At 72.5% G+C, this 114,330-nt stretch carries 102 protein-coding genes and 1 pseudogene (2 of these 103 running past the window's edge); 54 read left to right on the top strand and 49 right to left on the bottom strand.

The window, feature by feature from the left end; translation table 11 throughout:
• A protein-coding gene (locus KIS93_RS09270) for an ion transporter (RefSeq protein ID WP_080040645.1) crosses the window boundary here: on the bottom strand, window positions 1-584 show its 5' portion. 283 nt of this gene lie to the left of the window's left edge; 584 of the gene's 867 nt are visible here — the first part of the coding sequence; the start codon lies at window positions 582-584; its stop codon lies beyond the left edge, outside the window.
• A gap of 122 nt (window positions 585-706) precedes the next feature.
• On the opposite strand from KIS93_RS09270, the gene KIS93_RS09265 reads away from it, so the two are divergent.
• On the top strand, window positions 707-1,015 hold the full coding sequence (locus KIS93_RS09265) for a DUF4190 domain-containing protein (RefSeq protein WP_080040644.1): 309 nt from the start codon (window positions 707-709) through the stop codon (window positions 1,013-1,015).
• Window positions 1,016-1,051: 36 nt separating this feature from the next.
• Here the strand turns inward: KIS93_RS09265 and KIS93_RS09260 are convergent, their stop codons facing one another.
• Window positions 1,052-2,410 carry a S8 family peptidase gene (locus tag KIS93_RS09260; RefSeq protein WP_080040643.1) on the bottom strand — a complete coding sequence of 453 codons (1,359 nt, stop codon included), beginning with the start codon at window positions 2,408-2,410 and terminating at the stop codon, window positions 1,052-1,054.
• 187 nt (window positions 2,411-2,597) lie between these two features.
• Between KIS93_RS09260 and KIS93_RS09255 the strand changes: the two genes are divergently transcribed.
• The 3 genes from KIS93_RS09255 (at window position 2,598) to KIS93_RS09245 (ending at window position 7,559) form a co-directional block, all read left to right on the top strand.
• Entirely contained in the window at window positions 2,598-4,637 is a 2,040-nt protein-coding gene (locus KIS93_RS09255; RefSeq protein WP_080040642.1) for a spermine/spermidine synthase domain-containing protein, read from the top strand.
• A gap of 240 nt (window positions 4,638-4,877) precedes the next feature.
• Window positions 4,878-6,221, top strand: coding sequence for a lipase family protein (locus KIS93_RS09250; RefSeq protein WP_155128057.1), 1,344 nt, complete (start codon window positions 4,878-4,880; stop codon window positions 6,219-6,221).
• A 135-nt stretch (window positions 6,222-6,356) separates the two neighbouring features.
• Window positions 6,357-7,559: a cytochrome P450 family protein gene (locus KIS93_RS09245; protein WP_155128054.1), complete on the top strand. Its 1,203-nt coding sequence runs from the start codon at window positions 6,357-6,359 to the stop codon at window positions 7,557-7,559.
• 99 nt (window positions 7,560-7,658) lie between these two features.
• Here the strand turns inward: KIS93_RS09245 and KIS93_RS09240 are convergent, their stop codons facing one another.
• Together KIS93_RS09240 and KIS93_RS09235 are read right to left on the bottom strand one after the other, a co-directional pair.
• The gene (locus tag KIS93_RS09240) at window positions 7,659-9,527 is read right to left on the bottom strand and encodes an LCP family protein (protein ID WP_080040640.1); all 1,869 of its coding nucleotides are present in this window, start codon (window positions 9,525-9,527) and stop codon (window positions 7,659-7,661) included.
• Window positions 9,528-9,661: 134 nt separating this feature from the next.
• Entirely contained in the window at window positions 9,662-10,678 is a 1,017-nt protein-coding gene (locus KIS93_RS09235; protein ID WP_230466364.1) for a neutral zinc metallopeptidase, read from the bottom strand.
• A 563-nt stretch (window positions 10,679-11,241) separates the two neighbouring features.
• Between KIS93_RS09235 and KIS93_RS09230 the strand changes: the two genes are divergently transcribed.
• Window positions 11,242-12,111, top strand: a complete 870-nt coding sequence (locus KIS93_RS09230; RefSeq protein ID WP_080040638.1) for a LysR family transcriptional regulator — start codon at window positions 11,242-11,244, stop codon at window positions 12,109-12,111.
• A gap of 77 nt (window positions 12,112-12,188) precedes the next feature.
• On the opposite strand, the gene KIS93_RS09225 is transcribed toward KIS93_RS09230, so the two are convergent.
• From KIS93_RS09225 to KIS93_RS09215, 3 genes are all read right to left on the bottom strand, one after another.
• Complete coding sequence (locus KIS93_RS09225; RefSeq protein ID WP_080040637.1) at window positions 12,189-13,535, bottom strand: sensor histidine kinase; 1,347 nt, start codon at window positions 13,533-13,535, stop codon at window positions 12,189-12,191.
• Window positions 13,528-14,202, bottom strand: coding sequence for a response regulator transcription factor (locus KIS93_RS09220; RefSeq protein ID WP_080040636.1), 675 nt, complete (start codon window positions 14,200-14,202; stop codon window positions 13,528-13,530). Before KIS93_RS09220 ends, KIS93_RS09225 begins: the two co-directional genes overlap by 8 nt.
• A gap of 235 nt (window positions 14,203-14,437) precedes the next feature.
• Window positions 14,438-15,409 (bottom strand): AraC-like ligand-binding domain-containing protein, encoded by a 972-nt coding sequence (locus tag KIS93_RS09215; RefSeq protein WP_186404042.1) that lies wholly within the window; start codon window positions 15,407-15,409, stop codon window positions 14,438-14,440.
• A 112-nt stretch (window positions 15,410-15,521) separates the two neighbouring features.
• Between KIS93_RS09215 and KIS93_RS09210 the strand changes: the two genes are divergently transcribed.
• The 3 genes from KIS93_RS09210 to KIS93_RS09200 all read left to right on the top strand — a co-directional run bounded on the left by KIS93_RS09210 (window position 15,522) and on the right by KIS93_RS09200 (window position 18,651).
• Window positions 15,522-16,703, top strand: a complete 1,182-nt coding sequence (locus KIS93_RS09210) for a LolA family protein (protein ID WP_080040634.1) — start codon at window positions 15,522-15,524, stop codon at window positions 16,701-16,703.
• Between the two features lie 120 nt (window positions 16,704-16,823).
• The gene (locus tag KIS93_RS09205; protein WP_246005237.1) at window positions 16,824-17,684 is read left to right on the top strand and encodes an ABC transporter ATP-binding protein; all 861 of its coding nucleotides are present in this window, start codon (window positions 16,824-16,826) and stop codon (window positions 17,682-17,684) included.
• Window positions 17,671-18,651: an ABC transporter permease gene (locus KIS93_RS09200; RefSeq protein ID WP_080040632.1), complete on the top strand. Its 981-nt coding sequence runs from the start codon at window positions 17,671-17,673 to the stop codon at window positions 18,649-18,651. Before KIS93_RS09205 ends, KIS93_RS09200 begins: the two co-directional genes overlap by 14 nt.
• 137 nt (window positions 18,652-18,788) lie before the next feature.
• On the opposite strand, the gene KIS93_RS09195 is transcribed toward KIS93_RS09200, so the two are convergent.
• Window positions 18,789-19,517: a YcnI family copper-binding membrane protein gene (locus tag KIS93_RS09195; RefSeq protein WP_080040631.1), complete on the bottom strand. Its 729-nt coding sequence runs from the start codon at window positions 19,515-19,517 to the stop codon at window positions 18,789-18,791.
• A 266-nt stretch (window positions 19,518-19,783) separates the two neighbouring features.
• Between KIS93_RS09195 and KIS93_RS09190 the strand changes: the two genes are divergently transcribed.
• The 4 genes from KIS93_RS09190 (at window position 19,784) to KIS93_RS09175 (ending at window position 22,413) form a co-directional block, all read left to right on the top strand.
• Window positions 19,784-20,086 carry a hypothetical protein gene (locus KIS93_RS09190; protein WP_186404041.1) on the top strand — a complete coding sequence of 101 codons (303 nt, stop codon included), beginning with the start codon at window positions 19,784-19,786 and terminating at the stop codon, window positions 20,084-20,086.
• Between the two features lie 147 nt (window positions 20,087-20,233).
• The gene (locus KIS93_RS09185) at window positions 20,234-20,707 is read left to right on the top strand and encodes a hypothetical protein (protein WP_230466363.1); all 474 of its coding nucleotides are present in this window, start codon (window positions 20,234-20,236) and stop codon (window positions 20,705-20,707) included.
• Window positions 20,708-20,849: 142 nt separating this feature from the next.
• Window positions 20,850-21,440, top strand: a complete 591-nt coding sequence (locus KIS93_RS09180; RefSeq protein WP_222107361.1) for an RNA polymerase sigma factor — start codon at window positions 20,850-20,852, stop codon at window positions 21,438-21,440.
• A complete protein-coding gene (locus KIS93_RS09175) occupies window positions 21,433-22,413 on the top strand; it encodes a CU044_5270 family protein (protein WP_080040629.1) in 981 nt (326 codons plus the stop codon). Before KIS93_RS09180 ends, KIS93_RS09175 begins: the two co-directional genes overlap by 8 nt.
• Window positions 22,414-22,433: 20 nt before the next feature.
• Here the strand turns inward: KIS93_RS09175 and KIS93_RS09170 are convergent, their stop codons facing one another.
• Genes KIS93_RS09170 through KIS93_RS09160 form a run of 3 tightly spaced genes read right to left on the bottom strand, consistent with a single transcriptional unit; the run spans window position 22,434 to window position 24,867 of the window.
• Entirely contained in the window at window positions 22,434-23,180 is a 747-nt protein-coding gene (locus KIS93_RS09170; RefSeq protein WP_080040628.1) for an ABC transporter ATP-binding protein, read from the bottom strand.
• A gap of 3 nt (window positions 23,181-23,183) precedes the next feature.
• Window positions 23,184-23,972, bottom strand: coding sequence for an ABC transporter permease (locus KIS93_RS09165; RefSeq protein ID WP_080040627.1), 789 nt, complete (start codon window positions 23,970-23,972; stop codon window positions 23,184-23,186).
• Window positions 23,965-24,867 carry an ABC transporter permease gene (locus KIS93_RS09160; protein WP_230466362.1) on the bottom strand — a complete coding sequence of 301 codons (903 nt, stop codon included), beginning with the start codon at window positions 24,865-24,867 and terminating at the stop codon, window positions 23,965-23,967. Before KIS93_RS09160 ends, KIS93_RS09165 begins: the two co-directional genes overlap by 8 nt.
• Window positions 24,868-24,984: 117 nt before the next feature.
• Between KIS93_RS09160 and KIS93_RS09155 the strand changes: the two genes are divergently transcribed.
• From KIS93_RS09155 to KIS93_RS09140, 4 genes are all read left to right on the top strand, one after another.
• Window positions 24,985-25,962: an alpha/beta hydrolase gene (locus tag KIS93_RS09155; protein ID WP_186404040.1), complete on the top strand. Its 978-nt coding sequence runs from the start codon at window positions 24,985-24,987 to the stop codon at window positions 25,960-25,962.
• A gap of 89 nt (window positions 25,963-26,051) precedes the next feature.
• A complete protein-coding gene (locus KIS93_RS09150; protein WP_080040626.1) occupies window positions 26,052-26,888 on the top strand; it encodes a siderophore-interacting protein in 837 nt (278 codons plus the stop codon).
• A gap of 122 nt (window positions 26,889-27,010) precedes the next feature.
• Window positions 27,011-28,315: a serine/threonine-protein kinase gene (locus KIS93_RS09145; RefSeq protein ID WP_186404039.1), complete on the top strand. Its 1,305-nt coding sequence runs from the start codon at window positions 27,011-27,013 to the stop codon at window positions 28,313-28,315.
• Window positions 28,312-28,587, top strand: coding sequence for a hypothetical protein (locus KIS93_RS09140; protein ID WP_186404038.1), 276 nt, complete (start codon window positions 28,312-28,314; stop codon window positions 28,585-28,587). The genes KIS93_RS09145 and KIS93_RS09140 overlap by 4 nt, the downstream gene beginning before the upstream one ends.
• A 532-nt stretch (window positions 28,588-29,119) precedes the next feature.
• Here the strand turns inward: KIS93_RS09140 and aceA are convergent.
• Complete coding sequence (gene aceA, locus KIS93_RS09135; protein WP_080040624.1) at window positions 29,120-30,406, bottom strand: isocitrate lyase; 1,287 nt, start codon at window positions 30,404-30,406, stop codon at window positions 29,120-29,122.
• A 267-nt stretch (window positions 30,407-30,673) separates the two neighbouring features.
• Between aceA and KIS93_RS09130 the strand changes: the two genes are divergently transcribed.
• The gene (locus KIS93_RS09130; protein WP_080040623.1) at window positions 30,674-32,146 is read left to right on the top strand and encodes a helix-turn-helix transcriptional regulator; all 1,473 of its coding nucleotides are present in this window, start codon (window positions 30,674-30,676) and stop codon (window positions 32,144-32,146) included.
• A gap of 101 nt (window positions 32,147-32,247) precedes the next feature.
• Here the strand turns inward: KIS93_RS09130 and KIS93_RS09125 are convergent, their stop codons facing one another.
• Window positions 32,248-33,132 (bottom strand): diacylglycerol/lipid kinase family protein, encoded by an 885-nt coding sequence (locus tag KIS93_RS09125; protein ID WP_080040622.1) that lies wholly within the window; start codon window positions 33,130-33,132, stop codon window positions 32,248-32,250.
• Window positions 33,133-33,178: 46 nt separating this feature from the next.
• Window positions 33,179-33,829: a MerR family transcriptional regulator gene (locus KIS93_RS09120; RefSeq protein ID WP_186404037.1), complete on the bottom strand. Its 651-nt coding sequence runs from the start codon at window positions 33,827-33,829 to the stop codon at window positions 33,179-33,181.
• Window positions 33,830-33,943: 114 nt separating this feature from the next.
• Between KIS93_RS09120 and KIS93_RS09115 the strand changes: the two genes are divergently transcribed.
• The 4 genes from KIS93_RS09115 to KIS93_RS09100 all read left to right on the top strand — a co-directional run bounded on the left by KIS93_RS09115 (window position 33,944) and on the right by KIS93_RS09100 (window position 41,361).
• Window positions 33,944-34,975, top strand: coding sequence for an aldo/keto reductase (locus KIS93_RS09115; RefSeq protein ID WP_080040620.1), 1,032 nt, complete (start codon window positions 33,944-33,946; stop codon window positions 34,973-34,975).
• Window positions 34,976-35,372: 397 nt separating this feature from the next.
• Entirely contained in the window at window positions 35,373-37,385 is a 2,013-nt protein-coding gene (locus KIS93_RS09110; protein WP_186404036.1) for an MMPL family transporter, read from the top strand.
• A 415-nt stretch (window positions 37,386-37,800) separates the two neighbouring features.
• The gene (locus tag KIS93_RS09105) at window positions 37,801-40,125 is read left to right on the top strand and encodes a GDSL-type esterase/lipase family protein (RefSeq protein WP_186404035.1); all 2,325 of its coding nucleotides are present in this window, start codon (window positions 37,801-37,803) and stop codon (window positions 40,123-40,125) included.
• A gap of 309 nt (window positions 40,126-40,434) precedes the next feature.
• Entirely contained in the window at window positions 40,435-41,361 is a 927-nt protein-coding gene (locus tag KIS93_RS09100; RefSeq protein ID WP_080040618.1) for a glucosyl-3-phosphoglycerate synthase, read from the top strand.
• 47 nt (window positions 41,362-41,408) lie between these two features.
• Here KIS93_RS09100 and KIS93_RS09095 read toward each other — a convergent pair whose 3' ends face one another.
• The gene (locus tag KIS93_RS09095; RefSeq protein WP_080040617.1) at window positions 41,409-41,984 is read right to left on the bottom strand and encodes a TetR/AcrR family transcriptional regulator; all 576 of its coding nucleotides are present in this window, start codon (window positions 41,982-41,984) and stop codon (window positions 41,409-41,411) included.
• A gap of 85 nt (window positions 41,985-42,069) precedes the next feature.
• Between KIS93_RS09095 and KIS93_RS09090 the strand changes: the two genes are divergently transcribed.
• From KIS93_RS09090 to KIS93_RS09075, 4 genes are all read left to right on the top strand, one after another.
• Window positions 42,070-43,317 carry an MFS transporter gene (locus KIS93_RS09090; RefSeq protein WP_080040616.1) on the top strand — a complete coding sequence of 416 codons (1,248 nt, stop codon included), beginning with the start codon at window positions 42,070-42,072 and terminating at the stop codon, window positions 43,315-43,317.
• Between the two features lie 91 nt (window positions 43,318-43,408).
• Entirely contained in the window at window positions 43,409-44,617 is a 1,209-nt protein-coding gene (locus tag KIS93_RS09085) for an acyl-CoA dehydrogenase family protein (protein WP_080040615.1), read from the top strand.
• Between the two features lie 370 nt (window positions 44,618-44,987).
• Entirely contained in the window at window positions 44,988-45,767 is a 780-nt protein-coding gene (locus tag KIS93_RS09080; protein WP_186404034.1) for a neutral zinc metallopeptidase, read from the top strand.
• Between the two features lie 990 nt (window positions 45,768-46,757).
• On the top strand, window positions 46,758-46,997 hold the full coding sequence (locus tag KIS93_RS09075; protein ID WP_080040613.1) for a hypothetical protein: 240 nt from the start codon (window positions 46,758-46,760) through the stop codon (window positions 46,995-46,997).
• 321 nt (window positions 46,998-47,318) lie between these two features.
• On the opposite strand, the gene KIS93_RS09070 is transcribed toward KIS93_RS09075, so the two are convergent.
• Window positions 47,319-47,474 carry a hypothetical protein gene (locus tag KIS93_RS09070; protein WP_155128045.1) on the bottom strand — a complete coding sequence of 52 codons (156 nt, stop codon included), beginning with the start codon at window positions 47,472-47,474 and terminating at the stop codon, window positions 47,319-47,321.
• Window positions 47,475-47,661: 187 nt separating this feature from the next.
• Between KIS93_RS09070 and lysA the strand changes: the two genes are divergently transcribed.
• From lysA to KIS93_RS09050, 4 genes are all read left to right on the top strand, one after another.
• Window positions 47,662-49,266, top strand: coding sequence for a diaminopimelate decarboxylase (gene lysA / locus KIS93_RS09065; RefSeq protein WP_329607746.1), 1,605 nt, complete (start codon window positions 47,662-47,664; stop codon window positions 49,264-49,266).
• Window positions 49,256-50,710: a class I adenylate-forming enzyme family protein gene (locus tag KIS93_RS09060; RefSeq protein WP_080040611.1), complete on the top strand. Its 1,455-nt coding sequence runs from the start codon at window positions 49,256-49,258 to the stop codon at window positions 50,708-50,710. The genes lysA and KIS93_RS09060 overlap by 11 nt, the downstream gene beginning before the upstream one ends.
• A 210-nt stretch (window positions 50,711-50,920) precedes the next feature.
• On the top strand, window positions 50,921-52,069 hold the full coding sequence (locus KIS93_RS09055) for a PucR family transcriptional regulator (protein WP_186404033.1): 1,149 nt from the start codon (window positions 50,921-50,923) through the stop codon (window positions 52,067-52,069).
• Between the two features lie 109 nt (window positions 52,070-52,178).
• Window positions 52,179-53,201 carry a LacI family DNA-binding transcriptional regulator gene (locus tag KIS93_RS09050; protein ID WP_080040609.1) on the top strand — a complete coding sequence of 341 codons (1,023 nt, stop codon included), beginning with the start codon at window positions 52,179-52,181 and terminating at the stop codon, window positions 53,199-53,201.
• A gap of 151 nt (window positions 53,202-53,352) precedes the next feature.
• On the opposite strand, the gene KIS93_RS09045 is transcribed toward KIS93_RS09050, so the two are convergent.
• Entirely contained in the window at window positions 53,353-54,393 is a 1,041-nt protein-coding gene (locus KIS93_RS09045; protein ID WP_080040608.1) for a PP2C family protein-serine/threonine phosphatase, read from the bottom strand.
• 251 nt (window positions 54,394-54,644) lie between these two features.
• On the opposite strand from KIS93_RS09045, the gene KIS93_RS09040 reads away from it, so the two are divergent.
• Window positions 54,645-55,781 (top strand): hypothetical protein, encoded by a 1,137-nt coding sequence (locus tag KIS93_RS09040; RefSeq protein ID WP_222107360.1) that lies wholly within the window; start codon window positions 54,645-54,647, stop codon window positions 55,779-55,781.
• Between the two features lie 181 nt (window positions 55,782-55,962).
• On the opposite strand, the gene KIS93_RS09035 is transcribed toward KIS93_RS09040, so the two are convergent.
• A complete protein-coding gene (locus KIS93_RS09035; protein ID WP_186404032.1) occupies window positions 55,963-56,184 on the bottom strand; it encodes a hypothetical protein in 222 nt (73 codons plus the stop codon).
• 264 nt (window positions 56,185-56,448) lie between these two features.
• On the opposite strand from KIS93_RS09035, the gene KIS93_RS09030 reads away from it, so the two are divergent.
• The 6 genes from KIS93_RS09030 to KIS93_RS09005 all read left to right on the top strand — a co-directional run bounded on the left by KIS93_RS09030 (window position 56,449) and on the right by KIS93_RS09005 (window position 60,184).
• Complete coding sequence (locus KIS93_RS09030; RefSeq protein WP_186404031.1) at window positions 56,449-56,907, top strand: hypothetical protein; 459 nt, start codon at window positions 56,449-56,451, stop codon at window positions 56,905-56,907.
• A complete protein-coding gene (locus KIS93_RS09025; protein WP_186404030.1) occupies window positions 56,904-57,110 on the top strand; it encodes a carbohydrate-binding protein in 207 nt (68 codons plus the stop codon). The genes KIS93_RS09030 and KIS93_RS09025 overlap by 4 nt, the downstream gene beginning before the upstream one ends.
• A 25-nt stretch (window positions 57,111-57,135) precedes the next feature.
• Window positions 57,136-57,498 (top strand): hypothetical protein, encoded by a 363-nt coding sequence (locus KIS93_RS09020; RefSeq protein ID WP_186404029.1) that lies wholly within the window; start codon window positions 57,136-57,138, stop codon window positions 57,496-57,498.
• 708 nt (window positions 57,499-58,206) lie between these two features.
• Window positions 58,207-59,148, top strand: a complete 942-nt coding sequence (locus KIS93_RS09015) for a sulfite exporter TauE/SafE family protein (RefSeq protein ID WP_080040605.1) — start codon at window positions 58,207-58,209, stop codon at window positions 59,146-59,148.
• Window positions 59,149-59,156: 8 nt separating this feature from the next.
• The gene (locus tag KIS93_RS09010; protein WP_080040604.1) at window positions 59,157-59,609 is read left to right on the top strand and encodes an RrF2 family transcriptional regulator; all 453 of its coding nucleotides are present in this window, start codon (window positions 59,157-59,159) and stop codon (window positions 59,607-59,609) included.
• A 20-nt stretch (window positions 59,610-59,629) separates the two neighbouring features.
• Window positions 59,630-60,184, top strand: coding sequence for a hypothetical protein (locus tag KIS93_RS09005; protein ID WP_080040603.1), 555 nt, complete (start codon window positions 59,630-59,632; stop codon window positions 60,182-60,184).
• A 295-nt stretch (window positions 60,185-60,479) separates the two neighbouring features.
• On the opposite strand, the gene KIS93_RS09000 is transcribed toward KIS93_RS09005, so the two are convergent.
• Together KIS93_RS09000 and KIS93_RS08995 are read right to left on the bottom strand one after the other, a co-directional pair.
• Window positions 60,480-61,526, bottom strand: a complete 1,047-nt coding sequence (locus KIS93_RS09000) for an endo-1,4-beta-xylanase (RefSeq protein ID WP_155128040.1) — start codon at window positions 61,524-61,526, stop codon at window positions 60,480-60,482.
• 162 nt (window positions 61,527-61,688) lie between these two features.
• Window positions 61,689-62,690 (bottom strand): hypothetical protein, encoded by a 1,002-nt coding sequence (locus KIS93_RS08995; protein WP_222107359.1) that lies wholly within the window; start codon window positions 62,688-62,690, stop codon window positions 61,689-61,691.
• 159 nt (window positions 62,691-62,849) lie between these two features.
• Between KIS93_RS08995 and KIS93_RS08990 the strand changes: the two genes are divergently transcribed.
• Complete coding sequence (locus KIS93_RS08990) at window positions 62,850-63,509, top strand: hypothetical protein (protein ID WP_155128038.1); 660 nt, start codon at window positions 62,850-62,852, stop codon at window positions 63,507-63,509.
• On the opposite strand, the gene KIS93_RS08985 is transcribed toward KIS93_RS08990, so the two are convergent.
• The 3 genes from KIS93_RS08985 to KIS93_RS08975 form a co-directional block, all read right to left on the bottom strand.
• Window positions 63,460-63,954, bottom strand: a complete 495-nt coding sequence (locus KIS93_RS08985) for a DMT family transporter (protein ID WP_080040599.1) — start codon at window positions 63,952-63,954, stop codon at window positions 63,460-63,462. The genes KIS93_RS08990 and KIS93_RS08985 overlap by 50 nt on opposite strands.
• A gap of 3 nt (window positions 63,955-63,957) precedes the next feature.
• Window positions 63,958-64,425, bottom strand: a complete 468-nt coding sequence (locus tag KIS93_RS08980; protein WP_222107358.1) for a DMT family transporter — start codon at window positions 64,423-64,425, stop codon at window positions 63,958-63,960.
• Between the two features lie 102 nt (window positions 64,426-64,527).
• The gene (locus KIS93_RS08975) at window positions 64,528-65,670 is read right to left on the bottom strand and encodes a DUF418 domain-containing protein (RefSeq protein WP_230466358.1); all 1,143 of its coding nucleotides are present in this window, start codon (window positions 65,668-65,670) and stop codon (window positions 64,528-64,530) included.
• A gap of 96 nt (window positions 65,671-65,766) precedes the next feature.
• On the opposite strand from KIS93_RS08975, the gene KIS93_RS08970 reads away from it, so the two are divergent.
• Window positions 65,767-65,988, top strand: a complete 222-nt coding sequence (locus KIS93_RS08970) for a hypothetical protein (protein ID WP_186404065.1) — start codon at window positions 65,767-65,769, stop codon at window positions 65,986-65,988.
• Between the two features lie 80 nt (window positions 65,989-66,068).
• On the opposite strand, the gene KIS93_RS08965 is transcribed toward KIS93_RS08970, so the two are convergent.
• Window positions 66,069-67,085, bottom strand: a complete 1,017-nt coding sequence (locus KIS93_RS08965) for an aldo/keto reductase (protein WP_080040597.1) — start codon at window positions 67,083-67,085, stop codon at window positions 66,069-66,071.
• A 71-nt stretch (window positions 67,086-67,156) separates the two neighbouring features.
• On the opposite strand from KIS93_RS08965, the gene KIS93_RS08960 reads away from it, so the two are divergent.
• Complete coding sequence (locus KIS93_RS08960; RefSeq protein WP_080040596.1) at window positions 67,157-67,735, top strand: TetR/AcrR family transcriptional regulator; 579 nt, start codon at window positions 67,157-67,159, stop codon at window positions 67,733-67,735.
• A 58-nt stretch (window positions 67,736-67,793) separates the two neighbouring features.
• Entirely contained in the window at window positions 67,794-68,990 is a 1,197-nt protein-coding gene (locus tag KIS93_RS08955) for an MFS transporter (RefSeq protein WP_080040595.1), read from the top strand.
• A gap of 42 nt (window positions 68,991-69,032) precedes the next feature.
• Here the strand turns inward: KIS93_RS08955 and KIS93_RS08950 are convergent, their stop codons facing one another.
• Window positions 69,033-69,995 (bottom strand): hypothetical protein, encoded by a 963-nt coding sequence (locus KIS93_RS08950; protein ID WP_080040594.1) that lies wholly within the window; start codon window positions 69,993-69,995, stop codon window positions 69,033-69,035.
• 281 nt (window positions 69,996-70,276) lie between these two features.
• Here KIS93_RS08950 and KIS93_RS08945 point away from each other — a divergent pair, with 281 nt between their 5' ends.
• The 7 genes from KIS93_RS08945 (at window position 70,277) to KIS93_RS63225 (ending at window position 79,628) form a co-directional block, all read left to right on the top strand.
• Window positions 70,277-72,043, top strand: a complete 1,767-nt coding sequence (locus KIS93_RS08945; protein WP_155128035.1) for a hypothetical protein — start codon at window positions 70,277-70,279, stop codon at window positions 72,041-72,043.
• Window positions 72,044-72,124: 81 nt separating this feature from the next.
• Window positions 72,125-72,865, top strand: a complete 741-nt coding sequence (locus KIS93_RS08940; RefSeq protein WP_080040592.1) for a phytanoyl-CoA dioxygenase family protein — start codon at window positions 72,125-72,127, stop codon at window positions 72,863-72,865.
• The gene (locus KIS93_RS08935; RefSeq protein ID WP_080040591.1) at window positions 72,862-73,791 is read left to right on the top strand and encodes an alpha/beta hydrolase; all 930 of its coding nucleotides are present in this window, start codon (window positions 72,862-72,864) and stop codon (window positions 73,789-73,791) included. The genes KIS93_RS08940 and KIS93_RS08935 overlap by 4 nt, the downstream gene beginning before the upstream one ends.
• Window positions 73,792-74,014: 223 nt before the next feature.
• Window positions 74,015-75,610, top strand: a complete 1,596-nt coding sequence (locus KIS93_RS08930; protein WP_080040590.1) for a S8 family peptidase — start codon at window positions 74,015-74,017, stop codon at window positions 75,608-75,610.
• Window positions 75,610-76,275, top strand: coding sequence for an RNA polymerase sigma factor (locus KIS93_RS08925; protein WP_080040589.1), 666 nt, complete (start codon window positions 75,610-75,612; stop codon window positions 76,273-76,275). The genes KIS93_RS08930 and KIS93_RS08925 overlap by 1 nt, the downstream gene beginning before the upstream one ends.
• Window positions 76,275-76,784 carry a hypothetical protein gene (locus KIS93_RS08920; protein WP_080040588.1) on the top strand — a complete coding sequence of 170 codons (510 nt, stop codon included), beginning with the start codon at window positions 76,275-76,277 and terminating at the stop codon, window positions 76,782-76,784. Before KIS93_RS08925 ends, KIS93_RS08920 begins: the two co-directional genes overlap by 1 nt.
• A gap of 21 nt (window positions 76,785-76,805) precedes the next feature.
• Window positions 76,806-79,628 (top strand): CHAT domain-containing protein, encoded by a 2,823-nt coding sequence (locus KIS93_RS63225; RefSeq protein WP_080040587.1) that lies wholly within the window; start codon window positions 76,806-76,808, stop codon window positions 79,626-79,628.
• A gap of 36 nt (window positions 79,629-79,664) precedes the next feature.
• Here the strand turns inward: KIS93_RS63225 and KIS93_RS08905 are convergent, their stop codons facing one another.
• The 3 genes from KIS93_RS08905 to KIS93_RS08895 form a co-directional block, all read right to left on the bottom strand.
• Window positions 79,665-82,148, bottom strand: coding sequence for a SpoIIE family protein phosphatase (locus KIS93_RS08905; protein WP_230466357.1), 2,484 nt, complete (start codon window positions 82,146-82,148; stop codon window positions 79,665-79,667).
• Between the two features lie 22 nt (window positions 82,149-82,170).
• A complete protein-coding gene (locus KIS93_RS08900; protein WP_080040586.1) occupies window positions 82,171-86,124 on the bottom strand; it encodes a HAMP domain-containing protein in 3,954 nt (1,317 codons plus the stop codon).
• 155 nt (window positions 86,125-86,279) lie between these two features.
• Window positions 86,280-86,882, bottom strand: a complete 603-nt coding sequence (locus KIS93_RS08895) for a CGNR zinc finger domain-containing protein (protein WP_080040585.1) — start codon at window positions 86,880-86,882, stop codon at window positions 86,280-86,282.
• A gap of 67 nt (window positions 86,883-86,949) precedes the next feature.
• Here KIS93_RS08895 and KIS93_RS08890 point away from each other — a divergent pair, with 67 nt between their 5' ends.
• Window positions 86,950-87,339 carry a RidA family protein gene (locus KIS93_RS08890; RefSeq protein WP_080040584.1) on the top strand — a complete coding sequence of 130 codons (390 nt, stop codon included), beginning with the start codon at window positions 86,950-86,952 and terminating at the stop codon, window positions 87,337-87,339.
• Window positions 87,340-87,373: 34 nt separating this feature from the next.
• Here the strand turns inward: KIS93_RS08890 and KIS93_RS08885 are convergent, their stop codons facing one another.
• Complete coding sequence (locus tag KIS93_RS08885) at window positions 87,374-88,867, bottom strand: MDR family MFS transporter (protein ID WP_230466356.1); 1,494 nt, start codon at window positions 88,865-88,867, stop codon at window positions 87,374-87,376.
• Between the two features lie 212 nt (window positions 88,868-89,079).
• Entirely contained in the window at window positions 89,080-89,685 is a 606-nt protein-coding gene (locus KIS93_RS08880) for an acyl-CoA-like ligand-binding transcription factor (RefSeq protein WP_080046952.1), read from the bottom strand.
• 164 nt (window positions 89,686-89,849) lie between these two features.
• On the opposite strand from KIS93_RS08880, the gene KIS93_RS08875 reads away from it, so the two are divergent.
• Complete coding sequence (locus KIS93_RS08875; protein WP_222107357.1) at window positions 89,850-91,259, top strand: APC family permease; 1,410 nt, start codon at window positions 89,850-89,852, stop codon at window positions 91,257-91,259.
• Window positions 91,260-91,263: 4 nt separating this feature from the next.
• Here KIS93_RS08875 and KIS93_RS08870 read toward each other — a convergent pair whose 3' ends face one another.
• The 11 genes and pseudogenes from KIS93_RS08870 to KIS93_RS08825 form a co-directional block, all read right to left on the bottom strand.
• Entirely contained in the window at window positions 91,264-91,416 is a 153-nt protein-coding gene (locus tag KIS93_RS08870; RefSeq protein ID WP_155128030.1) for a hypothetical protein, read from the bottom strand.
• Between the two features lie 23 nt (window positions 91,417-91,439).
• Window positions 91,440-93,302 carry a penicillin acylase family protein gene (locus KIS93_RS08865; RefSeq protein ID WP_246005235.1) on the bottom strand — a complete coding sequence of 621 codons (1,863 nt, stop codon included), beginning with the start codon at window positions 93,300-93,302 and terminating at the stop codon, window positions 91,440-91,442.
• 83 nt (window positions 93,303-93,385) lie between these two features.
• Window positions 93,386-93,763, bottom strand: a pseudogene (locus KIS93_RS64850) (penicillin acylase family protein); the annotation flags it as partial.
• A gap of 22 nt (window positions 93,764-93,785) precedes the next feature.
• Window positions 93,786-96,032 carry an FtsX-like permease family protein gene (locus KIS93_RS08860; protein ID WP_080040581.1) on the bottom strand — a complete coding sequence of 749 codons (2,247 nt, stop codon included), beginning with the start codon at window positions 96,030-96,032 and terminating at the stop codon, window positions 93,786-93,788.
• On the bottom strand, window positions 96,029-96,709 hold the full coding sequence (locus KIS93_RS08855; protein ID WP_080040580.1) for an ABC transporter ATP-binding protein: 681 nt from the start codon (window positions 96,707-96,709) through the stop codon (window positions 96,029-96,031). The genes KIS93_RS08860 and KIS93_RS08855 overlap by 4 nt, the downstream gene beginning before the upstream one ends.
• The gene (locus tag KIS93_RS08850; RefSeq protein WP_080040579.1) at window positions 96,706-97,233 is read right to left on the bottom strand and encodes a PadR family transcriptional regulator; all 528 of its coding nucleotides are present in this window, start codon (window positions 97,231-97,233) and stop codon (window positions 96,706-96,708) included. The genes KIS93_RS08855 and KIS93_RS08850 overlap by 4 nt, the downstream gene beginning before the upstream one ends.
• Before the next feature lie 45 nt (window positions 97,234-97,278).
• On the bottom strand, window positions 97,279-97,713 hold the full coding sequence (locus KIS93_RS08845; protein ID WP_080040578.1) for an SRPBCC family protein: 435 nt from the start codon (window positions 97,711-97,713) through the stop codon (window positions 97,279-97,281).
• Window positions 97,714-97,814: 101 nt separating this feature from the next.
• The gene (locus KIS93_RS08840) at window positions 97,815-98,699 is read right to left on the bottom strand and encodes an AraC family transcriptional regulator (RefSeq protein ID WP_080040577.1); all 885 of its coding nucleotides are present in this window, start codon (window positions 98,697-98,699) and stop codon (window positions 97,815-97,817) included.
• Between the two features lie 119 nt (window positions 98,700-98,818).
• On the bottom strand, window positions 98,819-99,184 hold the full coding sequence (locus KIS93_RS08835; RefSeq protein WP_080040576.1) for an STAS domain-containing protein: 366 nt from the start codon (window positions 99,182-99,184) through the stop codon (window positions 98,819-98,821).
• A gap of 146 nt (window positions 99,185-99,330) precedes the next feature.
• Entirely contained in the window at window positions 99,331-100,788 is a 1,458-nt protein-coding gene (locus KIS93_RS08830) for an MFS transporter (protein WP_080040575.1), read from the bottom strand.
• A 221-nt stretch (window positions 100,789-101,009) separates the two neighbouring features.
• Window positions 101,010-101,639: a TetR/AcrR family transcriptional regulator gene (locus tag KIS93_RS08825; RefSeq protein ID WP_080040574.1), complete on the bottom strand. Its 630-nt coding sequence runs from the start codon at window positions 101,637-101,639 to the stop codon at window positions 101,010-101,012.
• A gap of 107 nt (window positions 101,640-101,746) precedes the next feature.
• On the opposite strand from KIS93_RS08825, the gene KIS93_RS08820 reads away from it, so the two are divergent.
• Entirely contained in the window at window positions 101,747-102,190 is a 444-nt protein-coding gene (locus KIS93_RS08820) for a CBS domain-containing protein (RefSeq protein WP_080040573.1), read from the top strand.
• A 109-nt stretch (window positions 102,191-102,299) separates the two neighbouring features.
• Window positions 102,300-103,433 (top strand): aminoglycoside phosphotransferase family protein, encoded by a 1,134-nt coding sequence (locus tag KIS93_RS08815; RefSeq protein ID WP_222107356.1) that lies wholly within the window; start codon window positions 102,300-102,302, stop codon window positions 103,431-103,433.
• Window positions 103,434-103,448: 15 nt separating this feature from the next.
• Here KIS93_RS08815 and KIS93_RS08810 read toward each other — a convergent pair whose 3' ends face one another.
• The 6 genes from KIS93_RS08810 to KIS93_RS08785 all read right to left on the bottom strand — a co-directional run bounded on the left by KIS93_RS08810 (window position 103,449) and on the right by KIS93_RS08785 (window position 108,614).
• Complete coding sequence (locus KIS93_RS08810; RefSeq protein WP_186404028.1) at window positions 103,449-103,682, bottom strand: hypothetical protein; 234 nt, start codon at window positions 103,680-103,682, stop codon at window positions 103,449-103,451.
• A 380-nt stretch (window positions 103,683-104,062) separates the two neighbouring features.
• Entirely contained in the window at window positions 104,063-104,803 is a 741-nt protein-coding gene (locus KIS93_RS08805; protein ID WP_080040572.1) for a MerR family transcriptional regulator, read from the bottom strand.
• Window positions 104,804-105,115: 312 nt separating this feature from the next.
• Complete coding sequence (locus KIS93_RS08800) at window positions 105,116-105,778, bottom strand: potassium channel family protein (protein ID WP_080040571.1); 663 nt, start codon at window positions 105,776-105,778, stop codon at window positions 105,116-105,118.
• Window positions 105,771-107,120, bottom strand: coding sequence for a TrkH family potassium uptake protein (locus KIS93_RS08795; RefSeq protein WP_080040570.1), 1,350 nt, complete (start codon window positions 107,118-107,120; stop codon window positions 105,771-105,773). Before KIS93_RS08795 ends, KIS93_RS08800 begins: the two co-directional genes overlap by 8 nt.
• Before the next feature lie 207 nt (window positions 107,121-107,327).
• A complete protein-coding gene (locus KIS93_RS67365; RefSeq protein ID WP_080046950.1) occupies window positions 107,328-107,456 on the bottom strand; it encodes a hypervirulence associated TUDOR domain-containing protein in 129 nt (42 codons plus the stop codon).
• 18 nt (window positions 107,457-107,474) lie between these two features.
• Window positions 107,475-108,614, bottom strand: coding sequence for an epoxide hydrolase family protein (locus tag KIS93_RS08785; RefSeq protein WP_080040569.1), 1,140 nt, complete (start codon window positions 108,612-108,614; stop codon window positions 107,475-107,477).
• A gap of 63 nt (window positions 108,615-108,677) precedes the next feature.
• On the opposite strand from KIS93_RS08785, the gene KIS93_RS08780 reads away from it, so the two are divergent.
• Entirely contained in the window at window positions 108,678-109,676 is a 999-nt protein-coding gene (locus KIS93_RS08780; protein WP_186404027.1) for a helix-turn-helix transcriptional regulator, read from the top strand.
• 35 nt (window positions 109,677-109,711) lie between these two features.
• Complete coding sequence (locus KIS93_RS08775; RefSeq protein ID WP_155128027.1) at window positions 109,712-110,284, top strand: NADAR family protein; 573 nt, start codon at window positions 109,712-109,714, stop codon at window positions 110,282-110,284.
• Window positions 110,285-110,293: 9 nt separating this feature from the next.
• Here KIS93_RS08775 and KIS93_RS08770 read toward each other — a convergent pair whose 3' ends face one another.
• Entirely contained in the window at window positions 110,294-110,836 is a 543-nt protein-coding gene (locus tag KIS93_RS08770; protein WP_080040566.1) for an RNA 2'-phosphotransferase, read from the bottom strand.
• 126 nt (window positions 110,837-110,962) lie between these two features.
• Here KIS93_RS08770 and KIS93_RS08765 point away from each other — a divergent pair, with 126 nt between their 5' ends.
• Window positions 110,963-113,896, top strand: coding sequence for an FAD-binding and (Fe-S)-binding domain-containing protein (locus KIS93_RS08765; RefSeq protein ID WP_080040565.1), 2,934 nt, complete (start codon window positions 110,963-110,965; stop codon window positions 113,894-113,896).
• A gap of 58 nt (window positions 113,897-113,954) precedes the next feature.
• On the opposite strand, the gene recD2 is transcribed toward KIS93_RS08765, so the two are convergent.
• Window positions 113,955-114,330 carry the end of an SF1B family DNA helicase RecD2 gene (gene recD2 / locus KIS93_RS08760; RefSeq protein ID WP_080040564.1) on the bottom strand. It continues 1,757 nt past the right edge of the window, so 376 of the gene's 2,133 nt are visible here — the last part of the coding sequence; its start codon lies off the right edge, out of view — the gene reads right to left on this strand; it ends in the stop codon at window positions 113,955-113,957.

The raw sequence follows: 114,330 nt of genomic DNA, 5'->3' as shown, positions 1-114,330 counted from the left end.
ATCCACGCCGTCGGGTGCCGGCTCATCACCTCCCGGGCGATGTTGCCCCAGTCGTCGCCCGTCATCGTCTGGTAGAGGGTGAACAGCGAGGTCGGCAGGCTGCCGAAGCGGTCGGGCGCGGTCTGCCCGTACAGTTTGGTGGCCATGACGGCGGCGACGTAGAGCACCAGCGACAGCAGCACCACGATCGAGCTCATGCCGGGCATGGCCCGCAGCAGCGCCGAGACCACGCGGCGCAGGCTGGGCACCACCGACAGCAGGCGCAGCACGCGCAGGATGCGCAGGGCGCGCAGCACCGACAGGCCGCCGTTGGTGGAGGCGAAGGCGATGGCGACGATGAGGGTGTCGAAGACGTTCCACGGGTCGCGGACGAAGGCGGAGCGCTCGACGTACAGCTTGGCTGCCAGCTCGGCGGTGAAGACGTAGAGCGCCACGTGGTCGATGACGGTCAGGAGCGTGCCGTACTTCTCGACGACGGCGGGGAAGGTCTCCAGGCCGAGGGTGGCCGCGTTGACCAGGATGACGCCGATGATGAACCGCTGGAAGTGGCGGTGGGCGAGCAGGGCTCGGGTGCGTTCACGCACGGGGGGCAGGCTCCTCGGAGGTGGATCAGGTCGCCTACCATGATGACGCATGATGATCAAGTGGCAGACTGTGGTATAAAAGCCGACTCGACGTCATCGAAGGTCAGGGGAATCGCGCGAGCATGTCCTATTCCGACTACGGTGCGGGCCCTTACGGGCCGCCGCCGCGCAGCCATCCCAACGGCACGGTCATCCTCGTGCTGGGCATCATCAGCCTGGTGGGCTGCCTGCTCACCGGCCCCTTCGCGTGGGCGATGGGCAACAAGGCGCTGCGCGAGATCGACGAGAGCGGCTACTACTACGAGAACCGCGGCATGGTGCAGGCCGGGCGCATCTGCGGGATCGTCGGCACCGCGCTGCTGATCGTCACGTTCTGCTTCACCGCGCTGGGCGTGACGCTGGCCATCATCGGGGCGGCGAACTCGTCCTGACGGCGGGGCCGGGCCCGGCCCCGCTCGCCGGGAGACTCAAGGGGTGTGCTTCGACCGCTTCTGCAGCGCCGCGATGATCCCGGCCGGGTCGACGGTCCCGTAGCCGTAGTCGTAGTCGAAGCCGACCTCGCTGCGGTCCTCGGCCGTCCTGCGCAGCAGGGCACGGAGCTGGGCCGGCGACAGCTCGCTCGCCGGCCAGCGGCTGCGCACCGCCGCCACCAGCCCGGCCGCGACCGGCGCGGCCGCCGAGGTGCCCGAGTCGGGCTCGCGGGCGCCGAACGCCTTGGAGCCCAGGAAGTGCGTGTACGCGCACACGTCCGGCTTGCGCGCGGTCAGCCGTCCCGGCCCCTGCGAGGAGTAGCCCACCCGCTCGCCGTTGACGTCGACGCCGCCCACCGACAGGGCCCGCGGATGCGAGTTGGCGCCCACGATCGGCCGCCCCTGGTAGGCGCAGCGCCCGTCGGGGCAGTCGCGCCCGCAGTTGCCGGCCGCGAACAGCACGTCCGCGCCCGCCTTGTCGAGCGCGGCCACCATGAGGTTGAACGGGTGCGCGGCGTTGTCGGAGTAGTTGCCCGGATGCCCGACGGGAAAGTCCCATTCGGGGGAGAACGACCCCCACGAGTTGGTCACCACCAGGGCCCGCGACGCGGCCGGCTGGGCGTCGAGCACGGTGCGCAGGTGCGCGAAGGCCGCCACGGCGTCCGACAGCAGCCCGTCCATGGCCGAGCCGCCGGGCCGGGTGGACAGCAGCAGGGGGATGTCGATCAGCGTGGCCTGGGGCGCGGCGATGAGCGCGTCGAAGGCGCACATCGTGCCGTGGTCGACCTCGAACTCGCCCGGCCTGCCGGTCACGCCGGACGGGCTCCAGCAGCGCTGGGCGTCCACCGTGACGCCCCTGCCGAGCTGCCTGGCGGCGTGCGCGGCGTTGATCCCGGTGTCGAGGACGGCCAGCGTCACGCCGTCGCCGTCGAGCCCCTCCGCCTGCATACCGGGGACGTTCAGCAGCCGCTCGACGTCGTGCCAGTCGCCGGCCGGCGGGTCGCCGCCGCACACGGGGGCGGACTCGATGACGGGGTCGGCGAAGACGCCCACCACGTCGGGCCGCAGCGCGGGCAGCAGCGCCACCCTGGCGGTCAGCTCGTCGTCCGAGATCGTGCCCCTGACCAGCACCGAGGCGTCCTCGGCGGCGAGGGAGAAGTCGAGCGGCTGGTTGAGCGAGAGCGGGTCGCCGCCCGCGGCGGGGATCGGCCGCGGCACCGCCACGGGCACGAACGCGGGATCGAGCTCGACGCCCGGCAGCCCGTCGGCGACGTCGGCCGTGGTGGCGGTCCGGCCGGGGTCGGCGACGGCCGCGACGAGATCGGGGGAGGGGCGGAGCTGGATCAGGATCCGCATGTGTCACCACCGAGACGTTTGTGGAGGGAAACGAACCTCCCAACATTCCTTCATCCGCCCCCGGCGCGTCCAGTGGATCTGAGGGGTTTTGACCTGCGGAAACTCCCTATTCGGGGCGAAGCGGACGACATTTGTTCTGGGACGTCAGACTTCCTTGTTTTCGGTCTGTTCACTACGGTGAGGCGTTATGACGCTCCAGGCGCAAAAGCCGGTCGACGACGGAGAAAAAGCCCACTGGTTGGCGGTACGCCCGAGGCTCGTCCTCGCCAGCGCCTTCATGCTCTTCCTGGAGCTGGCGCTGATCCGATGGACCGGGTCGAACATCGTCCATCTCAGCTATTTCACCAATTTCGTGCTGCTCGGCTCCTTCCTGGGGATCGGGCTGGGCTTCCTGCGCGTGGGGCGTTCGCGCCGGCAGCCGTACTACTCGCCGATCGTGCTGGCCGTGCTGACCATCGTCGTGCTGACCTTCCCGGTCACCGTCGACCGCAACACCGAGGGCGTCCTGTACTGGACCAGCCTGTCCACCACCGGGCCGCCCGCCTGGGCGATCCTGCCGGTGATCTTCTGCGCCGCCGCGGTCGTGCTCATGGGGCCCGCCGAGCTGGTCGGGAGGTGCTTCCCCGAGCTGCCGCGCCTGGAGGCCTACCGCTACGACCTGATCGGCAGCCTCACCGGCATCGCCGCGTTCACCGCGCTGTCGTTCCTCAGCGCGCCGCCGGTGTTCTGGGGCCTCATCGCCGCCATCTGCTACGGCCTGCTGCTCGTGCCCAGGCCGCGCGGGCTCTACGTGGGGCTCGTGACCGTGCCCTCCCTCGTCGTGGTCGGGCTGCTGCTGGCCGAGACGCTCACCGCCGGGGCCATCTGGTCGCCGTACTACAAGGTCACCACCAAGCAGCTCGTGCAGCTCGGCGTGCCCGTCACCGACATCGCCGTCAACGGCATCCCGCACCAGCAGGCCGTGCCCGCCTACGCCCGCCTGCAGTGGGAGGCCCAGTACGGCCTGCCGTACGAGCGGGCGAGCAAGCCGCCCAAGGACGTGCTCATCGTCGGCGCGGGCAGCGGCACCGACGTGGCGATCGCCCTGTCCAAGGGCGCCGCGCGCGTGGACGCCGTCGAGATCGACCCCAAGCTGCGCGAGCTGGGCGGCTCGGTGCACCCCGACAAGCCCTACGACGACCCGCGCGTCACCACCCACGTCACCGACGGCCGCGCCTTCCTGGAGCGCAGCGGCGACAAGTACGACCTCATCCTGTTCGCCCTGCCCGACTCGCTCACGCTCGTCTCCGGCGCCAGCTCGCTTCGCCTGGAGAGCTACCTGTTCACCGAGGAGGCCATGCGGGCGGCCCGTGCCCACCTCAAGCCGGGCGGCACGTTCTCGATGTACAACTACTACCGCGAGAGCTGGCTGGTGGACCGCCTGGCCACCACCATGCAGCGCGCCTTCGGCCACAAGCCGTGCGTGGACGTCGTCAGCACCGCCGGGCAGCAGGCCGTCATCACCGCCGGCGTGACCGCGGCCGACCAGCGCTGCGCCGCCGAGTGGCCGGGCGCCGCCCCCGGCACGCCCGAGCCCGCCGGCGACGACCGGCCCTTCCTCTACCTGAAGGAGGGCACGATCCCGCCGATCTACGTCATCACGCTCGGCCTGATCCTGATCGTCAGCCTGCTGGCCGTGCGCGTCGTGGCCGGCCCCTACCGGCGGATGCGCCCGTACGCGGACCTGTTCCTGCTGGGCGTGGCCTTCATGCTGCTGGAGACGAAGAGCGTGACCGGGTTCGCGCTGCTGTTCGGCACCACGTGGGTGGTCAACGCGATCGTCTTCGCCGGCGTGCTCGTCGCGGTGCTCGCCGCCGTCGAGGTGACCCGCCGCTTCCGCGTCCCGCCGCTGCCGGTCATGTACGGCGTGCTGCTCGCCGGCCTTCTGCTGGCCTGGCTCGTGCCGAACGAATGGCTGCTGTCGCTCCCGGTACCGTTGCGCGCCGTGGCCGCCGTGACGGTGGCATTCCTGCCGATCTTCGCCGCGAACGTGGTCTTCGCCAAACGTTTCGCCGACACCGCCGACGCCACCACCTCTTTCGGTGCGAATCTGCTGGGCGCGATGGTCGGCGGCTGCCTCGAGTACGTCGCCCTGGTGATCGGTTACAAGGGCCTGCTCATCGTGGCGGCCCTGCTGTACCTCGGCGCCCTGGCCCTGCTGCCCAGGAAGAACTCCGCGCTGGTGTGACCGCTGTCGGAAAATACCGCCGGGCATTTCCCGAATGGTCTTCGTAATTCCTTGACCGCCGGTCAGATGAACGGTTTCCGGCACGGGTTGCTTTGTCGGGGAACGCGAGGTGAGGTAGAGATACCAGCCATGCCTTGATCGCGATGATCGTTTGTCTGTTAAAAAAGAAACTCGTCTTTTCGAAAGGGAGGTACGAGATCGGGGGTGACGTCCGGTAAACCCACGAGCAAAGGTGTAATCATGGCGACACAAGGGGCAGCAAGGATAGATGTCGAGCTCGCCCTGCGGCAGGAGACCGACCCGGTGCCCGCCGGGCGTGCCGAGCAGATCGCCGCGGTGCTCCCGAAGGGGGTGCTGTTCGCGACCACGGCGCCGCCGCCACCCGCAGCCGAGACGCGGGTGCCGCAGACGGAGTGGACCCTCACCTCCGCCTGGCCCTACCAGGGGCGCACCGCCACCGGCAGCGCGGCCGTGCACTACGCGGCCGGCCACGACCGGCTCGTCCGGCCGATGATCCTCGCCGACGGCTTCGGCTACGGAGCCAGCGACGTACGTGCCCTCTGGCACCACCTCAACACGCCCTACCCGCCCCACCAGCAACGCCTGCTCGACCAGCTCCTCGCCCAGGGCATCGACGTCGTGCTGCTCGGCTTCGGCGCCCGCCACACCCACATCCAGGCCAACGCCGGCGTGGCCGCCACCTGCATCCGCCGCGCCATCAGCGAGCGCTCCGGCAACGCGCCACTGATCGTCGGCGGCATCGGCATGGGCGGCCTCGTCACCCGCTACGCCCTCGCCGAGATGGAGAACCGCCGCGAGGACCACCAGACCGCGACCTACCTGTCCTACGACGCGCCCCACAACGGCGCCTGGATCCCGCTGATACTCCAGCAGCTCGCCTACTTCGCCCAGACCCTCGCCCCCACCGAGCCCGGCCAGGCCGCCCTGATCGGCAGCCCCGCCGCGCAGCAGCTCCTGTGGGCGTGGGTCGAGAGCGGCCACTACTCGGGGCCCGTCGCCACCTCCAGCCCGCTGCGCACCGAGTTCCTGGAGGACCTGCGCCGCGTCGGCTGGTTCCCGGTCCGGCCGCGCAAGCTCGGCGTCTCCAACGGGGCCGCCGACGGCACCGGCAGGAACGTGCCACCCGACCACCTCGTGTTCGAGTGGAGCGAGCTCGGCGGCCTCGTCGGCGCCACCGTGCGTACCCAGCCGGAGCGCGGCGTCAACCGGCTCGTCGGCGGCATGCGCGCGGTGCCGATGTGGGCCAGCAAGAGCTACACCAGCGACGTCGCCTCCTTCGACGGCGTGCCGGGCGGCACGCTGCCCCTGTACGGCATGCTCGCCGACCGGCTGGGCGTGCCCATCGAGGGCCGGTACCGATCGGCCTGCTTCGTGCCCTCGGTCAGCGCCGTCGCCCTCCAGTACGACCCGCTGGAGTGGCCGATCGACCTCTACACCGACATCACGTCCCTGTCGCCCGAGCACAGCCAGCTCGACGACTACCAGTGCGACGCGCACAACTCCGAGCACGGGCAGGTGACCGGCGTGCTCGCCGACTGGATCCTGGGGCAGCTCGGCAAGTAGCGTCGGCCCGGTGGGCGCGCGGAGCGGGCACGACCGGCCCTCTCGGCGCGCCCGCCCGGCTGCCCGCGCGCCCGCCTGCCCGCCCTCACCTGCCCGCGCCCGCCCGTCCGTCCGCCCTCACCGGAGTCCTCACGCATGCTGAACGAGATGCTGCCCGGTTACCCCGGGCTGGTGGCCGACCCGTACCCGGCCTACGCCGACCTGCGGGCGGCCGGCGCCCCCCACCTGGTCACCATGCGCAGCGGCCTGTACGGCTGGCTCGTCACCCGCTACGACGACGCCCGCGCCGCGCTCGCCGACCCCCGGCTGAGCAAGGACCCGCGCCACGCCCCGGCCGACTGGCAGGAGGCGGGGCGCGGGCGGCCATTGGAGGACCGGGCGGGGCTGGGCACGCACCTGCTCACCACCGACCCGCCCGAGCACACCCGGCTGCGCCGCGTCGTGTCGGGCTACTTCACGCCGCGCCGGCTCGCGCGGCTGCGGCCGGGCATCGAGTCCGCCGCCCGCGCGCTCGCCGCCGGGCTGTCCCCCGGGGACGACCTGGTGGGCGGCTTCGCCTCCCCGCTCCAGTCGGGGGTGATCGGCGACGTGCTCGGGGTGCCGGCGGACGATCGTACGGACTTCCGGCGCTGGACGGCGGCCGTGGTGTCGTCGCAGCCGGGAGAGGCGGACGCCAGACCGGCGGCGCTGCGGGCGCTCGGCACGTACGTGAGCGGGCTGGTCGAGGCCAAGCGGCGGGCACCGGGGGACGACGTGATCAGCGCGATGATCACCGCCGCCGAGGAGGGTGACCGGCTGAGCGGGGACGAGCTGCTGTCGATGATCTTCCTGCTGCTCGTGGCCGGGTACGAGACCACGGCCGGTCTGGTGGCGCTGGGGACGTACACGCTGCTGCGCCACCCCGAAGCGCTGGAGCTGCTGCGCGAGCGGCCCGAGCTGATCGAGCCGGCCGTGGAGGAGTTGCTGCGCCACGACAGCCCGGTCGAGCTGGCCACGTGGCGCTTCGCCCTGGAGCCGGTCGAGATCGGCGGGGTCGTTCTGCCGGCCGGGCAGCCGATCCTGGTGGCGCCGGCCGCGGCCAACCGCGACCCGCGCCGCTTCGCCGAGCCCGACCGGCTCGACCTCACCCGTAGCGACAACGCCCACCTGAGCTTCGGGCACGGGCCGCACTACTGCCTGGGCGCCCTCCTGGCCCGCCTCGTGGGGCGGGCGGCGCTGGCGGAGGTCGTCCGGCTGCCCGGCCTCGCGCTCGCCGTGCCGGCCGAACGGCTGCGCTGGCGCGCCAGCCTCACGGTGAGAGGGCCGGTCGCGCTGCCCGTGACGTTCGGACCCGCCTGATCACCGGCCCCACGGCTTCCGGCCACGGGCCGCATGGCCGTCGGAGGCTTCCGGCCATGGACCGCACGGTCCTCGGCGGCTACCGGCTACGGCTCCCCGTTACAGGCCGCACAGCTCGTCCAGGGACTGCGCCCCCGCCTTCTGGGTGTTGCGGGTGGGCGTCTGCGTGGGCGTGGCCGTGCGGGTCCTGGCGGGCGTGGCGCCGGTGACGCTCGGGGAGGCGCTGACGTTGGCCGTCTGGGCCCGGCGCGCGGGCCGCAGGGAGTCGTTGAGCGCCTTCTTCGTCGCCGTACGGATCTTCGCCCAGTCGGGGCGGCCCGAGTAGAACTCCGGCGGCACGAACTGCAGGCTCGTGATCCTGGCGTCCTTGACCTTGACGGCCAGCTCCACCAGCGGCTGCACCAGGGACCGCGGGATGTTGGTCTGGGCCAGGCGCTTGGCCGCGCCCGCGATCTTCTCGAACCGGGCGAGGATCACGGCGGGCGTGGCTTGCTGGGCGAAGGCGCCGATGACGCAGCGCTGGCGGGACATGCGGGAGAAGTCGTCGCTGCCGACGCGGGAGCGGCCGTACCACAGGGCCTCCTCGCCGGAGAGCTTGCGGTAGCCGGCCTTGATCGTGCCGGCGGTGCCGTAGAGGCCGCCCCACTTGACGTCCTGCTCGACCCGGATCTTGAGGCCGCCGATGGCGTCCACGAGGTCGGCGAAGCCGTACATGTTCATCAGCATGTAGTAGTCGATCTTCAGGCCGAGCGTGTAGCCGATGGCGTCCATGAGGGCGCGGGGGCCCCGGTTCTTGCCGCCCATGAGCTGCGGGTTGTCGTTGGCGTACTGCCAGACCTCGTTGAGCAGGCCGCCGTTGGGCAATTCGGCCATGAACCCGTTCGGGAACTGCTTGTGCAGCGGCGAGGAGGCGGGGAAGCGCACGTGCTGCAGGTTGCGCGGCAGGCTGAACAGCACGGTGGCGCCGGTCTTGAGGTCGACGCTGGCCACGTTCATGCTGTCGGTGCGCACGCCGGTCCTGTTGCCGGCCGCGTCGCCGCCGATCAGCAGGAAGTTGACGCGGTCCCGGTCGCCCCACGGGTTCTCGGGGTTGTGGGTGACCTGCGGCTCGCCGGGCTCCGGCGTGTCCTTGAAGATCGAGCCGACGGCGTCGCGGGCGGCGAGGACGTAGTTGGCGGTCAGCGCGAACGGCGACATGACCGCCACGCACAGCACGCCCACGACGATGCCGGTCAGCACCTGGCCCTGCTGGTGCAGCCGGTTCGGGCGCAGCGCCACGTACGAGGTGACCACCACCGCGAACCAGGCCAGCGCGAGCACCGAGGCGATGACGACCACGACGACCATGCTCGTGTCGTTGGCGAGGAAGGAGGCGTTGGTCAGGTCGCCGGCCACGGTCAGGCCGAAGGCGATGGCGCCGAGCAGCAGCACCGCGTACAGGCTGAGCAGCACCAGCCCGGTACGGCGGCGCCCGGCCCGCAGGTGCGCGGCGCCGGGCGCGACGGCGGACAGCGCGGTCCAGCCGAGCATGGAGGCGGGGGTCAGCGGCCTGGCGAAGCGCGGCGCGCCCGAGCCGGAGCGCGCCTTGGCGGGGCGGGAGGCGGGCTTGCCAGGCTTGCCAGGCTTACCGGGTTTGCCGGGTTTGGCCGTCCGGCCGGAGGGGGTTCCGGCGACGAGCTTGCCCGGAGCGGCGGACGCGTCCGAAGCCGGAGCGCCGACCGGCTCGGGACCCGGCCTGCCCGGCCTGCCCGCCTTGCCCGGCTTGCCGGCGGCGGGGCCGCTGGGCTTCCCGCCGGCGGGCGTGCCTGGGCCGGTGGCCGTGCCTGAGCCGGCGGGCGTGCCTGGGCCGGCGGGCGCGCCGGCGTCGGCGGAGGGGGTGGCGTTCGGGTCGGAATCCGGGCGCGGTCGTCGCGTGGGGCGCCGTTTCCTGCCTTCCGGCGCGGTGTCTACCCCATCGCGATTAGTCACACCTGGCTCCTTACACGCCTACCAGGCAAAACCCTCGTTTTGCCCCCCGATCGGCACAAGATTGCCAGGATTCTAGTCCCCATACCTGGACAACAGAGACATGTGCCCAACCTGAGATGAACGCCACGGGTCCCTCAGGAGACCGTCGAGGACGGCGCCATCCACGTGTTGCACTGGTACGCCTTGTTCCGCTCCCACCCCTGCCGGAACCACCGCCCGCTGTTCACCGGCTTGCCGTGGTCGCGAGGATAGCCCGGATGGTCGCCCACGTTGCTGAAGAACCAGAACAGCCGGCTGCGGTTGGCCGTGCTGACGGGATATGTCGACGCGACAGAGCGCATCCACATGGCGCCGAAGCAGTTGGCCTGCAGCTCCAGCCGCCGGCTGAGCGCCAGCTTGCCGCTCTGGCTGCCGGAGTCGAGCGTCGCCGACCACCAGGAGTTCATCAGGCCCGTGAGGTTCTGGACGTGGTGGCCGTACTCGTGGGCCATCATGCCGATGATGCCGCCGTGCCAGGTGATCATCTGGCCGTAGCCGACGGCGTTCCCGCGGCCCCTGGCCATGGCCGAGGTGGAGGCGTAGATGGTGTTGTTCTGCGGGCAGTAGTACGGCACCGTGCTGCCCGGCGACGGGTAGTCGCCGCAGGCGCCCCGCCCGCCCTGCGCGGCGATGGCGTACCTGGGCGGGCTGAACCGGAAGCCCTGCTTCTCCAGCACCGGCTTCCAGGCCCGGTCCATGCACCGGCCGGTCTTGATGATCAGCGCCTTGAGCTGGCTGTGGCTGAAGATGCTGGCGTTGCCGGCCGGGCAGCTCAGCCGGGGCAGGACACCCGCCCGGTAGACGCTGTTGTTCTTCAGGCTCGTGTTGACCGTGACCTGGGCGGGCGGCGTGACCGTGGTGTCCGGCTCGTCGTCCTGGGTCGGGGTCGGCTGCTGGGTGGGCTCCTCGCTGCGCGTCGGGGTCGGCGACGGCTCGTCGTCCTCGGTGAACCGGGTGGAGGGCTCGTCCGACGGCTCGTACGTCGGGATCGCCACCGGCGTGGAGGTGTCCGAGCCGGAGGAGCTCGACAGCATCACCGCGCCGATGACGATCAGCACGAACAGCGCCGCCAGCGAGCCGAACACGGCGCCGAGCACGCCGAGGACCCCCATCCCCGACTTCCTCGGCTGCGGCGGCCGGTGCCACTGCTGCGGCGGCATGGGCGGTGGTGGCGGCGGCGGGGGAGGAGGAGGCGGCGTCTGCCGGTACGGCTGCTGCCCGTACGGAGGCTGTCCGTAGGGCGGCTGCCCGTGCTGAGGCTGTCCGTACGGGGGCTGCCCATACTGAGGTGGCCCGTACGGTTGCCCCTGAGGGGGCGGCGGTGGCGGGGAGGCGGCGGCTGGGGCGGGCGCGGGTAGGCCCCGCCCTGAGGTTGCGGCTGCCGGTATCCGGGCGGCGGCCAGGGCAAGGAGGGGGCCGCTGGGGCTGTCCTGGCCCCTGTGGCGGGGGTGGATATTGCCCGTTCCCTGTCACCGTGTCTCCCCGATTGCCCCGTCGTCCGGAATGCAGGCTTTTGCCGTGCGACTTGTCGGACCCTTGCCAAATTTGGGGCAAAAGCATACTGATTTATCACCCGTCACGGATGTAGCGGTGCTCGGTTACAGTCCGAAATCATTCGAGGTGATCTCCGCTATCTCCCGGTCCGGGCGGCGGGCGTTGTCCTAGCTTCTTTTGCATGAATCTCCAGCAGCTCCGCTATGTGGTCGCGACTGCGGAGCACCGCACCATGACCGACGCGGCCAGGTCGCTCTATATCGCGCAGCCTGCGCTGTCCCGCGCGATCCGCGATCTCGAGCGCGAGCTCGGCATGACGTTGTTCGCCCGTTCCGGGCGCGGGGTGGTCGTCACCGCGCAAGGACGCCGGGTGGTCAAGCTGGCGAGGGAGGCACTCGACGCGGTTCACGAGATCGAGGGCCTGGCCAACCAGACCGTACCCACCGACGCGGAGCTCCGTATCGCGTCCACCCCCAGCCTCGAGCCCGGTCTCGCGGGGCGGCTGCTGCCCGCCTACGCGGCCGAGCATCCAGGTGTGCGCGTGCACATCGTGCGCTGCGACGGCCGCGACGGCGTCGTCAGCGCCATCAGGGACCAGCGGGCCGACCTCGGCCTCACGGACCTGCCCGTGCCCACCGACCTCATCACCCACCCCCTCGAACGCCAGGAGATCGTCCTGATCTCCCCGCCCGGCCTCGAGCTGCCCAACCCCGTACCGATGGGCAGGCTGCACGGCATGCGCCTGGCACTCCCCGCCCGCGGCAGCATGCGGCGCAGGGAGCTCGACGCGATGTTCGGCAAGTACGCCGTCACCCCGGTGGTCGTGCTCGAGACCGACGAACGCAACGGCTGGCTCAACGCGGTCCGCGCCGGGCAGGCGTCGCTGCTGTGGTACCGCGGCATGGCCGAGCAGGCCGGGCGCGCGGGCCTGGTGGTGCGCTCGCTCGACCCCGCCGTGCGGCGCGTCATCGCCGTCGTGCACGCCCGCCGCCGCCTGCCGCTCATCGCCCAGGACTTCCTGGCCACCGCGGAGAAGGGAACCGCCGCCTGACCTTTTGGGAACGATCCATTTCCTGTCTCATGCCGGACGATCCGTTCCTCTCGCACGCATGATCCGGGGTAAGGGGGTCAGCCGGCCGCCGGAAGGCGGACGACGGCCCGCAGCCCCGGCTCCGCGTCCTCCAGCACCACCGTGCCCCCGTGGGCCCGCACGGTCTCGCGGACGATGGCCAGCCCCAGCCCCGCCCCGCCCTCGTCGCGGCTGCGCCCGGAGTCGAGCCGGGTGAAGCGGTTGAAGACCCGCTCGCGATCCTGCTCGGGAATGCCGGGGCCGTCGTCGGTGACGGTCAGCACGCCGTCGGCGGTCAGCGTCACCTCCACCTTCGAGGAGGTGTGGCGGACCGCGTTGTCCATGAGGTTCGTCAGCACCCGGCTCAGGTCGAGCGCGTCGCCGCGGACCACCACCGGGTCGCAGACGGTGAGCCGGGCCTCGGCGTAACGGTCCACCGTCTGGCGCACCACCTCGTCGAGGTCGACGGGCTCGCGCCGGGCGGGCACGCCGCCGCGCTCGTCCAGCCTGGCCAGCGCGAGCAGGTCCTCGGCCAGCCGGGACAGCCGCATGGTGTCCTCCAGGACGCCCTCGGCCGTCTCCTGCCAGTCCTGCCCGTCGGGATGGCCCAGCGCCACTTCGAGCTGCAGCCTGATGCTGGCCAGCGGGCTGCGCAGCTCGTGCGCGGCGTCGGAGACCAGCGCGCGCTGGCGCTGCTCGGCCTCCTCCAGGCGGGCCAGCATGTCGTTGAGCGTGAGGGCCAGCGCGTGTACCTCGTCGCGCGACTGCGGCACCGGCAGCCGCCGCGACCTGGCGGTGTGCGTGATCTCGGCCGCGCCCCTGCGCAGCGCCGCGATCGGGTGCAGGGTACGGCCGATCATCAGCCAGCTCGCCACCGCCAGCAGCACGACCAGCGCGGGCGTGCCCACCAGCAGCACCCGCCCGGCCGTGGCGAGGCTGGTCTGGATCTCGCTGATGGGCCGCGCCGCCACCACCGTCTGCCCGTGGTCCGCGCTGAGCACGACGACGCGCAGGAACCCCGGGACCGCGTACGGCCGGCCGTCCATCAGCGTCGCCTGCCCGCTCTTCAGCACGCGGGCCCTGGCCCCGGCGTCCAGCAGCGGCACGAGCCGGTCGGCGCCGTACGTGACGTGCGTGATGCGCCCCCGCTCGTCGATGACCTGCACGATCGTGCCGTCGTGCGTGGTGATCGGGCTGGTCAGCGTGCCCGCGTCGGCCGCGACCCGGACCGTCTGGGCCTGCGCCCTGGTGGACTCGTCCACGGTGTCCATCAGGGCCCGCTCCAGCACCGTCACCAGCACCGCCGCCGACAGGGCCAGCGCCAGGGCCAGCACCGCGGCGGCCGCCGCCGTGAGCCGGAAACGCAGTCCCTGCCGCCGCCACCAGACCAGCGGCGACTCAGCCACCGTCGCCCGCCAGCCGGTAGCCGGCGCCGCGCACGGTCTGCAACGCGTTCCTGCCGAACGGGGCGTCGATCTTGCGCCGCAGGTAGCCGACGTACACCTCGACCACGTTCGGATCGGTGTCGAAGGTGTCCCACACGTGCTCCAGGATCTCCGACTTCGACACCACCTCGTCCCGCCGCCGCATCAGGTACTCCAGCAGCGCGAACTCCCGCGGCGTCAGCTCGATCGCGCTCTGCCCGCGCTCCACCCGGCGTCTGGCCGGGTCCAGCGACAGGTCCCCCGCCACGAGCACCGACGGCCGCCGGCCCGCGTCGCGCCGCATCAGCGCCCGCAGCCGGGCCACCAGCACCACGTACGAGAACGGTTTGGTCAGGTAGTCGTCGGCGCCCAGGTCGAGCCCGTCGGCCATGTCGTACTCGCCGTCCTTGGCCGAGAGCATCAGGATCGGCACCCAGTTCTCCTCGGCCCGCAACTGCTTGCACACGTTGTAGCCGGACAGCCTGGGCAGCATGATGTCCAGCACCACCACGTCGTAGTCGCCCTGCCGGGCGGCGTGCAGCCCCTCCTCGCCGTCGTGCGCGAGATCCACGGCGAACCCCTCCGCCTGCAGCCCCCGCTGCAACGCGGCCGCCATCCGCCGCTCGTCCTCGACGACAAGTACTCTCATGCGGCAATTCTCCCGTCCTCGCGCTGAGACAACGCTGAGAGAGCTGAGAGTCATCTCAGTGAGCCGCGTCCATCACCCCCCGAGGCAGCCCCATCATGCCTCGGGGGGTGATGCGCACCCCATGAGCCCCTGCCCGCACGCCGGTGCTCGCCCCGGCCCGGGCCGCCGCGCGCGGAAGACTCTAACGACGCCGCGCGGGGCGGTCATTGACGCTCGGCGCGCACCCGGTTGACCCTCAGCGCACCCGGTGTGCGGCGTCGCGCCGGTACTCGCCGGGCGGCATCCCGTACGCCGACCTGAACACCCGGCTGAAGGTGGCCGGGTCCTCGAACCCCCAGCGCGCGCCCAGCTCCGCGACGGGTGTGCCGGCCAGCAGGGGGTCCTCCAGGTCGGCGCGGCACCGCTCCAGCCGCTCGTGCCGGACGTACTCGCCGATCGTGCGGCCCTCGGCCTCGAAGATCCGGTGCAGGTAGCGCACCGAGATGTTGCAGGCCGCCGCGATCGAGGACGGCGTGAGCCCCGGCCGGCCGAGGTGCCGCCGCACGTGCTCCTTGACCTCACGGACCAGCGCCTGCCGGCGCGTCTCCGCCGGCACCGCGCCGCCCGCCCCGGCCGCGCCGGCCAGCCAGATCGTGGCCAGCTCCACCGCCACCGCGCCCAGCGAGCCGCTCTCCTCCGGCCCCAGGGCCGGACCCTCCCGGACGAGGCCGCGCATGAACCCGGCGAGCAGCGCCGCCGAGCCCCGGTCGGCGGGCAGCGGCCGGACCACGTGATCGCGCAACCGCTGCTCGGGCAGGGGCAGCGCGCCCCGCGGGAACTGCAGCATGATCATGTGGGTGAGGCCGCGCCCGCTGCGGGAGCCGACGTCGAACGGCCGCGACGTGTCCGTCAGCACCAGGTCGCCCGGCGAGACGTGCGCGTACGAGCGCCCCTGCTCGACCTGCAACGAGCCCGAGCACACCAGCGTCACCCACCACTGCTCCGGGTCGGAGCGGCGGATCAGCGGCGCGGTGCGCACCGAGCGCTGCTCGGCGTAGCTCGGCGCGGCGAGCGTGACCTCGCCCAGCGGCGCGATCGTGATGGCCGCGCGGAAGTCGGCGGCCTGCTCGCTGCTGAGCTCGGTGGGAACGAGCTGCCGCGCCGTCAGGTCGCACCACCACTGGAAACGCTCGGCGGCCGGGACGTCGGTGCTGCGTAACTCGATCACTTTCGCCACCAGGGGAAACGAGGCCGGGCTGAGAGCTGTCTCAGATTGTCTCAGGGTTGCCACAGGAACGATGACGCAGGCTCTGAGCATCGACATACCGTTAAGGAGTGAAATGCGCAGAGGCACGTTCGTGAGGTGGGGAGTCCCGATCGCGGCAGCCGCCGTGATCGGAGCCGCGATCGGCGCCGGCCCCGTCATCGCCGCGGTCAGCGGCGACCCCGTGCTGCCGGAGCGTTCGGCCGAGCAGTTGCTCGCCGACGCCGTGGCGGCCACCAGCAAGCAGGCCGGCCCGCCGCCGATGTCCGGCACGGTGCAGCAGACGGCCTCGCTCGGCCTGCCGGCGCTGCCGCAGCTGGGCGGCGGCACCACGCCGCTGAGCCTGCTGTCCGGCTCGCACGAGGTGAAGGTCTGGTACGGCGCGAGCGACAAGCTCCGCGTGGCCATGCCGACCCAGCTGAACGAGACCAACCTGATCGTGAACGGCGGCCAGGCCTGGTACTGGGACAGCGCCACCAACACCGCCACCAAGCTGACCATCAAGGAAGGCGCCCGCGGCCCGGCGCACGCCACGCCGCTGCCGCAAGAGACCGAGCTGACGCCGCAGCAGCTCGCCCAGCGGCTGCTGGCCAGCGCCGACGAGCACACCGCCGTCCGCGTGATCAACACGGCGGAGGTGGCGGGCCGCCCGGTCTACCAGCTCGTGCTGGCCCCCAAGGAGGAGAGCTCCCTGGTGCAGGAGATCCGGATCGCCCTCGACGGCGAGACGTACGTCCCGCTCCAGGTCCAGGTGTACGCCAAGGGCTCGGCCGAGCCGGCGTACCAGGTCGGGTTCACGCAGGTGACGTTCACGCCGCCGGCGGCCGAGAACTTCACCTTTACCCCGCCCGCGGGCGCCAAGGTGGAGGAGCGCACGATCGGGCTGAACGACGACGACGCCAAGGCGGAGCAGCGCGCCGAGCACGCCCGGCAGGTCGCGGGCGACGTGAAGGTGGTCGGCGAGGGCTGGTCGGCGGTCGCGGTCGTGCCGTTCTCCCCTGCGGACCTGGCCAAGGCCCAGCAGCCCGGCGCGTCCGAGGGTGAAGGCGACCGGGCCGGCGACCGGGGCGGTCAGGGCGGCGACCCGGCCGCCCTGATCGACAGCGTGCTCAAGTCCGCCACCCCCGTCAGCGGCACGTGGGGCTCCGGCAAGCTGATCAGGACCAAGCTCGTCACGGCCCTGCTCACCGACGACGGCCGGCTCCTGGTCGGCGCCGTCACCCCGGAGGAGATCACCAAGGCGGCGGGCGTCAAGTGACCACCGTCACGCAGGAAGCGGGGCGCCCTTCGGGGCGGCCCGCCCTCCGGGGACCAGGCGGCGGACGCGGCGATCCGCACCCGGGGGCTGACCAAGCGTTTCAAGGGCGGCCAGGTCGCCGTGGACAAGCTGGACCTGACCGTGCCGCGCGGCTCGGTGTTCGGCTTCCTCGGGCCCAACGGCTCGGGCAAGACGACCACGATCCGCATGCTGCTCGGCCTGGTGGCGCCCACCGAAGGCGAGTACTCCGTGCTCGGGCTGCCGCTGGCCCAGGCCCTGCCGAAGGTGGGGGCGGTGGTCGAGGGGCCGGCCTTCTACCCGTACCTGTCGGGCGCGGCCAACCTGATGCGCTTCGACGCCGCCGACCCGGCCGCGCACGGCGCCACCGCCAGGCGGCGCGTCGCCGACGCGCTGGAGCGGGTCGGCCTGTCGGCCGCCGCCGGCAAGCGGTACCGCAACTACTCGCTCGGCATGCGCCAGCGCCTGGCCATCGCGGCCGCGCTGCTGGGGCCGCGCGAGCTGCTCGTCCTGGACGAGCCGACCAACGGGCTCGACCCGCAGGGCACCCGCGAGGTGCGCACGCTGGTCAAGGAGATCGCGGCCGAGGGCACCACCGTGTTCGTCTCCTCGCACCTGCTGGCCGAGGTCGAGCAGATGTGCACGCACGCCGCGATCATGCGGACCGGCAAGCTGGTCGCGCAGGGCACGATCGCCTCGCTCAGCGGCGGCCTGGTCACCCGCATCAAGGTGGAGACGCCCGACCCCGACGACGCCGCCCGCGTGCTGACCTCGCTCGGCCTGGCCGACGTGCGCGCCGACGGCCGCGAGGTCACGGCGGAGCTGGGCGGGCACGCGCCCGAGCGGATCAACGCCGCGCTCGTGGGGGAGGGCGTGTCCGTACGGGGGCTGGCCGTGGTGCGGCCGAGCCTGGAGGACGTGTTCGTGGGACTGACAGGGGAGGGCTTCGATGTCGACGCCTGAAGACACGGCCGCGGGGGCGGGGACGCTGACGGACACGACCGGGCCGCGCCGCACGCCGGGGCTGGTGCCGGTGACGGAGACCCTGCGCACGGTCGAACGCCACGAGCCCGCACCCGAGCCCCCGGCGACGGCGGGGCCGGGCACGCGGCCGGTGCGCGCGTTCTGGCGGCTGCTCGGCTCCGAGCTGGGCCTGACCTTCCGCCGCCCGCGCAACCTCGTCATGCTGGCCGTACTGGGCGTCGTGCCGGTGATCGTGGGCGTCGCGCTGCGCACGTTCGGCGGCGCCGACGACGACATGACCGGCCTCGTCCAGGACGTGGCGGGCAACAGCCTCATGCTGACGTTCGTCTCGTTCTCGTTCCTGGTGCTGCTGCTGATGCCGGTGGCCGTGAGCGTCGTGGCGGGCGACTCGGTCGCGGGGGAGGCCGGCGGCGGCACGCTGCGCTACCTGCTGGCCGCGCCGGCCGGCCGCACCCGGCTGCTGGCGGTCAAGTACCTCAACGCCGTCGTCTACGCCTACGCGGTGACGGCCGTGGTCGCGCTGTCGGCGCTGGTGACGGGCCTGGTGCTGTTCCCGGCGGGGGACGTGACGCTGCTGTCCGGCACCACGGCCACGCTGGCCGACGGGCTGGTCCGGATCGCGATCTCCGTCGGGTACGTCGGCGCGGGCATGGCGGCGCTGGCCGCGGTCGCGCTGGCGCTGTCGGTGTTCACCGAGGTGTCCATCGGGGCCATCGCGGGGACCGTGGTGCTGGTCATCGTCTGCCAGGTGCTGCGGGCCATCCCCGAGCTGGGCTCGATCGCGCCGTACCTGCTGCCGACCAGGTTCACCAACTTCGACGCGGTGCTGCGCAGCCCGATCGACGTGGCCGCGCTGCGCGACGGGCTGCTGACGTTCGGGGCGTACATCGTGCTGTTCGGCTCGATCGCGTGGGCGCGCTTCTCCGGCAAGGACATCACGTCCTGACGCGGCCGGAAGCACGGGCCCGCGCCTCCTGGGAGGCGGCGGGCCCGCGCGCGGTGCTCGGGAGGTCAGGCGGCGGGCCCGCGGGCTCGTGGCTTCGGAGGTCAGGCGGCGGGCCCGCGGGCTTGCGGCTTCCGAGGTCAGGCGGACGGGCGGCGGCGCAGGCCGAGGACGCCGATCACGACGCCGATGACGCCGACCACCAGCCCGGCCCCGCCGAGCAGGCGGGCGGTGCCGTCGGACGACGAGGCGGCGGCCACCGGCGTCACCGACGGCGTGGCGGGCCCCGTGGGCGAGCCGGTGGGCGACGCGCTCGTGTGCGCCGTGCTGCCCTCAGCGGCGGCGGGCACCAGCTTGAGCAGCGGCGCCGGGTGCTCGGCCTCCGTGCCGTCGGACTTGGGGGCCTCCGACCAGTCGACGACCTCGCCGCCGGAGTAGGTCTGCTTGGTCGGGAACATCAGCGAGTCGACGTCCTTGGGCAGCTGCCCCATGGACACCTCGAACTCCTGGAACTCCCCGGGATTGATCTTTCCGCCCTCCCAGACGACCTTGGTGACGGCCTCGTCGAGGTCGCCGTACTCGGTCTTGACCGGCGCGGGCAGCTTGCTCTCGGTGACCTTGACCTGCCACCCGGGCACGGGCTTGACGGAGACGAAGGCCAGCGGGTGGTCGGTGGGGAAGGACACCTCGATCTTGGTGGTCGAGGCGTTGTCGCGCTCGTTCGGCACGCGGAAGGCGACCTTGGTGAACCCGCCCTGCTCGGCGGTGCCCGGCTGGATGGTGACGTGGGCCAGCGCGGGCAGGGCCAGGCCGGCGGTGAGCGCGGCGGTGGCGGCGAGCACGGTCGCCGCACGGCGGACGAAGGACATGTCGAAGCTCCACTTGGGTGATGGGGATGAAAAAGGGGTGTCAGAAGGTCAGGCGGGAAGTGGAGGACCACGCCTGGCCAGGCTGTGCCGGAACCCCGGTTGCGGCGGCACCACCCTGGTGCGGACGACGGGCGCGCCGGGCCGCGACACGGGCACGGCGGCGGGCAGAGCAGGACGACGAGCCGGCGGCCGACGCGGCGCAGCAGCGACCACAGGGCGGCCTCGCCGCGTGACAGCCACAGGCCGGTGACGACCGTGGCGGTGAGGTGCGTGAGCAGCATGCCGGCGTTGACGGCCAGGCCGCCCTGGGCGTGCCCGTGCACCGAGACGTAGGAGGCGCCCTCGCCGGCGAACAGCTCGTGCAGCCCGAGCTGCGCCCCGACCAGCACGAGGTTGATCGTGCCCGCCGAGCGCTCCCTGCCGCACAAGGCCAGCCCGAGCGCGGACACGCCCGCGAGCCCGAGCGCGGCGGTCTGCGGCGCGGGCGCGGCACCGCCGCCGAGCACGTGGGCGAGCGCGGCCAGGGTCACGCAGACGGCGGCGAAGGCGGCCGTCCGCGCGAGCCGTAGGGGAAGTCGCGCACGCATGGGTGTGCCCCATGCTCTCACGGGGCAAGGGGAGATGAGACCTCGAGTCCCAAGCTGCTCAATGCCTGGTCCGAAAATGGCATTTGTCGCTAGGGTCGTGCCGATCGCGCTGACATAGAGGTGAGAACGTTGCGGCACTTAGGTGGTTTGCTGATCGGCCTGGTGGTGACGGCGGCCGTGCTCGGAGGCGGCGGATGGGCGGTGCAGCAGGCCGCCGCGAACGCCGCGGCGAACCCACCCGACAGCCAGCGGATGTGGATCGCCCTCGGCGCGATGGCCGCCGTCGGGCTCGTCGTGGGGCTCGTCATGGCCGGCCGGATCTCCCCGCTGGCGACTTTCGTGCCGTCCCTGGTGCTGCTGGCCTGGACGGTCGTGTACGCGCTCGACACGAACCGGGCGCTCTCCCTGATCCCGGCGGAGCCCTCGATCAACCGGATCCTGCTCGAAGCCGGCACCGGCGCCAAGACCCTCCTCACGACCGGCGTGTACGCCCTGCTCGGCGTGGCCCTGTTCATCCCCGTACTGATGCCCTCGCGGTGGTCGCGCCGCGACGACGAGCTCGACGAGGACTACGAGAACAGCCCTGAGGGCAGCTACTACTGACCCTCGCGAAGACCTCGGCACGGCCGTCTCCCTTCCGGGAGGCGGCCGTACGCATGTGACGCAGGTCACACTCGAAAGCGCGAACTCCTGCCGGTCCTGCGGGCGAAAGCCAGCGAACACACCGTACGGACGGGAGCGACATGTGACCGACGAAGTGCCAGGCGGACCCGCCGACTCCGAGCTCATCCGGCGGTCCGAGCAGGTCCCTGAGCTCTTCGCGGAGCTCTTCGACCGACACGCGGCCGCCCTGCGGCGCTACGTCGCGAGGAGGCTCGGGGACTCGCTGGCCGACGACGTCGTCTCCGACGCGTTCCTGACCGCGTTCCGGCGCCGCCGCCACTACGACACGGGCCATCCCGACGCCCGCCCCTGGTTGTACGGCATCGCCGCCAAGCTCATCCAGCGCCACCGCCGCGTCGAGGTCCGGCTCTACCGGGCCCTGGCCCGCACCGGCGTGGACGAGCTGACCGAGCCGTACGCCGACCGGATCGACGACCGCGTGGCGGCGGAGCAGGCGGGCCTGGCCGCCGCGCTGGCGGACCTGCCCGCCGCCGACCGCGAGGTGCTGTTACTCGTGGCCTGGGCCGACATGACGTACGAGGACGTGGCCCGCGCGCTGAGCATCCCCGTCGGAACGGTCCGCTCCCGCCTGCACCGGGCCAGGGCCAGGACCCGCCGCGCGCTCGGCGGCAGCGACCCCACCACGGCACGAGAGGAGTCCTTGGATGGATGACCTGCGTTCCCTTCGCGAGCTGCGTGCCGTGGTGCCGGAGCCCGACGAGGTCTGGCTGGCCCAGGGCCGGCGCCGGCTGCTGCGCCGGATGCGCGGGCACGGGCGCGGGCGCCGGTTCGGCCGCGCGCTCCTGCTGGCCGGCGCGCTGGGCACGGCCGCGGCGGTCGCGCTGGTGGCGGTCAGGCCGCAGGAGCCCGTGCCGCCTGTCGCGCCGAGCCAGTCGCCGATCGTCCAGCTCGACGCGGACGCGGTGCTGGCCCGCGCCGCCGACACGGTGGGCCGGCGCAAGGCGGCCGGGGTGCCGCGGCCGACGCAGTGGCAGTACACCAAGAGCCTGGACAAGCAGCCCAACGGCGACACGGTCGAGACCAGGGAGCAGTGGATGCGCTACGACGGCAAGCAGACCGCCGCCTTCGGCGAGGACGGCCGCCTGGCGGTCAGGGACGTCCCGCCCGACCCGGGCGACGACGACCTGTCGCCGCAGCAGTACGACCAGAAGCTGCGCGAGCTGCCCACCGACCCGAAGAAGCTGCTGGCCAAGGTGACCAAGGACCGGCACTGGATCGACTACCCGAGGGAGGAGGGCGTCCCGCACGTCGTCGCCCCCGACGCGGACCGCGCCTACGGCGTGATCATGCTCTACCTCAGCCGGTACGGCGTCATGCCGCCCGAGCTGGAGTCGGCGCTGTTCCAGGCGCTGGCGCTGATCCCCGGCGTCCGGATCGAGCAGGGCGTCACCGACGCGGCCGGCCGCAGCGGGCTGGGCGTCTGGCGCGACACCGGCAGGGACGACCCCTCCCGCCGCTACCGGATCCTTGACCCGCGGACCTACCGGTACCTGGGTGAGCGGACGGTCTGGCTGCGTGACGAGCACCTCGGCGGCGACCCCGAGCCCGCCTTCAGGAAGGGCTCGGTGTGGCTCACCGCCCTGGTGACGTCGACGATCGTGGACCGGCCCGGCGAGCGCGGCTGACGCGCCCGCCGGCGGGGCCGTTACGAGGCGCTGCCCGTGTAGAGGCGGGTGACGACCTCCTCGATCGACGACTGCTCAGGCGCCGTGGCCATCAGGTCGTCGAGGGTGCCGTCGAAGGCCAGCCGCCCGTGGTCGATCAGCATCACCCGGCGGCACAGGCGCTCGATGTCGCCGAGGTCGTGCGTGGTCAGCAGCACGGTGGTGCCCCGCTCGGCGTTCACCCGCAGCAGGAAGTCGCGGATGCTGGCCTTGCTGACCACGTCGAGCCCGATCGTCGGCTCGTCGAGCACCAGCACGTCGGGCGCGTGCAGCAGCGCCGCCGCCAGGTCGCCGCGCATGCGCTGGCCGAGGCTGAGCTGCCGCACCGGCGTGCGCAGGAACGCGCCCAGGTCGAGCGTGCCGGTCAGCTCGTCGAGCCGGGCGGCGAAGGCGGCGCGGTCGATCCGGTAGAGGTGCCGGATCAGCTCGAAGCTGTCGCGCAGCGGCAGGTCCCACCACAGCGTCGTCCGCTGCCCGAACACGACCCCGATGCGCCGCGCCAGCGTCGTGCGGCGGCGCGAGGGGTCGAGGCCCGCCACCCTGACGGTGCCCGAGGTGGGGGTCAGGATGCCGCACAACATCTTGATCGTGGTGGACTTGCCCGCGCCGTTGGGGCCGAGGTAGCCGACGAACTCGCCCGCCGACACGGTGAACGACAGGTTCTGGACGGCGTGGACGACGCTCCGCTTCACCTTGAACGAGCGGCCCGCCCGGTCAAGCTCGATCATTGCTCAACTCCCCGTGGATCGGTAGTGCCGGAGGCCCTGCCGCCAGACGAGCGCGGCCGACAGGGCGAGGACCAGCGCGGCGGCCGGTCCGAGGAAGCGCATGAACCCGGGCGTGCCGAACGGGTCGGCCCGGTCCAGCACGTACAGGCCGGGCTGCCAGTTGACGAACGCCAGCGGCAGCACGTACGTCACGCCCTTGACCAGGTCGCGGGTGTAGACGCTGAACGGGTACTGGGTGAGCTGGCTGCCGCCGTACGTCAGGGTGTTGACCACCTCCGGCGCGTCGGTCAGCAGGAACTGCAGCGCCCCGGCGATCGTCCACAGCGAGGCGAAGATGACGATGCCGGTCAGCACCATGACCGGGATCATCCACGCGCGCTCCCAGCCGATGCCGAGCGCGGAGACGGCGTAGCCGAGCACGAGCCCGGCCTGGAGGATGCGCCCGATCCGGGTGGCCATGAAGCGGTCGGCGGCGAGCTGGATCCACGCGCCGACCGGCCGGATCAGGAACGTGTCGAGGGTGCCGGCCTTGATGTGCGTGCTGACCCGGTCGAGGTTGCTGACGAAGGTGTCGCAGATGGTGAAGGCCAGGTTGGCGGCCCCGTACAGGAACAGCACCTCCTCGCGGGAGAAGCCGGCCAGGGTGGTGGTGTTGGCGAAGATGATCAGGATGACGGCGACGTCGATCGCGGCGATGGCGAAGCCGAGCACGGTCATCATCGCGAACGACACCGGGTACGCCGCAGCGGCCCTGGTCCAGGTCCACAGCAGCAGGAAGTACGTCCTAGCCACCCTGGATCACCACCTTGTGGCGGATCGCCCTGGTGCCGAGCGCGCCGAGGCCGAGCAGGACCGCGGCCCAGAGCGCCTGGACGGCGAGCGTGTCGGCCACGGCGGCGGTGCCGAGGTAGAGGTCGGTGGGCAGCTGCACCATCGCGGCCCACGGCAGCACCATGACCAGGTCGCCGAACCAGCCGGGGAACAGGTGCAGCGGCACCATCATGCCGCTGAAGAACGTGCTCAGGACCATCGACAGGACGGTGACGCCCCGGTCGTCGAGCAGCCAGCAGACCGACAGCGCGACCAGGTAGCGCCAGCCGAAGCTGACGATCACGGCGAGCGCGAAGCCGGTGAGGAACGCCGCCCACTGGCCGGGGCGGGTGGGGACGCTGATGCCGAAGAGCAGGGCGCCGAGCAGCATGGGCGGGATGCCGCGCACCAGGAACAGGTAGGCGGCCCTGCCGACGTCCTCGGCGAGCGTCCACAGCTGCAGCGAGGCGGGGCGGACCAGGTCGAGCGCGATGTCGCCGCTGCGGATGCGCTCGGGGATGGTCAGGCCGCCGCCGAAGAGCTGCATCGGCCCGATGAAGGCCTGGGTGACGAAGCAGAAGGTGATGGCGTCGGTGATGTCGTAGCCGGCCAGGCCCGGGCGGGCCTGCCAGACCGCGATGAGCGTGTACGCGCGCAGGATGCCGAAGACGCTGTTGGTGAACGCTCCGGCGAGCGCGCCACGGACGTAGGTGGCGTGCTTGCGGAAACCGTACCGGACGAGCCGGGCATAGAGCGGAAAGGTTTTGCACCTCCAGGGTGTGAGGGCACGGTCACGGACCGTGCCCGGACCCGCGCACGGGTCTGCCGACGGGAAAGACGCGATTATCCGGCGCGGGCCCGGCGCTCCGCAACGCAATAAACGCCCGCCGCCACCCTCCCGTCACCGTGCCGAAATATCCCCGCAAGGGATGAGTTACTTACTGGCCGGTAGGGACCGGGCGTGGCGGGAAGAAATCACCTGAAAGGGGGCGGTATGCGAGTCGACCAGGACGTGACACCCGAGTATCCCCTGAGCTGGCAGGCCAGGGCGCTGACCGGCCTCCTGCGCGGCACCGTGAAACCGGCCTCCAGCCTGCTGCTGCGCCATCCGCTGGCCCTGGCCGGGGCCGCCCGCCTGGGAGACCTCGCCCGGCTGGTCAACGTCCCGCATCCCGCGCACGTCGCGGTGGTGCCCGCGACCTTCTCCGCGTGCGGCGGCGAGTGGGTGCGCGGCGGGCAGGGGCTCGACGAGCGCAAGGTCGTGCTGTACTTCCACGGCGGCGGCTACTTCTCGTGCTCGCCGCGCACCCACCGGCCGATCACGTGGCGGCTGTCGGTGGCGGCCGGGCGGCCGGTCCTCGCGCTCGACTACCGGCAGGGGCCGGTGCACCGGCTGGCCGACTCGCTCGCCGACGCGCTGGACGCCTACGACTGCCTGCTGCGGCGCGGGCACGAGCCCCAGGACGTGATCCTCGCGGGCGACTCCGCGGGCGGCCACCTCACGCTGGCGACCCTGCTGGCGCTGCGCGACCGCGGCCTGCCGCTGCCGGCGGCGGCCATCTGCCTGTCGCCATGGGCCGACCTCACCGACGTGCCGCGCCGGGCCAACCGCTGGCAGGACCCCATGCTGCCGGCCGGCCGGGTGCGCTGGCTGGCCCGCCGGTGGACCTCCGGCCTCGACCCGTGGGACCCGCTCGTCTCGCCCGTGCACGGCGACTTCACCGGCCTGCCGCCGCTGATGATCGTGACCGGCTCGACGGAGGTGCTGCGCGACGAGGCGTGGCGGGTGGCGCAGCGGGCGCGGCTGGCGGGGGTGCCGGTCCGCTACGAGGAGTGGCCCCGCATGCCGCACGTCTTCCCGATCCTGGCCGACGTGGTGCCCGAGGCGCGGCTGGCGTTCCGGCACATCCGGCAGTTCCTCGGTGCGGTGGCGGCGATGCCGGAGTCGATGGGGGACTCGGCCGCCGCGTGAATTTACCTGCCCCGTTTAGGGGCATGGGTTTACGGTAGAAGGAACGGGAGGTGTAAGGTTAGGTATACCTAACTCAGGGGGACTGTTCCATGGCTGACAAGCATGCGGATCACCACCGGGGTGTCGTCCAGCGGACCGAGCGCATCTCCCGCCACATGGTCCGGGTGGTCATGGGCGGTGACGGGCTGGCGGACTTCGCCACCAGAGGGCTCACCGATCATTACGTGAAGCTGGTTTTTCCGTGCGAGGGGGTCGAGTACCCGCAGCCGTTCAGCGTGAAAGCCTGCCGTGAGACGCTGCCGCGCGAGGTCTGGCCCAAGCTGCGCACCTATACCGTACGAGCTTGGGACCCCTACAGTCACGAGCTCACCCTCGACTTCGTCGTGCACGGCGACGAGGGCTTGGCCGGCCCGTGGGCCGCGCACGCCCGGCCCGGCGACGAGCTGCTGATCCTCGGCCCCGGCGGCGGCTACGCGCCCGACCCTGACGCGGACTGGCACCTGCTCGTCGGCGACGAGAGCGCGCTGCCCGCCATCGCGGCCTCCCTGGAGGCGCTGCCCGACGGCGTGCCCGCCCGCGTCCTCATCGAGGTCGACGGGCCGCAGGACGAGCTGAAGCTCGAAACGGCCGCCGACGCCCACATCAGGTGGGTCTACCGGGGCGGCAGCCCCGTCGGCGAGCGGCTCGTGGCCGCCGTCCGCGAGCTCGACTTCCCCGACGGCGACGTGCACGCCTTCGTGCACGGCGAGGCCGGCTTCGTCAAGGAGCTGCGCCACCACCTGCGCCTGGAGCGGGGCATCCCCCTCGACCGGCTGTCCATCTCCGGCTACTGGCGGCTCGGCGCCGACGACGAGACGTGGCGCCAGGTCAAGGGCGAGTGGAACCGCCAGGTCGAGGCCGAGGAAGCCGCCGCGATCGCGTCCTGACTTACCTCGCAGGCACGACCCCCTTTCCTTCCATACCCCTTTCGTTAGACATGCGGAAAGCCCGCCCTGGATGCCCTCACAGTGTTGCCTTGCCATGACACTGTCAGGAGGGGCGGGACCGGATGGCGCGTGGTGCGAGCGAGCTGCCGCCCGGCGTGCGGCCGCTCACGGTGGGGGACCCGGCCGTCATCGGCCGCTACCCGCTCCTCGGCCGCCTCGGAACGGGCGGGATGGGCGTGGTGTATTTGGCCGAGCACCCTCAGGGTGGCCTGGTCGCGCTCAAGACGCCGCAGGCGGTGCATCTCCACGATGCCACGCTGCGGGCGCGCTTCGCAGAGGAAGTCGCTTTCTCGCGAAGAATACTCCCGTTCTGTACGGCGGCGGTCGTCGAGGACGGCACCGACGGGGACCGGCCCTACCTCGTCACCGAGTACCTTCCCGGGCCGTCGCTCTCCCAGGTCGTCGCGGCCACCGGCCCGCTCCCGCCGCGCCTCGCCCAGGGCGTCGCGCTCGGGGTCGCGGCGGCGCTGGTGGCCGTGCACGAGGCCGGGCTCGTGCACCGCGACCTCAAACCGGGCAACGTGCTGCTGTCCCCTCATGGGCCGCGCGTCATCGACTTCGGCATCGCCCGCGACGTCGACACCCTCGCCGCCCACACCCAGGCCGGGCAGGTCATGGGCAGCCCCGGGTGGGTGGCGCCCGAACGGCTGACCGGCGCGGCCGCGCTGCCCGCCTCCGACGTCTTCGCCTGGGGATGCCTCGTGGCCTTCGCCGCCGCGGGGCGGCATCCGTTCGGGGACGGGGAGCCGGACGTGCTGACGCGGCGGATCCTGTTCGACCCGCCTCGCGTCGAGGGTGTGCCCGCTCAGCTCCGGGCCGCCGTCTCGGCCGCCCTCGCCAAGAACCCGGCCGACCGGCCCCGGGCCGCCGACCTGCTGCGGGCGCTGCTGGCGGCGGCCGGCGCCGGGTCTCCTCGGGAGTTGCGGCCGGCGGTGGAGGAGGTGCTGGGGGAGATCTGGACGCCCGTCCCTCACCCGGCCGGGGGCGGGCTGGCCCGTCTCGTACGTACGGAGGAGGCCGCCGGGCGGCGCCGGGGGAAGGGCAGGAGGAGGCGGGCGGAGGGCCGGGGGATGGTGCGGCGGGGGCGCGGGCGAAAGACAGGGCCGGGTCGCGGGCGAGGTCGCGGGCGCAGCTTTCGCAGGCCAGTTTCGCGGCCCTGGCCACGGTCTCCATCGCGGCCATCACGGTCGTCGCCGCCTCGGGCGGGGACGGGCCGGGCGGCGGCTCGCTGCTGCCGGGGGACCCGTCCGTCACGCGGTCCTCGTCCAGTGCCGCTGTGCCCACCGTGCGGCCCTCGGCCGTCACCAGCGGGAACGCGCCTCCCGTGCGGCTGGCCACGAGGACGGCGCGGCCCACGGTGTTCGTGACGCGGACGCGGACGAAGGGGCCCGTCGTCGTCCTGACGCCCTCGGGGGAGCGGCGCGGCACGTTCCGCGTCACGGAGAGCAGCGGCCCCGGCGGCGGGGAGGGGTGCGTGACTCCGGCGGGGCGCAGGCGGGGGAACGTTGTGGCCGGGCTCGACTGCCCGCGGCCGACGGGCACGGTCAGCCCGATCCCGCAGGACGGGCCGGGGGAGTCGCCGATCCCGTCCGCCACGCCCTCGGACACCCCGCCGACGACCGGCACCGCCACTCCCTGACGCGCTCCTGGAAGTGGCGGGGCCGCCGTCAGCCGGGACCTAAGGAGCCGCCGGCGCACGCGGACGGTCTTCCGGCGGCCCGCACGCGGACGGCCGCCGGCGGGCTGGTCGTCGCACAGACGGCCGCCGGCCTCGCAGGCAGCCGGGTGGCGGCGGTCGGGACGGCCGCCGGCCGGAGGGCCGTCGGCGGGGCGGCGGGGCGGGCACGGCAACGTGGAGCGAGGTGTCGCAAGGCGCCTCCTGACACGAGCGATGGTGCTGCTGCCAGTGTGACCCGGCGGCATCGCCGCAGGCTGTGCCCTCGGTGACAGGCACTTCCGCCGAAAACGGACGGGTGGGAGGAGCGGTGGCGGGGGTGCGTGGCGTCGGCGTGCGTGGATTGGGCGTGCGTGGGTTGGGCGTGCGTGGGTTGGGCGTGCGTGGGTTGGGCGGGCCGCGCCGGTGCTGGGTTACCGGCGCGGCCCGCTTTCGCCGGGGGAACCTTCCCATGCCCTGGAGGTGGCCGGCGAGTTCGAACGAACCTCAGCGGTTCTCAGTGGTGGAACTGCTCTTCCTCGGTCGAGCCCTTGAGCGCGGTCGTCGAGGAGTCGGGCGCGACGGCGGTGGAGACGAGGTCGAAGTAGCCGGTGCCGACCTCGCGCTGGTGCCGGGTGGCGGTGTAGCCGCGCGACTCGGCGGCGAACTCGCGCTCCTGGAGGTCCACGTACGCGGTCATCCCGTCGCTGGCGTACCCCTGGGCGAGGTCGAACATCGAGTAGTTGAGCGAGTGGAACCCGGCGAGCGTGATGAACTGGAACTTGTACCCCATGTGCCCCAGCTCGCGCTGGAACTTGGCGATGGTGGAGTCGTCGAGGTGCTTCTTCCAGTTGAACGACGGCGAGCAGTTGTAGGCGAGCATCTGGTCGGGGTACTCGGCCTTGATCGCCTCGGCGAACGCGCGGGCCACGTCGAGGTCGGGCGTGCCGGTCTCCATCCAGAGCAGGTCGGAGTACGGCGCGTAGGCCAGGCCGCGCGCGACGCACGCCTCCAGCCCGTTCCTGACCCGGTAGAAGCCTTCGGCGGTGCGGTCGCCGGTGACGAACGCCTGGTCGCGCGGGTCCACGTCGCTGGTCAGGAGCGTCGCGGCCTGGGCGTCGGTCCGCGCGATGATCAGTGAGGGGACTCCGGCGACGTCCGCGGCGAGGCGGGCGGCGTTCAGGGTCTTGACGTGCTGGCCGGTCGGGATGAGCACCTTGCCGCCGAGGTGGCCGCACTTCTTCTCGGAGGCGAGCTGGTCCTCCCAGTGCACGCCCGCGGCGCCGGCCGCGATCATGCCCTTCATCAGCTCGAACGCGTTGAGCACGCCGCCGAAGCCGGCCTCCGCGTCGGCCACGATGGGCGCCAGCCAGTGGGGGGCGTCACTGTCACCCTCGGACCAGGTGATCTGGTCGGCGCGCAGCAGCGCGTTGTTGATGCGGCGCACAACGGCGGGCACGGAGTTGGCCGGGTAAAGGCTCTGGTCGGGGTAGGTGTGGCCGCCCAGGTTCGCATCCGCGGCCACCTGCCAGCCGGACAGGTAGATGGCCTTCAGCCCGGCCTTCACCTGCTGCACCGCCTGGTTGCCGGTCAGCGCGCCGAGGGCGTTGACGTAATCCTCGGTGTGCAGGAGCTGCCACAGCCGCTCGGCGCCCAGCCGGGCCAGCGTGTGCTCCTCCTGGACGCTGCCGCGCAACCGGATCACGTCCTCGGCGCTGTAGGTGCGCTCGATGCCCTCCCAGCGAGGGTCGTTGTCCCATTCGTCCTGCAGCTGCTCGGCAGCTCCCTTGAGGCGATCGTTCATTGTTCACTCCCTTGTCGTCCCCTGGGCTCACGCCGAGTCTCTGCCCTGGCCGCCCCCACCAAACAGCCCGAAGTGGCCAGAAGAATCGCGAATCTTCCGCTCGCGTACATTACTGATGGGTATTCATCAGTGAAGAAATCGCAACTTTTACCGTTGGCCTAGACCAATCCCGCGCGCGGAACGCCCCTCGCGGCGGCTCGCCCGGGACACGGACCCGTGGCGCCGGAAGGCTAGAAAATGGGCCGAATTTCTGTCTAAGATCCTGACATGGCCTCCTTGCTAGGCGAAGAACCGCTGTCTTTGACGCAGGAGCTTGATCTGATCGCGTTTGGCCAGCGCCTGCGCCACCTGCGCAAACAACGCGGCCTGACGCTGTCGGACCTCGGCTCGCGCGTCGGCAGGGCGCCCAGCCAGCTCTCCCTGCTCGAGAACGGCAAGCGCGAGCCCAAGCTCTCCCTCCTCAAGTCGCTGGCGACCGCTCTCGGCGTCCCCGTCGAGGAACTGCTGCGCCGCCAGCCGCCCAACCGCCGCGCCCAGCTGGAGATCGCGCTGGAAGAGGCCCAGCGCGACCCCGTCTACGCCGGGCTCGGCCTGCCCCGGCTGAAGGTCTCCGCCCGCGTGCCGAACGACGTCCTGGAGCACCTGCTCGGCCTGTACGGCGAGCTGCGCGCCCGCCAGGCCCGCGGCACCGCCACCCCCGAGGAGGCCCGGGTCGCCAACGCCGAGCTGCGGCGCAGGCAGCGGGAGGTGGGCAACTACTTCCCCGACATCGAGAAGGCCGCCGCCCAGGCGCTGGAGGCGGTCGGCTACCGCACCGGGGCCCTCTCGCAGAGCACGATCCAGAGCCTGGTCACCCACTTCGGCTACACCGTGCACACGGCACAAGACCTGCCGCGCTCCGTCCGTTCCATCACCGACCTGCGCCACCGCCGCATCTACGTCAAGCACGAGCAGCTCGGCATGCACACGCCGCGCACGATCCTGCTCCAGACGCTCGGGCACCTCGCGCTCGGCCACGACAAGCCCCGCGACTTCGCCGACTTCCTGCGCCAGCGCACCGAGGCCAACTACTTCGCCGCCGCCGTCCTCGTCCCCGAGAAGGCCGCCGCGCTCTACCTCCAGGAGGCCAAGTCCGACCGGGCGCTGTCGGTGGAGGACCTGCGCGACGTGTTCGCCGTGTCGTACGAGATGGCCGCGCACCGCTTCACGAACCTCGCCACCCACCACCTGGGCCTGGTCTGCCACTTCGTGCGCAACGACGCCGGCGGCACCATCTACAAGGCGTACGAGAACGACGGCATCGTCTTCCCCGCCGACGAGCAGGGCGCCATCGAGGGGCAGCGGATGTGCCTGCAGTGGTCGGGGCGGCAGGTGTTCGCCTCACCCGACCGGTTCTCCGTCTACTACCAGTACTCCGACTCGCCCACCGGCACGTACTTCTGCGTGGCGCACGTCGATCCCTCCCGCGAGCGGGACTTCGCGATCACGCTGGGGGTGCCGTACAAGGAATCGCGCTGGTTCAGGGGGCGGGAGACCACCCACCGCACCAAGTCCGGCTGCCCGAACGGCGACTGCTGCCGCCGGCCGCCCGCCGAGCTGGCCGAGCGCTGGGAGGGGTACGCCTGGCCGTCGGCCCGCGCCAACTCGCACGTGCTGGCCGCGCTGCCGCCCGGCTCGTTCCCCGGCGTGGACGAGGCCGACGTGTACACGTTCCTGGAACGACACGCCACCGCGACCTGAGCCCGGCACGTCCTTCTCGGCTCAGCGCTGGGCTGCTCGGTTCAGCGCTGGGCTTCTCGGTTCAGCGCTGGGCTTCTCGGTTCAGCGCTGGGCTTCTCGGTTCAGCGGTCGGGTGGGAGGCAGAGGGTCAGCGCGCCCGCGGCGATCTCGGCCTTGAACCGGTCGGTGAGCCCGCGCTCGCCGCCGTCGAGCTCGTACCGTAACGGGCGTCCGAAGCGGGCCGACACCTTCCTGGCGCGCGAGACCCGCACGAGCGGCGAGCCGTCGGAGCGGCCCGCGGCCATCCTGGCGAGCACCCGCGCCCACTGCACCGGCCCCTTCGCGGTGGTGATGCCCACTTCGAGCCAGCCGTCGTCCGGCCGGGCGTCGTCGAACGCCTCCACGCCGGCCGCGATCGTGCTCACGTTGCCCAGCAGCAGGCAGCTCGCCCGGCCCTCGAACCAGGTCGCCCCGTCCAGCTTGATCTTCATCGGCACCCGCGGCCCGCTCACGTGCCGCACCGCCGCCCTGAAGTAGCTGAGCTTGCCGAGCCGCCGCTTGGCCCGGCCGTCGACGTCGGCGATCATCTCGGCCTCGAACCCGGCGCCGGCCATCACCGCGAAGTGCTCGCCGTTCACGATGCCCAGGTCCAGCTTCTCCTGCCGCCCGTGGAAGCCGATGCGCACGGCCTCGTCCAGGTCGGCGGGGATGCCGAGGTTGGTGGCGAACAGGTTCGCGGTGCCGGCGGGCAGGATGGCCATCGGCACGCCCGAGCCGGCCATGGCGTCGGCGCAGCGCTGCACCATCCCGTCGCCGCCCCAGACGAACACCAGCTCGGCGCCCTCGTCGAGCGCCTTGCGCACCTTCTTGCCGGCCTTCTTGCTCTTGGACACCTCATACCAGAGCAGCTCGCCGACGTCCTGCTCGCTGATGAGCACGCGGAGCGCGTCCAGGCCCGCGCCTAACGTCTTCTTGCGATGTGCCACGACGGCCACGGTGGGGGGCATGCGAACCTGGCTACCCACGGCGCGCCCGGATACGCCTGGACCGGGATCATCCTGGGGCGTCGCGCGGATCAGTCGAGGGGGCGTCGCTGTAGGCGACGTCCTCGTGGGCGAACCTGCGCAGCGCGCTGAAGACGACGTCGCCGAGCGCCGTCCACACCACGGCGGTCTCGAGGATCGCCTCGGGCTCGGCGCCCCGGGTGAGCCGGCCCAGCTCCGCCTCGGCGACCTCGCGGGCCGCCTTCGCGTAGACCTCCAGCAGCTCGATCTGGTCGGTCTTGCCGAGCCGGTGCAGGGTGGCCAGCGCGGAGGCCAGCGTCAGCCTGGCCGGGTTGGACGGGCGCACCTTCCAGCCGAGCCGCTCGATCAGCGCCTCGGTCTCCTCCTCGGCGGCCCGCCAGGCGTCGTCCTTGACCACCTTGGGGGTGACGGACATGGCGAACTGCGCCTTGCCGGCCTGGTCGATGACGCTCATGCCGGGCGTGTCCATCTTCTCCAGGACGTCGCGGGTCGCCGCCACGCTCAGCCCGCCGACCTCCAGCAGCGCCCGCACCAGCCGTAGCCTGCGGACGTGCTCCTCGGTGTACTGGGCCTGGTTGTAGCTGGTGCGCTCGCCGGGGGACAGGAGACCTTCGCGCAGGTAGTACTTGATCGTCGGGACGGGCACGTCGGCCCTGCGGCTCAGCTCCGCGATGCGCATGGTCTCCCCTTCCGCCCAACTCGTACCCACGAGCCGGCCCTTGCCAACCCGCCGAAAAGGATAGTAGACAGTTCTCGTATCCATTTTTCGACCCAGTCTCGGGAGTTGATCGTAATGGACCACCGACCGCTCGGCCGGACCGGCGTCAAGGTCAGCCCGCTCTGCCTCGGCGGGATGATGTTCGGCCGGTGGGGCGACAACGGCCCCGACGAGACGGCGAAGCTGATCACGCGGGCCCTCGACGCCGGCGTCAACGTCATCGACACCGCCGACGTCTACTCCGCAGGTGAGTCGGAGGAGCTGATCGGGCGCTTCCTGGCCGAGAACGGCCTGCGCGACGAGGTCGTGCTGGCCACGAAGGTGCACGGCAAGATGGGCGAGGGCCCCAACCGCGGCGGCAACAGCCGCGCCTGGATCATGCGGGCCGTCGACGACAGCCTGCGGCGGCTCCGTACCGACCACATCGACCTCTACCAGATCCACCGGCCCGACCCCTCGGTCGACATCGACGAGACGCTGGGCGCCCTGACCGACCTCGTACGCGCCGGCAAGGTGCGTTACATCGGCTGCTCCACCTTCCCCGCCCACCAGGTCGTCGAGGCCCACTGGGCGGCCGAGCGGCGGCAGCGGGAACGCTTCGCCACCGAGCAGCCTCCCTACTCGATCCTGGCCCGCGCGGTCGAGGCCGACCTCCTGCCGGTGTGTCAGCGGTACGGCATGGGCGTGCTGGCGTGGAGCCCGCTGGCGGGCGGCTGGCTGTCGGGCCGCTACCGCGAGGGCGCCGAGCTGCCCCGCAGCAGGCGCGCCGCCCTCCTGCCCGCCCGCTACGACATGGAGCTGGAGGCCAACCGGCGCAAGCTCGCCGCCGCCGAGCGGCTGGCCGTGCTGGCCGAGCAGGCGGGGATGTCGCTGGTGCAGCTCGCGCTGCAGTTCGTCATGCGGCACCCGGCCGTCACGTCGGCCATCATCGGGCCGCGCACGATCGAGCACCTCGACAGCCACCTGCGGGCCCTCGACGTCCGGCTGACACCCGACGTGCTCGACGCGATCGACGAGATCGTGCCGCCCGGCCTGACGATCAACCCGGCCGACACCGGTTGGCGCCCGCCCGAGCTGCTCGACCCCGCCCTGCGCAGCCGCCCGTAGCCCTTGCGCGCCCCGGGGAGCGAGTATGGCAATCCTGGATAGTGGAAAGTGCTACTCTCGATCCGAGCCTCGTCATCGAAGGAGAGATGATGTTCGCCACCATCGGCCGCTTCGCCGTCAGGCGACGAACGTGGGTGTTCGTGGCCGTGATCCTGTTCGTCGTCCTGGGCGGCTTCTGGGGCTCCGGGGCCGGCGGCGTCCTCGGCGGCGGGGCCGGCCTCGACCACCCGCACGGCGAGTCCGCCCAGGCCAACCGGCTGCTCGCGGGCACTCTGGGCAGGCACGTCGCCGACGTCGTGGTCATGTACGAGAGCGACACCATGTCCGTCGACGACCCGCGCTTCCGGCAGCAGGTCGAGCAGGCCGTCGCCAGGCTGCCCGAGACTCCTACGAATGGGTGGAGAGCCACTACTCCACCGGCTCGGCCGACTTCGTCTCGCGCGACCGGCACAAGACCTACGTCGCCCTGCAACTCCCCGGCGCCGTCGAGGAGGAGCAGGGCGCCGTCTACGACCGCATCCTCCCCCTGCTTGACGCCCCCGGCCTCACCGAACGTTTCGGCGGGCTGACCGCCGTGGGCCGCCAGTTCAACTCGATCAGCAACCGCGACCTGGCCACGGCGGAGCTGCTGTCGTTCCCGCTGCTGATCATCCTGCTGCTCGTCGTCTTCCGCAGCCTCGTCGCGGCCGCACTGCCCCTGGCCATCGCCGTCCTGGTGGCGGTGGGGTCGCTCGTGGTGCTGCGCGTCGTCGGCGGCCTGGTCGACCTGTCCACCGCCGCGATCAACGTGGTGGTGATCCTCGGCCTGGGGCTCGCCACCGACTACGCACTCCTCATCGTCAACCGCTTCCGGGAAGAGCTCGCGGCCGGGCGTGTGGACGAGGACGGCGGCGTACGTCCGACCACGGCCGGGGACGCCGCCGCACGCGCGCCCGCGATCGACAACGCCGCCGCACGCGCAACCTCGGCCGAGGGCGGTGCCGCACGCGCAACCTCGGCCGCGGTCGAGAATGCCGTCGTGCGTGCGATCGCCACGGCGGGCCGCACGGTCGCGGTCTCCGGGATCACGGTCGCGGTCACGCTCGGCGGCCTGCTCGTCTTCCCGTCCCGGTTCCTGACCTCGCTCGCCTACGCCGGGGTGAGCGTGGTGCTGTTCGCCGTGATCAGCGCGCTCACGGTGCTGCCCGCGCTGCTGCGGGTGGCCGGCCACCGCATCGACGCGCTACGGGTCCCGCTCGTCGGGCGGCGCCGTACCAAGCCGGAAGGTGCACGGTGGTACCGCACCGCGCACGCCGTCATGCGGCGCCCGGTCACCGTCGTGCTCGGCATCACCCTCGCCCTGGGCGCGCTCGGGACGCCGCTGCTGGGGGCGGTCTGGTCCCGCCCGGCCGAGTGGGCGCTGCCCGCCGGCACCGACAGCGTCATCGTGACCAGGCAGCTCGCCGAGGAGTTCCCGTACGACCCGACCAAGGTGATCAGCACGGTCGTCCGCATGCCCGGCCCGGCCGGCACGCCGGAGGCCAGGGCCCAGCTCGACGCGTTCGCCCAGCGGCTCGGCCGGATCGACGGCGTCGAGCGCGCGGCGGTGACCGGCACCGAGGGCGACCTCGCCCGCATCACCCTGGGCTACTCGCTGTCCCCCTACGGCCAGGAGATCAGGGACGTGGTGGCGAAGCTGCGCGCCGAGCCGCCACCGCCGGGCGCCACCGCCCTGTTCGCCAACCGGCCGGCGGCCATCGCCGACATGCTGGCCATGATCGGCGACGGGCTGCCGTGGATGCTGCTCATCACCTCGCTGGTCACGTTCGTGGTGCTGTTCCTGGCGTTCGGCTCGGTCACGCTGCCCCTCAAGACCGTGCTGACGAACCTGCTGTCGTTATCGGCGGCGTTCGGCGCGATGGTGCTGATCTTCCAGGACGGCTTCCTGTCGGGGCTCCTCGGCTTCACCGCGCCCGGCTTCATCGACGCCAACATGCCCGTCATGATCGCGGCGATCGCGTTCGGCCTGGCCATGGACTACGAGGTCTTCATGCTGGCCCGGATCCGCGAGCACTACCTGGTCTCCCGCGACCCGGTGGAGTCCGTGGCGGTCGGCGTCCAGCACACGGCCCGCATCGTGACGGCCGCCGCGCTGCTGCTGGGCGTAGTGGTGGGCGCGTTCGTCGTCACGAACGTCACCGTCCTGAAGATGATCGGCGTCGGCCTGGTGGTGGCGCTCGTCGTCGACGCGACCATCGTCCGCGGCCTCCTCGTCCCGGCCTCCATGCGACTGCTCGGCCCCTGGGCCTGGTGGTCCCCACGCCCACTGGCCCGCTGGTGGGACCGGCACGGCATGCCCGAACCCGAGCAACCCGCCGTGCCGGTCGCCACGCCGCTCCCTGTTTCCGAGGCAGGGCGCCGGTCGCGCTGACCGCCAGGGAGACTGCCGTGCCGGTTGCCGTTCCCGAGGCGGGGCGCCCATGTCGCGCTGATCACCAGGAGGGCACCGGCCACGGTGGCGGTCCGGTCACGGCCGGAGGCGCCCCTCCCAAGTGGTGGAGGTGATGGGGCGGCCTTCGGAACATGTGATCGCACCGCCAGCGAGTGGCCACCTGTCGCTTCCGTTCTGATCAATGGAGGTGGGACGTGTCATGCGGCGTTCACCCTCACGCCATCCGCCTCTTGATCATCATCATTCCGCCGTCGGTACGTTCGGGCAGCGGCCCCTCGTTCCTGGAGAAGTCGCAAGGCCCTTTCCGCGCACCCCCACAAACAGGTGGAAGATGTTACAAGCGCACGGTAAATCGGCATTCATCCGTCGTCTCCTGATCCCCCTGCTGTCCCTCATGATGGTGGTGTGCCTCGCCCCCGCCCTGCCGGCGAGCGCGGCCGACCAGGACGTCACCATCACCCTCAACGCCTCCGACCTCGGCCTGAGCACCGCTGTCCTGCGGGACATCGTCCCCGAGATGCAGGCGGAGATCAGGGAGCACGGCGGGCTCGGCGGCGCGCTCAAGCAGGCCGTCGCGGACGGCTCGGCCCCGATGCACGAGCGGGTCGACCCCTCCGTGTGGCCCAACTTCACCGGCACGGTGAACCTGACGAGCAACGGCGGCGGGCTGGTGCTCACCATCCCGGCCGGGGAGATCACCAGCTCTTCGTTCTGGCAGGACATCGCCGCCACGGTCATCGGCTGGATCGTCGGCTACGGGCTCAGGATGTTGTGCATCGGCTTCCTGACGTCCAGCGGTGTGGGCGCGGCGATCATCCCGCTGGTGTGCACGCCGCTCCAGACCACCGTCACCGCCATGATGGCGGCGATCATGTCGCACACGTTCGCGGGGACGCTGGGCACCATCCAAGCGACCAGGGACATCATCATCGCCGGCATCCTCGGGCTCGCGGGCGGCTACCTGTGGGAGAGGTATCTCGCGCCGTGGGCGAAGGCGCAGCTCGCCTCGTCCATCAAGAAGGCGGGCGGCTGGATCAGGAACCAGGTGCCGTGGCTCAACCGGTGGTTCGGCGGCGTGACCGCCGAGCGGGTGGAGAATCTCGGTTGGCGCTTCGAGGAGCTGGAGGAGCTCATCGCCGAGGAGACGGCGGCCTGGGCCGGCGTCGAGTCGAACCTGCAGCGCGACCTGCGGATCCTGCCGCTGGGCGACTCGATCACCTACGGCGCGGGCAGCTCGGACGGCGGCGGCTACCGGCCGACGCTCAACAACCTGCTCAGGCAGGACGGGGCCAACGTCACGTTCGTCGGCTCGCAACACTCGGGCCCGGCGCCCGACGCCCACGAGGGGCGTTCCGGGTGGACGATCTCCCAGGTCGCCGGCATCACGGACGCGGCGCTGACCACGTACCGGCCGAATGTGGTGCTGCTGCACATCGGCACCAACGACCTGAACAACAACGACGACCCGGGCGGCGCGCCGGCCCGGCTCGGCGCGCTCATCGACCAGATCTTCCGCACCGCCCCCGACGTGACGCTGCTGGTCTCGACGATCGTCCCGTCGAACTGGGGGCCGACCCAGGAGCGGATCCTGCGGTTCAACGAGGCGGTCCGGTGGGAGGTCGGGGTGCGGTGGGGCTCCGGCAAGCACGTCTACATGGTCAACATGACCACGGTGACGCTCACCGACCTGGCCGACCTCCTGCATCCGAACGACTCCGGCTACCTGAAGATGGCCGGCGCGTTCTACCAAGGGCTGGTGCAGGTGGGACGGGCCGGCTGGATCGGCGCACCCGGCGGCGGGAGCCCGGCTCCCGCCCCGATCAAGGGCTGGTTCCCGCAGGGCACGATCGCGTCCGGCACCTACGGCGGGGACACCAGCAGAGCCGTCTACGCCGACGTCAACGGCGACCGCAAAGCCGACTACCTCCAGATCAACGCCAACAGCTCGGTGCAGGCGTGGCTGAACGGCGGCCCGAACCCGAAGGAGTCGACGGGGGGTGGTGACTGGTTGTGGTACCCGCAGGGCACGATCGCGAGCGGTGTCGGCGCGCCCGGGGCCAACATCCGCTTCACCGACCTGAACGGTGACGGCCGGGCCGACTACGTGAAGCTCAATGACGACAGCTCGGTGCAGGCGTGGCTGAACGGCGGCCCCAACCCGAAGGAGCCGACGGGGGGTGGTGACTGGTTGTGGTACCCGCAGGGCACGATCGCGAGCGGCGTCGGCGCGCCGGGCAGCCACATCCGTTTCGCGGACCTGAACGGTGACGGCCGGGCCGACTATGCGAAGGTCAATGACGACAGCTCGGTGCAGGCGTGGCTGAACGGCGGCCCGAACCCGAAGGAGCCGACGGGGGGTGGTGACTGGTTGTGGTTCCCGCAGGGCACGATCGCGAGCGGCGTCGGCCAGCCCGGCCACCGCGTCCGGTTCGCCCCGCTCTACGGGAGCCGGTCCGCCGACTACATCCTCATGGGCCGCTCCGACGACAACCACACCGGCACCCAGCCCTACGACAGCTCCGTGCAGGTCTGGCAGAACGGCGGCCCCAAGCCCGAAGGCGGCGACTGGTACTGGTGGCCGGGCGGTGAGGTCGCGAGCGGCGTCCTCGTCGACGGCGCCCGCATCCAGTTCGCCGACCTGAACGCCGACGGCCGGGCCGACTACCTCGACGTCGCCCCGGGCACGGGCGCCACCCGGGCCTGGATCAACTTCGGCTGACCCTCCGCATCCGGGAAGGTCACCGGCCGCGGGCGGTCTTGAGATGGGCGGCGGCCTGCTCCAGGTGGGTAGCGGGCCGCCGCCACCGCGCGTCCTCGGCCGGTGACGCCCGCGTCGAGCGCGAGACCCGTCGGGGCCTGACGGGGGTTCCTCTCACGGATACGGCGAGCCGGGTGGTGAGCTGCTCCGATCGGTGGGCAGGACTGGGCGTTGGACGCGTTCGCGCAGGTGAGCGGGGCGCCAGGGTAGAAGGAGGGGGAGCGACACCGTACGAAGGCCGAAATATGGGGAATCGGGGGGAGGTGTCGCATGCTCCCAGAAGTGCATGGATGGTTGCGGCGCCGTACGTCGTCCGCCGGGGACTGGCCGCTGCGGGACCTGCTGGCGGCCAAGGGGGAGACCACGGTCAGCGTGGTGCTCCCGGCGCGCGACGAGCGGGAGACCGTCGGGGAGATCGTGGGGGTGATCCGGCGGGAGCTGGGCGGGCTCGTGGACGAGCTCGTCGTCATCGACTCCCGCTCCACCGACGACACCGCGCTGGTCGCGGCGCGGGCGGGGGCCAGGGTGCACGCTCAGGACGAGATCCTGCCGCAGCTCAAGCCGCTCGACGGCAAGGGTGAGGCGCTGTGGAAGTCGCTGGCGGTCACGTCGGGGGACGTGCTGGTGTTCGTCGACGCCGATATCCGGAAATTTCGCTCTTCCTTGGTACTTGGGGTGCTTGGGCCGCTGCTGGGCGACCCGACCGTGGCGTACGCCAAGGGCTGCTATGACCGCGCGATCGACGCGGCCGGCAACGGCGGCGGGCGCGTCACGGAGCTCGTCGCCCGCCCACTGATCAACCTGCACTGGCCCGAACTGGCCGGTTTCGTGCAACCGCTGGCCGGGGAGTACGCCGGGCGCCGCTCCGCCCTGGAACGGGTGCCGTTCGTGACCGGCTACGGGGTCGAGCTGGGGCTCCTGATCGACCTGCTGGAGCTGGCGGGGCTGGACGCGTTCGCCCAGGTGGACCTGGGGGCGCGCGAGCACGCGCCGCAGTCCACGGAGGCGCTCGGCGGGATGGCGGGGCAGATCATGCTCGCCGCCTGGTCGCGGCTGGAACGCCAGGGGAAGATCCGGGCGTTCCACGAGCCGTCGGTGCGGCTGGCCCAGTTCCGGCGGGGACAGGAGGGGCACGACGTGCTGGTCAGGGACGTCGGGATCGGCGAACGCCCGCCGATGCTCACCATCGACGCCTGAGCCGGCCTTCGGTCTGCCTCGCCACCTGGAGTGGCGAGGCAAGGAGGTCACTTGAGCGCGGTGGCGACGAAGGCGGCGATCTGGTCGCGCATGCCCTCGTGATCCTCTGCCGCGTCGCCCAGGATGATCCGCGCGAGCTGCGGCATCATGGAAGGCAGCAACGCCAGCCCCGTCAGCATGAACAACGTCCGGGCCGTGGCCACCGAAGGCTCCTGCTCGCCGCGCGCCGCCGCCAGTGACGCCGTCTTGCGCCCGCAGCGCTGCACCCGCGCCTCCTGCCCCTCCAGCAGCTCCTGCCCCCGGTAGTTGAGCGCCTCCCACATCAGCAGGCGTACCAGGTCGGGGTGCCGGTGGTAGTAGTCGGTGAGCTTGGCCACGTAGTCGGCGGGGTCGGCGCCGGGCAGGGCGATCTGGGCGGTCAGGTCGTCGAGCGCCTCCGTGATGACCGCGTCGAACAGCTTCTCCTTGCTGCCGAAGTGCCCGTAGATGCGTTCCTTGTTGACGCCGGCCCGCTCGGCGATGCGATCGACGCGCGCGCCCGCCACGCCGTACGCGGCGAACTCCTCCCGCGCGGCCTCCAGCAGGGCGGCGCGGGTGGCGGCGGTCGAGACCTTGGGTGTCATGGCGACATCTTAGCCACCAACCAGTTGGTTGCAAACCAACCATCCAGTTGACATCCAACCAGTTGGTTGGCTAGCGTCCGACGCCATGACACTCACTGTTTCCCCGACCCCCCGGCTCCGGCCGCCGACCCCCGCCACGGCCCCCTTCGCCAGCACGCTGACGGCGTTCACGCTCACCGCGATCCTGGTCAGCGGCCAGCTGTACGTCGTGATCCCCCTCCTGCACGACATGGCCACCGGCTGGGGCGCCTCGCCCGGCGGCCTGACGTGGCTGGTGACCGCGTTCGGCATCGGCTACGGCATCGGATTCCTGGTGTTCGGCCCGCTTTCCGACCGGTACGGCCGCCGCCGGCTGCTGATGATCGGACTGCCGCTGGCCGCGTTGACGACGGCGCTGGTCGCGTTGAGCCCGTCCCCTGAGGTGGCGATGGGGTTGCGGGCGGTGCAGGGCGTGGCGGTGGCGATGTTCCCGCCCGCCGGGATGGCGTACCTGGGGGAGCGGCTGGAGCCGCGCCGCCGCGTGGTCGCCATCGCGGCGGTGACCGGCGCGTTCCTCACCTCCGCCGTGCTGCTGCAGGTCGCAGCCCAGCTCCTGGTGGACGTGATCGGCTGGCGCGGGCTGTTCGTGCTCTCGGCGGCCGGGTTCGTGCTCGCCGCGCTGGGCCTGCGCGCGGTCATGCTGCCCGACCTGCCCCGGGAAACCGCCGGCCCCGCCCGAGCGGGCGGCCCCGCGCAGGCGGGCGGCGCCTCGCACCGCGGCGGAGGATCCCTGCTGTCGGCCTACCGCCCGCTGCCGGGCCTGCTGTTCCACCGGGTGCTGAGCCTGCGTTACCTGGCCACGGTCATGCTGATGGTGAGCTTCGTGGCCGTCTACACCGGCCTGCAGATCTACGGCGGCACCTCGCCCGCCGAGCTGCTCGCGCTGCGCGCGGCGGGGCTGCCGTCGATCGTGCTGATGCCGCTCCTCATGCCCTGGCTGGCCAGGGTCCGCATGACGACCAGGGCGGTCGCGTTCCTGGCGGTCGCCGCGCTCACGCTCGCCGCCGTCGGCCTCACCGGCACCGCCGTGCTGGTGCTCCTGCTCGCCCTGTACGTCGCCGCCATCACCGGCGGCCTGCCCAGCATGAACGAGTCGATCTCCGCCGAGGCCGGCGGCGCCAGGGGCACGGCGCTGGCCCTGTTCTCGGCGGCGCTCGCGGTGGGCGGCAGCGTCGGCCCGCAGGTGGCCGCCGCGTTCGGCGGTTTCACCCCGCTGATGTACGGCCTCGCGACCGGCATGGCCCTGGCTGCCCTGCTCGTCCTGGTCTCCACCTGGACGGGCGGAAAGCGATAGCCCCCGCCCAAGGTTTGCCCGCGAATGGGCATTCCGGTGGCGGGCTACCGCCCGGTAAGGTGTTACCGCCGGTAACTTTGAGGGGGAACGCATGGCGGGGTTCTGTCCGGAGCCGAGCGACGACGTCGTCCAGGTACGCGACTGGGTGCACACGTTCGCCCGCGACGTGATCCGCCCCGCGGGCGCCGAATGGGACGAACGCGAGCAGACCCCCTGGCCCGTCATCCAGGAAGCGGCCAAGATCGGGCTGTACTCGCTCGACTTCTTCGCCACCCAGTGGTTCGAGGAGAGCGGGCTGGCGCTGCCGGTGGCGTTCGAGGAGATCTTCTGGGGCGACGCCGGCATCGGCCTGTCGATCACCGGCACCGGCCTGGCCGCCGCCGCCCTGGCCGCCAACGGCACCCCCGAGCAGATGGGAGAGTGGCTGCCGCAGATGTTCGGCACGGAGAACGACGTCAAGCTCGGCGCGTTCTGCGCCTCCGAGCCCGACGCCGGCTCCGACGTCGGCGCCATCCGCACCCGAGCCGTCCCCGACGGCGACGACTGGGTGCTCAACGGCGTCAAGACCTGGGCCACGAACGGCGGCATCGCCAACGTCCACGTCGTCGTCGCCTCCGTCGACCCGTCGCTCGGCACCAGGGGCCAGGCGTCGTTCGTCATCCCGCCGGGCACCCCCGGCCTGTCGATGGGGCAGAAGTTCCGCAAGCACGGCATCCGCGCCTCCCACACGGCCGAGGTGGTCCTGGAGGACGTCCGGGTGCCCGGCTCGTGCCTGCTCGGCGGCAAGGAGAAGCTGGAGGCCCGGCTGGCCCGCGTACGAAAGGGCGAGCGCGCGGGGGAGCAGGCGGCGCTGCGCACCTTCGAGACCACCCGCCCGTCCGTGGCCGCCATGGCGGTGGGCATCGCCCGCGCCGCCTTCGAGTACGCCCGGGACTACGCCCGCGAACGCGAGCAGTTCGGCCGCAGGATCGGCGAGAACCAGGCCGTCGCCTTCCTGCTCGCCGACATGGCCACCCGCGTGGACGTCGCCCGCCTGCTCACCTGGCGGGCCGCGTGGATGGCCCGCACCGGCCGGCAGTTCGAGCAGGCGGAGGGCTCGATGTCGAAGCTGGTGGCGGGGGAGACGGCGGTGTGGGTGACGGAGCAGGCGATCCAGATCCTGGGCGGCGCCGGCTACACCAGGGAGCACCCGGTGGAGCGCTTCCACCGCGACGCCAAGATCTACACGATCTTCGAGGGGACGAGCGAGATCCAGCGGCTGATCATCGGCCGCGCGGTGACCGGCCTGCCCGTCCGCTGAAACTCCCGCACGTCAGAGGGACGGCGGCCTCCCGCTCGCCTGCGCCCGTGACGCGGCCTGACCGCTAATTGCGGTACCGCTCCCGGCCGGTCCAGGAGGCGGGGTCCTTCTTTTCAGCGAAAAGATCGTCATGGTCGCCCGCCACGTCGTGCAGATGAGGGCGGCACTAAGTCGTTCTGGACCGCCCAACGCGTCGCTCACCAGCACGGCACCGACAACCTCGTGTTGCTGTTCACCGGCGCCACTTGGATGACCGCGCATTGCGACCCAGGCAACACCATCGCGATGGCGGGGTCGACCACGTCGAGAACTCGACGCCTGTCATGCATCGGTGGCCGGCTGGTCGCCACCCAACTCTAGGATGCCGATCATGCGTCTCTTCGCCCTATGTGCCGCTGTCATCATCGCTCTGCTTCCAGTGCGCGCCACCGCTCACGGCATGACGTACCCCATTCGTGACCCCGTTCTGACGGCGAACAAGCTCTACAGCAGTGGCATTTTCCACACCAGCCGATGCCCTGAGCGTAAGATCACCCGGAACAGCATCACCTTGGCCAAACGCTATATGTCCTCCGTGCTGGACTGCCTCAACGCATCCTGGGGCGCCCACTTCAAGCGCGCCGGCCTGCCGTTCAGCGTGGCGACGATCGGATTCACTACCACCAGGCCACGCAAGTTCTGCGGACTGCCCTGGGGCCACATCGCGGCCAGGTACTGTGCTGACGAGCAACGCATGCTCGTGCGGCTGAACGATTCTCTTCTTGCTGACCCCTCAGACTTGTTCCTGTTCCAATTGGTCGCGCACGAGTATGGCCACCACGTCCAGAACATCACTGGCATACGGGACGCCTACGATCGCCACCCGTATCGAAACGAGAGCGAACTGCAAGAGCAGAGCCGCCGCAAAGAGTTGCAAGCCGAGTGCCTGAGCGGGCTGTTCGTCGGCAGCGTATGGGCTTCCCTGGACAAACGAGGCGAAGAAGACTGGAAGAAACTACTGAAGGTCACACGAGACACCGGAGATGAAGGGTACAAGATCCGTTCCCACGGCAAGGGCCGCAACCTCGCCGCCTGGCTTGACAAGGGCTTTCGCGCCTCCTCTCCGGCAGCGTGCAATACGTGGACCGCACCCTCCTCCAAGGTGTCCTGAAGGATCTCCGTAGCGGGGGCCAATGCCCGGCCGATTCGGGCTAGGACGCCGCCCGCGCGGTCAACGAGCTGGGGGACCTCAGAGTCGCCCAGAACCGCTGAGCACGTGCGCGCCGGGGACCACGTTCAGCTCAGGTGCGCACACGGTCTGGTCGGTCACGTGGTGCAGGTGGTCCGCCGGAGCAGGCCCACGTCCTTCGGATACCTCGTCCGGATGCTGAGCGGTGAGCTGGCCCGCACCCGTGTGGGCGAAGCTGCCGCGGCTCTTGCTGGAGGAGCGCCCAACTCGCTCGGTTCCGTATCGAGTAGACCGACACGTCCAAGACCCCATCATGGCGGCTGAGCGCCGCGCCGACCATCCGACCGTGTGAGCATCACCGAGGCCGCTGCAGCGTCACGCTCCTGGCCATACACCCAGCCCGACCTGACCGAGGCGATCGGTCAGCTTCAGCAGCGCACCCCTGAGGACCTCAACGGCGCCTGCCCAGCGCGCCAACAAAACCTCACTCCAACGCACGCTGGATCACAACAAGCAACTCCGCGACCAAGTCTCCGATCTGACGGCTCGGCTCGAAGCTGCCCACGGCGAACTGCGGCGGCTCCGCCTCTTGCCGTACCACGCCGTGACACCGTGATCCAGATCGTCCATGCTGGGGTTCTCAGCCGTCTTTGGGAGCGCGGCCGTGACGAATCTCCTGAGCAACGGGATCACTGCATTAGTCACAATGTCGGCCGTACTGCTTGGCGGATGGCTGACAATCAAGAATCAAGATCGGCTTTGGCGGCGAGATCACGCGCGGCAGTGGCGGGATATACGACTGACTGCGTACCACGAGTTCTTGGCGGCCTATCGCGACTACGTTGCTTTCGCTCTTGAGCCAACAGCCAAGATCGCCGCAAAGCCTCACCCCCGAAACCCGATGATGCTGATGCCGTTCTTCGATGACTCGGGGAGACCCTAAAGGAGAGGCTGGAGGCTGCAGCTGCGTCGGTGAAGCTCGTCGTGGAACTGCCTGCGACCATGGATGCCCACTACACAGTGGTGAGACGTGCTCGTGCCGTCGCTGCTGCCCGTGCTGAATATGAGGCGAAAGACATCCCCACAGAGAACTTTGAGCGCCTCTGGGCTGCTGAATGGGCGTTCCTCACATCTGCGCGCCTCGAATTGGGGCTTCCCGTGATCGCGAGGGACGAGATGACCTCGCTGGAGAGAACTTCGCCGGAACTGTGATCGTCTCGAATTCACCGGTCCGGCCAACACGCCTAGCCGGACATGGTGCCGTTGCTGGGACAGGTCCAGCAGGTCACGCTGCCTATTCGCGTTCAAAGTCGACATAACACGCGTCAGCTCCGGTTTTCCGCGTCCATGATGCCGGCGACGAGCGACGCCGCCCATTGCTGCCGGACGGTCAGCATCCGTATCCGCACCTGCACCCCCGTGGCCTGCTGGTCGAGTACATCCCGAACATGAGGCCGCACCGCCTGATCCGGGGTACGGCGATCGGCCGCGCGGTGACGGGCCTGTCCGTCCGCTGAGAGCCGCGCTGCCTGCTTACTCCTTGTCCTCCAGGATCCGGTTGAGCTTCTCCGTCAAGGGTGTGGAGAGCTGCTCCTGGACTCCGGGGAGGATGGGGAGGTCGTCCTGCATCACCGTCTCCGCGATGGCTTGGTGTACTTCGTCACGGGTGAGTCGGGGGGAGTTGGGCATTTCGATCTCCTTGGTTCGCTTCCTATGCGTTCTGTACCCGAATCCTCACTGACTGTAACCGCTTGCCGTTCCGCTGAGAACTGGCCTTACGCGATCTCACAACAAGCGCCCCCCAACCATCACCCCGGTTTATCGCACGCTCACGATGACCCCGTCCCCCCGCCGGAAGGACACTGGATCCACGTGAATGTCGTGCCCCGCGCCAGGCTGTCCGCCGGCGGGAAGAAGACGGGGCCGAATTCGCGGCGTTCCCCATGAAATGGAGCAATGCGCGATGCAGGAAATCCAAGGTTTGTCCTTCACCGATATCGCCGAGCGGTTCGGCACCCCGGCCTACGTCTATGACGCCGATGAGATCACGGCGACGTACCGGCGGTTGCGGGGTGCGTTCGACGAGCGGATCCAGCTGTTCTATTCGCTCAAGCCCAATCCCAACATCAGCGTCGTCGGCCTGCTGGGCAGTCTCGGCGCGGGGGCGGAGGTGTGCTCGCTGGGCGAGCTGCGCTCGGCGCTCGCGGCGGGCGTGCCGGCCGACCGGATCCTGATGACGGGGCCGGGCAAGAGCGTCGAGGAGCTCACGGAGCTGGTGGCGCGGGACGTGCGGGCGGTCATCTGCGAGTCGTTCGCCGAGCTGCGGACCATCGACGAGATCGCGGAGCGGCTCGGCAAGCGGCCCAAGGTGATGCTGCGCGTCAACCCGGCGCACGGTGTGGAGGGCGGCAGGCTGACGATGGCCGGACGGCCCCGGCAGTTCGGGATCGACGAGGATCTCGTGCTGGAGGCCACCACGACCGTGGCGGATCATCCGCACCTCGACATCATCGGCGTGCAGATCTACACCGGCACCAGGATCCTCGACGCCGAGGTGATCGTGGGCAACACGGAGCGGGCGCTCGACCTGGCCGCGAAGGTCGCCACGAAGCTGGGCATCCACGTCCGGATGGTGGATCTGGGCGGCGGGATCGGGCTGGCGTACTTCGAGGGCGAGAGCGACCCGGACGAGGAGGTGTTCGTGTCCGGCATCAACCGGGCGGCCAGGCGGTTCCTGGAGGACCACCCGGACGCGATCATCGCGATGGAGCCCGGCCGCTACCTGGTCGGCACGGCCGGCGTGTGCGTGCTGCGCGTACGGTACGTCAAGGAGTCGCGCGGCCAGCGTTACGCCGTCACCGACGGCGGCTCGAACATGAACATGTCGGCCATCGGCCTGGGCACCTACGTCAAGCGGAACTTCCCGACGGTGCTGCTGTCGGACGAGCGCCCGCTGGACGGCAAGTGGTCGGTGACCGGGCCGCTGCTGACCCCCACCGACGTGCTGACCAAGCAGGCCGAGCTGCCGGAGCTGCGCCCCGGCGACCTGGTGGGCATCCTGCGGATGGGCGCGTACGGGCCGACCGCGTCCATCGCGTACATGAACGGGCAGGGCTACCCGGCGGAGATCCTGGTCGTGGACGGCGTCGCCCACCTCGTACGCGAGCGCGACACCCCCGACGACCTGCTGCGCAAGCAGCGGCTGGTGGACTTCACCGAAGGCGGAGGCGAAGACGCGGACGGGCGGGTGGACATCCGGCCGGCGATCGCCGACGTGCTGGGCCGCGAGGTGAGCGAGCTCGGCACCGACAGCCGGCTGCACGACGACCTGCACCTCGACTCGCTGTCGATGGTCGAGCTGGTGGCCAGGCTGGAGGACGAGTTCAAGATCGTGGTGGATCCGGAGGCGCTGACGCTCGCCCACTTCGCCACGGTCGACTCGCTCACCGCGTACGTCAGGAGCCGCCTGGATGAGCAGTGAGCTGCTGCACGATCTGCTGGACGCCGCGCCCGCGGGCGCCGTCGCGATCGCCGAGCGCGGGCGCCCGGTGCGGTACCGGGACGTCACGGAGGCCGGCACGCGCATCGCCGCCTGGCTGGGCGAGCAGGGCGTCGGCCCGGGCGACCGGGTGCTCCTGTCGCTGAGCAGGGCGCGGGCGCTGGACACGCCGGCGTGGGTGTACGCCTGCTCGGTGGCGGGCGCGGTGTTCTGCGTGCTGCACGAGCAGGTGGCCGGGCCGGCGCTGGACTACGTGCTCGACGACGCCGCGCCGGCGCTGCTGGTTTCCGACAGCCGCAAGGTGCTCGGGCAGGCGGTCGCGCACGGGGTGCCGGCCGCCGGGCCCGACGCCGGGCCGGCCGGGGTCGCGCCGCACCGGTACGCCAGGGTCGGCGCGGACGCCCCCGCCTGCATGATCTACACCTCGGGCAGCACCTCCCGGCCCAAGGCGATCGTCTCCACGCACGCGCAGATGACGTTCGTGGCGCGGGCCATCCAGTCGCGGCTGCGGTACCGGCCGGGCGACGTCGTCTACACCACGCAGCCGTTCTCGTTCGACGTCGGCCTCTACCAGATCTTCCTCGCGGCGCTGGCCGGCGCGCAGGTGTGGCTGCCGGGGCAGCTCGGCGCGAGCCTGCGCATCGTCCCCGAGCTGCGGGAGTCGGGGGCGACCGTGCTGCCGACGGTGCCGACCGTCGCGCAGGCGCTGGCCGCCGGCCTGGCCAAGAGCGCGGACCCGGTGCCGGTGCCGCGCCTGCGGCTGCTCACCAACACCGGCGCGGCCATGCCCGCGGGGGTGCTCGCCGCGCTGCGGGCGCGGCTGCCGGGCCTGCGCGTCCAGCTGATGTACGGGCTGACGGAGTGCAAGCGGGTCTCCATCATGCCGGTGGACGGCGACCTCGAACGGCCGGGATCGTCCGGACTGCCGCTGCCGGGCACGCGGGTCACGATCGTCGACCCGGCGGGCCGGCCACTGCCGCCGGGGGAGGTCGGCGAGATCGTGGTCAACGGCCCGCACGTGATGAACGGCTACTGGAACCAGGAGGAGCTGACCGCCGACCGGTTCCGGCCGTCCGGCCTGCGGACGGGGGACTTCGGCCACCTCGACCGCGACGGCTACCTGTACGTCGAGGGCCGCCGCGACGACGTCTACAAGCAGAGCGGCTTCCGCGTCAGCGCGACCGAGGTGGAGGCCGCCGCCCTGGAGCTGCCCGGCGTGCGCATGGCCGTCGTGCTGCCGCCGGGGGACGGCGACGAGGGCGCCGTGCTCGTCGTGGTCGGCGACACCGGGCCCGCACGCTTGCGCGCGGGGCTCGCGCACCGGCTCGAACCGTTCAAGGTGCCCAAACGGTGCGTGGTCGTGGACGAACTGCCGCTCAACCAGAACGGGAAGGTCGACAAGAAAGCGCTTGCCGTCATCACCTGACCATTTCCGGTCGGTCATGTTCTCCTTATTGCCGCAGGCTCCGAATTCGGAGTCTGCGGCTTTTTACATGGTGCGCGCATCCGGCCGGGCGGCGTCGTGCGTATAGGGTCTGGGGGTCGCGGAATCGCGCATGCCGTACCGGGGGAAGTGCACATGGGAAGCCTTTTTTCGCTTTGGCACCAGAAGGCGGAAAGCAACGCGCGCAGAGCGGTGGACACGTACGCCGCGCGCATACCCGAATATGCCAGGATCGCCGACGACCGGGGAATCCGGTCCGAGCTGCTCGACTTCATGATTTTCCTGCGGCGGCGGGTCGCCGAGCTGTCGGCGCAGGATGATCCGTTCACCTCCGACGATCTCGGCGTCATGGCCGAGATGGGCCGACTGCGCGGCGCGGGCGGCCTCACGCTGCCCGCCCACCGCCACGCCCTGACGCTGCACACGTCGCTGACGCTGCGGGAGATCTCCGAGCTGAGCGGGCCGCACGACCTGGAGGAGATCAGGCGGCTGATCGGCTGGGTCACGACGCGCGGGGAGGCCGGCCAGCAGGTCTACACGCAGGCGTTCATGGACGCCCGCGACGCCGTCCTGCCGGTCGGGCTGCGCCTGGGGCAGCTCGCCGAGGCGCTGCTCGGCAACGATCCCGCCGCCGCCGACCACGCCGCCGGCCTGCGGCTGCCGCTGCACGACGGCTACCTGGTCACCGTCGTCAGGATCGGCGACCGTCAGCCCGTGCTCCCGGACGAGGCGCAGGCCGAGATCGTGCGCGAGCTGCTGACGGCCGGGCAGGTGCCGATGCGCTTCACCGGGCCGGGCGAGTTCGTGGCGCTCATCCCGCAGCCGGACGTGAACGGGGCCGGCGTCGGGGCCAAGGCGCGGGCCCGGGCCGTGGCGCTGACCAGGCGGCTGGGCGAGCTGACCGGGCTCCAATGCGCGGCGGGGGTGGCGGCCGGGCGGCGGGGGCGGCTGGCCGAGGCGTTCGACCAGGCGCGGCAGATCAGCCGGGTGGCGCCCGTCCGCGCCGTCACGGACGGCGCGGTCACCGACGCCGTCCACCAGCTCGCCGACGTGTTCGTCGAGTTCGGGGTCGCGGGCACGCCGCCGATCGACGAGTGGCTGAGCACGATCGCCGAGCGGCTCGCGAACGGGCCCGACCTGGTCGTCACGCTGGACGCGTACTACCGCAACGACCTGCACCGGGTCCGGACCGCCGCCGCCCTGCACATCCATCCACGCACGCTCGACTACCGGCTCCAGCGGGCGCGGCGGGCGACCGGCCTCGACCCGTCGTCGGTGCGGGGGATCAGGGTGCTGAGCGCGGTCGTGACCCGGGCGCTGTCGGGGGTGTGGCTCGACTGATCGGGGAAAGGCGGGAAAACGGTTGCCGGGCCCGCTCGCGCCGCCCTGCCGCTGGAGTCGCCGGAGGTAGAGTGACCGAGGGTAAGGTGGCCGGAAATCAGGGGAATGCATGCGGAAGCTGGCGCGTCACGCCACGATCACCGACGTCGCCGCGCTGGCCGGGGTGTCGGTGGGCACGGCCTCCAAGGCGCTCAACGGGCGCGGCTCCCTGCGCGAGGAGACCCGCACCCGCGTCAAGGAGGCCGCCAGGCAGCTCGGCTTCGAGGTCAACGCGGGGGCGCGCAGCCTGCACTCCGGCCGCACCTACACCGTGGGCATGATCACCACCGACACCATCGGCCGGTTCAGCATCCCCGTCCTCATGGGCGCCGAGGACGCGCTCGGCGCCGGCCAGATGTCGGTGTTCCTGTGCGACGGGCGCGACGACCCCATCAGGGAGCGGTACCACGTCAAGACGCTGCTCAGCCGGCGTGTCGACGGCATCATCGTCACCGGCCGGCGCACCGAGGCGCGCGCGCCCATCGCCCCCGCGCTGCCCGTGCCCGTCGTCTACGCCTTCATCAGCTCGACCGACCCCGACGACTGCTCCGTCGTACCGGACGAGGAGGGCGGGGCGCGCAAGGCGGTGGAGCACCTGCTGGCCATCGGCCGCACCCGCGTCGCGCACGTGACCGGGCCGGAGCACCACCACTCCGCCCGCGTCCGCGCGGCCGCCACCGTCGCCCGGCTCGCCGAAGCGGGGCTCTCCCTGGCCGGGCCGCCGCTGTTCGGGGCGTGGAGCGAGGCGTGGGGGCGGCAGGCCGTCGGCATGCTGCTGGCCGGCGGCACCACGTTCGACGCCGTCTTCTGCGGCAGCGACCAGATCGCGCGCGGCGTCGCCGACGCGCTGCGCGCCGTGGGGCGGCGCGTGCCCGAGGAGGTGGCGCTGGTCGGCTACGACAACTGGGACGTGATGGCGCAGGCCAGCCAGCCGCCACTGACCAGCGTGGACATGAACCTGGAAGGGCTCGGCAGGACGGCCGCCGAGATGCTGCTCGCCGCCATCAACGGCACCCCGTCGCCCGGCCGGCACGCCCGGCCCTGCCACCTGGTGGTCAGGGAGTCGACGACGGTCCCGCTGCTGCCGGCATGACGCGCCCGGCGCGTTTTTACGCGGACGGGCGGTGCGGCAGGAGCGGTCCGCCCGTGCACGCTCATTCGGACGGGCGGTGCAGCGGGAGCGGTCCGCCCGTGCACGCTCATTCGGACGGGCGGTGCAGCGGGAGCGGTCCGCCCGTGCACGCTCATTCGGACGGGCGGTGCAGCAGGAGCATCGCCGCGTCGTCCAGGAGCGGGCCGCCGGTGTGCTGCACCAGATCCGCCCGCAACGCGTCCAGCCCGGCCTGCGGGTCGTCGCGGCGCAGCAGCCAGGCCCGCGCCTCCAGCGGGTAGAACTCCCCGCGCCCGTTGCGCGCCTCGATCACCCCGTCGGTGAAGAACAGGATGCGGTCGCCGCTCCCGAACGGCACCCGGTGCGTCTTGACCGCCGCCGACTCCAGCGCCCCCAGCCCCAGCGGCAGGCCAGGGTCGGGCGGCTCGGCGGTGCTCAGCGTGCCGTCGGCCCGGATGAGCAGGGGCGCCGGGTGCCCGAAGTTCACCAGCGTCATCTCGGTCTCGTGGATCTCGGCGACGATCGCGGTCACGAACTGCTCCCCGCCCAGATGCCGGGCCAGGCTCGCCTCCAGCCGCTCGCCGATGTCGGCCGGATCGGCCTCGTCGTAGGCCGCCTCCCTGAACGCCCCCAGCACCCACGCCGCCGTCTCGACCGCCGCCAGGCCCTTGCCCTGCACGTCCCCGATCAGCAGCCGCACCCCGTGCGGGGTCGTGACGATCTCGTACAGGTCGCCGCCGATCTGCGCCTCCGCCGCCGCCGAGGTGTAGGACAGTGCCACCTGAAGGTCACCCGCCCGCCGGGGCACCGGGCGCAGCAGGACGCGCTGCGCCGCCTCCGCGACCTGGCGGACGCTGGCCAGCTCGCGCTCCCGCCGCAGGCGCAGACGGCTGGCCAGCATGCTCGCCGCCGTCACGCCCACGATGCTGACGACCGTCAGGTTGTTCTCGAACGTGAACAGCAGGTCGTTGTAGACGGCCATCAGCACGCACAACGCCAGCCCCACCGCCCCCACCGCCGCCGTGCGGCGCACGCCGCCCGACACCGACGCGAAGGCCGGGCCGAGGGTGAGGAGCGGCAGGAAGACGAGGTTCTCGCCGGCCAGCAGGTCTGTCAGGACGACACCCAGCATGACGACGAAGGGCAGCCAACGCAGGATTCGCAGCGACCTCATCCGACCCCCGAGTGAACGTCTTCCGACGTACCAGCATCGCGCAGGAAACCCATCGTTCTCAACCCGTGAGCCCGGGACATCCGGTATGCGCGATTACCGGAAATCTCCCCCAGGGTATATGGCGGATTATGCCGGGCAATCGGCGGAAACGTGTTCGCGCCGGTACGCACGGTGAAAGTAACGAGTTGTTTATCGGCGCCTTCTCTAAGCTCAGGATGGATAGATTCGAGGTGACGGAAAGGAGTCCGCAGGTGGCATTGGCCGACGCCGGCATCCGGCGATTACTGGTGGATTCGGGAGAGCCCAGGAGCTGGGTGTCCCCCAGGACCGACCTGGTGACGGCGCTGCTCGGAGTGTGGTTCGGGGTCGGGCTGATGATCGACGCCTGGGCGCACACCAATCTGGCGGAGCTGGAGACGTTCTTCACCCCGTGGCACGCGGTGTTCTACTCCGGGTTCGCCGTGGTCTCCGGCTGGATCCTGTGGCAGGTGTGGCGGAACGTACGCGCCGGAAGGCAAGGGCTGGCGGCGGTGCCGACGGGATATCTCGCCGGGCTGGTGGCGGTGCCGGCATTCGCCGCGTTCGGGTTCGCCGACATGATGTGGCACACCATTCTGGGCATCGAGACGAGCCTCGACATTCTTTTCAGCCCCTCGCATCTGGGGCTCGTCGTGACGATGCTCCTCATCATCACCACGCCGCTGCGCTCGGCGTGGAACGCCCCCGACGTCGGCACCCGGCCGACACTCGGGCGCCTGCTGCCCGCCCTCATCGGGCTCGCTTTCGCCACCACGCTCGTGTCGCTCTTCCTGTCGTACGGCGACGCCATGCAGTACCGCGCCGCCCGCATCGTCGAGGCGTTCTCCTCCGTGGAGGACCCCGGCGCCGACCGGCTCGCGCTCGCCATGGTCATCACCAACGTCGTCCTGCTCAGCCCCGTGCTGCTGCTGGTGCGCCGCTGGGCGCTGCCGTTCGGGTCGGTGACCGTCATGTACACGATCGCCGTGCTCATGCCGGGCGCGCAGACGGAGTTCCAGAACGTGTCCGTGCTGCTGTCGTTCGTGGCCGCCGGGCTCGCCGGTGACCTGCTGATCCTGTGGCTGCGGCCGTCCGGGCAGCGGCGGGGCGCCTACTGGGCCTTCGCCGGGCTGTCGGCGTTCGCCACGTGGACGCTGTACATCGTGATCGCGTCGATCGCGGGAGGCGGGCTGCCCGCCGTGCCCGAGCTGTGGACGGGGGCGCCGATCATCGCCGGGCTCATCGGGCTCGCGCTCGGCGCGCTGTTCCTGCCCAATGCGGTCGCCGCCCCTGGTCCGTCCGGCGAGGCGTCCGTGGTGGCTGGCGAAGAGAAGGTCGCGCCCGGCGTGGGCGACGCCGAGCGCGCATGATCGTACGAGCCCTGTGCCTCGCCGCCGTCCTCGTGCTGGCGCTGGCCGGCCCCGCCGGGGCGCACAACGTCACGGCGGGGGCGGACCTGCGGATCGCGCAGACGATCGGCGGGGCCGAGGTCACGGTGGTGGTCAAGGGAACGACCCGGGTGCCGGGGCCGCTGCGGATCGGCGTCATCGCCTACCAGCCGGTCTCGGGCATGCCCGTCGCCCTGGAGGTCCGTTCCGTCGAGGACGGCCGCACCGTGACGGGCACCGCCCAGGCGGCGGCCGACCCGGCGTACACCCAGCTCCAGGTGGAACGGACCGGGCCGCACGAGCTGAAACTCAGCGCCGGAGGCGAGAGCGCCGTGATCCCGTTCCGCGTGCTCGTCGAGCGCGGCGGGACGGGCGACTTCCTCATCTACGGCGGCCTGTTCGTGGCCGCGCTCTTACTGGTCGGCGGCCTGCTCACCGGCGCCACCGCCCGGCCCGGCAGGGCGATGGCGCTGGCCGCAGGGGCCGCGGCCGGGGTGACCGTCGCTGCCATGGTCGTCGTGTTCGAGCCGCAACTGCCCCCGCCCGCGCCCGACGGCGCCGCCCCCACCATCGCCCCCACCATCGCCCCACCGCCGCCCCCATTGCCGGGGCCCTCGCGGCGGGCGGGCGGCCGTACGCGCAGGCCCGGGTGGAGACCGTGCCCGCGCGGCCGGAAGCGGGCGCGGACTTCACGCTGCGCCTCGACCTCATCGACGGCTCCACCGGACGGCCCGTCGACGACCTCACCGTGCACCACGAAGCGCTCGCCCACGTGGTCGTCACCAGCGCGGACGGCCGCTACTTCCGGCACGTCCACCCCCTGCGCACCGCGCCCGGCCGCCTGGAGGTCCGCCTGCGCGCCGACCGCCCGGGCCGCTACCTGGCCCATACCGAGCTGGAACGGGAGGACTCGGGCGGCCAGCTCCTCACGACCGGCTTCGAGGTCGGGGGAGAGGCCCCGGCCGTCGCGAAGACCGGCACGGGCGATCCGGCTGGGGTGGCGGGCGGGGCGGGGTGCCGCGCCTGCAGCCCGGCGTGCCCGTCGCGGGCCGGCCCGCCACGATCGAGCTGGATACCCCCGCCGGGGTACGGCCGTGGCTCGGCATGACCGGGCACCTGCTCGTACGCAACCAGGACGGCGACTTCCTCGGCCACGTGCACGAGATGGGCACTCCCGGCGCCCGGCTGCGCTTCACCTTCAGCTTCCCCACGCCCGGCCGCTACCTCGCCTGGATCCAGTACGCCACCGCCGACCGCATCGTGACCACCCCCTTCACCGTGGACGTGACGGCATCGGAGGCCAGGCGATGAGAATGAAAGCGGTCCTGGCGGCCGGGTGCTCGTGGTGGCCGGGGCGGTGGTGTTCGTGATCGGCAGGAGCGCCTCGGCCGACCCCATCAACGTCACCACCACCGGCACCCGCTACGCCGCCACCGTCCTGATCGAGGACCCGCACCCGGGGCGGGTCGCCGTGCAGGTCGAGGTGGGCAAGGGCGATGCCGACAGCGTCGCCCTGTCCGCGGTGATGGCCGACATGGGGCACTCCACTCCCGAGGTCACGGCCACGGAGCGGCAGCCCGGCCGCTTCGTGGCCGAGGGCGAGCTGTTCTCGATGAGCGGCGTCTGGGAGCTGTCGATCCGCCTCGACGGGCCGGCGGGCGAGGAACAACTCGCCGTCAAGGCGCTGATAACGGACTAGCGCCGGCCCGTTGGCGCGGCCGTGCGGCGGCCTCGCGCCTTGCGGCGTCAGGCCGCGCACCACTCCGCATGCCGCGTCACGGGTGCGCACAGGCGCATGGAGCCGAGCCTCATGTGCGCGCCGCTGCGGGCAGCGTGCCGCACCCAACCAGCAGGCTGCCCGCATCGCCGCATCGCCGCATCGCCGCATCGGCCGCGTCAGCGCGCCGGTCGCGTTGGCCGTGGCGGTGCGTCAGGCGGCGTCGATGTGCCGTGCCGCAGCAGCGCCGCAACGCGAGCGATGGTGTGTCGGCGCGTGCACGGCGGCGCAACCCCGTGGCGCGCTGTGACGATGCCAGCGCCGCGACGGCCAGGCGCGCGCCGCGCGGTCTTGCCCGCGGTGTGCCGTGCCGGCCGCGCCGTGCCGCGTCACCCGCGCCGGCTGTGCCGTGCCACACCGTGCCGCAGCGTGCCTCGCGCCGGCTGTGCCGTGCCGCAGCGTGCCGCAGCGTGCCTCGTGCCGGCTGTGCCGTGCCGCAGCGTGCCGCGTCGGTGTGCTCCCATGGGGGCCGCCGTGCCGGCTGCGCCGACGTGCCCGGCGCACCGTCCCCGCCGCACCGGTGGGGGTGGTCGTCACCGTTCCGTGTCCTGGGTGAGGGTTGACAGCGCACAGGCCGCGGTTGATGATTATTCCTACTTGAATAGTAGGAATGATAGGGAAGGGGAGATCGTGCGAGCTCTCATCCTGCTCGGGCTGGTCGGTCTCGCAGCCCAGCTGGTGGACGGCAGCCTCGGCATGGCCTATGGCGTCACGTCGACCACGCTGCTGCTGGCCATCGGCACCAACGCGGCGGCTGCGTCCGCCACCGTCCATCTCGCCGAGATCGGCACCACGCTCGCCTCGGGCATCTCCCACTGGCGTTTCGGGAACGTCGACTGGAAGGTCGTCGCGAAGATCGGCCTGCCGGGCGCGGTCGGCGCGTTCGCGGGGGCGACGTTCCTGTCGAGCCTGTCCACCGAGGTCGCCGCCCCGGTCATGTCGCTCATCCTGCTCGCCCTCGGCGTCTACATCCTGATCCGCTTCACCGCGTTCGGCCTGCCGCGCGGGAACCTGGGCAAGCCGCTGCGCCGGCGGTTCCTGGCGCCGCTGGGGCTGCTGGCCGGGTTCGTGGACGCCACCGGCGGTGGCGGCTGGGGCCCGGTGGGCACGCCCGCCATCCTGGCCAGCGGCCGGCTGGCCCCGCGCAAGGTGATCGGCTCGATCGACGCCAGCGAGTTCCTCGTCGCCATCGCCGCCAGCGTCGGCTTCTTCGTCGGCATCGGCTCCGAGAACATCAACTTCGCCTGGGTCGCCGTCCTGCTGCTCGGCGGTGTGATCGCCGCCCCGATCGCCGCCTGGCTCGTCCGGCACATCCCGCCGCGCATCCTCGGCTCGGCCGTCGGCGGCGTGATCGTCCTGACGAACGTGCGCACGCTGCTGCGCAGCGACTGGATCGACGCCTCCGGCGGGGTCCAGACGGTGGCGTACATCGTCATCGCCGTCATCTGGGCCGCCGCGATCGCCTACTCGGTGCGCGAGTACCGCCGCGACAAGGCCAACGAGTCGGTCGAGGCGGTGGAGAGCGAGCTGAGCCGGCGTACGCCGACGGAGGAGGAGACGGCCTCCGCCTGAGCCGGCCCATGAGAATCTCCGCCCGTACGCAATACGCCCTGGGCGCTATGCTCGCCCTGGCCGTCGCCGACAGCCCGGTGCACGCTGAGAAGATCGCCGTCACGCAGGACATCCCCCGTCGCTTCTGCGACAACATCCTGCTCCAGCTGCGCCGGGCCGGCCTCATCCGCAGTCAGCGCGGCCCCGACGGCGGGTACTGGCTGGCCCGGCCGCCCGGGGAGATCGCGCTCGCCGACGTCATCCGCGTCACGGAAGGGGCCGAGCAGGCCCTGCGCCCGTTCTCCCCGGCCGCCGCCCCGCTCGCCGAGATCTGGGACCGGCTGCGCAGCCAGGAGGACGCGCTGCTCAGCGAGATCACCCTGGCGGACGTCATCGCCTCCCGAGACCGCCACCAGGACCGCGACCGCTCCTCCGGGAATGGGCAGGACGTCCCGAGTGATGCCGGCCGCGGAATGTCGTAGGCGGGTGGCAAGCTGGGGCGGTGGCTTTCGGGGTACGCGAGTTCGAGCTGGCGCTGATGCGCCGCATGCGCGACGTCAACGCGCAGAAGGTGGAGGAGGCGCTCGGCCGCGCCGGCGCCTCGCGTGCCGAGCTGCGCGAGGCCCACGCCCACTGGACGCGGCTGTCGCACGCCCCGAGGGCGCCCAAGGGGGCCGCCGCGCTGCGGATGGCGCTTGGGCCGCCGCCGTTCCGAGGGCTCAGGCCCGCCGGAAGCCTCACCTGTGACGTCCTGCGCTGGCCGCTGCCGTCCTGGCCGGGCCTGGAGTACGAGGCGCTGGTCGGCCCCGGCGGCGAGCTGTGGAACCAGTGGTTCGTCCGGCCCTCCGGCCCCGTCACGCTGGGCTTCGCCGGCCTGGTGCCCTGGGCCTGCGTGGTGGCCGACGTCGCGGCGAGCTTTCCCGGCGCCGTGCAGATCGACGGGCCCGCGCCGCACCACTGGACGATCGACTTCCCCCACGGCGGGCGCACGCATCGCGCCCGTTTCGTGTACGGCCTCTTCCAGCGCCTCGACCGGGCGCCGTCCGGGCCTGACTGAGCAGCGACCGGGCGCCGTCCGGCCTGACTGAGCAGCGGCCGGGTGCCGTCCGGCCTGACTGAGCAGCGGCCGGGTGCCGTCCGGGCCTGACTGAGCAGCGGACGATGGGCCCAGGTCCTCACGCGGGTGTGTGGATCGTGAGGACCTGGGCGGCGGCCGGGCGCCGTCGGCGGAAGGCGCCCGGCCTTTCGGGAACGCCGCGTCAGCCTGCCTTCCCGAGCATCAACGCCGCGTCAGCCTGCCTTCCCGAGCATCAACGCCGCGCCAGCCTGCTTTCCCCAGCTTGAAGGCCGGGTCATCGGGGGCGCTTGACCGTCAGCAGCGCCTGGTAGGCGGGCTTGGGCGCCAGGTTCTCGTCGAGCAGGCACGCCGCGCCCTCCCCCTCGAACCAGCCGGGCACCCACGAGTGCCGGTCGGTGAAGCCCCAGACGGTCATCTCGCGGCACGCCTTGACGCTGAGGCAGTCGGTCAGGGCCCGGCTGTAGTACGTGGCCTGGGTGGCCAGCTTCTCCGGCGTCACCGGCAGCACCATCCGCACGTCCAGCTCGGTGATCGCGACCTCCAGGCCGAGGTCGGCGAAGCGGCGCATGACGTTCGCCCAGTCGGCCGGGTAGTCGTACTGGATGCCGAGGTGGCCCTGGAAGCCGATGCCGTGGATGGGCACGCCCTGCGCCTGGAGGTCCTTGACGATCGACAGCGTGGTCTCGATCTTGGGGGCGTTCCATTCGAGGTTGTAGTCGTTGATGAAGAGCTTGGCGTGCGGGTCGGCGCGGTGCGCCCAGCGGAAGGCGTCGGCGATGTAGCCGGGGCCGAGGTGCTTGAGCCAGATGCTCTGGCGCATCGTGCCGTCTTCCTCCACGACCTCGTTGACCACGTCCCAGGCCCGGATCTTGCCCTTGTAGCGGCGCACCTCGGTGGTGATGTGGTCGCGCAGGATGGCGCGCAGCTCGGTGGCGTCGATGGAGCCGTCCTCGACCCCTGTGGTGAGCCAGGCGGGGAGCTGGTTGTGCCAGACGAGGGTGTGGCCGCGGACCTGCTGGTGGTTGCGGCGCGCGCTCTCGACGAGGGCGTCGGCGTCGTCCCAGGTGTACACGCCGCGCTGCGGCTCCACCGACTCCCACTTCATCGCGTTCTCGGCGGTGACCTGGTTGAACTCGCGGTTGAGCACCTTGCGGTAGTCGGCCTCGTCGCGCAGCACGGCGACGTCCACCGCGGAGCCGATGTTGATGCCGTTCTGCTGGGCGAGCTGGCGCAGGTCGCGCGGCGGGCGCGGGTGGGCGGAAGCGGCGGCGGGGAGCGGGGCGGCGAGGACGAGTGCGAGGGCGATGATCAATGGCTTCACCGAATGACCTCCGGCGCGGTGGGGGTGGCTGGGGGGCGACGACACGGACTCCGAAAGTTTCGGAATTGTGTCGATAGTTTCACCGATTGCCGGAACCGTAAGCGTTCGCGGACGCCACGTCAACACCTGCCGCCCCGCGTCAAAGACGTGAGGGCCCCTCGCTCAGGCCGCGTGGGCGCGCAGGCCCGCCTTCCGCCACACCTTGAACAGGCGCCTGGCCGAGCCGCCCACCGGGCCGACCGCCTCGTACAGGACCTTGCGCGAGACCGGCCGGGCCGTCCCAATGGCGGTGACCGCGTCGTCCGCCGAGGTGATCGTGCTGGAGCAGACGCTCAGCAGGTAGTCCGGGATCCGCAGGGCCGGGTCCGTGCAGCCCACCAGCGGCACGCCGACGGCGGCGACGACGGGGAACACCGTCCCGGGGATGCCGATCGCGACCTCGGCGCGGGCCGACGCCTGGACCGAGGGGACGGTGCTGATCTCGTACCGCTCCCAGAGTGAGCGGTCCTCGCGCGGGTGCAGGCCCACCAGGATGTGCCTGCCCGCCGCCGCGAGCCGCTCGGCCGCGGCGAGCAGCAGCTCGGTGCCCGGCGCCGAGCCGCCGCTCTCGCTCGACCTGGTGACGCTGGTCAGCACCAGGACGGTGCCCGCCTCGGGCGCGTGCCGGGGCAGGTCGTCGGTCTGCGGCGTGCCCACCACCTCGATGGGACGCCGGGTGCCGAGGTAGTCGTCGAACACCGCGGCCTCCGCCGGCGACGACGCCGTGACGGCCCGCAGCCGCCCCCTGAACTCCTTGGCCCTCGGCGCCTCCACCGGCAGCTGGTACGCCAGCGAGCTGGCCACCAGCGGCACCCGGCGCAGCCGCGCCGCACAGTCGGCCGGCCAGTCGCCCGCGCCGGTCACCACGAGCAGGTCGGCCTCGCTCACCTCGCCGGGCAGCACGACCGGCACCGGGTCGCCGGGCTTGATCCCCGAGCGGTCGGGCACGAGCTGCGCCAGGTCCCATCCCAGCCGGCGCGCCTCGGGCAGCAACGGGGCCGCGTGGTAGGTGCCCCACGGCTCGTTCGTGGCGATCAGGACGCGCGGCGCGGGCCTGGTCATGGCCCGGGCGGAGGTACCGCCCAGCACGGCGAGGCCGGCTCCCGCGAGGGCGCCGGTGAGCAAGGAACGTCGGGAAACGGCATTAAAAGTCATGAAATGGCAATTTATGGGGTGGTTTGGGCGGGATTGTGAACGTGGATGGTCCGCCAGGCGAACGAGGAAGCCGGGACGGGACTGAACGGATCACCACCCGCCGTACGTGATGAGGGCATGGTGTCACGCATGCTCGCCCTCCTCGCCCTCGCCGCCGCGCTCCTCGTCGGGCTGCCCACAGCCGCCCACGCCTGCAGCTGCGCGGACCTGACGCCCGCGCTCGCCGTGCGGGAGGCGGACGCCGTCTTCACCGGCACCGTGACGAACGTACGCGAGGAGGACAGGCCGGGGCGGCCCCGCGTCTACACGTTCCAGGCCGACCAGGTCTACAAGGGGACGCCGGCCGCCAGGATCACGCTCACGAGCAACGCCGACAGCGCCTCCTGCGGGTACCCGTTCCAGCGGGGCGGGCGTTACCTCGTGTTCGCGGCCGTCAGCTCCACCGGGCCCGCCGTCGAAGGGGTCGAGCTGTCGTCCGGCATGTGCTCGGGGAACGTGCCGGTCGACCGGGGGACAGGGCCGCTGCGGCCCGGCGACGAGCGCAAGGCCGGGCACGAGAGCCTGGCCGGGCCCGTGGACGCCGAGTTCGTCCAGGCGCTCGGCACGCCTCAGCCGCCGGCGGCGGCCGCGGAGACCGGCACCGTTGAGGGGCCGCTGCGGGCGGACGGCGACGCGGGCGCTGGTGACGTCTGGGGGTGGGTCGCCGGAGGGGCGGGCGTCGTGCTCCTGGTGGGCGCGCTCACCGCTGCGGCGCTGCGCCGCCGGGGCTCTGCGGCGGGTCGTCGCTGAGCCGGCCCTCGGCCTCCCCGCGCCGGCGGCGGGCCTTCAGGAGCGGCAGGCCGAGCCCCAGCAGGACGAGCGCCACCCCGGCGAGCCGGACGAGCGAGGGCAGCCTCCCCTGCTGGACGCAGTCGATCACCACGGCCGACAGCACCTGCCCGCTGATCACCAGCACGGACGCGCTCATCGCGCCCAGCCTCGGGAACACGTGACTGTTCACGGCCACGAACAACGCCCCGAACACCCCGCCCGCGTACGCCGCCACCGGCACGTCCGTGAGGTCCGGCCACGTACGCAGGACGAGCAGCACCGCGCTCAGGAAGACGAAACCCACCACGTGGTTCCACACCGAGGCCCTGAACGCGCCCGCCCGGGTGCTGAGCTGGCCGTTGATGGTGCGGCTGGCGCCGATGAGCACGCCGTTGAGCAGCGCCAGCACGATGAAGAAGAGCACGGGTCACGCTCCGCCGAGCACGATGAGCACGCTGCCCGCGAGCACGCACCCGGCGACCGCCAGGTCCATGGCCGTGACGCGGCGCCTGGGGGTGTGCAGCAGGCCCAGCCGGTCGGCGGCGGTGCCGAACACCACCTGGCCGGTGAGCATCAGCGCGATGGTCCCGGCCAGGGCCAGCTCGCTGTTGACGGCCACGGCCGACAGGACGACGACGAGCGCGCCGGGGATGCCGCCCAGGTAGTACCAGCGCGGCGTCCTGTTCGGGCTGTCGGTCCCTGTCTGCGGCGGCGGTCTGCGCCGGCCGAGCGCCAGCACGAGGAGCAGCGCGACCACGGCGCCGATGGCGTGCGCGGCCCAGGAGGCGTACAGCGCGTCGGTGTGGCGGGCGAGCACGGCGTTGGTCTGGGTCATCAGCGTGAGCAGCACGCCGCCCGCGATCGCCAGCAGCCAGTCGAGCGCGCGGCCGGTCACCGCGCGCGCTCCTGCGCGGCGGCCCCGCCGTCCGGTCCGGTCCCATCGAGTTCCATGTCGGTGCATTGAAACACGTTCGCGTGACCGCCGCGGACCCGGGGCCTACCTTCGGGCGGGGGCTCGGGTTCTGAACGGCGCCTGGTACGCCCACTGCCAGGCGAGTTCGAGCGGCCCGCGCTCGAACCGGCGCAGCCACAGCGACGCCAGCACCATGAACAGCAGGCAGATCCCGCCCCAGGCCACCGGCACCCACCAGGGCCGCAGCCCGTCGAGCCGGCCGGCCAGCCCGAGGCCCCAGCCGTAGCAGAGCACGCTCGCGGCGACGTTCTGGAACACGTAGCAGGACAGCGCCGTGCGCCCGACGGCGGTGAGCCCCCGCCGCAGCACGCCGGGCTCGCCCCGCAGGCCGAGCACGATCGAGGTGATCAGCGCCAGCAGGCCCAGCGCGACCAGCGGCGCCACGAGATAGCGGTCCACCATGAACCAGGCGGGGCCGGCGAAGGACGTGATCAGGTTCAGCGGCACGCCGGCGCCGAGCCCGGCGGCCATCAGCCGGCCGCGCAGCCGCGCGCCCCGCTCCTCGAAGAGCCCGGCCCGCATCAGGCGGGCGCCGAGCAGGAACAGCACGATGCCCAGCGGCACGATGAAGACCAGCTCCGCGCGGAACAGCACCAGGTTGTCCAGCCGGAGCCGCACCTGGTCCGGCCAGCCGCCGGGGTACGCGACCGCCGCCGTCCCGCCGCCCGGCGACCCCGTTCCGCCGCCCGGCGACGCCGTCAGCAGGGCCAGGGTGAGCAGGCCCACCATGGCCACGTGCAGGGTGCCCGCCGCGACCATCCAGGTCGTCACGGCGCGCCGGCTGCGGCCGATCAGGTATGCGACGATCATCGAGGTGAGCGCGTACCCCATCAGCACGTCGAACTCGAAGATCAGGACGAAGTGCACCGCACCCTCCGCCAGCAGCAGCGCCGCCCGCCACAGGTAGCGGCCCGGCCACCGCACGCCCTTGCGCGCCGCGCTGCGGTACTGCAGCTCCAGCCCCACCCCGAACAGCAGCGTGAGCAGGCCGAGGAACTTGCCGTTCGACAGGAACCGCAGGAACGTCTCCACCACCCCCGGCTCCCCGCCGAAGCTCAGGATGCCGAGCGGGCCGGCCGGGTCGGTGAAGATCCAGATGTTCGTGCCGAGCGTGCCGAGGATGGCCACGCCGCGCAGCACGTCGAGGGCGTCGATGCGTCTGTCCACGCTTCCCACTGTGCTGGCGCGCGGCCCGGCATTGATCGTCCAGGAGAGCGAGATCGGCCGTACATCGATGGATGTACGCAGGCGCGAAGGGCCGGTGTGAAGACGTACTACGAAGCGCCCGACCCCTACGAGCCCGCGCCCGGCGACCCGCCCGCCGTGTTCCTGGCCGGCGGGATCACGGGGGTGGCCGACTGGCAGCGGGCGGCAGCACGCAGCCGATCGCGCTGCTGGAGCCGGGGGCGGCGCTGGACAACCCGGCGCGGGGGATCGTGGCGGGGGCGGACCCGGGGGTATCCGCGGGTGGCGGACGTGCACTGACAGACGCGCCTGGCCCGGCCGGGCGAGGTCGTACGCGCCACCCTCCCCGACCCCCTGGCCGCCGCCCGCCCCCGAGGGCGTCACGCCTGGACGCCGGCCTCCTTGGCGGCGCGGTCGATGGCGGCCAGCTCGTCGTCGGTGAAGTCGAGCCGGTCCACGGCCGCCACGTTCGCCTCCAGCTGCTCGGGGCTGGAGGCGCCCACGAGCACGGAGGTGATGCGCGGGTCGCGCAGCGCCCACGCGAGCGCGAGCTGCGCCACGGTCTGTCCGCGCGAGCTCGCCAGCTCCGACAGCGCCCGGACGAACGCCAGCACTTCGGGCGTCACCCGGTCAGGCGTCAGGAACCGGCCTTCGGCCGCCCTCGAGTCGGCCGGGATGCCGTTCAGGTACCGGTCGGTGAGCAGGCCCTGGGCGAGCGGCGAGTACACCACGCACCCGATGCCCTCCTCCTCCAGCACGCCCAGCAGCGCGTCCTCGATCTGCCGGTTCAGCATCGAGTACGGGGGCTGGTGCACCAGCAGCGGGGTGCCGAGCGAGCGCAGCAGGCGGGCGGCCTGGGCGGTGCGTTCGGGGGAGAAGTTGGAGACGCCGACGTAGAGGGCGCGGCCGGTGCGGACCATGTGGTCCAGCGTGGCGACCTGCTCCTCCAGCGGTGTCTCCTCGCCGTCGCGGTGCAGGTAGAAGATGTCGACGTAGTCGAGGCCGAGCCGGGCCAGCGAGCGGTCGAGGGTGGCCAGCAGGTGCTTGCGGGAGCCGCCGTAGCCGTACGGGCCGTCCCACATGGGGTTGTAGCCCTTGGTGGTGACCACGACCTCGTCGCGCAGCGACTTGGGGAACAGGCGGCCGAAGGCCGACTCGGCGGCGCCGACGGGCGGGCCGTAGCGGTCGGCGATGTCGAAGTGGGTGATGCCGAGGTCGAAGGCCTTGTGCAGGATCGCGCGCTGGCTCTCGAGTGGCTTGCCCTCGCCGAAGTTGTGCCACAGGCCGAGCGACACGGCGGGGAGGAGGAGTCCGCTGCGGCCGCACCTTCTGTACGGCTGGCGTTCGTAGTCCAAGGAAGACCTTCCGCAAAGATCGCGATGAAACGTTTTTACCATCCTTAGTCAATCATCTTCTCCCCCTCTCGTTCTTTACTGAGCTGTACAGAATGGGTTAGCCTCCTTGTTCCATGGGAAGGCCACGCGAGTTCAGGGACGAGGCCGCCGTCGAGGCGGCCATGCAGGTGTTCTGGGAGAAGGGCTACGAAGCGGCCACCACCCAGGACCTGTGCGAGCGCACCGGCCTCGGCCGCGGCAGCCTCTACAACGCCTTCGGCAGCAAGCACGCCCTGTACGAGCAGGCGCTGCGCCACTACGCCGCCACCAAGGCCGAGGCGCAGCTGCGCATGCTGGACGAGCCGGGCCCCGTCAAGGACCGCCTGCGCGACCTCATGCTGGGCGTCATCGACGCCGACATGGCCGACCCGGGCCGCCGCGGCTGCCTGGCGCTGAACGCCGCCGGCGAGGCCAGCGGGCGCACCGGCGCCGTCGCCGGCCTGGTGCGGCGGCAGTTCGACGACCTGGAGCAGGCCATCCACCGGCTGGTGCTGGTGGGCCAGGCGTCGGGCGAGCTGTCGTCCGAACGGCCGGCGCTCCAGGTGGCCCGGGCATTCCAGAGCGCCTATTACGGGCTGCGCGTGCTCGCCAAGGTCACCGACGACCGCGCCACGCTCCTCGACGTCGTCGAGGGGGCCATCGCGGCCCTGTAGGCATGCCCCCAGCGAGTGGAACGTTTCGCCGCCCTATTTATGTACCCACCTGTAAAGAATGGAATCGATCGTGACCTCGGTCTCCAAGGCCACCGTGCCGTCCTTGATGCTGTGCGTCTTCGGCATCACGACCGGCGAGTTCGTCATCGCCGGCATCCTCCCCGATGTCGCCCGCGACCTGGCCGTCTCCATCCCCGCCGCCGGCCTGCTCGTCACCGCGTACGCCATCGGCATGATCGTCGGCGGCCCCGTGCTGACCGCGCTGACCGCCCGCTACCCGCGCAAACCCCTCATCATGACCCTGCTCGCCATCACAATCGCGGGCAACCTCGCCTCCGCGCTCGCCCCCGCCTACCCCGTGCTCTTCGCGGCCCGCGTCGTCACCGCCCTGGTCACCTCCACGTTCTTCGCCAACGCCATCGTCATCGCCGTCTCCACCGCCGCCCCGGGCAGGCAGGCGTCCACGGTCTCCAAGCTCGTCTTCGGCATGAACCTGGCCATGATCCTCGGCGCCCCGATCGGCACCTTCCTCGGCTCCGGGTACGGCTGGCGGGCCCCGTTCCTCGCCATTGCCGCCTGCTGCGCGGTCGGCCTCCTGCTCGTGACCCGGCTCGTGCCGGACGTCCGCGACGCCACCCCCGCCACCTCCGCCGTCGCCGAGCTGCGCGTCTTCCGCCGCGGCGACGTGCTGCTCGCGATCGCGGTGACCGCCGTCGCGAACGCCGGGCTGCTCATGGTGTTCACCTTCTTCGCCTCCCTCGTCACCGAGATCAGCGGGTTCGCCGCCGGCGCGGTCGCCGTGCTGCTCCTCGTGTACGGCGTCGGCGCGGCGGCCGGCAACGTCGCCGGTGGCCGCCTCTCGGACCGGGCCCCGATGGCCGCCCAGCTCGGCCTGCTGGCGGCGCTCGCGGCGGCACTGGTCGCCATGTGGGCGCTCAGCGGCAACATGGCGGCCACCGCCGTCATGGTGTTCGTGGTCGGCGCGCTCGGCTTCTCGGTGATCCCCGGCATGCAGGCGCGCGTCCTCGCCACGGCGGCCGGGGCGCCCACCCTGGCCATGGCCGTGAACGCCTCCGCCTACCAGCTCGCCGCCGCCTTCGCCGCCTGGCTGGGCGGGCGGGTCATCGACGGCGGCCTCGGGCTGCGCGCCCTCTACCTGGTGGGGGCGGTGGTCACGGTGGCGGGCATCGGCGTGAGCGCGTACGCCTGGCTCCGCGACCGCTCCCGCACCCCGGAGCCGGCCACCCAGCCCTGACCCGGCCCAGCTTGAGTTCGGCCGCCTTCCGCACCCCCAGCTCTAGCGCTTGCCCACCGGCCAGTCGAGCGCCGGCCGGTCGGGCTTGCCCGAGGTGCGCAGCTCGGGCATCCTGCCCGGCAGGTGGTAGCGCACCCGCCAGGCGTAGAAGCCGGCGTCCGCGCGCGGCCGGCCGTCCCTGCCGGGCGCGGGCGTCTCCGCGATCTCGGAGAAGGCGGGCAGCAGCGTCCTCGGATCGAGGTGGTACTCGGCGTGGTAGCCGGTGCCCATCGAGCCGACGTAGCTGTACGGGTGCGTCTGCGGGTCCAGCTTCGTCTCCTTGAACGACCACATGAGCAACTGCCCGCCGTAGTAGAGCCCGTCGGCCCGCCGCACCGGCGTGAAGTCCACCGTCAGCCGCAGGTACTGCTTGCCGCCCACCTCGGCCAGCTTCAGCTCGCCCGGGTTGACCAGCCCCTTGTAGTCGGTCCGCAGCGCCCGCACCCACACGTCGGCCTGCTCCGCCGTCAGGCCGCCAGTCGACAGGTTGTCGGTGATGTAGCGGTACGCCCTCTTCGGCGCGCACATCGTCTCGGCCTGGGTGCCCGCGCTCCACTTCTTCAGGTAGTAGCTGTAGAGGAACGACCGGCCGTCGTCGCAGAACGACACGGGCGCGTCCGCCTCGCCCGCCCCCCAGGCGAGCTGCCACTCCTTCGTCCGGTAGTCGTACCCGCTCTCCCACACGAAGTCGGGCCGGTTCCTGTCGAAGTCCGCCCTCTTCGTGTACGACGCCTGCGTGATGTGCATGACGGGCTGCGTGACCGTCGCCTTCCAGCTCGCGTAGAACAACGCGGTGCGATCGACGCGCGCCACGTCCTGCTCCGTCAGCCTGCCCTTCCGCAGCACCTCCAGGCTGGACGCGTCCATCTCGCCCGCGTCCGAGCCCGCGTCGCCGCCGCCGGCGAGCTGCCGCCACGCCAGCAGCCCGGCGCCGCCGAGCACGAGCACCACGGCGAACGAGATCACGGCCGCGAGCAGCGCCTTCCCGCCGCTCTTCCTGGGCGGCGGCGGAGGCGGAGGGGGAGGCGGGGGCCAAGGGCCGTGCTGGTGGTTCGGTGGTCCTCCCGGCCACTGCGTCATCCGGCCCTCCCGTCACGTCCGCGGCCCTGACAAGGCGGCCACGCTAGCAACACCCCCGCTCGCTTCGAAAATGCTTCAAATGTCGCGTTACAAGAGGGATCCAAGTGACGTACAAGACCGGCTGAGGATCATGGGGCCCGCACAAGCAGAGAAAGGGACCCCAGGACATGAGAAGGACAGCGTTGCTGCTGGGCGCCGCACTGCTCAGCGGTCTGCTGGCCGCCCCGGCACCCGCGCTCGCCGCGGCGCCGGCCGCCGTGAAGGTGGCCCAGGTCAAGGCGAGCCCCGCCCGGCAGTCCGGCGCCTGCCCCGCCACCGTCGGCTTCTCGGCCGTGGTGACGGCCAAGGGCGCGGGCGCCGTACGGTACCGCTGGGTGCGCGGCGACGGCAGCAGGAGCGCCGTCAGGAGCCTGCGCGTGAGCGGCCCGCGCAAGGTGGTCGTGCGGGACCGCCAGACGTTCGACCGCAGCACCTCCGGCTGGCAGGCGGTCGAGATCCTGGGCAGGAAGGGCCTGTCGGCCAAGGCGAGGTTCAGCGTCGCCTGCCCGGGGCCGGTCGTCGTCCGGGACGACCACCACCCCCTTCCCGCCCGGCCGGGCAAGCCGCTGACCGCCGCCGCGTCCGTGACGGCCGACCCGCCCTCGTACGAGGGGGCGTGCCCCACGACCGTGCGGTTCACCGGCACGATCCAGGTGTCGCGCACCCCGGCCGACGTCCGCTACCAGTGGGTCGACAGTGCCACGGGCGAGGGGCCGGTGCAGGTGCTCTCCTTCGCCGCGAACGGGCCGCGCAGCCGGCAGGTCGTGCTGCCGATGGGGGTGGGCAGCTCCGGGAGCGGGTGGAAGGCGATCCGGCTGATCACGCCGGGGCAGCACTCCACGCGGGCCGCCTACGAGGTGACCTGCACGTCCACGCCTCCGACGTCACCCCCGCCCACCAGCCCGCCGCCGACGAGCCCGCCCCCGACGACTCCGCCGGCGCAGAAGCCGCAGCCGAGCATCGCCGCGCTCACCCCCGGCGACTACGCGGGCGAATGCCTCGAACCGGTCGCCTACCAGGCCACCGGCCGCATCGCGCTCCCGGCCGGCCCGGCGGCGAAGGTCACGTACTGGTGGATCCTGGACGGGAGCAAGTGGCAGCAGCAGGTGCTGGACTTCGCCGCCTCCGACCGGCCGCGCACCCAGGACGTCACCGCGTCCTGGAGCCTGGACCGCACCGGGGCCGGGCGGCACACGCTCGGCCTGATGACCGAGGGCGGCCCGGCGGAGCCGGTGACGCGCGCGTTCGGCTTCACCTGCACCGACCAGCCCGGCGACGCGAAGCTGACCTTCCGCTACCTGCTCACGCCGGTCTTCCACGGCGTGTGCGACGGCTCGTACGGGCTGCGCGCCGACGGCCTGGTGATGACCGACCGCGAGGCCGAGGTCAAGTACCGCCTCGTCGTCGACGGCAAGCCCGGCCCGATCAGGAGCGAGGTGCTCAGGCCCGGCATCAAGAGCAAGATCGGCGACTTCTGGTACGGCTCGGCCCGCAGCAGCGGCACCGGCGTCGTCCGCCTGGAGGTGCTCAACCACAACCGGCCGTTCATGCAGGAGCCCTACACCTGGGAGTGCAGGGACAAGGACCCGGCGCCGGGCACCGTGAAGATCGTCGAGCTGCGGCCGGACGCCTACTACGGCGACTGCGTGGACGCCCCCTACGTGACCGCGCACGGCACGTTCACCGCCGCCCCCGGCACCGAGATCACCTACCGGTGGGTCGCCGACGGCAACCCCACCGCGTCCTACACGCACAAGGTGGGGGAGAGCGGCATCCTGGAGGTGCAGGCGGCCTACTGGGACCGTCCCGAGCGCAAGGACGGCACCGTCGTCCTGGAGGTGCTCAACCATGACAAGCCGTCCATGCGGGCGGTGTATCCGGTGACCTGCCGGTAGCGCACCGGGGGAAGAACGGCTCTTCCCCCGGCCGCTTCCCGGGCACACAGTGGGAAGGACCGCGCGGCGCCGGGAGTGTGCATGGCCGATTCTTCGCTGACCCGCTTCTACCGGGAGCACGGTTATGTGCTGGTCAAAGGGCTGATCGGCAAGGAGGAGGCACGGGCGTACCGGGAGGAGTGCCACGCGGTGCTGTCCCGGTTACGCCCGTACGACCCCACCTGGGGCAGCGCGAGGCGGCTGGCCGGGTTCGCCACCGAGCTGCGCCACTGCCACGACGTGCAGTTCCACTCGGCCGCGTTCGGCCGGCTCATGCTCGACCCGCGCTTCACCGGCGTCGCGGCGGCCCTGATCGGGTCGGAGAACGTCCAGCTCCACCACACCAAGATCTTCGTCAAGCCGGCGGAGAAGGGCTCGCCGTTCCCCATGCACCAGGACGCCGCGCACTTCCCGCACACCCGCCACACGGTCGGCGCGGCCATCTTCCACTTCGACGACGCGCCCGAGGAGAAGGGCTGCGTGCGGGTCGTGCCGGGCAGCCACCGGCACGGGCCGCTGCCGCACGTCGAGGAGGGCGGCTGGCACCTGCCGCCGGAGCGGTGGCCGCTGGAGGAGGCGGTGCCGGTCGAGGCGGAGGCGGGTGACGTGCTCTTCCTGAGCTACCTGACCGTGCACGGGTCCGGGGTCAACCGCTCGGACGAGGCCCGTACGACGCTGCTCATCCAGTTCCGCGACCCCGCGGACCGGCCCGCCGACGACGTCCACCACTCGCGGGGGCAGGGCATGATGCTGCGCGGCTTCGACCCCCTGACCGGACCATGAGGGCCCGCGCCGGGCTCGTCGCCACGGTGCTGGCGGCGCTGGCGCTCGGTTGCGCGCCCGCGCCGACGCTGCCCGAGACCCACGTGGACGGCGTGCGGATCGTCGAGCGGAAGCCGGTGGGCGCGCGCGGCCAGGCGCTCAGCGTCCACTCCCGAGCGCTCGGCCGCCGGACCCCGGTACGCGTGCTGCTCCCGCCCGGCTGGACCCGCGGCTCCGGGCCCTGGCCGGTGCTCTACCTGCTGCACGGCTGCTGCGGCGCCGGGCATCTCGGCTGGATCGACGAGGGCGGCGCCGAGCGGCTCACCGACCGGCTGCCCGCCGTCGTCGTGGTGCCGGAGGGCGGCCGGGTCGGGTTCTACTCCGACTGGGTACGCGGCCCGAAGTGGGAGACCTTCCACATCGAGGAGCTGATCCCGCTGATCGAGGCCGAGTTCGGGGCCGGGCCCGACCGGGCGATCGCGGGGCTGTCGATGGGCGGGCTGGGCGCCATGGTGTACGCCGCCCGCCACCCCGGCCTGTTCCGCGCCGCCGCGTCGTTCTCCGGCGTCCTCGACACCACCGGCGACCGCTCGGGCGTGCGGCGGCTGGTCGGCGAGAACGGCGAGGACCCCGACGCGCTCTGGGGCGCGCCGGACGGCCCCGAGTGGGACGCGCACAACCCCGCCCGCCTCGCCGCGCGGCTGGGCGGGATGCCGCTCTACGTGTCCTGCGGCGACGGGCGGCCGGGGCCGCTGGACCCGCCGGGCGCGACCGGCGACTACGAGGGCGCGCTGCTGCGCCAGGCGAAGGTCTTCGCCGGGCGGGCCCGGGCGGCGGGTGCCGAGGTCACCACCGACTTCTACGGCGCGGGCACGCACACCTGGCCCTACTGGGAGCGGGCGCTGGAACGGGCCCTGCCGATGTTACGCGCGGCGATAAGGGCCTGATCACGCCCAGCCTGCGTCGATCGCAGCCCCACGTCTCGCCGAACATGCGCAGGTCCGCGATGCCCGCCTTCAGCCCAGCGCCGGCGGGCTTTGCAAAGAGTTTGCGGAAAATGCCTGCAAGGATGCAGGATGGCGCGGATCGTGACCGTTCCGTTATCTTTCGGGCGTATCGGCGCCCCTGATCCGCTCTCGTAGGCCACAGAGGGATGAACGGAGGCGGCGAATGACCATCGACTACATCCGCGAAGCTCCCCGGCACGGCGAGACCGAGAGATTCGGGCCGTCGTGGCAGGGCCTCACCCTTCCCCGGGAGCTCCTCGACCGGCACGGCGCCAAGATCCTCGACCCGTGGGCGGTCGGCCTCGACGACGGCGAGGCGAGGCCCGACTCCACGGTCTACCGCGCGGACGTGCTCCTCGTACCCGGCCACCTGCTCGTCGACCGCAGCGCCACGGAATGGATCGACGCGGCGCTCGGCGAGGTCGGGCTCAGGCTCTCGCAGGAGAGCATCGAGCGGGCCCACCGCAGGGACTACGGCGGCGAGACCGTCTGGATGCCCGCCGTCCTGACCGTCGCAGAAGGCGGGCGCGACGTCAAAGCGGACGCCTGGCCCGCCCTGCGCGCCGTCCGCCGGGCCCTGCGCGCGGCGCCCGCCACCCTCGCCGGACGGGACGACCTGGCCAAGATCTCCCTGGACCACCTGTTCGTCGGCTCCGCCACCAGCGGGATCGGCTCGCTCGACCTCGGCGGCGAGCCCGCCACCAGCGGCCACGCCGTCACCGAGGAGCCCGGCGGCGGCCACCGCCCCGGCTACGGCCGCACCCCCGTCACCGTCGTCGCCGGGCCGCCGCGCCGCCGCACCCTCCAGGAGCTCGGCGGGCCCCGCGTCACCGTGGCCATCCTCGACACCGGCGTGACCGCCCACCCCTGGTTCAAGCCCGTCACCGACCCCGACGCGTTCCTCACCGTCGACCCGGCCGGGCAGCAACTCATCGAGGACACCCACCCCGCCTACCAGGGCCGCGACATCGCCAAGCTCGTCGGGTACGAGGACCTCGGCCACCTGCCCAACCCCCTCATCGGCACGCTCAACTCCCACACCGGCCACGGCCTCATGCTGGCCGGGCTCATCGCGCAGATCGCCCCCGACGCCCGCGTCCTGTCGTACAAGGTCATGCACAGCGACGGCGTCGTCCCCGGCGAGGCCCTGCACGCCGCGCTCGACCGCCTCGTCGCGCTGCTCGACGCCGGGCAGGCCGTGGACGTGTTGTGCTGCTCCTTCGGCGGCTTCGCCGAGACCGGCGACGCGGCCATGCAGGCCCTGTTCGACAAGGTCAACCAACTGCGGGCGCGCGGCGTCATCGTCGTCAACGCCGCCGGCAACTACGCCACCACCCGGCCGTTCTACCTCGCCGCCCTCTCCGAGACCCCCGTGCAGGGGCCGCCGCTCGCCCCCATGCTCGGCGTCGCCGCCAAGAACCCCGACGGCACCATCGCCATCTTCAGCAACGAGCACCCCGCCGTACGGTGGCGGGCCCCCGGCGCCATGGTCGTCAGCACCTTCCCGCCCCAGTTCCGCGGCGCCCAGAACGCCACGCTCACCACCGGCGAGCGCGCCTCCCTCGACTGCGACGCCATGGGCACGCACTGCGCGTGGAGCGGCACATCGTTCGCGGCGCCGATCGTGGCCGGCGCCGTCGCCGCCGAGCTGACCAAGACCGTGCAGCAGGTGGGGGTCGATCGCGTCGCCCGGGCCAAGGCCGTCGTCGACACGATGATGAACGACAAGGTCGCGCGCCCGGAAGTCGTACCGATCTGATGACCGGCGACCCTGCCCTCGATCCGGCCCTCGGCCCGGCCCGCGACGCCGGGCTCGACCCCGCAGCGGATCCCGCGCCGCGGCGGGCGCCCACCCCGCGCGCCCAGCGCCGCGACCGGCTCGCGGCCCTGCTCGTCGAGGCCCGTCAAGGCGACCGCGACGCGCTCGACGCCATCGTCGCCGAGCTCACCCCCGTCCTCTGGCACACCGCCAGGAACCAGGGCCTGAGCCGGCAGGCCGCCGAGGACGTCATCCAGACCACGTGGCTCACCCTGCTGCGCCACCTGCACGCCATCTCCGTGCCCGGCGCGCTCATCGAATGGCTCGTCACCACCGCCCGCCGCGAGGCGTGGCGGGTCAGCCGCGCCTCCCGCAAGGACGACCTGCCCGGCGACGACACGTTCGACGACCTGCCCGACCCCGTGCTCACCCCCGACGAGCTGCTCGTGGACGACGAGCGGCGGCGCGCGCTCTGGCACGCGGTCGAGAGCCTGCCCAAGAGGTGCGCCGAGCTGCTGCGGATCATCGCCTTCGTGCCCCGCCCCCACTACGACGCGGTGGCCGCCGCCCTGAACATGCCGCTGGGCAGCATCGGGCCCACGCGCGGCCGGTGCTTCGCGAAACTGCGCCTCCTGCTCGCGAAGGACCCGGATTGGAGCTCCTGATGAACACGGCCCAAGGGGATTTCCCCTCCTTCAGCCCCGAGGACCAGCACCTCGCCGACGAGATCGCGAACGTCTACCGCGTCGTCGATCCCGTGCCCGCCACGCTCGTCGCCCGCCTGCAGTTCGCCCTCGCCCTCGAGTCGCCCGACTTCGGGGCGCCCGAGTTCGAGGTGCTGCGCCCGCAGGAGGAGGACGTGCTGCCCGCCGGCGTGCGCGGCGGCGAGGACAGCCGGACGATCACGTTCGACAGCGAGATCCTCACCATCATGATCAGCGTCAGCGCGCGCGACGAGCACGCCGTCCGCGTCGACGGCTGGCTCGCCCCGCCCGGCGACCACCTCGTCGAGCTGCGCTGCGGTGCCGGCGCCCACGTCGTGCGGGCCGACGACCAAGGACGGTTCGTGCTCGACGTGGTGCCGCGCGGGCTGTCGCAGCTCGTCGTCCGGCAAGGGGTTGATGATCCGGCGCAGGCGGCGATACTGGCGGTGACGCCCTCACTCATCCTCTGAAACCCCCGACTGCGAGGCCGGATGCGCGACCACGGGCGTGCGGCCACGCTCCGCGAGCAGGCGGAGCGCCTGCACAGGCTCAGCGTCGAGGCGACCGACAACGGCCGCCCGGCCCTTGCCGCCCGCCGGCTCCGCCAGGCCCTCACCCTGCTCGGCCGGAACACCCCCGAGAACGACGGGCCTGAGAACGACGGGCCCGCGGCCGGCGTCCCGCCGGGTGAGACCGTGGCGGGCAGCGGCGCCCCCAGCGCTCATGACGGCCTGGTCGCGCGGCTGCTGACCAGCCTCGCGCACGCCGAGGCCGAGCAGGGCCGCACCGAGCTCGGCATGGCCCTGCTCGACCAGGCCCAGCGCCGCGCCACCCCCGCCGAGCTGGCCATCGTGCACGCCCAGCGCGGCCTGATGCACCTGCGCATGGGCTCCAGCACCGAGGCGCTGCGCGAGCTGGACCTCGCCGCCCCCATGCTGCAGGACGGCGACCCCGTCGAGCTGGCCAGAGTGCTGCTCAACCGCTCCGTCATCCACATCGCGACCGGCCACGTCCGCCAGGCCAGGGACGACGCCCGCAGGAGCGCCCAGATCGCGCAGGCGCAGCACCACCCCGTCATCGCCGCCAAGGCCCTGCACAACGACGGCTACTGCGACCTGCTGCTCGGCGACGTGCCGGCCGCGCTCACCGTGTTCGCCCAGGTGGAGCGGCTCTACCAGGACGACAACCCCGGCTTCCTGCCCGTGCTCGCCCTCGACCGGGCCCGCGCGCTGCTCACCGTCGGCCTCACCGACGAGGCCGGCCACACCCTCGACCGCGCCATCGACGGCTTCCGCCGGCAGCGCCTGATGCAGGACTACGCGGAGGCCGAGCTGGCCAGGGCCCAATGCGCGCTGGACGCCGGCCGGCACAACGAGGCCCGCGCCTGGGCCCGGCGCGCCGAGACCCACTTCCGCCGCCGGGGCAGCGCGGCCTGGGCGCGGCGGGCCGAGCTCATGCGGCTGCGCGCCGACCTGGCCCGCGGCGCCGCCCCACGGGCGGTGGCCAGGCGCGCGTGGGAGCTGGCGGGCCGCTTCACCGGGCTCGGCATGCCCGCCGACGCCGAGATGGCCCGCCTGGTCTCGGTACGCGCCCTCCTCGCCGCCGGCCACCTGACCGCCGCCACCGTCACCGCCACCGCCCCCTGCCCACCCCCGCCCCCTGCGGACGCGCCCCCGCCCCCTGCGGGCGTCGCACCGGCCATGACACGGCAGGACGTGCCGCCGCCGACCGGGGCGCCGGGCGCTGCGGAGGCGCCCGCCGCCGGACGGGCGTCGTCCGGTGAGACGCCGGTGGGCGGTGAGGTGCCCGTGGGCGCTGAGGTGCCGGGCGGCGGTGAGAGGCGGGTCCGTGGGCGGGGGAGGGGGGAGCCGCTTGACGTGCGGTTGATGCGGCACCTGGCCGAGGCCGAGCTGGCCGGGGCGCAGGGGCGGCGGGGGCAGGCGTTGCGGAAGGTGCGGGACGGGCTGGCGCTCATCGACTCCCACCGCGGCAGGCTGGGCAGCCTCGACCTGCTGACCGGCGTCGCCGCCCTCGGCGCCGACCTGGCGGCGCACGGGTTGCGGGCGGCGCTGGCGGGCGGGTCGCCGCGGCAGGTGTTCGTCTGGTCGGAGCGGTGCCGGGCGCAGGCGTTCAGGTTCCGGCCGACGCGGGCGCCCGAGGACGAGCGGACCGCCGAGGCGCTGGCCGAGCTGCGCCAGCTCGCCCAGCAGATGCACGCCGACGAGGCCGCCGGGCACCGCCGCCCCGCGTTGCGCAGGCGCTGCCTGGAGCTGGAGCAGGTGGTCAGGGAGCGCGGCTGGCAGCTGCCCGGCGTCGGCGAGCGGCTGGCCCAGGCGCCGGTCGCGGCGGTGCGGGAGGCGCTGGCGGAGGACGGCCTCGCCCTGGTCAGCCTGCTCAACGTGGGCGGCGGGCTGCTCGCCGTCGTGCTGGTGAACGGCGGCTGCCACCTGCACCGGCTGAGCGCGTACGAGCCGGTGGCGGAGGCGGCGCGGCGGCTGGCGGGTGACCTGAACGCGCAGGCGGGACGCAACCTGCGGCCCGCGATGAAGGCGGTCATCGAGGCGTCGGTGCGACGGCAGCTCGGCGTGATCGCCGGCGCGCTGGAGGCGCCGCTGCGGCAGGCGTTGTCCGGCGCGCGGGGGATCGTGCTGGTCCCGACCATGGGCCTGTCGGCCGTTCCGTGGGGCCTGCTGCCGCAGGTGCGCGGCCGGCCGCTGTCGGTGGCGCCGTCCGCGCTGGTGTGGCTGGCGGCCAGGCGCGCCGCGGAGCCGTTCGTACGGGACGGCAGCTCCTCCGTGCTGGTCGCGGGGCCGGACCTGGAGCACGCCGAGCGGGAGATCGAGCGGCTGGGCGCCGTGCACCCGAAGGCGCGCCGGCTCACGGGCGGCCTGGCCACCGTGTCGGCCACCCTGTCGGCGCTCGACGGCGCGTCGTTCGCGCACTTCGCCGCCCACGGCCACCACGAGCGCGAGAACGTGCTCTTCTCCCGCCTGGTCCTGGCCGACGGCCCCCTCATGGCCCACGACCTGCAACGCCTGGACCGGACGCCGGGCCACGTCGTGCTGTCGGCGTGCGACGTGGGGCAGGCGGTGGTCAGGGCGGGCGACGAGCTGCTGGGCTTCACCGCGGCCCTGCTGCATCTGGGCACGTCCACGGTCATCTCCAGCCTCACGCGGGTGCCGGACGCGGTGGCCGAGCGGGTCATGACGGCCTACCACCGCGGGGTGTCCGTCGGCGCGTCCCCGGCCGACGCGCTCGCCGCGGCCGCCGAGGGGGAGCCCGCGTGCACGTTCGTCTGCTTCGGCGCAGGCTGAGAGCGCCGGTGTCCCGGAGCCCGGAAGCGCGACGCCTCAGCTCAGGCGCACGCCGATGAGGCAGGTGTCGTCGTCGGTGTCGGAGTTGCAGTGGGTGAGCAGGTCGTCGAGGCGGTGGTCGAGCGTGGTGGCGGCCCGTCGGGCGATGGCGAGGAGCTGGTCCTGGGCGTGGCGCATGTTGTGGTCGCGCCGCTCGATGAGGCCGTCGGTGTACATGAGCAGCGTGTCCCCGGCCCGCAGCTGGAGCTGCCCCTCCTCGTAGCGGGCGTCGGTGAACGCGCCCAGCAGCGGCCCCTTCACCATCGGCAGCTCCGAGCCGTTCCCGTCGCGCAGCAGGATCGGCGGCAGGTGGCCGGCCCGCGCCCAGCGCAGGACGCGCGTCGGCGGGTCGTACAGGGCGCACACGGCGGTCGCGGTCATGCGGTCGGCGAGGTGGTGGGCGACCTGGTTCAGCCAGTCCATGATCTGCGCGGGGCCGGCGCCGGTCGTGGCCAGGCCGCGCAGCGCGTTGCGCAGGACCACCATGCCGGTGGCCGCCTGCACGCCGTGCCCAGCCACGTCGCCCACCGACAGCAGCACCCGCTGGGACGGCAGCGCCACCGCGTCGTACCAGTCGCCGCCGACCAGGTCCTCCTTCTGCGCCGGGCGGTAGCGGACGGCGATGTGCAGGCCCAAGGAGTCCATCGTGGCGTGCGAGGGCGGCATGATCGCCTGCTGGAGCTGCAGCGCCAGGCGGTTGCTCGCGGCCGAGCGCTCCTCGGTGTCGGCGAGCTGGTCGCGGGTGACCGCCAGCGCCACCTCCGTCCAGTGCTGGGAGGAGATGTCCTGGTACGCCCCGCGCACCGCCATGAGCCGCCCCTCCGGCCCGAACACCGGCTCGGCCACCACCCGCATGTGCCGGGTGATCCCGTCGGGGCGCACCAGCCGGAACGCCACGGCCGCGAACCGGCGGTGGTGCAGCACCGTGCGCAGGAAGCGGCCGATGGCGATCTCGTCGTCGGGGTGGGCGTGGTCGCGCAGCCGCTCCAGCGGGATCGGCTGGTCGCCGGGCTTCATCCCGTACAGGGAGTAGAGCTGGGCGTTCCAGGTGATCTGGCCGGTGACCGCGCTTTCCTCGAAGCCGCCGATGCGGCCCAGTCGCTGGGCGTGCTCCAGCAGGCCGGCCAGGCGGGCGTCCTCGTCGTGGTCGCGCCACACCATCAGGACGCTGTCGCCGTGCCGGGTGAGGCTGACGTCCGCCACGCCCGTCGTGCTCAGGCCGAGCGCCATCCGTTCGGCACGGAACGGCTCCCCCGTGGCGTGCACGTGCAGCAGCCGCCCGAACAGGCCGCCCGCCGCCCGCGGGTACGCCTCCAGCAGCAGCCCGCCCGGCACCAGCGGGTACGCCTCCAGCAGCAGCCCGTCCCCGCCGGCGAGGCGGTCGTTGACGTGCCGGATGCGGAAGTCGGCCGGCTCGCCCCGCGAGTCCAGGTGCGCCCGCAGCACCAGCGCCGGGTCGGGCAGCGCGTCGGCCAGGTCCACCACCTCCGACAGCGCGCCGGTGGGCGGCGCCAGCGGCACGAACGGCGCGTCCAGCGTGTGCGCGCACAGCTCCGCCATGGCCTCGATCTGCCGTTCGAGCCGGGGCGGGTGCGGGGGCAGGGCGTGCGGCCAGCAGATCTCCAGCACGCCGAGGATCCGGCCGCCCATCGTCATCGGCACCGTCACCCGGCCGCCGCCCGCGACCAGGCGGCCGATGGTGGGCAGGCCCGCGTCGGCGTGCCAGATGATGCGCCGCTCCGCCAGCGCCCGGCCGGCCGGGGTGAGCACGCCGGGCGGCACGTGCCGCCACCGCCTGGCCTCCTCCGGGCCGAAACCGGCGTAACCGGCCAGGGTGAGCGCGGCGCCCGGCTCGGCCGCCCACACCGCCACCGCCGTGGCGCCCAGCGGGGCCAGCGCGTGCTCCAGCAGCGCCATGGCCACCACCTGCGTGTCGCGGGCCCCGAGTGCGGCGCTCTCGGCGGCGCGCAGGCGTACCGACACCTCCGGGTCGGACTCGGCCGCCGCGCCGATGCGGTCGCCGGCGACCTCGTTGACGATGTCGGCGGCCAGCTCCAGGCGGGACACGCCGGCCTTGGCGGCGAGCGTGGCGAGCTGCTCGGCGGCCTGCGCGGGGGCGCAGTGCAGGCGCTCGACCAGCACGCCCTTGGCCAGCTCGATCAGGGCGCGGTCGTCGGCGGCGCGCCGCACCCGCTCGATCTCGCGCCGCAGCCGCTCGACGGTCGCGGCCAGCCTCGCGATCTCCCCCTCCCCGTCGCCCGCCCCCTCGCCGCCTTGGGACTCGCCCCCGCCCTCATACGATTCGCCCTCATGCGATTTGCCCGCACCGCCCTGCGGCTCGGGCGCACCGTCCTGCGGCTCGGGCGCGGCGTCCGGCCAGGCGGGCGGGTCCGGCAGGTCGGTGATGTCGGCCGCGCTCAGGGGGGCCGAAGGGACGGGGGGAGGAGGCGCCTGGTCGTCGTGGCTGGAAGGGAAGTGCACGTCGCCGCTCCTCGGAAGGTCGTCAGGACGGGTCCATCCAGTGCTGGATGCGTTCGATGAGATGGTCGGCGTCCACCGGCTTGGTCACGTAGTCGCTGGCCCCCGCCGCCAGGCTCTTCTCCTGGTCGCCCGGCATCGCCTTGGCGGTGACCGCGATGATCGGCAGGTCGGCGTACTGGGGCATGGCCCTGATCGTCTCCGTGGCCGTGTAGCCGTCCATCTCGGGCATCATCACGTCCATCAGGATCAGGTCGGTCTCCTCGTGGGCGGTCAGCGTGTCGATGCCCTTGCGGCCGTTCTCGGCGTGCAGCACGTTGATGCCGTGGATCTCCAGCATGCTCGTCAGCGCGTACAGGTTGCGGGCGTCGTCGTCCACGACCAGGACGGTGCGCCCGGCGAGCGTGTTGTCGATCTCGCGGGCCGCCGCCGCGTTCACGGTGCCGGTCCTCACCAGGGGCAGCACGTCGCCCGGCTGGTCGGCGGTCAGGTGCAGCGCGATGCGCTCGCGCAGCTCGTCGAGGCTGGACAGCAGCTCCAGCGGCTGGTGTGCCAGGCTCACCTCCTGCTGGGAGTGCGAGCGCCAGCTGTTGTACGCGAGCACCGGCACCCCGTGCAGGCGCGGCTCGCGGTCCATGATGTCCAGCAGGTGGTAGGCGGACAGGTCGGGCAGGCTGAGGTCGAGCACGATGCAGTGGCACGGCTCGCCGGTGAGCATGACGGCCGCCTCCTCGGCGCCGGCCGCCGTGACGACCTCCATCGTCCCGTCCTGGTCGCGGGCGCCGGCCAGGTCGCCGACGACGCTCTCGGAGACCAGCGACAGCAGCCCGTGGGGCCGCTCCTCGATGACGAGCAGCCGCCGCGCCGACACCGGCGCCCGCTCCGCCGGCTGCGCGGGCTCCCCGCCCTCCGCCGGCACGACCTCGAACCCGGGCCGCGCCACCGGCAGGAACAGCGTGAACACGCTGCCCTGCCCCGGCGTGCTCTGCACGGTGATGGCGCCGCCCAGCAGGTAGGCGATCTCGCGGCAGATGGACAGGCCGAGCCCGGTGCCGCCGTACTTGCGGCTGGTGGTGCCGTCGGCCTGCTGGAACGCTCCGAAGATCACTTCGAGCTGCTGCTCGGGGATGCCGACGCCGGTGTCGACGACGCGCAGCGCGATGGCGGGGCCGTTCGGGCGCACGGAGACGGGCAGCTCGGACGGCGAGGCCGGCTCGATGCGCAGCTCCACGCTGCCGGTCTCGGTGAACTTGACCGCGTTCGAGAGCAGGTTGCGCAGCACCTGGCGCAGCCGCGAGTCGTCGGTGAGCAGCTCGGCGGGCACGCCCGGCGCGGTGGTGACGCGGAAGGCGAGCCCCTTCTGCCCGGTCATCGGGCGGAAGGTGGCCTCGACGTAGTCGAGCAGCTTGCGCAGCTGCACCCATTCAGGGTTGATGTCCATCTTGCCGGCCTCGACCTTCGACAGGTCGAGGATGTCGTTGATGAGCTGCAGCAGGTCGGAGCCGGCCGAGTGGATGATCCCGGCGTACTCGACCTGCTTGGGCGTCAGGTTGCGGGTGTGGTTCTGGGCGAGGAGCTGGGCCAGGATGAGCAGCGAGTTGAGCGGCGTGCGCAGCTCGTGGCTCATGTTGGCGAGGAACTCGCTCTTGTAGGTGGAGGCCAGCGAGAGCTGGTGCGCGCGCGCCTCCAGCTCCTGGCGGGCCTGCTCGATCTCCAGGTTCTTGGTCTCGATGTCCTGGTTCTGGCGGGCCAGCAGCGTCGCCTTCTCCTCCAGCTCCGCGTTGGAGCGTTGCAGCTCCTCCTGCTGCTGCTGCAGCTCCTCCGAGCGGGCCTGCAGCTCCACGGCCAGCCGCTGCGACTCCTTCAGCAGCTCGTCGGTACGCGCGTTGGCCACGATCGTGTTCAGGTTGACCCCGATCGTCTCCATGAGCTGGTCGAGGAAGGCGCGGTGCACCGGTGTGAACGGCTGCACCGAGGCCAGCTCGATCACGCCCAGCACCTGCTCCTCGACGACGATGGGCAGCACGATCACGGACGTGGGGTCGGTCCTGCCGAGCCCGGAGGAGATCGTGATGTAGCCGGCCGGCAGGTCGGTCATCGCGATGGTCCTGCGGCTGCGCGCCGCCTGCCCCACCAGGGCCTCGCCGATCCTGAACCGGGTGGGCCGCTCCGGGTCGGCGGGGTAGCCGTAGGCGCTGATGAGCTTCAGCTCGCTCTCCTCGGCCAGGAAGAACGCGCCGTACTGGGCCGAGACCAGCGGCGCCAGCTCGTTCATGACCAGCTCGGCCACGGTGGCGAGGTCGCGGTGCCCCTGCATGAGGCCCGACATGCGGGCCAGGTTCGACTTCAGCCAGTCCTGCTGCTCGTTGGCGTTGGTCGTCTCGCGCAGCGACTTGACCATCGAGTTGATGTTGTCCTTCAGGTCGGCCAGCTCGCCCTCGGCGTCCACGGTGATCGACCTGGTCAGGTCGCCGGAGGTGACCGCGCTGGTCACCTCGGCGATCGCCCGGACCTGGCGGGTGAGGTTGCCGGCCAGCTCGTTGACGTTCTCCGTCAGCCGCTTCCACGTGCCCGACACGCCCTCGACCTCGGCCTGGCCGCCGAGCCTGCCCTCGCTGCCGACCTCCCGGGCCACCCTGGTCACCTCGGCGGCGAAGGAGGAGAGCTGGTCCACCATCGTGTTGATCGTGGTCTTCAGCTCCAGGATCTCGCCCCGGGCGTCCACGTCGATCTTGCGGGTCAGGTCGCCGCGCGCCACGGCCGTGGTGACCTGGGCGATGCTGCGGACCTGGTTGGTCAGGTTGTCGGCCATGGAGTTGACGTTGTCGGTGAGGTTCTTCCAGGTTCCGGCCACGTTCGGGACGCGGGCCTGCCCGCCGAGCTGGCCCTCCGTGCCGACCTCGCGGGCCACGCGCGTGACCTCGTCGGCGAACGCGCTGAGCGTGTCGACCATCGTGTTGATCGTCTGCGCCAGCGCCGCGACCTCGCCCTTGGCCTCGACCGTGATCTTCTGTGACAGGTCGCCGCGCGCGACGGCGGTGGCCACCTGGGCGATGCTGCGGACCTGGTTGGTCAGGTTGGAGGCCATGACGTTGACGTTCTCCGTCAGGTCCTTCCAGGTGCCGGAGACGCCCCTGACCGTCGCCTGACCGCCCAGATTGCCCTCGGTGCCGACCTCGCCGGCGACCCTCGTCACCTCGTCGGCGAAGGAGGAGAGCTGGTCCACCATCGTGTTCAGGGTGTTCTTCAGCTCCAGGATCTCGCCGCGGGCCGAGACCGTGATGCGCTGCGACAGGTCGCCCCTCGCCACGGCGGTGGCGACCTGGGAGATGTTGCGGACCTGGTCGGTGAGGTTGCCGGCCATGAAGTTCACCGAGTCGGTCAGCGCCCGCCAGGTGCCGGCCACGCCCTTGACGTCGGCCTGGCCGCCGAGCCGGCCGTCGGTGCCGACCTCGCGGGCCACCCTGGTGACCTCGGCGGCGAAGGAGGAGAGCTGGTCCACCATCGTGTTGACGGTGTTCTTCAGCTCAAGGATCTCGCCGCGCGCGTGCACGGTGATCTTCTGCGACAGGTCGCCGCGCGCCACGGCCGTGGTGACCTGGGCGATGCTGCGTACCTGGTCGGTGAGGTTGCCCGCCATCGCGTTGACGGACTCGGTGAGGTCCTTCCAGGTGCCGGAGACGCCGGGCACCTCGGCCTGGCCGCCCAGCCGCCCCTCGGTGCCGACCTCGCGGGCCACCCGCGTCACCTCGGAGGTGAACAGGGACAGCTGGTCCACCATGCCGTTGAAGACGGAGGCGATCTCGCCGAGCAGCCCGTCGGCGTCGTCGGGGAGCCTGGTGCGGAAGTCGCCGTCCCTGACGGCGGTCAGCCCCGCCAGCAGCCGGCGCAGCTCCGGCTCCTCACCCGCGTCTCCCGGGCCTCGGGCGCGCTTTCCACGCGCGGACGAATGGGACGTGCCGACGGTGGAGTCGCCCATGACCGGTCCTCCGTAGTCGCCCGGGCTTCCTCAGGTAGCGGAGACATTAGCCGGAACTGTCCGCGGTGCGCGCTAACCCCAGGTTGTCATCTATCTATCACAGGACGTATATGTGAGGTGAGCGAATCCGGCACGGGCCCGGCCACCGCCGCCCGTCACTGGTCCGTGGTTCGCCGGGCGCGCAGGGCGCGGAGCTTGTGGCGGTTGCCGCAACGTTCCATGGAGCACCAGCGGCGGGCGCCGGGGCGGGAGGTGTCGACGAACACCAGCGGGCAGTCGTCGCTCGCGCACTCGCGGATGCGCCCGGCGAACGGCCCGGACAGCAGCTCGATCATCTCCCTGGCCATGGTGGACAGCGCCTGCGCGGCTCGTACGGGCGGCTGCCACGCGATGCTGGTGCCGTCGGCGCCGAGCCCGGGGACGAGCGGCGCCTCGGCGGCGGCCCGGTTGATCGCCGCGATCGCGGCGGCCGGGACGGGGCGATCGGCCGCCCGGGCGTGCGCGGCCACCCAGATCGCCTGCCGCAGCGCCTTGGCCGCGGCCAGCTCATCCTCGGTCACGGGCGCCGTCACGACGGCGGCCGGCGGCGGCTGGGCCAGCCACGCGGCGAGGTCGGCGGGCTCGTGCAGGGTCTCGAACACCGCGTAGGGGCCCTCGCCGCCGGTGTGCGCGAAGTCCAGGCACAGGGCGCCGGCGTCGAACCAGAAAGAGCCGCCCTTGGGGTCGTGCAGGAGCCGCCCGGTTGTCCTCGCTCGCATGAAACCAGTATAACTGGTGTCGCAGCGAAACCGCTTTTACCGGTTTCACCAACCGAGGAGACAGCACATGCCCGTACGGCACATCAACCCCGAGGGGCTTCACCGCAGCCCGGCCTTCAGCCAGGCCGTCGTGGTCGAGCAGCCCGCGAAGACCATCTACATCGGCGGGCAGAACGGCGTCGGCCCCGACGGCAAGGTCGTCGCCCCCACCGTCGGGGAGCAGGCCAGGCAGGTGTTCCGCAACCTCGCGACCATCCTGGAGAGCGAGGGGGCGAGCCTGGCCGACATCGTGCACTGGCGCATCGCCGTCGTGGACGGCCACACCTTCGACGAAGGCGTGGCCGCCTTCCAGGAGGTGTGGAACCGGGCCGACCCGCCGCCCGCCATCACGGTGCACGTCGTGGCCGGCCTCAATCCCGGATGCCTCGTCGAGGTCGACGCCGTCGCCGTCGTGTGACGGCCCGGTGTGTGACGGGTGTGTGACGGCGCGGTCAGTGACCGGAGGAGGAGGCGGCGGCGCGCTCGCGGGCCAGCCGCTCCTCGCCCGACAGCGTGGCCAGCGGCTTCTCCTTGATGAACAGCACCGCCACCAGGGCCAGCACGGTGAGCGGCACGCCGATGAGGAACAGCTCCGCCGTGGCGGTCGCGTACACGTCCTGGATGATGCGGACGACGGGAGCGGGCAGCTTCGAGATGTCGGGCACGGCGTGCGTGTCGGCGCCGGAGCCGCCGGCGCCGGCCATCGGGCCGAGCTTCTCCGTCAGGAGCGTCGTGACCCGGTTGGCCAGCACCGCGCCGAGGGCGCTGACGCCGATCGTGCCGCCCATGCTGCGGAAGAACGTCAGCACGGAGGTGGTGGAGCCCAGGTCCTGGGCGGGCACGTCGTTCTGGGCGGCGAGCACCAGGTTCTGCATGAGCATGCCCACGCCGATGCCGAGCACCGCCATGTAGACGCCGAGCAGCACGGTGCCGGTCCCGCCGTCGATGGTGGCGAGCAGGCCCATGCCGCCGAGCATGACGACGCCGCCGGCCACCAGGAAGCCCTTCCAGCGGCCCGTCTTGGTGATGAGCTGGCCGGCCACGGTCGAGGAGACCAGCAGGCCGAACACCATCGGCAGGCTCATCAGGCCGGCCACGGTCGGCGACTTGCCGAGCGCCACCTGGAAGTACTGCGACAGGAAGACGGTGCCGCCGAACATGGCCACACCGACCAGCGCGCTGGCGATCGTGGCGAGGGCGACGGTGCGGTTCCTGAAGATGCCGAGGGGGATGATCGGCTCGGCGGCCCGCGACTCGACCCAGACGGCCAGCGCGAGGATGATCAGGCCGCCGCCGACGAGGCCGGCCGTCCACCAGGAGCCCCACGCGAACTGGTTGCCCGCCAGCGACGACCAGATCAGCAGCGTGGAGACGCCCACCGTGATCAGCAGGGCGCCCAGGTAGTCGACCTTGACCTCCTTGCGCACCACCGGCAGGTCGAGGGTGCGCTGCAGCAGGACGATGGCCACGATCGTGAACGGCACGCCGAGCAGGAAGCACCAGCGCCAGCCGAGCCAGGAGGTGTCGACGAGCACGCCGCCGATGAGCGGCCCGGCCACGGTGCCGATGCCGAACACGGCGCCGAAGATGCCGGAGTAGCGGCCCAGCTCGCGCGGCGGGATCATGGCCGCCATCACGACCATCGACAGCGCGGTCATGCCGCCCGCGCCGACGCCCTGGACGGCGCGGCTGACGATGAGGATCTCCACGTTCGGCGTCAGGCCCGCGATCAGCGAGCCGGCCACGAACAGCCCCAGAGAGAGCTGGATCAGCAGCTTCTTGCTGTAGAGGTCGGCCATCTTGCCCCAGAGCGGCACGGTGGCCGTCATGGCCAGCAGCTCCGTGGTGACGATCCAGGTGTAGACGGTCTGCGTGCCGTGCAGGTCGGTGATGATGCGGGGCAGGGCGTTGGCCACGACGGTCGAGGCCAGGATGGACACGAACATGCCCACCATCAGCCCTGACAGTGCCTGAAGGACTTTTCTTCTGGACGTGGGCGCAGCGGCCGCGGGCTCGGGCTGCGCGCTGGTGGCTGTCATCTTTCCTCGATCTCTCGGGCAGGAGGGGTCCCCGCGGCGCGGGGCTCCTGCGAACACCGGCAGGACGGAGACGTGCACGCCCTGCGGAAGGGTCAGAAGGGAGTGGGTGACCGGGCCGGTCAGGGGTTGGGCAGGCCGGCGGCGAGCTGGCCGAACGCCTCGTCCACCAGGCCCGGCAGTGACGGGCGCCCGCCGGCGGCGCTCCAGCGCAGCATCGCCACCCGGAAGGCCGCCATGGCGGCCGCGGTGGCCAGCTCGGGATAGCCGCTCGTGCCCGGCTCGACGCCGGCGCGGCGGGCGACGGCGGCCGTCACGGCCCGCTCGGTCTCGCTGCCGCTGGCGACGAGCCGGGGGAGCAGTGACGGGTTCTGCTCGAACACCTTCAGCCGGAGCAGCCAGCGCTCGCGCTGCTCCTGCACGTGCTCGGCCTCGGCGCGGGCCATCAGGCGCAGCGCCTCCAGGACGGGCACCCGCGCGGGGACGGCGTCCAGCCGTGCGCACAGCTCGGCCGCGGACGCCTGGTGCGAGCCGATGAGCGCGTCCTCCTTGGACGGGAAGTAGTTGAAGAACGTCCGGGAGGAGACGTCCACCGCCTCCGCGATGTCCTCCACCGTGACCGCCGCGAGGCCGCGCTCGGCGACCAGGGTCAGGGCAGCGTGCTCCAGCGCCGCGCGGGTCTCGAGCTTCTTGCGATCCCTGCGGCCGAGCTCCTCTGCACTGTCCACGATGGTCACAATGCTGAGGTTAGAGGAAAAATTTCAGGGTCTGCAATGTTTCAGGATCTGAAGTGCCCTATGTCACAGGAGGGGAGCCGCTTCCGGCGGCTTTCCAGTGGCTTTTCCGGCCCGCGCGTGCATAATCCGGCCGCAGGAGGGACAGGAACGAGCACATGGACGCCCCCTCCGAGATCAATCCCGCCGGCCCGGCCCAGGCGCACGACGGCGGGCATCCCAGCCTCAAGCGGGTGATGGGCCCCGGCCTGCTGCTGTTCTTCATCATCGGCGACATCCTCGGCACCGGCATCTACGCCCTGACGGGCCAGGTCGCCGGCGAGGTCGGGGGAGCGGCCTGGCTGCCGTTCGCCATCGCCTTCGTGGTCGCCGCGATCACCGCCTGCTCCTACCTGGAGTTGGTCACGAAGTACCCGCAGGCGGCGGGCGCCGCGCTCTACGTGCATAAGGCGTTCCGCCTGCACATCGTCACCTTCCTCGTGTGCTTCACCGTGATGTGCTCCGGCATCACCTCCGCCTCGGCGGCCTCGCGCGCCTTCGCCGCGAACCTCGCCGCCGGCTTCGGCCTCGACGTCGGCAACGGCGTCATCCTGGCCATCGCCCTGGGCTTCATGCTGCTGGTCCTGGCCGTGAACCTGCGCGGCGTCGGCGAGAGCGTCAAGATCAACGTCGTGCTGACCGCGATCGAGCTGTCCGGCCTGCTGCTCGTCATCCTGCTCAGCCTGTGGTTCATCGCCGGCGGCAACGCCGACTTCTCCCGCGTCGTCGCCTTCGAGACCGCGGCCGACAAGAGCGTGTTCCTGGCCGTGAGCACCGCGACGTCGCTGGCCTTCTTCGCCATGGTGGGGTTCGAGGACTCCGTGAACATGGCCGAGGAGACCAAGGACCCCTCGCGGATCTTCCCCCGCATCATGCTCACCGGGCTTGGCGTCACCGGGCTGATCTACGTCCTGGTGTCCATCTGCGCCGTCGCCGTGGTGCCCGTCGGCCGGCTCGCCGAGAGCGAGACGCCGCTGGCCACCGTGGTGCAGACGGCCACCCCCGGCTTCCCGATCGCCGACCTGCTGCCGTTCATCTCGATGTTCGCCGTCGCGAACTCCGCGCTGATCAACATGCTGATGGCCAGCCGGCTGCTGTACGGGATGAGCAAGCAGGGGGTGCTGCCCGGCTTCCTGTCGAAGGTGCACCCCACGCGGCGCACGCCGGAGGCGTCGATCATGTTCACCACGGTCATCGCCCTGGGGCTGATCACCTTCGTCTCGCTCGACCCCGAGAGCCCGGTCGTGGCGCTGCTGGGCGGCACCACCTCGCTGCTCCTGCTCGCCGTCTTCGCCGCCGTCAACCTGTCCGTCCTCGTCCTGCGCCGGGACCGCGCCGACTTCAAGCACTTCAGCGCGGGCCGCGTCCTGCCCGTGCTCGGCACCATCACGTGCCTCTACCTCGTGCTGCCCTGGTCGTCGGGGCGCCCGGCCGGCCAGTACGAGATCGCGGGCGTGCTCCTGGCGATCGGGCTGGTCCTGTGGGCGCTCACCTGGTTCGCCCACCACCGCCGCCAGGCGGACCGCTGACGGCTCACCTGACGGTCGCGTCCACCAGGAGGAACGACAGCACGCCGGTCGCCAGCAGGGCCGCGTACAACGCGATCACGCCGACGACCACGAGCACGCGCCGCCACGCGCCGCGCCCGCGAGGGGGCGGCGCGTCGCGCTCCGCCCCCTCTGACATGCTCAAACGCTAACAGTCCCGGCTCAGCCACGCACGGTGGTGACGCGCAGGCGCGGGTCCGCCCTGATCTCCGCCTCCGTGAACCGCTCCGTCACCCACTGCCCGCGCGAGAACAGCGCCGTCTGGTCGGCGTGGTGCGGCGAGGACGCGTTCGCGGACAGGGAGTAGGTCAGGATCGTGCGGGTGCGCGGGCCGGACGGGGTGAGCTCCACGGCCATCATGAAGCTGGAGCCGGTGTCCACGTCCGGGTAACGCCCGTCCGCGCCGAGCCGGCCGCGCGACCGGATCCGGTCGAAACAGCCCTCCGCCTCGGTGCAGCCGGGGATCGCCACCGACGCGTACCGCTGGGCCTGGCCTGGGGTGAGGGTCAGCGGGATGCCGTCCGACACGAACCGCTGCACGACGTCCGCCAGCGAGCGCAGCACGTACGGGTCGTCGCGCTTGAGCCCGCGCGGCGTGGTCAGCGGGTGCTCCGGGTCGAACGGCACCTTCCACCACTGCTGGAAGGGCTCGCCCGGCTTGTGGGGGCGCTCCAGGCCGGTGTAGAACTCGCGCCACAGGATCGCCCCCGCACCGTCCAGCGTGGCCCGCCCGTCCCAGGCCGCCAGCGTCCGGCACGCCTGCCGCAGGTCCACCCGCCGCCCGTCGGACGCGGTCGCCGACGGGTGGGCGCGGCAGATCGCCGCCACGTCCGCGCGCATCATCTCGAACGTGAGGTTCCGCTTGCCCTGCGCGGTGGCCTGCAACGTCTCCAGCGTGAAGCCCGGCGCGCCGAGCCCGTCCGCGCCGGACAGCCGGCGGGCGATCATGTCCAGGCTGACGCGGGGACGCGGCTCCACGTCCGTCCTGCTCGGGCCCCACACCTTGGCGTACGAGGTGAGCGGCGCCGCCGGGTTCGTCATCCAGGGGCTGTTGTTGGAGTTGGCCACGTAGTCCGCCCGCGTCAGCCTCGGCTGGGCGGCCGGCCCGAAGATGCCCGGCACGACGGCGTCGCGGTCCCTGCCCCACAGGCAGGCGGAGGTGGAGCCGTCCAGCACGTACGCCTCCAGCGACGGATCAGGCGACGGCACCGTGCAGCGCTCCGCCTGGGCGTCGGTGACGTGCGGGACGGCCGAGGCGTCGGCGAACGTCGCGCTCCCGCTCACGTCGGTGGCCAGCGTGTAGACGAACGCCATGCCCTGGTGGGCGTCCTGGGCGGCACGCAGCCCGGCCACGTCGCGGGCCTTGCCCATGGCCAGCCACTCGTCGGCCGAGCGCAGGTTCGCGGCGTTGACGTCGGCCAGCGCGTACGCGTACCCGTCGCCGCGGCCCGCGGCCAGGACGGGGCCGTAGCGGGAGGTGTAGAGGGTGCGGCGCGCCACGGTGCCGTCCTGGAGCGGCACCTCGACCACCTGGCGGCCGATCGGCTCGGCCCGGCCGTCCACCAGGTAGGCGCCGTCGCCGGCGAGCTTCAGCCGGTAGAGGGTGTAGCGCTGGGCGTGGGAGACGGTGTGGGTCCAGGCGACGCGCGCGTTGTGGCCGATCTGGACGACCGGGGTGCCGTACAGGCTGCCGCCGGAGACGTCGAGCACGCCGGGGATGGTGAGTTGCACCTGGTAGAAGCGGCGGATCCCGGTCCAGGGGAAGTGCGGGTCGGCCAGGAGCATGCCGTGGCCGCTCCGCGTCGCCCGGCGGCCCAGCGCCCAGCCGTTGCTGCCCGGCGGCGCGGGCGCCGCGGCTTCCTCCGGCTTTCCGGCCTTTTCCGGGCCCCGGTCTTTTCCGGCGCCCCGGTCTTCTCCGGCTCCTCGCCGCCGGCTATCGCCTCCTTGAGCGGGGAACTGCCCGCCATGCGGTTGAGGTCGAGGAGGTTGGCCCAGATGTCGTCGGCGGTGATCGGGCCGACCCACGACTTGCCCCGGCAGGCCGGGTCGGGCAGGTTCGCCACGCCCGTCTCCTCCAGGTAGCGGTTGTAGCCGGCCACGTAACCGGCCACCAGCTCGCGCAGCTCGGCGCTCGGGCCCAGCGGGGGCGGCTGGGCCAGCACGCGCCGGATCACGCCGGAGGCGGCGACGCCGCGGTAGTAGACGTCGCTGGTGAGGTTGTCGACCGGGCGGACGGCGTCGTCCGACTGCTCCTTCGGCCCGAAGGTGCGCGAGCGCTCACCGCGTAACGTGATCACCCAGGAGGCCAGGACGCACAGGTTGTCCTGGGCGAAGGCGTAGCCGTAGCCGAACCCGAGGCCGCCGTGGTCCTTGGCGGTCACGTGCGGGATGCCGTACTCGGTGCGGCGGATCTCGGCGGTGTAACGGGCGGCGGCGGTCGGGGCGTTCACCAGGGACGTCGCCGCCAGCGACAGCGCCGTCACCATGGACAGCAGTTTCATGGGGCTCCTACTCGAAACGCGCGTTGTCCGGCGCGGTCAGATGCCGCAGCAGCGGCACGGCCATGAGGATCACCAGCAGGGACGCGGCCAGCCCGCCCCCGACGGTCGCGAAGTAGACCGGCCCGGGCACGGCCATGGAGGCGCCCTTCATCGCGAGCCGGTCGACGAACGGCCCCGCCACCCCGAACCCGGCGCAAGCGGCGACGGCGGCGGCCAGGACGAGCGGGAGCGCCGACTCCAGCAGCACCACCGCGGCCAGCGTGCGGGCCGGCGTGCCCGCCAGCCGCAGCAGGGTGAACGGCTGCCGGCGCTCCATCAGCCCGCCGCCGACCGCCACCACGAGGCTGCACCCGCCGGCGAGCAGGGTCAGCGCGACCATGGCCAGCGCGATGTTCTCGGCCTGCGTGAACACCGTCGCCCTGGCCTGGGCGACCTCGGCGAACGTCATGGGCGGGCCCGCGCCGTACCGTGCGAGCAGCGTGCGCAGCTCCTCCAGCGTGCCCGGGTCGTCCATGCTGACCAGGACGGCCGCCAGGCCGAGGCCGTCGGTGGAGACGGCCCGGCTCGCCGGCCCGGCGACGGGGAGCAGCCGGTCGATGGACAGCGGGTTGTCGGCCTCGACGACCCGCTCGAAGTAGCCGGTCACCGCCTGCGCGCCGGCCGGGCAGCGGCCGAGCGCCGGGTAGCGGGCCAGGCCCGCGCAGTCGGCGGCGGTGGCGGGCGGCGGCGGCCCGCCACCGGGCACGGGCCCGGCCCGGCCGGTGTCCGGCAGGGCGTAGATCGGCAGCACGCCGACACCGGGCCGGGCGCGCAGCTGGGCGAGCAGTTCGGCGCCGGCCTGCGGCGCCAGCCCGGTCGCGCCCGGGTAGGGGGCGAGCGGGACGCGCAGCACCCCCGAGAGCGTGCCGCCGGCCACCGCCTGCTGCCCGGAGATCACGGCCGGGACGATCCCGGCGATCGCCGTGCCCATGAACACCGCCAGCACGAGCCCGCTCACCGAGCGGAAGGCCGTCGCGGGGTCGGCGGCCAGCCGCTGCGCGGCCAGCAGGGTCGCCGCGCCCCTGGTCACGCGGGCGGCGAGCCGGGCGGCCAGCATCGTCAGCCACGGGCCCGCCAGGACCAGCCCGGCCATGACGAGCGCCAGCGCCGCCGCGGCGAGCAGCGGGTCCGGCTCGCGCGTGCCTCCCTGGAAGACCGGCCCGGCGAACAGCGCCAGCCCGGCCAGCAGCGGGATCGCCCGCCAGGCCCGCGGCCGGCGCGGGACGGCGGCCTTCCTGGCGGCGCCGAGCGGCGAGATCCGGACGCGGCGCAGCGACCAGAGCGCCGTGCAGCCCGCCAGGACGGGGACGCCGGCCAGCACGGCCGCGTACTGCCAGGGGGCCGGGGCGACCAGGTCGGGGAAGAAGCGGGAACCGGTGACGCGGATCAGGGCCACGGCCGGGCGTACGAGCTGGAACAGCGCGATACCGAGCAGCGCGCCCAGCAGCGCGCCGAGCGCGGCCTCGACGGCGGCCAGCACGTTCACCTGGCGTGCGGTCGCGCCGGCCAGCCGGAACGCGGCGAAGCGCGCCTCGCGGCGGGCGGCGGCCAGCCGGGTGGCCGCGTTCACCAGCACGAGCAGCGGGACGAACAGGCCGATCGCGGCCACGGCGAAGCCGACGCGGTAGAGGTCGCTGTCGTCGTTGCGCAGCGCCGCGAAGGGCGCGGTCTCCACCGCCTCCTTCGAGTCCACCTGCCGCGCCCCTGGCATGGCGGCGACCTCCTGCGGGGTCCGCCCCACCACGACGACCAGGTCGTCCGGCCCGAACAGCGCGGCCCGGCCGATCGTTCCCGCGCGGGTGCCGGGGAAGCGGTCGGCCAGCCGCTCGCGCGGCACCGTGGCGAGCAGCGTGCCCAGCGCGGGGGAGACGGCGAACTGCCCGGGGCCCGGCATGTGGGCCAGCCCGGGGATCGCCGGGGCCTGACCGCCGAGCGCGGCGGCGTCCAGCCGCTTGATCGTCCGGCCGGCGTAATAGTCCTCACGGTAGCTCCACAACGCGCCGGTGGCGGTGGCGTCGAGGGCCCAGCCGCTCGGCGCGGCGCCCGTGGTGCACTCCCAGCAGGGCCGGCCGGTGGTCGTCTGGAAGGCGTTGAACAGGGACAACGTGGTCAGCAGCACCATGACGCCGGCCGCCACCCCGGCCACGATCAGCGCCAGCCTGGCCGCCGCCTCCCCGCCGCCGCGCAGCGACAGCCGCAGCCCCAGGCCGATCATCGGGCGACCTGCCCGGCGAACGGGTCGGTGACGCGGCCGTCGCGGACGATGACCTCCCGGTCGGCGTACGCGGCCACCCGGGCGTCGTGCGTCACCACGATCACCGTCGTGCCCTCCTCGCGGGCCAGCCCGACCAGCAGCTCCATGACGTGCTCGCCGGTGAGCGAGTCGAGCGCGCCGGTCGGCTCGTCGGCGAACAGCACCCGCGGCCCGGTCACCAGCGCCCGGGCGATCGCCACCCGCTGCGCCTGCCCGCCCGAGAGCTCGCCGGTGCGCCGGCCGCCCAGCTCCGCCAGGCCCAGCCGCTCCAGCCACTCGCCCGCCCGCCGGTAGGCGTCCCTGCGCCGGGTGCGGCCCAGCAGCATCGGCAGGGCCACGTTGTCGGCCACGGTCAGCTCCGGCACGAGCTGCCCGAACTGGAAGACGAACCCGAAGGAGGTGCGCCGCAGCTCCGTGCGCCTGGCGTCGCTCATCGTGTCGAGCCGCCGGCCGCGGAACCACACCTCGCCGCTGTCGGGCGTGAAGATCCCGGCCAGGCAGTGCAGCAGCGTCGACTTGCCCGAGCCGCTGGGCCCCATCACGGCCAGGATCTCCCCTGCGCGCACCGCCAGGTTCGCCTCGCGCAGCGCGGGGGTGTTGCCGTAGGAGCGGCTGAGCTCGCGCGCTTCGATGATCATGAGTTGCGCACCATGGCCGCCAGCGCGCCCAGCCGCGCCTGCGTCACGTCGATCCAGCGCAGATCCGCCTCAAGGTGGAACATGCCGTGGTCGGCGAGCAGCGCGTCGGTCAGCGAGCCGTTCTGCTTGATCTGGGTGAACTCCCGCATGCGCCGCAGGTGCGTGGCCCGCTGCAGGTCGAGGTAGCCTGCCGCGTCGCGGCCCAGCATCAGCGCCAGCACGACCTTCGTGAACAGCACCGTCTGCAGGTACGGCTCCGCCGCCACCGGCTCGGCCAGCCACGCCTCCACCTCCCGCGTGCCGAGCGGGGTGATGGCGTAACGCTTGCGGTCGGGCCCGTCGCCGGGCTCGCTCTGCCCGGCCGTCACCTTGCCGTCCCTGGCCAGGCGGCCGAGTGTGGAGTAGACCTGGCCGAACGGGAGCGGCTTGCCGCGGCCGAAGAAGGTGTCGTAGTCGCGCTTCAGGTCGTAACCGTGGCTCGGCTCCCGCTCCAGCAGGCCGAGCAGCGCAAGGGGGACGCTCATGCCCGGCGACTATACACCAGAGGTATATACGCGGTGTATAAGCGTTCAGTCCTTGCCCGCGTACGCCGCCAGGCCGTCCGCCATCCGCTGCATGAACCGGGTCAGGTACCACTGCCAGAAACGGCCCGTGAACCGCGGCTTCGCCTCGAAGACACCCCTCCAGGCGATCTCCGTGCCGCCGCCCGGCGCCGGCGTCAGCTCCACCGTCCCCCGGTAGGAGCGGAACGGGCCGCCCAGGTTGTCGTAGACGAACCGGCGGTCGGCGACCAGCTCGACGATGCGCTCCCGCGAGACGTTGCGCCCGGTGCGGAAGATCCGGGTGTCGCCGGCCCGCTGCCGGTCGCGCGGGTCGGCGCCGCCCTCGATCGCGGCCGCGTCGATCGGCGACCAGGAGGGCCAGGTGGCGGCGCGGGTGAGCGCCTCGAAGACCGCCGCGGGGTCCGCGGAGGAACGTGAGGTCACGGTGTAGGTGTAAGGCACCGTCCGAAACTAGGCGGCGCCGCACGCCCGGAGAATGCGGGAGATTGCGGCACCATCGACCGGGCGTTGCGGGTGGCCGGCCCGGCTCAGGACGACCTGGCCTACGACCGTGCCTTGCGGTAGGCCGACGGGCGGACGCCGACGTGGCTCAGGAACGCCGCCGACAGCGCGCCCGGGCTGCCGAAGCCGCACCGCTCGGCGATCTGCGCGACGGTGAGCGTGGTGCCCGACAGCAGCGAGCGCGCGTGCTCGATCCGCAGCCGCGTCAGATACCGGAACGGCGTCTCGCCGGTGTCCTCGCGGAAGACGCGGACGAAGTGGTAGACGCTGAGGTGCGCCTGTGCGGCCAGGTCGGCGAGCGTCAGCGGCTCCGCCAGCCGCTCCCGCATCACGGCGACGGCCCGGCGGACCGCCGCGCGCCCGCCGCCCGGCATACTGTCGTCGCGGCCCCGCGACAGCAGGTGCGTGGTGAGGAACGCGGCGGCGGACTCCGCGTACAGCTCGCCGGCCTGACCGGCGGCGGGCAGCGACCGCACGACCTGCTCCACCACCGGGTCGCCCGCCCCCAGCGCGGCCGACAGCGCCTCGAAGTCCGGCTCCGGCCCGCCCAGCTCGGCCGCCGTCCGGTCGACGGTGGCGCGCGGGATGTGCACCTGCACGGTGCTGAGCGGCGCGGACGCCCGATAGCTGCGGACCGTCGAGCGGCCCGGGACCATCAGCTCCATGCGGCCGGGAATGTAGCGGCGCCGCGCCGGCCGGCCGCCCGCGTGCGTCCGCATGATCGCGTCACCGCCCGTGCAGAGCACCAGGTGCAGGTCCGACGTGCCCGGCAGCGGCAGCTCCTCCGCCTCGGGGGCATGCGTGAAGGACTGCACCAGCAGCGACCGCCAGCCCGCGTCGTGCCAGCTGCAGAAGGTGTGCCGGACGTAGCCGCCGGTGTCGGTCTCCGCGTACGGTGCCAGGTCGAAATCGCGCGTCTCGAACACCGTCCCAGCCTAGGCCGGATGCCCTCGACGCCCCTGCCCTGATCGCTGCCGAGTGCCGGCCCGCCCGCTCCTCGGACGTGGTGAGCGGCAGGCCGCGCTCGGAGCGGCCGCCGCGTCGCTCAACTGGAGCGTTCCGACGAGTCGAGCGCGGCGGCGATCGCGTCCTCGACCCGCTCGTGCACCGGCAGATGCGCCACCACGCCCGTGATCTCGAACAACCGCGCCGGCAACGGCTGCACCCCCGCCAGATGCACCACCCCGCCCGCCTTGAGGCAGTCGGTGGCGCACTTCAGCAGGACGTGCAGGCCCGAGCTGTCCATGAACGGCACCCCGGACAGGTCGAACACCAGCCGTTCGGCGGGGGCGGCCCTGGCCTCCTTGAGGTAGGCCTCGAGGTCGGCCCGGTTGGTGGCGTCCATCTCGCCGGTCACGGCGACCACGGTGACCCCGGACAGGTGCTGGTGCGCCAGCGTCAATGACGGCATCTGCGGAGTCACCGCTTTCGCCGGCGGAACTTGACCATCAATGAAGGATAATCCGCTGCGGTCGTTGGCGATATCCCGGTTTTTCCTGGTGCGATGGCAAGATCTGGCGCTTGGCGGGCGGGAGCGGTGTTCTGGCGTCCGTCCTGCTAGCCGTGGCCGTGGCCGTGACCATGGCCGACGAACGCCGCCGCGGGCTTTCCTCCGGGCACCAGCCCGAGCGCCACGACCCCGGCCACCCCCGCCGCCACGGCGCACCACACGAACCCGGCCGCGAACCCGCCGGCCCCGGCCCCCGGCACGAGGCTCGCGGCGGCCACCGTGGACACGACGGCCACCCCGATCGAGCCGCCGAGCTCGTGGAAGGTGTTGATGACGCCGGAGGCGACGCCGTTCTCGCCGGGCGGGATGTTCGCCATGGTCGTGGTGGTCGCCGTCACGAACGCCGGCCCGATGCCCAGCGAGGCCAGCACGAACCCGGGCAGCAACGTCGTGTAGACGCTCGTCTCCGGAGAGCTGCGGGCCATCAGCGCCGCCCCCGCCGCCGTCACCACGAACGCCGCCACCGCCACCGGCCGGCCACCCACCCGGCCGATGAGATGGCCGCCGACCTGGGCCCCGACCGTGATCGCGACGGCCGCCGGCAGGAAGATCAACCCGGTCTCCAGGGCGCTGAACCCGAGCACGTGCTGCAGGTAGAGGGTGCTGAGGAAGAACAACCCCAGCATCAGCCCGGTGGCCACCAGCATCACGAACGTGCCCGAGATCACCGGCCGCCGCGCGAGGGTCGAGGCGCGCATGAGCGGCGACCGTACGGACCGCTCGACGAGCACGAACGCGACGTACAGGAGCACCGCTCCGGCCAGCGGCAGCACCGTGCCTGCCGCCGCCCATCCGGCGTCGCCCGCCGTGACCAGCCCGTAGATCAGCAGCGCCGTCGCCAGCGTGACGATCAGCGCGCCGGGCACGTCCACCGGCTGTCGCCGCCCGCCCGCGCCCGCCCCCGCCGCTCCTGCCTTCGGCTCTCCAGCCGGGACGACGGCGGGCACGGCGGCCAGCACCATAAGCCCGATCGGCACGTTGACGAAGAACACCCACGCCCACCCGGGCCCGGCGGTCAGCAGCCCGCCGACGAGCACGCCCAGCGCCGCCCCCGTCCCGCCGATCGCGGCCCACACGCCGAGCGCGCGTGCCCGCCGCTCGCCGTGGAAGGTGCCGGTGATCACGGCCAGCGCGGCGGGCGAGAGCAGCGCCGCCCCGACCCCTTGGAACGCCCGCCCGGCGACGAGCGCCGCCCCGCTCCCGGCCAGCCCGCACACCAGCGACGCCGCCGTGAACAGCCCCAGCCCGGCCAGCAGCGTCCGGCGCGCGCCGAACGCGTCCGCGAGCCGCCCGCCGAGCACCATGAGCCCGCCGAAGCAGAGCGTGTACGTGGTGACCACCCAGGTCAGCGACTCCCGGTCGAGCCCCAGGTCGGCGCCTATGGTCGGCAGTGCGACCTGCACCACCGTGATGTCGACGATCAGCATGAACTGCGCCAGGCACAACAGCACCAGCACGGCCCAGCCACCACCGCCATGCGCCGCCGTGTCGTCATGATGAGCCATCCGCCACTCCTTAACTCGAACACTGATGTTCAAGTTAGCATGCCGGAACGGTACCCCGGTACCGTTTTGTTGGGAGATGTGAGTCCCGTCGGATGGCATGCTGAACTAGCGGCATCGCGCGTTCCACACGCGCCCGAACCAGCGAAGCCGCACGCTGAGACAGCGGCTCGCGGGCGGACGACCGGCCTCGCCTGCCCTTGGACGACCGGCCTTGCCCGCCCTTACTCGCCCTTCGCGGGCCCCCTGGCCGGCCGGGCGGCAGGCGGAAGCAGCAGCGACAACATCGTCTTGATCAGCACGTCCGCCACCTCCTCAGGGGCGAGCCGGCCCGCCTCCCGCTCCTGCGCGGCACTGTGAATGATCGAGAAGAACGCCGTCACCAGCCACGGCAACGGCAGGTCGTCGCGGAAGTCACCGTCCCGCTGCCCGCGCGCGATGAGCCGCTCGACCCGCCGCAGCGGCGCCTCGTGGTGCTCCCTGATGCGCTCGGTGGCCAGCACCCGATCGGCCGCGAGGAACAACCGCCGGTGCCGGTCGAGGATCTCCCACGCCGAGCGCAGCAGCCCGGCCATCGCCTCGGGCGCCGGCGCCGTGTCGATCGACTCGTCCTCCAGCACGCCGTCCGCGATGCTCACCGCGTGATCGAGCACCGCGTCCACCAGCGCCTCACGCGACGGGAAATGCCCGTACAGCGTGACCCGCCCCACCCCGGCCGCCTTGGCGATGTCGGCCACGCTGGCGGTGGGGTCCGCGCTGAGCAGCCGCGTCCCGGCCTCGAGGATCGCGGCGATGTTACGCTCGGCGTCCGCGCGACGGGCGGGTACGGGCTGTCGTGCCGCGGCCTTGACCATGACACCACCCTACGACGCCGCCCCCGCCCCTCCGGACAAGGGCACGGCCATCCGGGACGCCCGCGCCGCGCACCCCCGGCGGCTACGCTGGAGACCGGAGGCGATCGATGCGCGCACGCGATCTGGCCGTCGACTTCCCGACGGTCACCCTGGACACCCCGGCGCTGGAAGCGGCCCGGCTGCTGGCCGACCGCGACCTGCCCGGGCTCATCCTGGTCGACGAGAGCGGGCGGCCGCTCAGCATCCTGCCCGGCACGCAGGTGCTGCGGCTCGCGGTCCCGGCGTACTGCCAGGACGACCCCGCGCTCGCGCGGGTGGTGGACGAGGCGCACGCGGACCGGTTCCTGCACCGGCTCGGCGGCAAGAGCGTGCGGGAATGCCTGCCGGAGCAGCCGCGCGAGCTGCCCGTGACCGACTCCAAGGCGACGGTGCTGGAGCTCGCGGCGCTGATGGCCCGCACGCGCAGCCCGCTCGTGGCGGTGGTGGACGACGAGCGGCTGGTCGGCGCTGTCACGTTGCAGTCGCTGCTCGACCACGCCCTCCAGCTCTGAGCACGCCCACGTGGAGGATTCTGAGTACGCCCACGTGGAGGATTCTGCGCGCGCCCGCGTGGAGGGCTCTGAGTGCCGCGCGCGGGTGCAGGGTTCTGAGCACGCCCGCGTGGAGCACGAGACCGTCCGGACGGTCGGCTTCGGCGCGTCGGCCATCGCGATCGAGCCGCTGACGCACATGGAGGAGGAGACCGTCCGGGTGCTCGGCGCCCCGGCCACCGCCATCGAACCGCTGACGCACAACGCGATGAACGGCGTGACCGCGGGCATCTGGCGGGTCCGCGCCGGCCGTCGTTCAGCCATCGTCAAGGTGCTGACCAGGCGGAAGGAGGCCGGCGCGGGCTGGGAGAGCGCCACCGACCCCCGGCACTGGAACTACTGGCGGCGCGAGGCCGACGTCTACTCCACCGGCCTGCCCGCCCTGTGGTCAGGCGCGGGCGTGCGCGCGCCGCACCTGCTGCGGCTCGTCGAACGCGACGACGGCGACCTGGCCCTCTGGCTCGAGGACGTCACCGGCACCCCCGCCACCACCTGGCCGATCGCCCGCCACGGCCTGCTCGGCCACCAGCTCGGGCTGGCGCAGGGCGGCGCGGGGCCGGTGGAACGGCCGTGGACGAGCCGGTCGTTCCTGCGGGACTACGTGGACTCGAAGCGGGTGCCGTACGAACTGCTGGAGGACGACACCACCTGGCGGCACCCGCTCGTCAGCGAGAACCTCCCGCCGGGCCTGCGCGGCGAGCTGCAGCGCCTGCACCGCGACCGCGAGTGGCTCCTGAACGTCATGGAGTCGCTGCCGCGCACGCTGTGCCACCTCGACCTGTGGCCCAGCAACGCCCTCGACGTCGGCGGCGAGAGCGTGCTCATCGACTGGGCGTTCACGGGCGACGGCGCGCTGGGCGAGGACATCGGCAACCACATCCCGGACAGCGTCTTCGACCTGTACGTCCCGGCCGCCCACCTGCCGGAGCTCGACGCGGCCATGTACGGCCGGTACGTGCGGGGGCTGCGCGAGTCCGGCTGGCGCGGCGACGACCGCCTGGTGCGGCTGGCCGTCTGCGCCTCCGCCGTCAAGTACGACTGGCTGGTGCCGCGCATGCTCCAGCATCTCGACCGGCAGCCCCTGGGCTACGGCGGCCAGGCCCCCGTGGAGGCCGCCCGCCTCTACCGGGAACGCGGCACCGCCATGCTGTTCCTCACCCGGTGGGCCGACGAGGCCCGCCGCCTGTCTGACGCGCTCGCGTGACGGACGCCGCCAGCGTCATCGCCCGCCGCCCGCTCGCCCGCTGCACGCGCCCGCTCGCCTGCTCGCCCGCCGCCCGCCCGCTCGCCCGTCCGCCCGCTGCACGCGCCCGCTCGCCTGCTCGCCCGCTCGCCCGTCCGCCCGCTGCACGCGCCCGCACGCTCGCTTGCCCGCCGCCCGCCGCCCGTCCGCCCGCTGCACGCGCCCGCTCGCCTGCTCGCCCGCTCGCCCGTCCGCCCGCTGCACGCGCACGCACGCTCGCTTGCCCGCCGCCCGCTGCACACGCCCGCCGCTCGCTGCACACACCCGCTGCCCGCTGCACACGCCCGCCGCCCGCTGCACGCACCCGCTGCCCGCTGCACGCGCACGCCCGCTCGGCCGCTGCACGCCCCACGCCCGTCTGGCCAGCCGCCGCACGCTCGGCCGATGCCGGCTTGGACGTCGCGCACCGATCACGCACAGCTGTACCGCGTCGGCCAGTGCGCGATTGCTGCATGCCGATCGGCGTGGCCATCCGCGCAGCGACTCATGCGCCTCACGGCCCGGACCGGACCGGATCCTCGGACCCGGGCGACACCGTCACCCGTTCGCGTAGGGGCCGACAAGGCGGTGGGGTCGGCGGAAGGCTCGGCTCAGTGGGGTGGCTCAGCCCGGAACCCGACCGCGAAGGCCACCTTCAGGTAGTGCCAGGCCGGCTCGCTCAAGAGCCCCTTGGTGGCCGTCTCCGCTCCCTCCGCCTCGATCTTGCCGTACAGGGCCGACATAGCCTGCCGATCGCCGCCGACCAGCCCCTCCACCGCCTCGCTCCACCGGCCCGCGAGGTCCTGGACGGCCGGTTCCGCCGGGTCGGTGCCGCGTTCGGCGTGCTCGGCCGCCTCCGCGGCGAGCCCGGTGAGCCGGCGCAACCAGGAGGTGACGCCGTCCTGGCCGAGCTCGCGGTGCCGCTGCTCGAAGCGGGCGAGCTGGTCGGGGGTGAAGTGCCTGGCCTGCATCATGGCCTCCATGGTCTTGATGAGCTGGTCGATCGACGGCTCTCCTGACGCGTCGAGGGCTTCGGCCACGCCGAGGAGCCGTCGGTGCAGGGCGCGCTGGCCGGCCAGGTGACGTTCGACCTGGTCGAGCTGGCGGCGTAAGGTGTCGCGGACGTCGGTGCTGTCCAGTGCGCCGGCGATCTCGGCGAGCGGCAGCCCCAGCTCCCGCAGCGCCAGGATCCGGTACAGCCTGCGCACGTCACCGCTGGTGTAGAGGCGGTGGCCGGCCGGGGACCGCCCGGCTGGGGCGAGCAGGCCGATCTGGTGGAAGTGGTGCAGGGCTCGCACGGTCACGCCTGTGGCCGTGGCGAGCTCGCCGATCTTCCAGAGCCGTTCGTTCACGTCCGATCACCGCCTTGAGCACGACGGTAGGTCCTGACGCCGCGTCAGGTGCAAGCCCGCGCGTCCCCCTGATGAGCGAGCCGGGCGTCAACGCGCGTCCGGCTTCTCGTCGTGGCCGGTACGGGCAAGGAAGCCCGCCGCCCCTCGCGGGCAACGGGCCGGCTGGACGTCGGAGGCGCCTCAGTCGGGACGCCTGAGCCCCGAGGCGCGTAGCGTCCCCAGGCGAAGCCCTTTCGGGGTGGGGAGGAGACGGGCGAGCACCCCATCGGGTAACGGGTGGGGGATACGCAAGCACCCCATCGGGACGCCGGGTCAGGGGAGTTCGGAGAAGCGTTCCACTTGTTCGGTGCGGCCCGAGACCAGGACGATGTCGCCGTACGAGAGCTCCGTCTCCGCCGTCGCGTACGTGAACTCCTCGCCCGGCGGCTTGACCGCCACGATCGTCACCCCGTACTTGCGGCGCAGGTTGGAGCGGCCGAGGGGGACGCCGACGTACTCCTTGGGCGGGCTGGTCTTGGCGATGGCGAAGCCTTCGTCCACCTGCATGTAGTCGAGCATGCGGCCGCTGACGAGGTGGGCGACGCGTTCGCCCATGTCGTGCTCGGGGAAGACGACGTGGTGGGCGCCGATGCGGCTGAGGATGCGGCCGTGCTGGGTGCTGACGGCTTTGGCCCAGATGTCGTTGATCTCCAGCTCGACCAGCAGGGACGTGGTCAGGATGCTGGCTTCGATGTCGCTGCCGACGGCGACGACGGCCTGGTAGAAGTCGGGGACGCCGAGCTGGCGCAGGGCTTCCATGTCGGTGGCGTCGGCGGTGGCGATCTGGGTGATCTGACCCGCGAGGCTCTGGGTGATCTTGGGGCGGTGGTCGATGGCGAGGACTTCGGCGCCGCGCCGGGTGAGCTCCAGCGCCAGCGACGTGCCGAACCGGCCCAGGCCGATGACGACGACCGGGTCGCCTTTGTACTCAGCCAACGATGACACGCTCCTCGGGTAGCTCGTAGTGCCGGGCGCGCCTGTTGAGTGCCAGGGCGGAGCCCAGGGTGAGGGGGCCGATCCGGCCGATGAACATGAGGACGACGAGCAGCAGGTGCCCGGCGGTGCCCAGGCTCGCGGTGATGCCGGTGGACAGGCCCGCCGTGCCGAACGCCGCGACGACCTCGAACAGGACCTGGTCGAGACTGTACGGGGTGAGGGCGAGCAGCGCGTACGTGGCGATGCCCACGATGGCGACGCCCAGGGCGGTGATGGTGACGGCCTGGCGCTGGGCGGAGTTGGGCAGGCTGCGGTGGCCGATGTTGACCCGGCTCTCGCCGCGCAGCTCGGCCCACACGACGAAGGCCAGCAGCCCGACGGTGGTGACCTTGATGCCGCCCGCGGTGCCGGCGCTGCCGCCGCCGATGAACATGAGCAGGTCGGTGGTGAGCCAGCTCGACGGGAGCATCTGGGAGACGTCGAGGGTGTTGAACCCGGCCGAGCGCGGCATGACGGCGGCGAAGAACGCGGCCAGCACCTTGCCGCCCTCGTCGAGCGGCCCGAGGGTCTTGGGGTTGCGCCACTCGATCGTCAGGAAGGCGAGGGTGCCGAGCAGCAGCAGGACGGCGGTCACCCACACGGTGATCTTCGTCAGGATGGTCCATTTGCCGGGACGCCGCCAGGAGCGGGCCAGCTCGAACACGACGGGGAAGCCGAGCCCGCTCACGATGCTGGCGATGGCGACGGTCAGGCAGATCCACCCGTCGGACACGAACCGCATGAGGCTGTCGGGCCACAGCGCGAACCCGGCGTCGTTGAAGGCGCTGATGGCGTGGAAGACGCCGAGGTAGAGGGCGCGGCCGAACGGCTCGTCGTAGCCGGTCACGAAGCGGGCGGTCAGGACGGTGGCGGCGACGGCCTCGCACACGAGGCTGAACACGACCACCTTGCGCAGGACGTGCCGCACGTCGCTCATGCTCAGCGTCTTCGTCTCCGCCTGCACCGCGATCCTGGCCCGAAGACCTAACCGGCCGGAGACGAGCAGCGTGAACACGGTCGCCATCGTCATGATGCCCAGGCCGCCCGCCTGCACCAGCCCGGCGATGACGAGCTCACCGAACACCGACCAGTGCGACTCGGTGTCGACGATGGCCAGGCCCGTCACGCAGACGGCGGAGGTGGCGGTGAACAGCGCGGCCAGCCAGCCGGCCGACACGCCTTCGGTGGTGGCGATGGGCAGCGCGAGCAGCGCCGTGCCGACCGCGACGGTCAGCCCGAACGCGGCCACCACGACCTGTGCGGGATGCCGGAACCGGGACGTCAACGGCGTCAGCAGCCCCATCACCGCACCCCGGAGCGCCCATGACGGCCGCGACCGCCGTGACGACCTGGGCCACGCATCCGCGAACGCCTCCCCCGAACATCCGACCGGCAGTCTCTTGCCGACCCGACTTCCCGGCGCACCGCGCACTACCGTAACAGGCGTTGCCAGCGCCGGCGTACTTACGCCTCCTTGACGGGAAACCGGCGGAGAACGGGGCTCGGGACGTCATTTGCCGCCCTTGCGGAGCGCCGGCGGCTTGTGGACGGCCTCGCCGCCGCTCTTCTCGCTGCGCACCACGTACTGGGGCTCCTCGGGGGAAGCGGCGACCGTGCGGCCCGCCGCCCCCGACGCCAGCCGGGCGGGGCCGGTTCTTTACCGCAGCGAGCCGAAGAACGCGCGCAGCTCGGCGATCAGGATGTCGGGCGTCTCCAGCGCCGCGAAGTGGCCGCCGCGGTCGAACTCGGACCAGCGCACCACGTTGTGGACCCGCTCGGCCAGCGGCCGCACGGAGAAGTCCGTCGGGAACACCGCCACCGCCGTCGGCACGGTGCCCCTGGGCGCCGGCGCCCACATGCCGGGGTCGTTGAACCGCTCGTAGTACGTGTGCGCCGACGACCCGGCCGTCCCCGTGAACCAGTAGACGCTGACGTCGGCGAGGATCCGGTCGCGGTCCACGGCGTCCTCGGGCAGCTTGGCGGCCGGGTCCGTCCAGTCCTTGAACCTCTCCACGATCCAGGCGAGCTGCCCGGCGGGGGAGTCGTGCAGCGAGGCGGCGATGGTCTGCGGGCGGGTGCCGTGCAGCCGCATGTAGGCGCCCAGTTTCTCCTGCCACTCCTCCATGCCGGCCAGCCGGGCGCGCTCGGCCTCCGTCAGTGAGCCCATGACCTCGGGGTGCGGGAACGTGAGCAGCGCGTTGACGTGCACGCCGATCACGCGGTCGGGTGCCGTGCGGCCGAGCAGCGGGGCGATGAAGGCGGAGACGTCGCCGCCCTGGACGCCGTACCGCTCGTACCCGAGCCTGGACATCAGCTCCGCCAGCGCGGCGGCCGTGCGCCCGTCGGTCCAGCCGGGGCCGGGCAGCGGCCCCGAGAAGCCGTAGCCGGGCAGGGAGGGGATCACCAGGTGGAAGGCCGGGCCGCCGTCCGGGCCCGGGGTGGTGAGCGGGCCGATCAGGTCGAGGAACTCGATGACCCCGCCGGGCCAGCCGTGCAGGAGCAGCAGCGGGACGGCGTCGGGCGCGGCGGAGCGGACGTGCAGGAAGTGCACGTTCGCGCCGTCGATGGTGGTGGTGAACTGCGGGTACGCGTTCAGCGCCGCCTCCTGGGCGCGCCAGTCGAAGCCGCCGGCCCAGTACTCGGCGAGGGGCCGCAGGTAGCTCGTGGGGACGCCGCGCTCCCAGCCGGTGCCGGGCACGTCGGGGGCCCATCGGGTACGCCGGAGGCGGTCGCGCAGGTCGTCGAGCTGTTCCTGCGGGATGTCGATGCGGAAGGGGGTCAGATCGCTGTTCTGCATGGGAGCGACTGTAGGAACGATTGGTGACAGGTTCTGGCACCGTTGCGAGACAGAATGGGTGCCATGTTGGAGACCTCCGCCCGGCTGCTCCGCCTGTTGTCCCTGCTGCAGTCCCGCACCGACTGGACGGGCGCCGAGCTGGCCGGGCGGCTCGGCGTCGGGCTGCGGACCGTGCGGCGCGACATCGAGCGGCTGCGCGAGCTCGGCTACCCCGTGGACGCCACCCCTGGTGTCGCCGGCGGTTACCGGCTGGGCGTGGGGGCCGCCCTGCCGCCGCTGCTGCTGGACGACGAGGAGGCGGTGGCCGTGGCGATCAGCCTGCGCACGGCCGCGACCGGCAGCGTGGCCGGGCTGGGGGAGGGGGCGCTGCGGGCGCTGGCCAAGGTGCAGCAGCTGCTGCCGTCGCGGCTGCGGCACCGGGTCGGCGCGTTCCGGGAGACGACGGTGGCGCTGGCCGGGGCCGCCGCGCCGGCCGTGAACGCCGACCTGCTGGCCGCCGTGGCCGCCGCCTGCCGCGACCACCGCCGCCTGCGCCTGCGCTACCGGGGGCGTGGTGAGGTGTTGCAGGGGGAGGCACCGCGGGAGGTGGAGCCGCACCGGCTGGTGCACACGCCGCGCCACTGGTACCTGCTGGCGTGGGACCTGGGCAAGGACGACTGGCGGACGTTCCGGATGGACCGCGTCGAGGGGCCGCTCGGCCCGCCGGGCGCGCGCTTCACGCCCCGCCCGCTGCCTGAGGACGACGCGGCCGGGTACGTGTCGCGCTCCATCACCTCGGCCCCCTACCGCTACCGGGCCCGCATCCTCTACCACGCGCCGCTGGAGGCGGTCGCGCCGCGCACCTCGCCGGGCGCGGGGCGGCTGGAGGCGGTGGACGAGCGGACGTGCGTGTTCCTGGCCGGGTCGAACTCGCTGGACGAGCTGGCCGTGCACGTCGCGGTCAAGGGCTTCGACTTCGAGGTGCTGGACCCGCCGGAGCTGGTGCCGTACCTGCGGGAGGTGGCCGGCCGCCTCATGCGAGCGGCCGGAGAAGGCGGGCACACTGAAGGCGGGCAACACTGAATGCGGGCCCACTGAAGGCGGGCATACTGAACGCCATGCCCGATGACCTTCCCATGACCGTGGAGGAGCTGGTCGCCGCCGAGCGGAGCGGCCGGCGCCTGAAATATCTGTACTTCTGGGGACACCAGCCGGCCCGGGACGGCGGCGTCGGCCAGGGTTGCCTGAGCCAGTGGTGGCCGGTCACGTTCACGGAGGACGGGCACACGTTCGCCTCGGCCGAGCACTACATGATGGCGCACAAGGCGTGGCTGTTCGGCGACGAGGAGGCGGCGGCCAGGATCCTCGCCGCCGGCCATCCGAACCAGGCCAAGGCACTGGGCCGCACCGTCAAGGGCTTCGACCAGGCGACGTGGGAGGAGCACCGCTTCGGCATCGTCGTCCGCGGCAACCTGGCCAAGTTCGGCGGGCACGCCGACCTGGCGGCCTACCTGCTCGGCACCGGCGGCCGCGTCCTGGTCGAGGCCAGCCCGTACGACCGGGTGTGGGGCATCGGCCTGGCCGCCGGCGACGAGCGCGCCGCCTCACCCGAGCGCTGGCGGGGCCTCAACCTGCTCGGCTTCGCCCTGATGGCCGCCAGGCGGCAGCTGCAGGCCGGAAGCCGCGGGTAGCCCCAGGGCTCACGACGGGAACCGCAGGTAGCCCGGCGGCACCCCGTCCACCAGCCACACCCCGTTCGCGCTGCGCAGGAACGCGTGCCCCTCGGCGTGCATCACCCCCGCCGCCACGACCAGCACCACGGGCGCGCCCCGCCGTGCCCCCACCCGCGTGGCCGTCTCCCGGTCGGGTGACAGGTGCACGTGGTGCCGGCTCATCGGCCGCAGCCCCTCCCGCCGGATCGCGGCCAGGAACCGCCGCACCGTGCCGTGGTAGAGCACCTCGGGCGGCTCGACGGCGGGCAGGCCCAGGTCCACGGGTACGGAGTGGCCCTGGCTGGCCCTGATCCGCCCGGCCTCGATCGCGTAGCGGCGCTTGTCGTTGCCGGCGACGACCTGCCGCAGCTCGTCCGGTGTGATGGGGAAGCCGTGGGCGGCGGCGGCCCGCAGCAGCTCCGCCACCTCCACCCAGCCGCCCGGGTCGAGGGTGAGGCCGATGCGCTGCGGGTCGTGCCGCAGGTGCCTGGACAGGTACTTGGAGACGCGGATCATGCGACGTTCGTCCATCAAGAATCATGGTGCCCCGTGCGGCGCCCCGCCGCCAGCTGATTACCCCCGCAATAGCGGACATCCAGGACACGCCTTGGCGTGCCGTTGGGGCTCGGGTGAGCCGCCCAGGGTAAGGGCCGGGGCATGGACACCCAGGTCACGACGCCCGCCACGCACACGCCCCCGGCCCGCGAGATCGACGTGGAGACGCTGCGCCGGCGGCTGGAGGAGGCCGTGGACGGGGAGGTGCGCTTCGACACCGGGAGCCGCGCCGCCTACTCCACCGACGCCTCCAACTACCGGCAGGTCCCGATCGGCGTGGTCGTGCCGCGCACCCTGGAGGTTGGGGTGGCCGCCGTGTCCGTGTGCCGGGCCAGGGACGTGCCCGTGCTGTCGCGCGGCGGCGGCACCAGCCTGGCCGGGCAGTGCTGCAACGCGGCCGTGGTCATCGACTGGTCCAAGCACTGCGGCCGGGTCGAGTCCGTGGACGTGGCCGGGCGGCGGATCGTCGTGCAGGGCGGGGCCGTGCTGGACCAGGTCAACCAGGTGCTGGCGGGAGACGGGCTGATGGTCGGGCCCAAGCCGTCCAGCCACCGCGCCTGCACGATCGGCGGCATGATCGGCAACGACTCGTGCGGGGCCTCCGCGCAGGCGTACGGGAAGATGGCCGACTCCGTGCTGCGGCTGGAGATCCTCACCTACGACGGCGTGCGCGCGTGGGTGGGGCCGACCGGCGAGGACGAGTACGCCCGCGTCCAGACCGGCGGCGGGCGCCTGGCCGAGATCTACCGGCAGCTGCGCGACCTGCGCGACGACACCATGGAGCTGGTCCGCACCCGCTTCCCCCGCCTGGAGCGGCGCGTGTCCGGCTACAACCTCGACCAGCTCCTGCCCGAGAACGGCTTCAACCTGGCCCGCGCCCTCGTCGGCAGCGAGGGCACGCTCGTCGTCGTGCTGCGCGCCGAGCTGGCCGTGGTGCCCCGCCCGGCCGCCCGCGCGCTGGCCGTGCTCGGCTTCGAGGACATCTTCACCGCCGCCGACGCCGTCCCGTCCGTGGCCGCGCACCGGCCGCTCGCGCTGGAGGCCATGGACGAGACGATGTACCGGCTGGCCCGTGCCGAACGCCCGCACGACCCGGCGCTGCGCGACCTGCCGCCGGGGGCCGGCTGGCTGCTCGTGCAGTTCGGCGGCGACAGCGCCGACGAGGCGCGCCAGCGGGCCGAGGACATGATGCGCGACCTGTGCCGCGGCGACGGCCGGCCGCCGCCGTCGCACGCCTTCCTCGGCGACCCGGCCAGGGAGGACGAGCTGTGGCGGCTGCGCGAGTCGGGGCTGGGCGTGGAGGCGTACCCGCCGACCGGGCGGCAGACGTACGAGGGCTGGTCGGACGCGGCCGTCCCGCCCGAACGGCTCGGTTCCTACCTGCGCGAGTACGACCGGCTGCGGCACCGCCACGGCTACGCCCACTCCGCCCTGTACGGCCACTTCGGCCAGGGTTGCGTGCACGGCCGGCTGCCGCTCGACCTGCACACCGACGACGGGATCGCCCGCTACCGCAGGTTCGCCGAGGAGAGCGCCGACCTGGTCGCCTCCTACGGCGGGTCGCTGTCGGGCGAGCACGGCGACGGGCAGGCGCTGGCCGAGCTGCTGCCGCGCATGTTCGGCGAGCCCGTGGTGGCGGCGTTCGGCCGGTTCAAGGCGATCTTCGACCCCCGGAACCGGATGAACCCCGGCAAGATCGTCCACCCGCACCGGCTCGACCAGGACCTCGCCCAGCGGCACTTCTACCCGCTGGAGCCGCGCCGGACGTTCTTCGACTACCCGGCCGACCACGGGCGGTTCGGGCACGCCGCCACCCGCTGCGTCGGCACCGGCAAGTGCCGCAAGCACACGTTCGAGGGCGGCGTCATGTGCCCCAGCTACCGCGTCACCCGCGAGGAGGAGCACTCCACGCGCGGGCGGGCCAGGCTGCTGGAGGAGATGGTGCGCGGCGACCTGATCACCGACGGCTGGCGGTCGGAGGCCGTGCGCGACGCGCTCGACCTGTGCCTGGCCTGCAAGGGCTGCCGGGCGGAGTGCCCGGTGAACGTGGACATGGCCACCTACAAGGCCGAGTTCCTGGCCCACCACTACCGGCGCCGCCTGCGGCCGGTCGCACACTACTCCATGGGGTGGCTGCCCCTGTGGGCCGCGCTCGCCTCCGCCGCCCCGCACGCGGTGAACGCGCTCACCCAGACGCCGGGGCTGTCGCGGTTGGTCAAGGCCGCCGCCGGGGTCTCCGGGCGGCGGGCGCTGCCCCGGTTCGCGGGAGAGCGGTTCACCGACTGGTTCAAGGGGCGCGGCGTCGTCGGGCCCGGCACGCGCGGGCGGGTGGTGCTGTGGGCCGACACGTTCTCCAACAACTTCGACCCGCGCGTGGGGCGGGCGGCGGTGGACGTGCTGGAGGCCGCCGGGTTCGAGGTGCACGTGCCGCCTGTGACGCTGTGCTGCGGGCTGACGTGGATCAGCACCGGGCAGCTCGGGATCGCCCGCCGGGTGCTGGCCCGCAGCGTGCGGGCGCTGCTGCCGTGGGCCGAGGCCGGCGTGCCGGTCGTGGGGCTGGAGCCGAGCTGCACCGCCGTGTTCCGCTCCGACGGGCCCGAACTGCTCAACACGGCGCAGACGCGGCTCGTCTCCGAGCGCACGCTGACGCTGTCGGAGCTGCTGGAGCAGCGGGCGTCCGACTGGCGGCCCTCCTCCGCCGGCGGATCCGTGCTGGCCCAGGTGCACTGCCACCAGAGCGCCGTCATGGGGTACGACGCCGACCGGGCCGTGCTGGCCCGGTTCGGGTTCCGTACGCGGGTGCTCGACTCCGGGTGCTGCGGGCAGGCCGGCAACTTCGGGTTCGAGCGGGAGCACTACGACGTGTCGGTGGCGTGCGCCGAGGAGGGGCTGTGGCCCGCGGTACGGGCGGCGGGCGACTCGGAGGCCATCCTCGCCGACGGCTTCTCCTGCCGCACCCAGATCGCCGCCTCCGGCACCGGCCGGCACGGCAGCCACCTGGCCGAGATCCTGGCCGCCGCCCTCCGCGCGCACTAAGGTCCCCCGCATTAAGGGACGCTCACCCGTCCAGGCTGAGGGGCGCTGACCGCCCTGTTCACCCGTCCAGGCTGAGCGCGAGCCGGCGGGCCAGGCCCGTGTTCCGGCGGTGGCCCAGCCGGTGCACCGCCAGCTCCAGCGCCTCGCGCTGCCCCACCAGCACCACCCACGCCTTGGCTCGCGTCACCAGCGTGTAGAGCAGCTTGCGCCGCAGCATGATCCCGCCGGACTCGGCCACGATCGGCGCCACCACGAACGGGTACTCGCTGCCCTGCGAGCGGTGCACGCTGATCGCGTACGCGTGCGTCAGGTCGTCGAGCTCGTCGAAGCCGTAGCGCACGGTCTCGCCGTCGTCGGTGCGCAGCTCGATGACCCGCTCCTCCCGCACGACCGCCGTCACCGTGCCCGTCTCCCCGTTGAAGACCCCTTTGTCG

Source organism: [Actinomadura] parvosata subsp. kistnae, assembly GCF_900323885.1.
In the GTDB taxonomy this organism is placed as follows: domain Bacteria; phylum Actinomycetota; class Actinomycetes; order Streptosporangiales; family Streptosporangiaceae; genus Nonomuraea; species Nonomuraea composti.
Note: the sequence above shows the minus strand (reverse complement) of the source record. Positions and strands in the feature narration are given on the sequence as shown.

Coding starts and splice junctions, on each gene's coding strand:
- KIS93_RS08990 (WP_155128038.1), top strand. CDS start 62,850: ATGCTCGCCCTCCTCGCCCTCGCCGCCGCGCTCCTCGTCGGGCTGCCC.
- KIS93_RS09100 (WP_080040618.1), top strand. CDS start 40,435: ATGCTCCCAGAAGTGCATGGATGGTTGCGGCGCCGTACGTCGTCCGCC.
- KIS93_RS09200 (WP_080040632.1), top strand. CDS start 17,671: ATGTCGACGCCTGAAGACACGGCCGCGGGGGCGGGGACGCTGACGGAC.
- KIS93_RS08795 (WP_080040570.1), bottom strand. CDS start 107,120: ATGGGGCTGCTGACGCCGTTGACGTCCCGGTTCCGGCATCCCGCACAG.
- KIS93_RS08885 (WP_230466356.1), bottom strand. CDS start 88,867: ATGTTCGTGTCCATCCTGGCCTCGACCGTCGTGGCCAACGCCCTGCCC.
- KIS93_RS09010 (WP_080040604.1), top strand. CDS start 59,157: ATGAGAATCTCCGCCCGTACGCAATACGCCCTGGGCGCTATGCTCGCC.
- KIS93_RS09175 (WP_080040629.1), top strand. CDS start 21,433: ATGGATGACCTGCGTTCCCTTCGCGAGCTGCGTGCCGTGGTGCCGGAG.
- KIS93_RS08925 (WP_080040589.1), top strand. CDS start 75,610: ATGACCGGCGACCCTGCCCTCGATCCGGCCCTCGGCCCGGCCCGCGAC.
- KIS93_RS09105 (WP_186404035.1), top strand. CDS start 37,801: ATGATGGTGGTGTGCCTCGCCCCCGCCCTGCCGGCGAGCGCGGCCGAC.
- KIS93_RS09245 (WP_155128054.1), top strand. CDS start 6,357: ATGCTGAACGAGATGCTGCCCGGTTACCCCGGGCTGGTGGCCGACCCG.
- KIS93_RS08785 (WP_080040569.1), bottom strand. CDS start 108,614: ATGCAGAACAGCGATCTGACCCCCTTCCGCATCGACATCCCGCAGGAA.
- KIS93_RS09070 (WP_155128045.1), bottom strand. CDS start 47,474: ATGCCCAACTCCCCCCGACTCACCCGTGACGAAGTACACCAAGCCATC.
- KIS93_RS09145 (WP_186404039.1), top strand. CDS start 27,011: ATGGCGCGTGGTGCGAGCGAGCTGCCGCCCGGCGTGCGGCCGCTCACG.
- KIS93_RS09085 (WP_080040615.1), top strand. CDS start 43,409: ATGGCGGGGTTCTGTCCGGAGCCGAGCGACGACGTCGTCCAGGTACGC.
- KIS93_RS08830 (WP_080040575.1), bottom strand. CDS start 100,788: ATGGCTCATCATGACGACACGGCGGCGCATGGCGGTGGTGGCTGGGCC.
- KIS93_RS08960 (WP_080040596.1), top strand. CDS start 67,157: ATGGGAAGGCCACGCGAGTTCAGGGACGAGGCCGCCGTCGAGGCGGCC.
- KIS93_RS09235 (WP_230466364.1), bottom strand. CDS start 10,678: ATGGGGGTCCTCGGCGTGCTCGGCGCCGTGTTCGGCTCGCTGGCGGCG.
- KIS93_RS09255 (WP_080040642.1), top strand. CDS start 2,598: ATGACGCTCCAGGCGCAAAAGCCGGTCGACGACGGAGAAAAAGCCCAC.
- KIS93_RS08860 (WP_080040581.1), bottom strand. CDS start 96,032: ATGATCGGCCTGGGGCTGCGGCTGTCGCTGCGCGGCGGCGGGGAGGCG.
- KIS93_RS08825 (WP_080040574.1), bottom strand. CDS start 101,639: ATGGTCAAGGCCGCGGCACGACAGCCCGTACCCGCCCGTCGCGCGGAC.
- KIS93_RS09210 (WP_080040634.1), top strand. CDS start 15,522: ATGCGCAGAGGCACGTTCGTGAGGTGGGGAGTCCCGATCGCGGCAGCC.
- KIS93_RS08935 (WP_080040591.1), top strand. CDS start 72,862: ATGAGGGCCCGCGCCGGGCTCGTCGCCACGGTGCTGGCGGCGCTGGCG.
- KIS93_RS09120 (WP_186404037.1), bottom strand. CDS start 33,829: ATGCGCATCGCGGAGCTGAGCCGCAGGGCCGACGTGCCCGTCCCGACG.
- KIS93_RS08895 (WP_080040585.1), bottom strand. CDS start 86,882: ATGCGAGCGAGGACAACCGGGCGGCTCCTGCACGACCCCAAGGGCGGC.
- KIS93_RS09130 (WP_080040623.1), top strand. CDS start 30,674: ATGGCCTCCTTGCTAGGCGAAGAACCGCTGTCTTTGACGCAGGAGCTT.
- KIS93_RS09155 (WP_186404040.1), top strand. CDS start 24,985: ATGCGAGTCGACCAGGACGTGACACCCGAGTATCCCCTGAGCTGGCAG.
- KIS93_RS09045 (WP_080040608.1), bottom strand. CDS start 54,393: ATGAGGTCGCTGCGAATCCTGCGTTGGCTGCCCTTCGTCGTCATGCTG.
- KIS93_RS09035 (WP_186404032.1), bottom strand. CDS start 56,184: ATGAGGAAGTCGCCCGTCCCGCCGCGCTCGACGAGCACGCGGAACGGG.
- KIS93_RS08945 (WP_155128035.1), top strand. CDS start 70,277: ATGAGAAGGACAGCGTTGCTGCTGGGCGCCGCACTGCTCAGCGGTCTG.
- KIS93_RS08775 (WP_155128027.1), top strand. CDS start 109,712: ATGCCCGATGACCTTCCCATGACCGTGGAGGAGCTGGTCGCCGCCGAG.
- KIS93_RS09025 (WP_186404030.1), top strand. CDS start 56,904: ATGACCGGGCACCTGCTCGTACGCAACCAGGACGGCGACTTCCTCGGC.
- KIS93_RS09220 (WP_080040636.1), bottom strand. CDS start 14,202: ATGAGAGTACTTGTCGTCGAGGACGAGCGGCGGATGGCGGCCGCGTTG.
- KIS93_RS09125 (WP_080040622.1), bottom strand. CDS start 33,132: ATGCCCCCCACCGTGGCCGTCGTGGCACATCGCAAGAAGACGTTAGGC.
- KIS93_RS08820 (WP_080040573.1), top strand. CDS start 101,747: ATGCGCGCACGCGATCTGGCCGTCGACTTCCCGACGGTCACCCTGGAC.
- KIS93_RS08850 (WP_080040579.1), bottom strand. CDS start 97,233: ATGAGCGTCCCCCTTGCGCTGCTCGGCCTGCTGGAGCGGGAGCCGAGC.
- KIS93_RS09095 (WP_080040617.1), bottom strand. CDS start 41,984: ATGACACCCAAGGTCTCGACCGCCGCCACCCGCGCCGCCCTGCTGGAG.
- KIS93_RS09115 (WP_080040620.1), top strand. CDS start 33,944: ATGGACCACCGACCGCTCGGCCGGACCGGCGTCAAGGTCAGCCCGCTC.
- KIS93_RS09260 (WP_080040643.1), bottom strand. CDS start 2,410: ATGCGGATCCTGATCCAGCTCCGCCCCTCCCCCGATCTCGTCGCGGCC.
- KIS93_RS09050 (WP_080040609.1), top strand. CDS start 52,179: ATGCGGAAGCTGGCGCGTCACGCCACGATCACCGACGTCGCCGCGCTG.
- KIS93_RS09080 (WP_186404034.1), top strand. CDS start 44,988: ATGCGTCTCTTCGCCCTATGTGCCGCTGTCATCATCGCTCTGCTTCCA.
- KIS93_RS08855 (WP_080040580.1), bottom strand. CDS start 96,709: ATGATCATCGAAGCGCGCGAGCTCAGCCGCTCCTACGGCAACACCCCC.
- KIS93_RS09090 (WP_080040616.1), top strand. CDS start 42,070: ATGACACTCACTGTTTCCCCGACCCCCCGGCTCCGGCCGCCGACCCCC.
- KIS93_RS09230 (WP_080040638.1), top strand. CDS start 11,242: ATGAATCTCCAGCAGCTCCGCTATGTGGTCGCGACTGCGGAGCACCGC.
- KIS93_RS08955 (WP_080040595.1), top strand. CDS start 67,794: ATGGAATCGATCGTGACCTCGGTCTCCAAGGCCACCGTGCCGTCCTTG.
- KIS93_RS09195 (WP_080040631.1), bottom strand. CDS start 19,517: ATGTCCTTCGTCCGCCGTGCGGCGACCGTGCTCGCCGCCACCGCCGCG.
- aceA (WP_080040624.1), bottom strand. CDS start 30,406: ATGAACGATCGCCTCAAGGGAGCTGCCGAGCAGCTGCAGGACGAATGG.
- KIS93_RS09265 (WP_080040644.1), top strand. CDS start 707: ATGTCCTATTCCGACTACGGTGCGGGCCCTTACGGGCCGCCGCCGCGC.
- KIS93_RS08835 (WP_080040576.1), bottom strand. CDS start 99,184: ATGCCGTCATTGACGCTGGCGCACCAGCACCTGTCCGGGGTCACCGTG.
- KIS93_RS08940 (WP_080040592.1), top strand. CDS start 72,125: ATGGCCGATTCTTCGCTGACCCGCTTCTACCGGGAGCACGGTTATGTG.
- KIS93_RS08900 (WP_080040586.1), bottom strand. CDS start 86,124: ATGGGCGACTCCACCGTCGGCACGTCCCATTCGTCCGCGCGTGGAAAG.
- KIS93_RS08780 (WP_186404027.1), top strand. CDS start 108,678: ATGTTGGAGACCTCCGCCCGGCTGCTCCGCCTGTTGTCCCTGCTGCAG.
- KIS93_RS09060 (WP_080040611.1), top strand. CDS start 49,256: ATGAGCAGTGAGCTGCTGCACGATCTGCTGGACGCCGCGCCCGCGGGC.
- KIS93_RS09250 (WP_155128057.1), top strand. CDS start 4,878: ATGGCGACACAAGGGGCAGCAAGGATAGATGTCGAGCTCGCCCTGCGG.
- KIS93_RS09170 (WP_080040628.1), bottom strand. CDS start 23,180: ATGATCGAGCTTGACCGGGCGGGCCGCTCGTTCAAGGTGAAGCGGAGC.
- KIS93_RS08920 (WP_080040588.1), top strand. CDS start 76,275: ATGAACACGGCCCAAGGGGATTTCCCCTCCTTCAGCCCCGAGGACCAG.
- KIS93_RS08875 (WP_222107357.1), top strand. CDS start 89,850: ATGGACGCCCCCTCCGAGATCAATCCCGCCGGCCCGGCCCAGGCGCAC.
- KIS93_RS08890 (WP_080040584.1), top strand. CDS start 86,950: ATGCCCGTACGGCACATCAACCCCGAGGGGCTTCACCGCAGCCCGGCC.
- lysA (WP_329607746.1), top strand. CDS start 47,662: ATGTCGTGCCCCGCGCCAGGCTGTCCGCCGGCGGGAAGAAGACGGGGC.
- KIS93_RS08870 (WP_155128030.1), bottom strand. CDS start 91,416: ATGTCAGAGGGGGCGGAGCGCGACGCGCCGCCCCCTCGCGGGCGCGGC.
- KIS93_RS63225 (WP_080040587.1), top strand. CDS start 76,806: ATGCGCGACCACGGGCGTGCGGCCACGCTCCGCGAGCAGGCGGAGCGC.
- KIS93_RS08770 (WP_080040566.1), bottom strand. CDS start 110,836: ATGGACGAACGTCGCATGATCCGCGTCTCCAAGTACCTGTCCAGGCAC.
- KIS93_RS08765 (WP_080040565.1), top strand. CDS start 110,963: ATGGACACCCAGGTCACGACGCCCGCCACGCACACGCCCCCGGCCCGC.
- KIS93_RS08965 (WP_080040597.1), bottom strand. CDS start 67,085: ATGGTAAAAACGTTTCATCGCGATCTTTGCGGAAGGTCTTCCTTGGAC.
- KIS93_RS09150 (WP_080040626.1), top strand. CDS start 26,052: ATGGCTGACAAGCATGCGGATCACCACCGGGGTGTCGTCCAGCGGACC.
- KIS93_RS08930 (WP_080040590.1), top strand. CDS start 74,015: ATGACCATCGACTACATCCGCGAAGCTCCCCGGCACGGCGAGACCGAG.